This window comes from Edaphobacter sp. (assembly GCF_028283685.1).
Lineage (GTDB): Bacteria > Acidobacteriota > Terriglobia > Terriglobales > Acidobacteriaceae > Edaphobacter.
In genome coordinates this window covers 56055-171397 of record NZ_JAPWKF010000006.1, presented here as the reverse complement: position 1 = coordinate 171397, position 115343 = coordinate 56055, and the positions used below count along the sequence as shown (strand labels likewise).

Here is a 115343-nt window from a genome sequence, read left to right as displayed (position 1 = left end):
GATCATCAGCAGATCCTGCCGCGCGAAGTCGACCGAGAGATACTGGTGCGGCTGGAAGAAGCGCAGCTTGCGCACACGCTCGGTGCTTACGCGGCTGGCGGTAAAGTTGGCCACGCAGCCCGATTCAAACTCGACGCGCACATTGGCGATGTCCACCTTGGGAGAAAGCACGGGCAGGCCCACGGCGCGGACCTCGCGTACCGGCGAGCCAGCCAGCGAGAGCACGATGTCCAGATCGTGGATCATCAGGTCGAGCACAACGTCCACATCCAGCGAACGCGGCGTGAAGACGCTGAGCCGGTGCGACTCGAAGAACATCGGCTTGTGCAAAGCCTTGCGCGCCGCCGTCACCGCCGGATTGAACCGCTCCAGGTGACCGACCTGCACGATGCGGCCATGCTGCGCCGCCAAGGCGAGAATGCTGTCCGCGTCTTCCAGGCTGGGCGCAATCGGCTTTTCGATGAGCACATCGATACCGGCAGCGATCAGCTCCTCTGCGACGGCGCGATGAAAGACTGTAGGCACGCACACGGACGCGGCATCGACCTTCACGGCGGCGAGGCATTCGGCGACGGAGGCAAAGCCGGGCACGCCGAACTTCGCCGAGGCTTCCGCTACGACGGCGGCATTGCCGTCGACGACAGCGACCAGCTCCACGGCCTCGCCCGACTGGGCCAGATCGTTATAAACGCGGAGATGGTTGCGGCCAAAGGCGCCTGCGCCGATGACCGCAACGCGAAGTGGATTCGACGGAGACACCCTACTTGATCGGGGCTTCCACGGCCTGGCGGCAGCGGGTGTAGAGCTCCAGCAGGTTGGCGACCTGATCCTCAGGCTTGGTGGCAGGTGTCACGGAAAAGCCGGTCGTCGAACTGCCCGTCTTTCCGGCGATATTCGCGTGCGCCGCCACAAACTTCAAAAGATCCAGTGCTACATCCTCTTTGCTGCGCGCCGCGTTGGTTGCGTCCATCGGAGAAACCCCTCTCGTGATTGCTACAGGCTCGATGTTAATCGTGCCCGTAGCGCGGCGCAAATGGGGCTGCGCTACGCCGCAGTTAGACTTGGAGACAAGAGGCTGTGCCTCCGACACTCTTTTATCCATGTCCATCCTCGAACTCCTCAGCGTTATGGTCACCATGGCTGCCCTCTTCGGCTGGCTCAGCCGCCGCTGGCTGCGTCTGCCGCTGACCATCGGCATCATGCTGCTGACCGTGATCGGCTCGCTGGGGCTGGTGAGCGCCAGCAACTTCTTCCCCGGCCTCAGGATGTGGGCCGGCATGCTGCTGGGCGCCATCAACTTCGAGAACCTGATCCTGCACGGCCTGCTCTCCGTGCTGCTTTTCGCAGGCGCCTTCCTGCTGGATATCGAGGCGCTCTTCGCGGAGAACCTTGCCATCGCGCTGCTCTCCGTCGTCGGCACGGTCGCCTCGACGCTGATCACGGCGGGGGTGCTCTACCTTGTGCTGCCGCTGATCGGCGTCGACGGCCCGATGATCGACTGCCTGCTGTTTGGCGCGCTCATCTCGCCCACCGACCCCATCGCCGTACTCGAGATGCTCAAGCGCGTCGGCGCACCGAAGTTTATCCAGGCACAGCTTGCGGGCGAATCGCTCTTCAACGACGGCGTCGGCGCCGTCATCTTCCTCGCGCTGCTCGAGGCCTCGCGCGGCGCAACGCCCACACCGGCGCACTTCCTCAGCATCCTCACCATCGAGGCGGGCGGCGGCCTTGCGCTTGGTGTCGCGCTGGCGTGGCTGGCCTCGCAGCTGATGCGCCGCACCGACGCCTTCCAGGTGGAGCTGCTGCTGACCCTGGCACTGGCCACCGGAGGCTACGCCCTGGCCGACCACTGGCATCTCTCCGCGCCGCTGGCGGCGGTGGCCGCAGGCATTGCGCTGCGCCGCTTTGAGCACAAGCATCCCATCACGATGATCACCAGCGAACGGATCGACGTCTTCTGGGAGGTTATCGACGAGGTGCTGAACGCCGTGCTCTTCGTCCTCGTCGGCTTCGAGGTGCTGGCGATTCCCTTCTCGCGGCTGCCGCTGGAAGTCGGCGCCCTCTCCGTCGTCATCGTCACGGTCGCGCGCTTCGGCGTCATCGCCGCGATCATCTCGCTGCTGCGCTGGACGAAGAAGGGCTTCCGCAGTTCGATCCGCATCCTCAGCTGGGGCGGACTGCGCGGCGGACTGTCGCTCGCGCTGGCGCTCTCGGTGCCGCATATTCCGGGGCGTACGTGGATCCTGGTGGCGACCTATTCGGTGGTGCTGGTGTCGATCGTCGTGCAGGGCAGCTCGATGGAGTGGGTGCTGAAACGCCTGCTGGCGGAAGAGACTCCACCGGCGGTGGAGGATGAGATTCAGGGCATCAGCTGAGCGGTACGCGCAGTGAAATTCAACTAAGCAGCGTGTGGGACTTCATGCCGCAGAGGATCTCGTAGGAGATGGTTCCGGCTATACGTGCGTGGTCTTCGGCGGTGATGCCCTCGCCGAGGATGATGGCCTCGTCGCCTATCGCGACTGCCGCAATGTGCGTGATGTCGACGACCGTGAGATTCATCGATACGCGGCCTACGATCGACGCGCGCTGGCCGTGGAGCATCACCCAGCCTGCGCCTGTGGGCGAGGACGAAAGCTCGCGGCGCAGTCCATCGGCATAGCCCACGGGCAGCAGCGCGAGGCGCATGGGATGCGGCGCGGTGAAGGTGGCTCCGTAGCCGACGTGCGTTCCAGCGGCGATGTCGCGCAGGCCGATGACACGCGCCTTCCATGTGAGGACGGGGAGAAGTCTCGATTGGACGCTGGCCTCGTGCGGGCCGGTGTATCCGGAGGCGGACTCTACCGGGAGGCAGTGGCCGTAGAGGGCGAGGCCGGTGCGGACCATGGCTTTGGCGTTCAACGTGGCGGCCTGCTGGACGAGCCATTCGAGCGAGGTCGGGGCGGTGGCCTCTGTGGCGCTGCGGGCGGAATGCGGGGGTTCCTCGACTGCGCGCTTTGCGCTTCGCTCGGAATGACAATCTGTCGTGGCGACAGCGGCGTTAGGGGTTGCGAAGGGGTGGAGGTTGTCGACGGCGGAGGAGTTTCCGGCGTGGACCCACTGCGGCTGCAGGCCCGAGGCTTTGATCTGCGCGATGGCCTGCTCGAAGGCCTGCCGCTGCTCGGTGCTGATGGGCGAGCCTGCGATCTCAGCAGAGGAGAAGTGCGTCATGATGCCGTCGAGCGTGAGTGCGTTTTGTGCTGTGAACCAGTTGAGTATGGATTGCAGCTCGTCGCCTACGGCGCAGCCCTGACGCGACATGCCGGTGTCGATCTCGACGTGGACGGGGAGCTGCTTCTGCTGCGCCTTTGCCTCTGCTGCTAATGCTTCCAGCTCTTCGATGGACCACACGACCGGCGTGAGATCGCGCAGCACGATCATCCTGGCCTCTTCAGGCAACGAGCCGGACATGATGAGGATTCGCGGTGTGTCCACGATCTTTTCGTGGGCGAACTCTTCCTGAATCTGCACGCCCTCTTTGGCATCGGTCACGCCCAGCCATGTAGCGCCCGCACGCGCCAGCACGGGAGCGCACAGCGCGGCGCCGTGTCCGTAGGCATCGGCCTTGATGACGGCGAGGACGGAGACCGCGGTGCCAGCACTCTGCACGAGTGTCTTGTAGTTGGTCGTCAGGCGGCGCTCAGAGATCTCGATCCAGTTCTTCACACACTCTATGTTATCCGCGGGAACGCTATACGCAGATACTTGCGCTTCCTGGGCGGTGCAGATCCCTCCGTGCGATCGGATGTGCTACACAAAATTATGACCATGAATCAGCGTGTATCCTCCCCCGCTCTTTTCCTGGCCTGCCTACTGGTTCTCACATTCGCAGGTTGCGCAGACAACAGCAGCAGCACGAGCAGCTCCGGCTCTTCGAACACACTTGCCGCTACTCAGGCAAAGAACGCAGGCAACTTCTCCAACACCATCTTTCTCGGCGACTCGCTCACAGCGGGCTATCAGAACGGGTCTCTGCTGGACACGCAACAGGTGAACGGCTGGAGCGCGCTGGTGGCAAAGCAGGCGCAGTTCAAGATTGTGCTTCCGCTCATTGCCGCACCGGGCGCTCCCGGGGTTCTGAAGCTCGTCTCTGTGGGGCCACCTCCCGTGCTGGCGACGACCTCCGGCACGACGACGGGCCGTGACGACGTGACGGCGCAGCCGACCGACCTCGCGGTGCCGGGCGCGTTGGTCAACGATGCGGCCAACACCGTCCCGCTCGCCAATCCAACGACGGCGCAGCAACTGATGAATCAGCTGGTACTGGGCTTTCCCGGGCTGGCCAGCGGACAGGCGCTGAGTCAGACGGGGCAGGCCATCAAGGCGCAGCCGACGACGATCTTTCTGTGGATAGGGAACAACGATGCCCTGGCCGCGGCACTGGCGGGAACGCCCGCGGCGATGACCTCAACGGCAAACTTCACCGCGCAGTACACGGCGCTGATCCAACAGCTGAGCACGCAGGCACCCGCGCATCTCGTTATTGCCAACATTCCCGACGTGACGCTGGTGCCGTACCTGCAACCTGCAGCGGGAGTGCTGGCACAGTTCGCCGTGGTAACGCAGCTTCCAGCGTCGACGCTGGGAGCGATGTTTGGGATCTCCACGGGCGACTACGTTACTCCTGAAGGTCTCACCGAGATTGCAGCCATCCTTGCGGGCACGCAGAAGACGGTTCTCTCCGATGCCGGGGTGCTCACCTCTGCCGAAGCGGCGACGGCCAAGCAGCAGGTGACGGCCTACAACCAGGTGATCGCGGCACAGGTTACGGCTGCCAACGCCACGCTGGTGGACATCAACGCCCTGTTTACCCAGATTGCGACGAACGGGGTAGCGGTGAATGGCGTCACGGGAACCAACGCGTTTCTTGGCGGTCTGTTTTCGCTCGACGGCATCCATCCCACGAATACAGGCTATGCCGTGGTAGCCAATACCTTCATCGACACCATGAATGCGAAGTTCAACACGAAGATCGCCGACGTGGACCTGACGCAGATAGCTGCAGCCGATCCTCTATGGCCGACGAACCTGGGGAAGGACGCTACTGCAAAGTTCGCTGCTCCCGGTATTCCGGCGGCGCTGCTGCAGCGGGCCAATGCTGTGCTGCTGCCGGAAGGCGCGTCACAATAGTGGCGAGATGGCGCAGCCATGCTGTCACTTCCATCGGAGTGCGTGCTCTTTGGTATCCAGCCCAAAGGAGCACGCTCTCGATATCCACCCTGGCGGAGAGTTCTACCCTTCAGTAGATGCTGGTGGGGGCCAGCAGTTCGCGGCGCTCGTCGCCCGAGGGTACGACCTTGCGCAGGTGATCTTCAAGTCGCTGACCCTTCTTCGGCGAGAAGGTGCGCTCAAGGATCGCCACCTCGTCCATGCGGTCGAGGCGGAAGTCGCGGAAGTCGTTGCGCAGCTCGCACCAGCTGGTCAGCGTCCAGACGCCGCTCCAGAAGACGAGCGCCAGAGGCCACACGTGCCGTTCGCTGCGCTCGCCGTCCTCGCGCACATACTTGAAGCTGGCGACGCGCTGCGTCTTCGAGGCCATGTGCAGGGTGTCGAGCCGGGTGCGCAGGTGCGGCTGCATGCGATGGCCGGGTGCGTAGAGCAGGATGGAGTCGAACTCGTTACGCAGGTCGGGCGGCAGTACGGCCTCGATACGCTGCAGCGCCTGGCTGGCCGCCTCGACGTTCTCCTGCCCGCCCCAGGCGCGGACGAGGCGCGCGCCCAGCACCAGCGCCGTCAGCTCGCCGCGGGTAAACATCAGCGGCGGCAGATCCATGTCGCGGCGCAGCGTGTAGCCGACGCCGGCCTCGCCCTCAATGGGTGTCCCGGCGAGCTGCAGATCCTGAATATCGCGATAGATGGTGCGCTGCGAGACCTCGAGCTTGGCCGCAAGCGTCTGCGCCGTCAGCAGGCGGCCCTGGCGAAGGAATTGCACGATACGGAAGAGGCGGTCGGCGCGGCGCATAGGGGAAGAAGTTGCAGGTTGTCAGATACAGGTTGCGGTTGTCAGTTTCAGGTTGATTCTAGGCTTCTACTGACAGCCTGTAACCTGCAACTGGCAACCTGTACTTTTATCTAATGTGAGTGCAGCCCGATGTGATTGCCCTCGCTGTCGCGCAGGCAGGCGAAGTGGCCATGTCCGCCGGGGACAGGGGTCTTGGGCATCAGGACGAGCCCGCCCGCCTGCTTAACCCGGCGAAGCACGTTGTCGAGGTCGCCATCGCAGTTGAGGTAGACCATCGTGCCGCCGCGTCCGGGCCTCTGAAAGCTGCGTTTGACCAGCGTTCCGCCGGTCCCGGCCATGTCGGAGGGGAAGAAGGCCATGGGGGTCTCGTTCTTTATGCGCTCCATGGGAGCGTCGAGGATGGCCTCGTAGAAGCTGGCGGCCCGATCAAGGTCTTCGCAGGGTATCTCGAACCAGTTGATCGCATGCTGGCGTTGTGTTGTCGGTGCGTTCATTGCAGTCTCTCCTGGCGATTACAGAGACGAGCATAACGAACCCGTACTGACAGCATTGTGTCAGTAGGTTTGTCGGCAGGAAATCCGGCAGGTGTCGGGGAGTATTGCTTCAGGAAGCGAGGAATCCGTTGACTGCATTGCAGAACGCGATCGGCAACCAGAAAGCCTTAGTACCCGCCGCCGCCGCCACCGCCGTAGTCACCGCTGGCAAGGTTTTCAAACCGAGTGAATTCATTGAGATACGCCAGATGCACGGAGCCCGTGGGACCATTACGCTGCTTGGCGATGATGATCTCGGCCTTGCCCTTCGACTCCGGGTCTTCTTCGCCGTTCTCGTCCTTGTTGTAGTACGAGTCGCGATGGATGAAGCAGACCACGTCGGCGTCCTGCTCGATCGAACCGGATTCGCGCAGGTCCGACAGCATGGGCTTCTTGTCGCCGCCGCGCTGCTCGCTGGCACGCGAGAGCTGCGACAGGGCGATGACCGGCACCTTCATCTCCTTGGCCAGCGCCTTGAGTCCGCGCGAGACCGCCGCGACCTCCTGGTTACGGTTCTCGAAGCCCTTCTTGCCGGGGCCGCCCGAGGCCGTCATCAGCTGCAGGTAGTCGATCATGATCAGATCGAGTCGTCCCTCCTGCTGCATCAGCCTGCGAGACTTGGCGCGCATCTCGGCGAGATTGATGCCCGGCGTATCGTCGATGAACAGCTTCGACTCCACCAGGCGCTCCAGCGCCGACATCAGCTTGGTCTTGGCCTCTTTGGGAAGAAAGCCGGTCTGGATCGAGCGCGAGCTAACCAGCGCCTCGCTGGCGAGCATACGTCGCAGCAGCGACTCCTTCGACATTTCGAGCGAGAAGACGGCAACGACCTTGCCGTCTTTGACGGCGGCATTCTGCGAGATGTTGATGGCCCACGCCGTCTTGCCCATCGAAGGACGCGCCGCGATGATGACCAGATCAGAAGGCTGCAGGCCGCTGGTCATGCGGTCGAACTCGGTGTAATGCGTGGCGAGGCCCGTGACCTCGCGGCCCTGCTCATACAGCTTGTCGATCGAGCCGAAGGACGACTTCACGATGTCGGCGATGTTGGAGAAGCCGCCTGTGACGGCGTGATCGGAGATCTCCATCAGGCGCATGGAGACGTTGTTGATGACGTCGATTGCCACCTGGCTCTGGTCGGCAGCATCGGCCATGCCGACGTCGCAGACGGTCATCAGCTGCCGCATCAGGCTCTTGTCGCGGACGATCTTGACGTAGCTCTCCACGGAGAGCTTGCGCGGCAGGCCCTCAGAGAGCGAAGCGAGATAGGGGATGCCCCCGATGGAGTCCAGCTCCTTCTGCCTGCGCAGCTCTTCGGCGACAGTGACGATATCGACGGCATGGCCGGTCTCGACGATACGCAGGATCGAGGCATAGATGCGGCGGTGCGAGTCGAGCGCAAAGTCGTCTGCCACCAGCAACATGCTGGCGTCGGTGATGGCCAGCGGCTCGACCAGCATGGCGCCGAGGATGGTCATCTCGGCGTGGACGGAGGCGGGGCGCTCCTGCTGGTCGCCGGCGATTTGCGCAAATGCTGCCATGGATCTTCTAGCTTAAATGGAGCGCAGGATGGCGCTGGGGTGGGCAGGTTGTGAATATCCTCAGGGCCTGTTGAGAAAGAGGAAAAGAAATCCAACCAGCCTGCAATGAATAGGTTACGTCTAAAGAAGAACGCCGGAAATCCTGTGGGAAATCCGGCGTCCGTGGAAATCGTCTGAAGCCTTACTTGTGCTTGTACTCCTGAAACAGCTCCGGGAACTGCTGTTTCAGACCGGCAATCTTCGGTACATCGCAGACCTGGATGTACGGATTGTCGGGGTTCTTTTCGGCGTAGTCCTGGTGATAGTCCTCGCCGTCATAGAAGGCGTTCAGATGCACGACCTGGGTCACGATCTTCGCGTGGAAGACGTGCGCGGCGTCGAGCTGCTGAATGTAGGCTGCTGCAACCTTCTCCTGCTCGGGCGTTGTGAAGAAGATGGCCGAGCGGTACGAGGTGCCGACGTCAGGCCCCTGCCGGTTCAGCTGCGTGGGGTCGTGCACCACGGAGAAGAAGATGCGCAGCAGCGTGCCATAGCTGATCTTCGACGGATCGAAGACCACCTTGACCGCCTCGGCGTGGTCGGTGCGCTCGGAGGAGACGTCGCGGTAGTTGGCCGTCTCCTTGCTGCCGCCGGAGTAGCCTGCCGTCGTCGCGGTTACGCCCTTCACGCGCTGAAAGACGGTCTGCACGCCCCAGAAGCATCCGCCGGCAAAGACCGCTGTCTCCGAGCCTGGAGTCGTCACGTGTTCATCCACCACGGGTGCGGGGATCGGTTCTTTTCTTGTGTCGGCAAAGGTTGTCGCCATGCTTCCTCCTCGTGTCCAAAGTAAAAAGGCCAGCGCGGCCAGAAACAGCACGCCAAGACCGGTCCAATAGCTTCCGCTTTTCATTCTGCTCTCCTGCCTGCCTTTATTAGATGCGGTGCGGATTCAGAGGTAACAGATGGGGGCCTGTATTCTCTAGTCGTTGAGCTACTCGCGCACAGAACGAATCAGACAAGAGCTATTAGCTACCTATAAGTGGTTGCTGTCCCTTTTTAAGCCTTCTGATCGGTGGCAATTGGTAGATTATCCCGTAATTACCATTCATAAAGACAATTCAGACTTCAAAGGCCCATCACGCTTAAAGCCTGTCGAGTGGTCAGCGAGAATTGTCCGCTGGCATATAAGCGGCTCAGGAGATACCGAACAGGAAGCCATTGAAAAACTTAGGAGTGCCTTAGAGTCCAAGCGCGAGAAGGACAAGGTTTTGCCGCGTCCAGGAACAAAAGTTCCGATCGAATTCGCATCTCAGCAACTGATTTCAAACTTCAAACACCTCGAAGCAGACTTTGTATATCGAATTCTTAGAATTGAATGGGCGTGGATGTCTGATGAATCCAGCTTGTGGGATTTTCATTCAGAAGAGAATAACGACGAGTACTATCGCCGAATTCAAGATGTCTATGGAGTCGATGTTTCTGATATTCAAGGCGCAAAAATAGCCAGAATTCTAGAAAAAATATCCAACTTCCAGCATTAAGCGACGCTCTTCCTGCGCGCCTGTATCTCCATATAGACATGGACCAGGCTGACCGCCGCGGGGGTGACCCCGGCGATCCGGCTGGCCTGGCCGAGGGTCTGTGGGCGGACGCGGCCAAGCTTTTCGCGCATCTCGCGGGAGAGGCCGGGAACGGCCTCGTAATCGAAGGTCTCCGGGATCTGTTTCTGCTCCGAGCTGCGCAGCTTCTCCATCGCCTTGCGCTGCTGATTGAGGTAGCCCTCGTACTTGATCTCGGTCTCGACCGTCTTGATCTCGTTGCGCACCCAGACGGGGAGCGGCTCGGCTTCGGTGATGGTCTCGGTCCATGCAGCGAGCTCGGGCTTTGCCGCGATGAGTGGCGTCAGCGCGGGCCAGATGGCCTCGATGGTGATCGCCGGTCGCTTCAGCAGCTGCGCGTAGCTGATGCCCTCGACGCTGGGGCCGGTGAGGTCCTGTTGCAGCTCGGTGGAGAGCGCTTTGATATCGGCCTTCGTTCCTTGCAGCATCTTCGTGAGCACGGCGGCGCGAGCCTGTTTGGTCTCGTAGTCGGCCCATGCGTTGTCGTCGATCAGGCCAAGCCTGCGGCCATGCGCTGTGAGGCGCTTGTCGGCGTTGTCGATGCGCAGGTGCAGGCGGAACTCAGCCCGCGAGGTGAACATGCGGTAGGGCTCGTTGGTGCCCTTGGAGATGAGGTCGTCGATGAGGATGCCGGTGTAGGCCTCGGTGCGGTCGAGCGTAAAGCCGGGCTCGCCCTTCACCGACAGTGCAGCGTTGATGCCGGCCATCAGGCCCTGGCAGGCAGCCTCTTCGTAGCCGCTGGTGCCGTTGATCTGCCCGGCGAGGAAGAGGCCCTGGTAGCTCTTCACACGCAGCGAGCGGTCGAGTTCGGTGGGGTCGATGGCGTCGTACTCGATCGCATAGCCGGGCCGCAGCATCTCGGCGTTCTCGAGGCCGGGGATGCTGCGCACCATCGCGGCCTGCACCTCCATCGGCAACGAGGTGCTCATGCCGTTGATGTAGACCTCGTGCGTGTTCAGGCCCTCGGGCTCGAGGAAGAACTGATGCTGCGACTTCTCGGGGAAGCGCACGATCTTGTCTTCGATGGACGGGCAGTAGCGCGGGCCGATGGCCTCGATCTGCCCGGTGTACATGGGCGAGCGATGCACGTTGGCGCGGATCAGCTCGAGCGTCTCGGGTGTGGTGTGCGCGATGTGGCAGCTGATCTGACGCAGCGGCGGCTGCCCGGTGCGCGTAAACGGCGAGCGGAAACTGAAGGGCGTCGGCTCGCTGTCGCCGGGCTGTTCTTCAAACTTTGTCCAATCGATCGTCCGTCCGTCGAGCCGCGGCGGGGTGCCGGTCTTCAAGCGGCACTCGCGCAGGCCGAGCTTCTTCAGACTTTCACCCAGCAGCACACTGGCAGGCTCGCCCGAGCGTCCGGCTGTGTACTGCTGCTCACCGCAATGGATGAGGCCATTGAGAAATGTTCCGGTGGTAATGACCGTCGCTTTGGCGTGAACGATGCGACCATCGCGCAGCTTCAGGCCGGTGACTCGAGGGATGGCAGGAGCACCGCTCCACGAGTCGGAGTCGATCTCCAGTGACTCGTCGGCCACGACGATCACGTCGACCACCTCCGCCTGCTTGATGAAGAGATTCGGCTGGCCTTCGAGCATCTCGCGCATCTTCACGCGGTAGAGCGCCTTGTCGCACTGCGCGCGTGGCGACCACACCGCCGGGCCGCGCGAGGTATTCAGCAGGCGGAACTGGATGCCGCAGGCATCGGCGACCTCGCCCATAATGCCGCCGAGAGCGTCCACCTCGCGAACGAGGTGTCCCTTGGCGATACCGCCGATGGCGGGATTGCAGCTCATCTGCGCGATCAGGTCGAGGTTCAACGTGAACAGCGCGGTGCGCAGGCCCATGCGTGCCGCAGCCATCGCGGCCTCGCAGCCTGCATGCCCCGCGCCGACAACGACGACATCGTACTGTTCGGTAAAAGCCATTCCAACAACCATTCTAATTAGGTTGCGGGAGCCACGGGAGCCGCATTTGCGGCGTAACGCCTGCGGCATCGAGCTACGTCGGCATGATGTTGATGTTGCCGGTCAGCTCGGCGCTCTTTACTTTTGGCGAAGGCATTGCCACAATCGCCGCATGCCGATTCGCAATTGTGTGGCGATACTTGCACTCTCCGTGTGCCTTCCCATCAGCAGCGCCGTCGCGCAGACGACAGCGATCGCAGCCGATCCTGCAACGGATAAAGCTGCTCCTGCCGCGATGCAGTCGTTCCAGCTGCCCAGCCACGGCGCCCTGCTGAATGCATTCGTTTATGTAGCCGCGGGTTCCGGGCCTCATCCTGTCGTCGTGCTGCTACACGGCTTCCCCGGCAACGAACGCAACCTCGACCTCGCACAGGCGATGCGCCGCGCAGGCTACGACGTGCTCTTCTTCGACTATCGCGGCTCGTGGGGCTCGCCCGGCAGCTTCTCCTTCGGCAACGGCATTGAGGATACGCTGGCAGCAGCCGCGTACATGCGCGAGCCCGTCAACGCGGCAAGGTTTCGCGCCGATGCGAAGAAGATCGTGCTCGTCGGACACAGCATGGGCGGCTTCATGGCGCTGAATGCGGCAGCGCTCGATCCTGCCATCGTTGGCGTCGTCACCATCTCTGCTGCCGACCTCGGCACGGGGCGTCTGAAGAATGTTCCCGCGCAGTACCGCGATGTCGCGTTGAAGAGCGCCGCAGCCAATCTCGCCGCGCAGGGCATGGCGCCGCTGGCGGGATGCACGCCGGAGAGTCTCGCAGCCGAAACACTCGCCAATGCAGCGAAGTGGAACTTTGTCGCGCAGGCGCCTAAGCTGGTAACAAGACCGCTGCTGGTCATCACCTCCGACGACGGACTCGCACCGCCATCGGACGAATTCGTCTCTGCGCTGAAGCAGGCCGGGGACACGCAGGTCAGCTCCATCCACATCGCCGACGATCACTCCTACTCGGCGCACCGCATCACGTTGGAAGAGGATGTTCTGGCCGGACTCGCCGCCATGCCGCTGCACTAGCACCCGGCGCGATACCACTCGCTACCGGCCCCTTAAGGCAACCACACGAGGATCCCGTTCATCCTCACTAGGAAAGGCTGCACACGCAGCCACTTTGCAAATACATGATGATGCTCGCCGCAACCTTTCACCTTCGTCACACGTGGTTCGCCGCCGTCTTCTTCTTCTGCGGCATCATCGTGATGGCCAATCTCGTTCATTACGTCCTCTTCCGCGTGCTCAGGAAGAAGGAGGAGCAGACGACCGGCTCGGCGTGGAGCATCAAGCGCTATCTGAGCCACCCTGCGCGCGCCGTCTTCTTCATGACCTGCGGCATCATCGCCATGCCCCTGGTACCAGCGCTGCCAGCCGGATTGAACGACATCCTCCGACAGGGACTTCTGATCGCCGTCGTGATCTCGCTGGGATGGTTCGCCATCGGCTGCGTCTACGTCTTCCAGGAGTTCATGCAGCGCAAGTACGACCTGCGCGCAGAGAACAACATCCGCGCGCGGCGCATCCACACGCAGTTTCAGCTGGTGCGCCGTCTCATCATCACCTTCATCTTCGTCGTCACCTTCGGCGCTGTGCTGTGGACCTTCAACGATCCGCGCATCTGGCACTACGGCTCGGGCCTGCTGGCCTCGGCCGGTATCGCCTCCCTGGTGCTGGCGACCGCGGCAAAGTCCACCGCCTCCAACTTTCTAGCGGGCCTGCAGATCGCCTTCACCGAACCGATCCGCCTGGACGACGTTGTCGTCATCCAGGGCGAGTGGGGCCGCATCGAAGAGATCAACTCCGCCTACGTCGTCGTGCGCATCTGGGACCTGCGCCGCCTTGTTGTGCCGCTAAGCTACTTCATCGAAAACAGCTTTCAGAACTGGACGCGAGAGTCCTCCGACATCCTCGGCACCTCGTTCCTCTACGTGGATTACTCGATCCCGGTGGAAGACCTGCGCCAGCAACTCAACCGCATCGTCTCGGCCTCGCCGCTGTGGGACAAGAAGGTCTGCGGGCTGCAGGTGACGAATCTCTCAGAGAAGACGATGGAACTGCGCTGCCTGATGAGTTCACGCAACTCCAGCGAGAGCTTCGACCTGCGATGCGATGTGCGCGAGCGCATGATCAACTACATCCGCGAAAAGTATCCCGAGGCCTTCCCGCTGACGCGCTTCAGCGCCGTCTCGCAGATTCCGGTCACGATGAACGAAAGCGGACCGCAGCAGCCAGGCTAATCCGTCAACGTATATAAGGGCGCGAATTCAAACTTATTCGCCATCCTCCCGGCCATCCAGCGCAGGATGTACACCTCCACGGGGTTGGTCAGAGTATGAGCGAGTCCGTTCACCGTGACCTCCACAAAAATATGCGCAATCGGATCGCTGTAGTAGTCGATATCCAGCTCAAGCATCACGCAGTTGGTGGAGCCGATTGTCTTCGTATCGTTCTCATGAAAAGTGAATTGCAGATCAGCTTGAGTGAACTGAACTTCCTTCCATGAACTTGTTGCCCCCGGATGCAGCAGCACCGGCACCTTCATAAACTGGCCCGCGCTCTCTCCGATCTTGATCTGGTTAATCAGCTGCGCATCACACCAGCAGAAAAATCTGTCCTGCTTCGGAGCATAGTCACCGTCCCAGCGGACCTCCTTGATGTAGTCCAGCGGCATCCCCTGCGCTAAGGCTACGTCGCTCGAGGCCTCCGCGATATTCAGCAGGCAGGCCAGCGGAAGTTCGGCCTCCACCAGATCGCCGTAGCGCGCCTTTCCAGTAGCGTCATCGACGTCCGCAGCCAGGAATGGATACGTCTTCTTGGCCGATGGCCAGCGCGCACCCGCAAAGTTGAAACCGGGGTCATTCGACACCATCATGACATCGACCGTCTGCGTAAATGAGTCTGAGAGCTTTACCGGATGGTATCCCGACTGCTTGTAGCCGGGTGCCGTGATCAGCACCGTGTAGTTATCCCCATAGCTGTCATAGAAAGGCAGGTTGTCGTAGAGCTTTTCGTTGGCAGTCGTGATCTCGTCGACACGCAGTTTTTGCGTTCCATCCGTGACCATGAACCGCATCTTAACGTTGTCCGAAAAGGGTTGGCGGCTGCCGTCGAAGACGCGGAGCCGAAGCGTCGCTGTTGCCATTGCGCGTACCTCGCAGAGAGATCGGTTGTCCCGGGGAAGACGGAAGTATGGCACAGAAGCCGCATCCCATGCGAGTCCGGTACACTGGTCCTCGACATGGATCTCAAGGAACTGCAGGATCACTTCTCCATCCCAGGCGTGCTCGGCTTCAGCGAAGAGCACGGCCTGATTCGCGCCGACATCACGGCTCCCTCGGCCAACGCCACCGTCTACCTGCAGGGCGCGCACATCACGCACTGGCAGCCCACCGGCCAGCAGGACGTGATGTACATGAGCAAAAAGAGCGATATGGAGCCGGGCAAGCCCATGCGCGGCGGCGTGCCGATCGCCTTCCCGTGGTTCGCCACCGACTCCAAGCAGGACCGCTGGCAGGGTAAGCCCGGCCCTTCGCACGGCTTCGCCCGCATTCAGCCGTGGACGCTGAGCTTCGCCGCGCAGTCGGGCGACGAGCTGCACCTGACCTTCACGCTCGCCCCCACCGAACTGAGCCGCGAGATGGGCTTCGACAAGTTCCGCTGCGCCTTCGAGCTGCGCATCGGCAAGTCGCTGACCATGAAGCTGGCCGTCGCCAACGACGACTCCAAGCCGATGATCGTCGAAGAGGCGCTGCATACCTACTTCCATGTCTCCGACGTGCGGCAGGTCTCGATCACCGGCCTTGAGCCGACGGGCTACATCGACAAGACCGACAACTTCGCCGTCAAGCCTGCGGCACATGCGCCCATCGTGCCCGCCGCCTTCACCGACCGCATCTACAACGACACGACGGCCACCTGCGCCATCCACGATCCCGGCTTCAAGCGCACCATCACCATCGCCAAGGAGAACTCCGACACCACGGTCGTCTTCAATCCGTGGAAGGCGATGCCCGACCTGGGTGAGGACGAGTGGCACAACTTCGTCTGCGTGGAGACGGTCAATGCAGGCCGCAACAAGCTCACCATCGAGCCCGGCAAGACGCACGTCATGACCTCGCACGTCACCATCACCGATCAGCGATAGAACGGATTTGCGGCACTAAGAAGAACGGGGAGCATCATGCTCCCCGTCTTTTTATTGCGCTTCAGCTCTTGCGTTTCAGTCAGCCTCAGTGCGCCGGTGTGTTCACCGTCACCTTGCCGTTGACCGTCTTCGGATCGACCGTAATGGCCTTGAGCTTCGCGGCCACATCGTCGGGAACCTCCTGCTGGTAGCGGCCGCCGAGATATTTGGCGAAGAACTCCTCCATCTTAGTGACCATTGCGAGGTTGTTGATAGGCCGGGCGAAGCCGTGGCCTTCATCAGGGGCGACGAGGTACTCCACCGGCTTGCCGTTGTCGCGCACTGCGGCGACGATCTGGTCGCTCTCGCGAATGTTCACGCGGGGATCGTTCTTACCCTGCACCACGACCAGCGGCGTCACGATCTGTTTTGCCTTGGTCAGCGGCGACTCGTCGATCAGCAGCTGGCGGCCTTCGAGCGTCAGCGGATCGGCCATGCGCGTGTACATCTGCTTGCGGCCAGCCTCCCAGTACGGCGGAATCGCATCGAGCAGCGTGATCAGGTTCGATGGCGCCACGATGGCGAAGGCCGCGGCGTAGACGTCCGGCGTGAACGCCACACCGGCCAGCGTGGCGTAGCCGCCATACGATCCTCCTGCGATCCCGATGCGCTTCGGGTCGGCGGTGCCGTCGGCGACCAACGCCTTCACGCCCCAGGTGATGTCGTCCTGCATCTTGCGTCCCCATTCGCCGTTGCCCGCGTTGAGAAACTTTTTGCCGTAGCCGGTCGAAGCCCGGAAGTTGGGTTGCAGCACGGCGTAACCGCGATTCGACAGGAACTGCGCGAAGGTGTCGTAGCCCCAGGAGTCGCGTCCCCAGGGGCCGCCGTGCGGCAGCACGATCAGCGGAAGATTCTTCGGCTCAAGCCCCTTGGGCAGCGTGAGGTATGCCGGGATGTCGAGTCCGTCGGATGACTTGTAGTGATACGGCTTGCGCTCCGACAGCGACTCGCGCGGCAGCTCTTCGCGGATGCGGTACTGCAGCGTCACGGTCTTCGCCTTGCGGTCCCACAGATAGGTCGAGCCCGGCTCGGTGTCGCTGTGCGCGCTCACGATCCACAGGTTCTCGTCGTGCGAGGCAGAACCGAAACCGATCTCCTTGCCCGCAAGCTGCGATTGCAGCCAGAGATACTCCTTCTCGAACGCCTTGTCGTGGAAGTAGCGGCGCACACGGTCGTCCTCGTAGGACGTGTACAGGATGCGGTGATCGACGTCCGAAGTCGTCATGCCGCCGAAGTCGACGCGCTTCTCCGGGTCGCTCTCCATCTTCGCGCTCGCGCCGCTCGCGGGGTCCATCGACTCCAGCTCGATGAAATTCAGCGAGCCTTTGTTGGTGATCAGGTAGGCCTTCGCATTGTGCGGATCGAAGCCGATGACACCGCACTGCTCGAAGACGGAGCAGCTGTAGATGACCTTAAAGCCTGCATCGTTGACCGAGAGAAGTTCGGTATCGCCGGCGGAGTTCGTCCGTGCCGCAAGCCGCAGGTTGCCGGCGTTGTCGAAGTCCCAGCCTGCGATGTTGTCGGTGTTTTTGCGCACCAGCTTCTTCTCGCCGGTGGAGATGTGCAGCTCGTACAGGTCGTGCCAGCGCGGATCGCGGTCGTTGAGGCCGATGTAGAGCACGTCGGGCTTGGCGCGGGGCACGGCGTAGATCATGGTGCGGACGCCCTTCAGATTGGTCAGCGCGCGGGTCGGCGGCAGGCCCGTCTTTTCGTCGGCGGCAGCGGCCGGATCGATGGCGTAGACGTTGAAGTTCTCGTCGCCAGCGTTGTCCTGCGCGTAGAGCACGAACTTCGAGTTGCGCGACCAGAAGTAGCCGCGCACGGGCCGCGAGCTTTCGCCGCTGAGCGGACGCGCCTTGTCGAAGGACTCACCCGCCTTCTTGATCCAGATGTTGCGCGTACCCTTGTACGGCTTCAGGAAGGTGATCCACTGGCCGTCGGGCGAGATCTGCGCACCGGAGATCTCCACCTCTCCGAAGAAGAGGGCACGGTCGATGATGGGCGGCTGCTGGGCGTTGGTCAACGAAGACATAGCTACTATCGTAGCGGCTGCGACCTTAAGTGCTGCGGTACGGACGAGGTTGTTCAAGGCAGACTCCTCAACAGATCGTTTCAGGGCCCGGGTGTTCTATTGTGCCTCAGCTTTGCCACGAAGCAGCAGCGCAAAGGGCTGCGACATGAAGAAGATGCCTCCGGCGTTCCCCTTCTCCCACAGGATGCCGAGCTGCCGGTGCTTCAGCGCGACGATATCGGAGTAAGCCGCGTCTCCCGGCGCAACCAGCGTGCGCGTCGGCCAGGTATGGCCGCCGTCCCGGCTGACGCTGACGGTGAGATCGCGGCGGTCGGTACTGCTGCCGGGATTGCTGAACAGCAGCAGGTCTCCGTAGGCGATCATGCTGCCCTCGCAGACGGGATCGGGCAGATCATGTGCGACGAACACGTTGTTCCACATGAAACTTTTTGCATCACCGATGGCGATGACGCGTGCGTGCGACTGCCTGCTCTGGTCGCGGATGTTCATCACCACATCGCCGTCCCTGTTCTGCGCGGCGGTGCTCTCGTTACCGCCGGGATATGGCACGGTCGGCATGAGATGCCAGGTTGCGCCGTGATCGTCGCTATAGAAGGCGTGCGCGGTGTAGTCGTGGCCCTGCGGCTGCGGGTCGCCTTCGGAGTGATTGGCCGCGACGACGATGCGCCCCGCATGCGGCCCATGTGCGAGCTGGAGTGCATGTCCCGGACCAGTGGCATAGTGGCGCCATGAAGGCAGCTTCGCGCCGGAGGTGATCTCCGCAGGCTGCGACCACGTCGCGCCGTCGTCGGTGCTGGCACGGTACCAGATACGCCGCGTCCCCTGGCCGCGCATGACGGCGTCCTCGGGGGCGTCGCCGGTGCAGTAGATCAGCAGGATGCGTCCGTGGCGGTAGCGGCGATCGAGCGTATCGACCACGGGAGCGGGATTGCCTGCCTGCAGCGTGCCATTCTCGGCGACCGTCTCGAGCGCGCCCCAGGTTTTGCCCTCGTCGCGGCTGCGGCGCATGACGATGCGCACGTCGCCGAAGTCGTTGCAGCTGTTGCGCCGCGCCTCGGCGAAGGCCAGCAGCGTGCCGGAGGGCGTGCGAATGACGGCGGGGATGCGGAAGCAGGCGTAGCCCTCGGTGTGATTCGCGAAGACCGGCGCGCCCTCAGCGGCGACAGCGGCGTTTGCCTCCGCGCCGCCGAAAAGGGCGACCAACGCCAATACGAATAACAAGTTGCGAAAGATGGGCCGGGTTCGGGCCTGAGCTATCATCGACTAGATTCTCGACCGATACCGGGCCTTTTGTCATCTAAACAGGGTGACTGCGAACGACACACTATGCTGATTCTTGCCTCCTCTTCTCCCCGCCGCCGTGACCTGCTGACGCAGGCCGGACTCGACTTCACCGTAGACGCCGCCGACATTGACGAGCGCATGCAACCGGGCGAGGCCGCGGCCACCTATGTGCAGCGGCTCGCCGTGGAAAAAGCCCAGGCCGTGTGGGAGCGCAATGCGGCGCGCAATAGCGATGACGAGCCCCTGATCGTGCTTGGAGCCGACACCACGGTGGTGCTCGACGGCGAGATTATGGGCAAGCCGGCGGATCAGACGGAAGCGCGGCGAATGCTCAAGGCACTCTCCGGCCGCAACCACCAGGTGTTGACCGGCATCGCCGCCGTGACGCGCGCAGGCGTCGTCAGCGAGGTGGAGATTACGCAGGTCTTCTTCGACCTGATCGACGAGCAGGAGCTGGTGCGCTATCTCGCCAGCGGAGAACCGCTGGACAAGGCCGGGGCCTACGGCATCCAGGGCTATGCCGCACGCTGGATTCCGCGCATCGAGGGCTGCTTCTTCAACGTGGTCGGCCTCCCTCTTGCCCGCACGATGGCCCTGCTGGCCCGTGCACGCGCCGGGCAGAACGAGGCCGAACCCGGGCAGGCGTGATAGCGTAGCCCATGCGCGTCGCCCTGTTTGGAGGCACCTTCGATCCGCCGCACCTCGGACACCTGGGCATCGCACGCGCCGCAGCGGAGAGCTTTGCGCTGGACACCGTGCTCTTCGCCCCGGTCGGGCAGCAGCCGCTGAAGCCGGGCGTGACGCTTACCAGCTTCGCCGACCGCTTCGCCATGGTGCGGCTGGCCTGCGAGCAGGAGCAGAAGATTCCGCCGGGCACCAGCTTTACCGCCTCTACCGTGGATGCGCCGCAGCCGAACGGAGAGCCCAACTACACGGTCGACACGCTGGCCCGGCTGCGCCAGGAGATGCCGGAGGCGGCGCTCTACAACCTGGTGGGCGCGGATAGCTTTCTGAGCCTGCGCAAGTGGCGCGAGCCGGAACGCCTGCTGGAGCTGGCGGAGTGGATCGTGGTGAGCCGCCCCGGATACTCTCTGGACGACCTGTCGCCGCTGGCGCTGACCGAGAGCGAACGCAGCCGCGTGCACCTGATCGAGACCGTACACCACGACGTCTCTTCGACCTGGCTGCGTGAGCGGCTGGCCGCCGGAGACAGCGCCCGCGACCTGCTGCCGGAGGGCGTGGCGCGGTATATCCGCCAGCACAACCTGTATCGCGGCAACTGACGTCACAGAGGTCATGTAGACTGCCACCGAAGGCGCAGACCGTGAGGTTGCGGTGGGCTGCCGAGAATCGCGATCTATCCGGATACGAAGATGCATTTGGACCTGTGAAATCTGGCATCGCCGAGCATGACCCGATACCATAGAAGAGAAGGAGCCGCATGCCGTCTACTGAAAGCAACAAGCTACTGCTCGCCGCCACCGCCGCGGCCGAGGACAAGAAGGCCGAAGATATCCGCATCCTCGCGCTCGACCCCTCTGAGAGCGGACTCACCGATTATTTCCTCATCTGCAATGGCACCAACGACCGCCAGAACGTCGCCATCTCCGACGAGATCGAGCTGAAGCTCAAGCGCGAGTTCGGCGTTTATCCCAACTCGGTCGAAGGCCGACGCCAGGCAGAGTGGATCCTGATGGACTACGTGGACTTCATCGTCCACATCTTCTCGCCGGAGAAGCGTGCCTTTTATGGCCTGGAGCGGCTGCGCAAGTCGGCTACCTCGCTCTCGGTCGCAGAGCTGAACACTGAGCTGAAGGCCTCGATCGCGGCTGTCCGCAAGGCGCCGAAGAAGGCTGCTGCGAAGAAAACGGTCGCCAAGGCCGTCAAGAAGGCTCCGGCGAAGAAGGCAGCTGCGAAGAAGACTGTCGCCAAGGCTGCAAAAAAAGCTCCGGCGAAGAAAGCCCCCGCAAAGAAGGCCGTCAAGGCTGCGAAGAAGGTCGTCGCCAAGAAGGCTCCAGCGAAGAAGAAGTCGTCGAAGCGCTAACGCGCTCGACGGCTTTCGCTAATGCCATGACCGGTGGGATGCCATGCTGAGCGTTACCCTGTCGGCCATCCTGGCGCGCGGCGCGGGAGCGAAGAACAAGACCTTCCAGCCGCTGCTGGAGGAGTACACGACGCGCCTCTCGCGCTATGCCGCGACGGAGACGCACCTCTCAGACACGGAACCTGCCTTCTTCGAGTGGCTGGATAAGCAGAGTGCGCGCACCCCTGTGTACCTGGTGCTGATGGACAGCCGGGGCAAGCAGCTCTCGTCGGAGGAGATCGCCGAGACGATTGGCCATGTGCGCGATGCAGGCACGCAGCGCATCGTCTTTGCCATCGGGCCGGCGGATGGATGGTCGGCCACGGCTCGCAGCCGGGCGAGCCTGATGCTCTCATTCGGCCGCATCACGCTGCCGCACCAGCTGGCGCGCGTGGTGGTGGCGGAGCAGGTGTATCGCGCCTTCACCATTCTCGCGGGACATCCGTATCACTCCGGGCACTGACGCCTGCGAGCCCGGCGCTGCCGTCGAGCAGCTATGCTTATCGATATGACTGAGACCTCACGCCGCGGACTGATCGTGATCAACACCGGGCCGGGCAAAGGCAAGACCACAGCCGCGCTGGGCACGGCGATTCGTGCCGCAGGCAACGGCATGCGTGTGCTGATCCTGCAGTTTCTCAAGGGCTCGTGGCACTACGGCGAGCTGGACGCCATCGAGGCCCTGGGCAAGGCGCTGGGCAGCGAGGACGATCCGTCGATCGTAATCCGCCAGATGGGGCGCGGCTTTGTGAAGGTCGGCGGCGCAGAGACCGATCCCGAAGACCTGAAGCTGGTGGAAGACGCGTGGGCCGAGGCCGTGGAGGCCATTCAGTCGGGCGACTGGGACCTGGTGGTACTGGACGAGATCAACTACGCCATCGGCTACAAGATGCTCGACCCGGATAAGGTGGCCGAAGCGCTCAGGCAGAAGCCGGAGATGGTGCATGTGATCCTGACCGGGCGCAACGCACACCCGTCGCTGGTGGAGCTGGCCGATACGGTCACCGAGATGCGCGAGGTAAAGCACGCGTACCAGAAGGGCATCCTGGCGCAGCGCGGCATCGAGTTCTAGCGACGCATGGCGTGGCGATTTTCAAAGGCAAAAAATAGAGGCTCCCGAAGGAGCCTCTTTCGCGAAAAGTAAAACGGCTTAGAAGTTGAACTTAGCCCACAGACGCAAGTGGCGATACTCGCTTGGATCGCGCGCATTCGAAATGTTCAGGTAGGAAGACTGACCCACCAGCGTTACGTTCGGGTTGAGGTAGCGCACATTGTTGTGGTTGGCAATATTCTCCGCTTCGACACGGAAGATGAACTGTCCAGACTCAAGATGCTTGAACGTCGCTGGAATGGCCTTCTGCGCAGCCACATTCCACGTTTGCATACCGGGATTTGCGTAGGCGTTGCGGCCAATCTCACGCGAGACCATGCTCGCTCCATTGGCCGCACTCGGGACAAGGAAGTGCACATCGCCCGCATTAACCGGCGTGCGCACACGCTGAGCGGAAGGCAACGAGAGTGAAGCGTTGTATGCCGCGTAGTCGTAGTAGACGTTAGATGTCCCACCGATCGCACTTCCGTCGACGCCCACTGAGTTTAGCGGCGCGCGGGAGTTCGAAAGGATTGGCCGGTCGTTAGCCGAGCTGCCGTCGTTATTGATGTCACGCCCGCTCGTATTGAAGCTGGTGTACGGGCCGGTTGCAAACTGAGTCTGTCCGGAGATGGTGATGTGACGAGTGAATGCACTCAGAACGAAGTCGCCGAACGCATTCTCTGAATGAAAACCGCGTGGCTCGTAGCTATATACGAAGGAAGCTACGTGACGACGGTCAAAAGCCGAGTTGCCCCACTCCTGTCGAATACCGTTACCAGCCAGATTGGCCTGGTAGGAGGTCGGCGAGTTGAAGATATTAAAGACCTCTGACGCATTGTCCAGATTCTTCGAGTAGGTGTATGACGACCGGAAGAAGAATCCCTTGGAGAACTGGCGATCCACTCCAACCTGCAAACTGTTGTAGCTCGATCCTGCTCGGTTATCGCGAACGTTGATCGCTCCGCGATTCGGATTAATGAAGGCCCCGTTAACCGCATAGTTGAGCTGGCGGTTCGAGTACAGCTTCAAGCCCCGCGCGCCTACATAATTCACTGTCGCCTTCAACTGGAACGGAAGCTCCCGTTCCAGGCCGAAGTTGTACTGGTAGGTCTGCGGATTGACTAAATTGCTCGCAACGCTTTGCACAGAGGAACTGGCGCTGAATGCTGGGGTCATCGTCGCAATCAGTCCGGATGCTCCAGTCAGGCCGCCAATAGCAGTCGAACGAAGCGTCGTCGTAGGCGCCACGGGAGACGACTGCGCTGAGTTGACAAGAATATTGGTGAAGAATGGATCGTAGAAGATGCCAAAACCACCATGGATGACGGTACGCCCGTCTGCAAAGAAGCCATGGCGCGGAACGTAGGCAAAGCCGATACGCGGCGCGATATTGTTTTTGTCCGCATTGATGGGAACGTAGGTATCAATCGGCACAAACGGATTGTTCACGTCGAGCGCAGGGTAAGGCAGAGCGTTCAACGGGTTAGTCAGATAGTCGTACCGGATACCCAGGTTAAGGGTGAAGTCGGCGCTCAGCTTGACGTCGTCGGAGATGAACCCCGCCAGCTTCCAGATGTGTGGATCAACACGCGTTGGACCAAAGGTCTTCGTGGCTGTCCCGCCGGCGCCGAGACGATCACTGAGATAGTTATCCAGTGCCGATAATCCTCCGCCTTCACTGGTATCAGCGTTGTAGTTCAGCGTCCCGATATACGTTTGCGCAACATAATCCGTCTCCAGCAGGCGCGAGATATCCGCTCCCATGCGCAGCGTATGCTTGCCGCGTGTCCAACCTACAGTGTCCTGGAACTGGTAAAGCTCCTCCCCACGGCCCTGGGGCATATTCTGGGAGATTCCAAGAACTGGAATGTTTGCGTCGGAGAAGTTGATGTCCGGCAGCTTCGCCGCCGGGTTCGCTAATGTCTCTGCCGTCGGATAGAACTGGAAGTTGATGCGCGTCTCCGATGCACGAAACTCGTTCACCAGGTTGGGACTAAAGATGTGGGTCCAGGTACCGCCTCCCAACTCCGAGGGGCCACCGGCAGCGGCATCGAAGCCTGGCAGGGACGTCGGATTCAATCCGAAGTATGGCGCAGTCAAGCTGCGATCATGCAGATACCGGAAGTTGAAGGTATCGTTGGCCCGCGGAATGAAATCGATGCGGTACATCCACTGTGTTTCAGGATTGAGATACGCGGTGGCGTTGCGCTGGAAGACTGCCGTGCTCACACTGCATCCAGTCGAGCATCCGGACCGAGGGCTGATCGCAATGGAAGAGGCATTCGGCGAGATAACCCTGTAGTTCGCCGTATTCAGGTATGAGCCGTTATTCAGATACCCTTGAAGCTGCGTCGCCAGCGGACCGCCGATTGCACTGAGCTGGGCATAGCCTGCGGCATCAGGAAGCTCTACTGGGTCTGCCTGAGTATTGCCGTAATACCGGATCCACGTGCCGCCGCCAAAGGCGAACAACTTGTCCTTGATGATCGGTCCGCCTACGGTAAAGCCGATCTGGTGCTGGTTGTAGCGTGCCTTCGGATTTGGATCATCTGCCGCGAGAGGCTTGACGCGACGGGTCTGGCCGTCCAGTGAGTCCAGCGCGGAGCCCGTGTAAATCTCGTACGCGCTGCCGTGAAATGCGTTCGTTCCGCTATTGGTGACTTGGTTGATTACAGCGCCGCCCGAGCGTCCAAACTCCGCACTTGAAGAGTTCAACAGAGCGGTGGCATTCGAAAAGAAATCGGGCATCACGGGCTGAAAAGCCTCGCCGCCGATTGACACATCGTTGGTATCCATGCCGTCGAGCATGAAATTGTTGCTGCGCGGACGAGCGCCATTAATTGAGATCTGAACGGAGCCGTTACCGCCGGCGCCCCCCAGATTAAGCGAGGAGACGTTCTGCGCACCCGGAAGCGAATTGACCAACTCAGCCGGATTCAGCGTAAAGATTGGCAGGGTCTTTAATTCGGCCGCGCTAATCGTTCCACTCAACTGGGCGTTCTGTGTATTGACGCCGTTGGAGTCGGCCTGCACCTCGACCACCGTGTTTTCTCCACCAACATCGAGCGTGGCGTTCGCCGTGGTAGCCACTGAGGGATTCACGACATTCCCCTTCAACTGGAACTGCTTAAATCCATTCGCCGTTACATCTACTTCGTAGGTGCCGGGATTGATGGCATCGACGCGGTAAGTTCCATCGGCAGCAGAGGTCTCCTCACGCTTCTCACCCGTGTTCTCGTTGATCACGGTCACCTTTGCGAAAGGAACAACTGCGCCGCTTGCGTCGCGCACAACACCAACAAGAATGCCTTTGCTGGTCTGGGCTGTGGCCGTGGCTGTTGCAATAGCAGAGAGCACCAGAAACAGTAAGGCGAACAACGACCCTGCGGCCGCTTTTCTCATCGTCATATAAACTCCATCCTCGATAAATGAGCCCGGTGAAACAGCTTTGGGAGCTTAAGCCCCTCTTTAGTCAATTGATTCCCCGGCTAAGAGTGTGGTGAAGCACGCAGCGTGCCATATTGACGCCATTCATCACTGAGCGCCATGAGGTTGATATCAGGCTAGTTAAGTGCCTTAAAGTACAGACGTTCAAAGCCAAAAGCCCCTGGAGAAATCCGGGAATTCATAGACGCATACAGAAATTCAATTGGTCACATAATTCAAGTCATTGACTTACATAGACTTGCGTATTCGTCGTCGTTGTGAATTGGGTCCTGCGGACGCGTCCATGTGAGGAAAATTGTGCTTCGCCCCCTTCGATTCGCGAACGCCGATTAGCATGGTTCGTGATGCGAACCCTACTGCGCTGCCTTCCTGCACTCCTGGTCTCGGCTACTGCCTTTTCCCAGACTCCGTATCAGCTCGTCGATCCATATATTGGAACCGCCAATGAGGGGCAGACGGCTCCTCTGGTGGGCGAGCCGTTTGCCATGACGCAGTTCACGCCGGAGACGCAGCCGACGGAGAAGAAGTGCGTGTCGCCGTATTACTTTGCGGATACGAAGCTGACGGGCTTTCGCGCCTCGCACTGGCTGAGCGGATCCTGCATCCAGGAATACGGTTCGCTGACCGTGATGCCCACCATGGGCGAGCTGAAGCCGCAGCCCCAGGACCGCGCCGCGGCCTTTGCCCATAGCGATGAGGTGGCGCAGCCGGCGTTTTATTCCGTGAAGCTGCCTGCGTATGACGAGACGGTGGAGATGACGGCGGGGATTCGCGCCGGGATGATTCGTGTGAACTACGGCAAGGCGGGCGAGGCCAACCTGGTGATCGAGCCGAATGCCCGCATGAAGGACGGCTGGGTGAAGGTGGACCTGGCGAAGAAGGAGATTACGGGCTACAACCCGGTCTACCGCGTCTACCAGGGCAGCGGAAAGCCTGCGGGCTTTAAGGGCTACTTCGTGATCCAGTTCCGCGATCAGGCGGAGTCGGCGGGGACGTGGTGCGATGCGAAAGCCAGCAGCGATATGGAGCTGAGCGGCGAGGGCAAGTGCGAGCACATGGGCGCATACCTGCGCTTCAAGCTTGGCGCGCCGCACAGCGTTGTGGTGAAGGTGGGCAGCTCGTTCACTTCGATCGACGAGGCGCGGGCCAACCTGCGGTCAGAGATTCCGGCGTGGGACTTTGCTGCGCTGAAGGCGAAGACCACGAAGCGCTGGGAGGGCGTGCTGAACGAGATCGTAGTCGGCGGCGGCACGACGGCGGAGCGGCACAGCTTCTACACGGCGCTGTATCACTCGATGCTGGGCCCGCGCATCGTCAGCGATGCGGACGGATCGTATCCGCGCTTTGGCGGCAGCGGCAAGGTAGAGAAGTCTGCGACGCCGTACTATGACGACTTTTCGATGTGGGACATCTATCGCGCGCAGCTTCCCCTGCTGACGCTGGTGGAGCCGCATCGCTACGAGGCGATGATGCAGTCGCTGGTGCTGAAGGGCGAGCAGGGTGGCTACCTGCCGATCTTTCCCGCGTGGAGCAGCTACACCTCGGAGATGATCGGCGACCACACAGGCGTGGCCATGACGGACGCCTACATGAAAGGCCTGCGCAACTTCGATCTCGCCAGCGCATGGAAGCTGGTGCGGCAGAATGCCTTCGATACGCCACCCTATGAGCAGTACAAGGACGGTCTTGGGCGACGCGCGCTGCAGTCGTACATGAAGTACGGCTACATTCCGCTGGAGGACCCGGTCAATGAAGCCTTCCACCAGAAGGAGCAGGTCTCGCGCACGCTGGAGTATGCATTCGACGACACCATCATTGCGCGGTTTGCGGATGCGCTGGGACATAAGGAGGATGCTGCTGTACTGGCTAAGCGCGGCAGCAACTGGAAGAACGTGATCGATCCGGAGACGAAGCTGGCGCGGGGCCGCCATCAGGATGGCAGCTGGATCACGCCCTTCGAGCCCAACAAATGGGCCAGCTTTGTTACGGAGTCGAACCCTTACCAGTACACCTTCTACGTGCCGCAGGATGTTGCTGGGCTGATGCAGACATTAGGCGGCAGAGAGAAGTTTGTCGCCAGCCTGGATGGTCTGTTCGAGAAGAAGCTTTACGATCCGGGCAACGAGCCGGGCCATCACATCGCCTACCTGTACGACGAGGCAGGTGCGGCTTGGAAGACGCAGAAGCAGGTGGCCGAGCTGGTGGACGTCTACAACGACACACCGAAGGGCATTCCCGGCAACGACGACGCCGGGCAGATGTCGGCGTGGTGGATCTTCTCGACGCTGGGCTTCTATCCGGTGGCGCCGGGGATTCCGGAGTACTGGATCGGCACGCCGCGCTTTCCTTCGGCGACCATGACCCTGCCGGGAGGGAAGAAATTCACCGTGATCGCGAAGAACGCAAGCGCGACGAACTGCTATATCCAGACGGCGAAGCTGAATGGAGTGACGATGAAGACGGCGCGGCTGCAGCATGCCGACATCGTGAAGGGTGGGACGCTGGAGTTTGTGATGGGAGCGGAACCGAATAAGAGCTTGTTTCAGTGAGGAGTTAATACAATCAACTGAGGCAATCAACCTCCCAGGGATCACACGCTACGGCTCCATCGAAAGGAATACATTCATGCTTTGTGCTACAGGACTGACGCTGTCGGAAGAATTAAAAGCTGCGGGACTAGAGGTCTCCATTGCAGAGGCTGAGCGCGACAGCGTCGGAGGTATTGCCGCGAGAGGCCGAAGACGTGACGCTCTGAAGACCTTGAATGAACACCGGGAGAGCTGCAGCATCTGCGATAACCCAGCCAGTTCGAACAGGCCGGATGACGCCGCCTCTCGTTCCTGAGAAGTACGACAGCAGATTCCTTTGCCGCTGAATGGCAAGGAAGGAATCTGCTGAAGCTCAAATTTAAATCGCTGGCTTCGCAGCTTAAACTTTTCTCTTGCCATCCGCCCCCTCCAGCCCTTACAGTTCCGCAGTCGATAAGTTAACCGCTTAACATCAGATGAAAGGCTCGACTGCACACTTATGACCCTCCTTCGCTCCGTCTCGCGCCGCTCCGTTCTCGCCTCCATCCTTGGCTCTACCGGCTATGCTGCCGCGCAGAGTTTTCTGCCGGGCATTCCCAACGTCGGCCTGAAGAGCGACACCGATCCGACCCGTACGGAGTGCGGCGTAGGCGCCCTGATGCCATGGGCGGATGGGCTGTACGCGGTGACGTATAACTCTTCGGGGCAGAAGCACTCGGGCACGGGCGTCGGCCTGTACCGCATCGACGACACGCTGAAACCGACGCTGCTGGATGTGCCGAACGGCGTGTATGCCAATCGTTTCATTCATCATGCGTCGAACCAGTGCATCATCGGGCCGTACATCATCGACGCGAACGGCAAGTGGCGGCGCATAGAGGACCTGGTCACCTATCGGCTGACCTCGACGATGCCGCACCTGACCGACCCGGAGAACCGCGTCTACTTCCAGTCGATGGAGGGCCACTTCATCGAGATGGATATCGCCACGCTGAAGTGCAGGGTGCTGAACGATCTTCGCAAGGACATGAACATCAACCTGCAGCCGCACTTCAAAGGCGGATATACCGCGCAGGGCCGTGTCGTGGTCACCAACAACGGATTCTTCCAGTATGGCGAGCATCAGGGTGGACTATTCGAGTACGGACGGCAAGACGTGGACGCGCATCTCCGACAAGCCGCATATGGATGTGGCGGCGCGGCAGAACATGGGCAACGTGATGTTTGCGACGGGATGGGATGAGCGTTCGGTGCTCTTTCACGCGCTGGTGAAGGGACAGTGGCAGAACTATCGTCTGCCCAAGGCCTCGCATGCGTTCGAGCAGGCATGGCAGACAGAGTGGATGCGCATCCGCGAAGTAGAGACCGAGCACTACCTGATGGACATCCACGCGATGTTCTACGAGCTGCAGCCGCTGGCATTTGAGGATCACATCTGGGGCGTGAAGCCGATCTGCCAGCACCTGCGCATGATTCCCGACTACTGCAGCTTCCGTGGGTTGTTTGCCGCGGGCGGTAATGAGACGACTCCAAACGAAGATAACAACGCCGTCGTCGGCCAGCCGCAGAGCGGCATCTGGTTCGGCAAGACCGACGACCTGTGGAGCTGGGGCAAACCGCAGGGTTGGGGCGGGCCGTGGCGCAACGATATGGTGACGGCGGGCAAGCCCTCCGATCCGTTCCTGTTCACCGGCTTCGACAAGAAGATGCTGCACCTGGTCGCGGAGAAAGCTGCATCGGTGGAGATCGAGATCGACTTTCTGGGCAACGGCACCTGGGTGAAGTACGAGACGGTGAAGCTGAGCGGCGGCGAGTATCACCCGGTGATCTTCCCCGAGGGCTTCAGCGCGCACTGGTGCCGACTGACGCCCTCGGCTTCGTGCAAGATGACGGCGGAGTTCATGTTTACCTAGGGTGGCAATCGAAGGGGGTGCGGCCGGCTCGTGCCTTGCGCGGTACTGGCTGGCCGTATGCGCCTCCATTTATAGTGACTTCCATCCGTGGGGGTTTTTCTTCGTGTCAAAAAATAGCTCGTCTCGCCGCTCGTTTCTGAAGTCTTCCTCTCTTGCTGCCGCTGCCGTCGCCTTGAATGGCTCTACTTCCATCGCACAGTCGAAGCAGGCCGATGCGTACATCGACATCATGCCGTCGGAACCAATCGCTACAATCTCCGACGAGATCTATGGCCACTTTATCGAGCATCTGGGCGGCGTGATCTATGACGGCGTTTGGGTGGGCGAAGGATCGAAGATCGCCAATGTGAACGGCGTTCGCAAATCGTTTATCGACATGATGCGCGAGGTGCAGGCTCCGGTGCTGCGCTGGCCGGGCGGCTGCTTTGCCGACTCCTACGACTGGCACGACGGCATTGGTCCACGGGCGAAGCGTCCGGCGCGTGCGGCGTTCTGGCATCAGCAGGATTCGAACCAGTATGGCCTGCATGAGTTCATGCACACCTGCAAGGCGATCGGCGCGAAGCCATATCTTGCGGCCAACCTGCGCACCGAGCCGGCGCGCGATTTCTACGAAGAGATCGAATACTGCAATGCGCCATCGGGCGACATTCCGTCACACTCGGCTGCGCCTGCGATGCCGAATGCGCTGGCGACGCAGCGTGCCACCAACGGCGACAAGGAGCCGTTCAACGTCGACCTGTGGGGCGTGGGAAATGAGAGCTGGGGATGCGGCGGCAACATGACGCCGGAGGAATACGCAGCCGAGTTCCGTCGCTATACCGCGTGGACGCCGAGCTACGACAAGGAGAAGCTGCGCTTTGTCGCCGTGGGGCCGAACGGCGATGATATCGACTGGACGACGCGGCTGTTCAAGGCACTGTACGGCAATCCCGAGGGACGCAACCTTTGGGGATTGTCGATTCATTACTACACGTCGGGCAGCGCAAAGAAGTTTGCCGATGGCGATGCGCTGAAGTTCAACGACGAGGATTACTACGATCTGCTGACGCGCGGCGGCCTGATGGACAAGGTGATCACGGATCACTGGACGGCAATGACCAATGCCGCGCCGAGCATGATGTCGAAGGGACAGCCCTCGGTGAAGCTTGTGGTCGACGAGTGGGGCGCGTGGTACGGCAAGGGAACGGAGCTTGCGCCGGAGTACAACCTGTCGCAGCAGTCGACGATGCGCGATGCCCTTCTGACCGGCATCACGCTCGATATCTTCCAGCGCCACGCCGACAAGGTGGGAGCGGCCGCGGTGGCGCAGTCGATCAACTGCATTCATTCGCTGATGCTGGCGCAGGGCGACAAGTTCTGCGTGACGCCGACGTACCACGTCTTCAAGATGTACCTGCCGCATCGCGGGGCACAGTCCGTGCGCGCGGCCTTCACGGCGCCTGCGATTCCGAATCCGCTGGGCACGACGCCAGCGCAGGTGGGTGGTGCGAGCTATATCGGCCAGCTGCCGCCAATCAAGACGCTCGCAGGGCTGAGCGGCTCGGCTTCGATCAAGGGTAAGACGCTGACGCTGACCGTAGTCAATCCACACCTGACGGATGCGATGACGACCGAGATCGCCGTGCGTGGTGCGAGCGTAACGGCCGCGAAGGGAACGGTACTGGCGGAGAAAGACGTGCATGCGCATAACGACTTCGCTAATCCTGACGTGGTGAAGCCGTCGGCGGTAAGTGGACTGACGCCTGCAGGCGGTAAGCTGATGCACACCTTTCCACCAGCGAGTGTTACGTCGCTCGAGATCACGCTGGCTTAAAGAAAAGCAGCCGCGCTGAGATCAGCGCGGCTGCTTGATTCACTTCTCTCAACCAACGACTTAGATGACGCGCATGCCGAGCAGCTGAATGCGCTGGGTGAGGTGCGCCTCGCGTATGGGCTCTTCGGCGGTGAGGTCGGTGCTGAGGTACTTCTTGTTGTCGTCGGCGAAGACGGTGGCGACGACAGCATCGGGGCCCATCGCGAGGGCCACCTCGACGGCACCGATCAGGTTTGCGCCGGAGGAGATGCCGACGCCGAGTCCCAGCTCGTTGCACAGCCGCTGCGCCATGCGAATGGCATCGCCATCGCTGACGGCAAGTGTGCGGTCGAGGCGATCGAGCTGCACGATCTGCGGAATGAACTCGTCGGAGATGCCCTGGATGCGATGATGGCCGACCTTGGTTCCGGTAGAGAGCGTCGGCGATTCCGCGGGCTCGATGGGATGCACGGTGGCATGCGGAACATGCTCGCGCAGATAGCTGCCGACGCCCATGACGGTGCCACCGGTGCCGACGCCGGCAACGAAGGCATCGGGGCGCAGATCGAGCGTCGCAAGCTGCTGGCAGAGTTCCAGCGCGGTGCCGCAGCGATGCGCCTCGACGTTAGCCAGGTTGGAAAACTGGCGCGGCAGAAAGATGTTCGGCGAACTTGCTGCCGTGGCCTCGGCCATGGCGATGGAGCCAAGAAAGCCGCCCTCCGCCTTCGAGACCAGCCGCACGTCGGCGCCGTAACTGCGCATCAGGCGGATGCGCTCCTGGCTCATCCAGTCGGGCATGAAGATGACGACCTTGTGGCCGAGGGCGCGGCCCATGGCGGAGAAGGAGATGCCGGTGTTGCCGCTGGTAGCCTCGACAATACAATCGCCGGGCCTTAGCGCGCCGCTGGCGTAGGCTTCGCGCAGGATGTGCAGCGCCATGCGGTCCTTGATGCTGCCGGTCAGGTTCTTCCATTCGCACTTGGTGAAGACGCGGCGCGGTTCACCGTCGATGGTCAGCGCGATCTCAAGCAGCGGCGTGTGGCCCACCAGCCTGCTCAGCGCCTCAAGCTGTCCGCTCTGGCGCGTTGCCATGGGGGGAATCACAAAGGGCGGAATGGTTTGGGCTGCCAGCATACTTAAAGCGTAGAGAAAGTGGCCAAAACCATGAAGAAGCGAGATATGGTTTTTATAGCCATCTGCCTTACATCATTTTGAGCTGGCGCAATCTCTCCTTATGATGAAAGGAGCCTGGCAATATTTCTTCATGCAGGCTGGAGACGCCATGACTCCCGACGCCATCGATTACAGGATTCTCGACCTGCTGCAGGCGAACGCTCGCATGAGCTTCGCGGAGATCGGCCGTCAGGTGGGACTGACGACGCCTTCGACGATTGAGCGCGTGAAGAGACTGGAAGAGGCGGGCGTGATTACGGGATATCACGCGCACATCAATCCCTCGGCGCTGGGGTACACGATGGGCGCGATCATCCGCGTCACCGTCGCGGGAGAGCGGTTGACCAGGTTCGCGCAGCAGGTGGCACGCATTCCCGAGGTGCTGGAGTGCCATCGCGTGACCGGTGCGGAGTCGTACATCCTTCGCGTCGCCGTGCGCGATACTCAGCACCTGGAGACCGTCATCGACTCCATGCTGCCGTATGTTGCGACCAGCACCTCGCTGATCCTGGCGTCGCCGGTGAAGTGGCGCGCCTTCTCCGCGCCCAAGAGCGTCGAAACGCAACGGCGTCCCTCAACACGCACCCGCAGGTAGCTGGCTCTTCACCCAACAATTTCATCCTGATTAAGCCTCTATTCGACACAGTTTCAGTTACATACTCGCGGCCAGTGGACAGTCTTTCAGCAACTCCACTATGCTGGTGCGCGTTTTATTTATCTGAAGACTCCGGTTCCTGTGTTTGAAAGCGTTGTCCTTCGTAAAAGATGTGCCACAGGCACGCGGTCGAAGGCTTCACTATTTTTTGTGATTTGAGGCCCTAGCTTTAATGAGAATGCAACGACTCCCCTCTCTTTTCTTTTGCGTACTCGCGTTGTTTACGTTTACGGCGAGTGCCTTTGCTCAGGGTGGAAGTGCTGTCCTGAGCGGCACCGTAACCGATACCTCCGGCGCCATCGTTCCTTCCGCACACGTCACCGCAACCAACGTCGATACCAACCTTGCGCTCAATGCCGTGACAAACACGTCGGGCCTGTATCGATTCCCCACTGTCCCTCCCGGTCACTACACGATCACAACAGAGGTGAAGGGCTTCCAGAAGTTTCAGCAGACCGGCGTGTTGTTGACGGTCAGCCAGCAGGCGACGCTCGACATCGCGCTGCAGGTCGGCAGCGAGACGGAGACGATCAACGTCGAGGCCGGTGCCGCGCTGATCAACACCACCAACGCCGAGGTTTCGAACACCGTAGGCGAGCACGCCATTCGCGAGCTTCCGCTGAACGGCCGCGATCCCTCGAGCCTCGTGCTGCTGTCCCCGGGCGTCATCAACGTGCTCAACACCGGCGCGGGTACGCTGCAGGGCGAGACGACCTTTCCGAATGAGTCCGGTGCCTCCGCAGGTGGCGGACGGCAGGGCTCAACGCTCTACCTGCTGGACGGCGTGCCCAACATGGACACGTATATGTCGCTGGCGGCGCCTTCGCCGAATGCCGACGCCACGGGCGAGTTCCGCGTCATCTCCAACAACTTCGACGCGCACTATGGCTTCTCGCCCGGTGCGGTGGTCAGCATCGACACCAAGGCCGGCACGAATGCCTTTCATGGCGGCGCGTTCGAGTTTCTGCGCAACAGCGCGCTGAACTCGGCCAACTACTTTTCCAAGCAGGTCGATCCGCTGAAGAGAAACCAGTTCGGCGGCTTTATCGGCGGTCCGATCAAGCGCGACAAGCTCTTCTTCTTCGGCAACTACCAGGGCACGCGCCAGTCGACCACGGCTACGGCGAACAGCACCAACACGCCCACGGCAGCGATGCTGAACGGCGACTTCTCGGCGTATCCCACGGCACTCACCGGCGGCTTCGTCAACAACCGCATCAACCCGGCACTCTTCAATCCCGCGGCGGTCAAGATTGCGACCACCGCACTGCCGCAGGGTCAGGACGCTGCAAGCGGATTGACCTATTACACGCTGCCGGCTTCGGTTGAGAAGTACGACGAGGGTACGGGTCGCCTCGACTATTCTCCCAACGATAAGCATCGCATCACGGTGCGTACGTACAACCAGTACTACAACCGCGCCGAGTCCTCGACGCCGGGCAACATTCTTGCGATCAACCCCGGCAAGCAGGGCAAGTTCTTCAACGAGGTGGTGAACCATACCTGGACGATCTCGCCCAGCCTGGTCAATGCGCTCTCGCTGTTCTGGAACCAGATGCACGTTTACAACGGCGGCACGCAGTTTGATAACGCCGGCAACGCCTTCTGCCTGTCGAAGTACATCAACGTCAGCGAGCCTGCTGGTGTCTGCTACTCCGAAGGCCTACAGGCCAACGGCGGCTTCAGCACACCGTACTCGGAACTCACCAGCGAGATGCGCCGCTCGTGGGGCTTCTCGGATTCGATGACGAAGACCATCGGCAATCACACCATTTCGGCCGGTGTCGATCTCTGGCACCAGCGCGCGCGAGAGCAGACTTTCTACCCGGCCAACCCCATCGTCAACTTCACCGGCTATTCAACCGGATCCGGTCTAGCTGACTTCCTTCTCGGCCGCGTTGGCACCTACACGCAGGGCGCAGGCGAGATTGCCGATGTCTCCGGCAACCTGCTCGGCATCTTCGGGCAGGACCAGTTCCGCGTGCGGCCGAACCTGACCCTCACGCTCGGCATGCGCTGGGACCCCAACCTCGCACCTGCCTCGCAGTATGGACGCGGCGCGGTCTACAATCCGGGCCAGCAGAGCACCAAGTTCCCCAACGCGCCGAACGGTCTCGTCTTCCCCGGCGACAAGGGCGTGCCCAACAGCCTGGCGACCAACACCTACGGCTACTTTGAGCCGCGCATCGCCGTCGCATACCAGATGAGCCCGCGCACTGCGTTCCGCGCAGGCTTCGGTCTCTTCACCGCGCCGCTGCCCTACTCGGCCTACAACCACGTCGCCGACGTCAGCCCCTTCAGCCCCACGTACACGCTGAACGCTACCGCCGCCAATCCGGTCGACTTCTCCAACCCGTGGGCCAACTTCGCCTCCACCGGAGGCGTCAGCCCGTTTCCGCCCTTCGCCTACGACAACGTCACCCCCTCGTCGAGTGCGGTCTTCCCCGCGCAGACCACCGTGCCTGCCGCCTTCCGTCCCGGCTTCAAGCTGGGCATGACGCAGAGCTGGAACGTCTCGGTCGAGCAACAGTTCTCCAACGACCTCGTGATGCACCTGGCCTACGTCGGCAGCCAGTCGTATCACCAGACGCTCATCATCGACGCCAACCCTGGTCAGACGGCAGCCGCTGTCCGCGGTGTTCGCGCGCTGACCAACTACGGCCAGATCCTCACCATCAACTCCAACGGCACGGCGAGCTACAACTCGCTGCAGGCACAGTTCGAGAAGCGCTTCTCGCATAACTTCCAGGCGCAGTCGAGCTTTACCTGGTCGAAGAACATCGACGTCGCCTCCACCGGCAACGCTTCGTTTACCAGCAGCGTCGCCAACCCGTACGATATCCGCTACAACCGCGGCATCTCCGACCTCAACTATCCCTTTGTCTCCGTAACCAACGCCGTCTACACCACGCCAAGCCTGCGTGGACATAATGGCCTGATACGCGGCGTGCTGGGCGAGTGGGAGATCTCGGCGATCTACACCCTGCAATCCGGTCGTTCCTTCGGCATCAGCGGAGGCAACGGCAACAACAACTCCGGTTCGCTCATCAACTCCGATCGCGCCGACTTCGTTCCCGGCGCCGTCGTGCAGACGCACCAGGGCAGCAAAGCAGCAGTGGATCAATCAGTACTTCACCACTGCCGCCTTCCAGCAGAACGCACCCGGAACCTTCGGCAACACGGGTCGTAACTTCCTGAAGGGCCCCGGCATCAACTACAGCGACGCTGCATTGATGAAGAACTGGACCGCGATGGACCGTTACCACGTGCAGTTCCGCTGGGAGCTGTTCAATGCCTTCAACCACACCAACTTCGGCCTGCCGGACAGCAATCCGTCGAGCGGAACCTACGGACGCATCACGGCGATCGGACCGATCGCGCCCCGCGTCATGCAGGCCGGACTGAAGCTCACCTTCTAACCAATCACAGAAACGAACCGCTCTTTTGGGTGGCAGGACATCGTGTCCTGCCACCCATTTTTTTGCGTTGCCTTCAGGCGGTGATGATGAGGGATTCCTGCGCCCGCAGCGCGAGGCCGCGCGCGACCGAGGTAAACTCGTTGCCGGTCTGGATGCGGCTGTCGCCGAAGCGGCTGGTGAAGATGCGCCGCACGGCGGGGACGAGCGAAGTACCGCCGGTAAGAAAGACACGATTGACGTCGCGAGCAGCGACGCCTGTCGACGCGAGCAGCGAATCGACGCACTGCTCAATCGAAGCCAGCTCTTCTGCAATCCACGATTCGAATTCGCTGCGCGTGACGGCGATGCGCAGGTCGAGGCTGCCGTCGCGGAAGTGGAACTGGGCCTCATCGGCCTGCGACAGCTCGAACTTCACGCGCTGCACCGCCTGGTGGAGCTGGTAGCCGAGGTCTTCTTCAATAAGCGCGATGAGCGCCTCGATCTTTTCCGGCTCCAGGGCGCGCATCTTTGCGCTGCGCAGGATCTCATGCACGTTGCGCGTGCGCAGAAACGAGAGGTAGTGCCAGCGTTCGAGATTCGCGTAGATCCATGCGGGTACGGCGGGCAGTGTCTTGTTGAGCGAGCGCGCATAGGACTCCGAGCCCAGCGCGGGCGAGACCAGCTTGCGGACGATGCGAGCGTCGAAGGCATCTCCGGCGAGGCCGACACCGCTGTTGCCGAGCAGATCCTGCGAGGTGCGGCCACGTTTGCGAACGCCGGGGCCGACGTTGAGCAATGAGAAGTCGCTGGTGCCGCCGCCGAAGTCGCCGATGAGGATCAGTTCGTCGTGGTCGAGCGCGGATTCGTAAGAGTAGGCCGCGCCGATAGGTTCCATCTCGAAGTCGACGTGTTCGAAGCCTGCCTGCATGAAGGCTTCGCGCAGACGCGTGACGGCGTAGGCATCGTCGTCTTCGTTCTCGGCGCCCACGAAGCGCACGGGGCGGCCGACGGTGGCGTGGCGAATGGGCGAACCGAACTGCTGCTCAGCGCGGGCGCGCAGGTCGCCGAGCATGCGCGAGATCAGCTCTTCGAGTGTGTAGCGACGACCGAAGACCTCGGTGCCGGTGAGCGTGCGGCTCGGCAGGTACGACTTGAGCGACTGGATGAGGCGGCCCTTATCTTCTGCATCGAGGTAGCCCTGGATGGCCGCCGGGCCGGTGCGGGAGAGAATCTGCTTTGCGCCGCCAGCCTTCTTCACCTGCTCGAGGTAGAGAACCGAGCGCGAGGAAGCGGTGCTGCCGGTGCGGGTGGGAAACGACGCCAGTTCCACCGTCGCGTCGCCGGTCACGATGGCGACGGAGCTATTGGTGGTCCCGAAGTCGATTCCCACAGCCGGTTGTTGCAAAGGGCCTTTGTGCATCTCTCCATTATTTCGCAGCCACGGGCAGGACGGAAGCGGCTGCGAAATGAGAGGCGCCGGGCGGCTTACCCCTTCTTCTTCGCAATCTCGCCCATGGCGCCGATGAACGTATCGAGATCGGCGATGGTGGTGTAGACGTGCGGCGTGACGCGGATGCAGTGGATCTTCTCGTAGTCGATGGAGACGGTGTGGATCTTGTACCGGTCGAAGAGCGCGTTCATCAGGTCGTGCGGCGCAACGCCATCGATGCTGACGCCGCAGATGGCGCAGGAGAAGCGCGGGTCGAGCGAGGTGTGCAGCTTGACGCCAGGAATCTCCTGGACGCGCGTCGCCCAGTAATTCTTCAGGTAGAAGATGCGCTCCTGCTTGCGGCGCGAGCCGATGGCCTCGTGAAAGTTGATGGCTTCACCGATGCCCTGCTCGATGGGAAAGCTGCGCGTGCCGAGCGCCTCGAACTTGCGGATGTCGGGGCTGTGCGGATCGCCGTAGCAGGTGAGCGGCCAGAGTTTTTCGATCTTGTCGCGCTTGACCCACATCATGCCGGAGCCGATGGGCGCGGAGAGGAACTTGTGCAGGCTGGTGCCGAAGTAGTCGCAGTTGAGGTCGGGGATCTTGAAATCGATGAGACCGAAGGAGTGTGCGCCGTCGACGATGACCTCGATACCCTTCGCGTGCGCCATGTCGGCGATCTCGCGCACCGGCATCAGCTGACCCACCCAGTTGACCATGTGGGTGACGTGGATGAGCCTGGTGCGCGGCGTGATCATCTCTTCGTACGCCTTGACGATCTTCGCCTTATCCTCGATGGGAAAGTCGAAGCTGATCTGCTTGTAGACGATGCCGTCGCGCGCGGCGCGCTGCCGGTAGGCATTCATCATGTTGGGGTAGTCCTGCATGGAGCCAACGACCTCGTCCCCGGCCTTGAGCGGGAGCCCATAGATGATGGTGTTGAGCGCTTCGGTGGCGTTGCGGTCGATGGCGATCTCTTCCGGCGACGTACCTGCAAGTCCGGCCAGCTTCTTTCGCAGAGGCTCGCGGCCCTGGTCGAGGATCTGCCACATGAAGTACGACGGCCCCTCGTTGGTCATCTGGTTGAAGCGCTCGACTGCCTGCTGCACCACGATGGGCGCCGGCGAGACACCGCCGTTGTTGAGATTGATGATCTGCGTATTGACCGAATAGCCGCGCTGAATGACGCCCCAGAAGTCCTCGTTCTGCGCCGCGGCTGCAGCGCCGAGATGGTTGACAGCGGCGGAGGCGGATTCGATCTCGGCGGCATGGGCCTGACGAAAGAGGCTGTTGACGGAGAAGGCGCTGGCAAGCGCACCCATCTTGAGAAAGGAGCGACGATCATTCAAGGGCATAGCAGCAATCTAGGGCATCGACGCAGGATCGGCAAAGAGAAAGTTCGTTCGCCATTGGCGATTGTCCGTCTTCCTCCATAAGATGATCGTGCTGAAATCCAACCTGTTTTACTGTGCCTCACCCCTGGAGGATCGTTTGCTGCGACAGCTTGCCCTTGTCTGCCTTCTTTTGCCTGCCACCCTTACGATTGCCCAGCAGGCCGTCTCACTACCGGATGCGAGCAGCAGCGGCAACGCGTGGCAGAGCTTTGACTTTGTCAGCGACGGACCGACGGGAGCCGGGTGGTCGCGGCCCGATGAGATTGCGCGGCGTTACTTCGACGACCCGCTGCCTGCGCTGTTTGAACGCACACTGATGCTCGATGAGACGGTCCCGCGGCTGGCGACGTTGCGCTGGATCTTTACCGGGCCGCACGCCGGTGTGACGGTCGAGCTTACGGGAAGCAAGCTGCGGCTGATCGAGCGCTACTACGACTCGGAGGGCCTGAGCGGCGGCACCTATCCTGACAAGACGGTCAAAGAGGTGGAACGGCAGTTCGTCGGCACACCGCGCACGATGAAGGTGGTGGCGAATGCGCATCTCGGCGTAGAGGTATGGCTGAACGGCGAGAAACTGATCGACGAGGCAATGATCTTCGATCTCTCGCGGCACCAGCTGGTGATGGCCGCGCCGCGGGCGCTTCACCTTGAGCTGAAGGGGGCGCTGCTGAAGCCTGCGACGATGGCGGCAAAGGTGACGGTCGAGCCAGCGAAGAAAGAGCAGACGATGCTCGGCTTCGGCGGAAGCCCGAGCATTCCAACGTATGCGCGCATGAACGACGCGGCGAAAGCGGAGTACTGGCACTACATGAAGCGCTACAACCTGCTGCTGGATCGCGAGTATCCGATGGGTACGGAGCTGAAGCAGGATCTGAGCAACTTCGAATCGTTGAAGGATGCGACGCCGCACTACTACGGCGACAACTTTCCCAACAGCGAAGTCAGCGACTTTGACTACTCGAAGAAGGCGCTGGAGCTGGGCGGCCACGTGATCTACGAGATGTGGGCGCTGCCTGCGTGGGCCAACGTCGATTACAAAGGCAATGCACACGTGATCGACGCGTGGAACAAGGTGGTGCGCAAGGCCGCCGATCCGGAGAAGTATGCCGCGATTGTGGTGGCGTACTGCAAAGAGGCGCAGGCAAAGACGGGACGTCCGCCGATGATCGTCGGCGTCCAGAATGAGGTCGAGCAGGCGCCGGAGGTCTTTGCCGCGATGACGAAGGTGCTGCGTGCCGCGCTGGACAAGGCAGGCTTCAGGGACACGCAGATTCACATGGCCGATGCTCCTTATCTGTGGATGGGGTCAAGCCGCGCCCGTGAGCTGAAAGAAGATGCAACGGCGTGGAAGGACACCGGCTACATCGCCAGCCATGTGTACGACTGGCAGGAGTACGCGGCGAATCCTGATATGTACGATGCGCGGCTGAAGGAGATGCGAGAGGCGATGGGTGACAAGCCGTATCTCGCAACAGAGATCTGCGTCAACGACGGGCACTACCAGGAGCCGTCGTATCGCCTGGCCTTCCAGGTGGGGCAGCTTTATCACAAGCACCTGACGGAGTTGAATGCAGTGGCGCTGATGTACTGCTGGCTGATTCTGGATGTGGAGCAGCCGACGATTGGAGCCTCGCGCTCGCTGCTGGTTCCGGATAAGTCGCGTGGTTACATGCCGGTGCCCTCGAGCTACCAGCTACGCGTGATGGGCGCCTTCAGCCGGCATGTTCTTGAAGGCATGACGCGTGTGGATGTTACAAGCAGCGACAAGGACCTGATGGTGACGGCCTACAGCGGCAGTAAGGGCGAGAAGACGATCGTCGTGCTGAATCGAGGCACGATGCAGAAGCAGGTTGCGCTGGGCTGGACCGGCGCAACCTGGGCAGAAGTCGAGCGCACCAGCCCTTATGACGAGAATGGTGTCTACGCAGCGCCTGCTGACGGCAGCGTTACGGTGCAGCCGGGCGAGATGGTGACGGTATCGACCATCGTTGCAGCGCGATAACACGTTGGCTCGTCGCGTCGATGCTCTGCGGAACAACAGCGTAGGAAAGCAGCTGCATGGCGTTCACGGCGATGCGGTCATCGTTACCAGCATCGGTAAACGATGACCGCGAAGCAGCCGGTGCAGCGCGCACCCATCGCGGGCGATTGAACTGCCCCCTGACGGTTATCCAGTTAGAGGCCGAGGAATTTGAACGGCGGTGCGGGCTTGAAGTCCTTCACGACGTTGCCGGAGAAGGTGTTTTTCTGCTGTGGGCCGAGATCGAGCTTCATGACCTTGCCGGAGGGCGAAAAATCGACCTGCTTGAGGTCGACCCAGAAGGTGTTGGGTGTGAGCGCTGACTCGAAGAAGTAGAGCAGGCGCTTGTGGTCGGCGACGGTGCGCCAGCGCGTGGAGGAGATGTTGGGCTCCTCGGGGGTGTTGATGCCGTAGGGCACGGAGACGTTGCGGATGACGCCGAAGACGCTGGCGAGGGCGATGTCGGGCGTCTCGTCTTTGGGGAGGGCGTTGATGTAGAACATGGCGCGGGCGAAGCGGTCGGAGGCGCGGTTGGTGCCGGGGAGGAAGATGGTGCCGCCGATCTGGCGCCAGTACTGTTCGAGCGCTAGCTGCTGCTCGAAGATGGGTGAGTTGGTCATGACCTGGTAGTCGCGGCTGTGGTGGATGACCTGCTTGCCGTGGACGTACTCGACGATGGCGCTGTCGCCGGTGGCGTCGGACATGGAGAGATGCAGGGTGGCGAGGCGCTGCTCGCCGGGGACGCTGGCGGTGACGACGGTGAAGGGCTCGGCTTCGAGCGCGGTGACGGCTTCGGCGACGGTGGCGAAGTTGTCGAGCACGTACTGCGCCCAGAGGGAGATGGCCAGCGGAGGTTTGGCTGCCTTGTGCGGGTCGGGATAGTCAGACTCGACGAGCCAGAGCAGGTTGGCGTCGAGACCCTTCTCGTTCATGCCGTCGGTGGTGGAGACGTCGTAGCCGCTGGCGATAACGCTGCCATACTTTGCGGTCCACTTGATGGATTGCGGGCCGGCCTCGCCGGTGCGGTCGATGCCGCGGGGAAGAATCCAGAGGTTGGTGCCTACGTCGGACTTCCAGTCCATGGAGCGGGCGGTGATGACGGTGTCGTTGGAGCCAAGGTAGACGGCGCGGGTGCAGGCGGCGAGCGAAGAGGTGAGGGTGATGGCGATGCACACGACTGCAAAACATGAACGGAGGAAGCTCAACATGCGTGGTTCTCCTCGGAGCAGCGATGGGGCTGGAACAGCGGTGGCATCAGCATACTCTGCCTGCTGACAATATCTGTCAGCAGACAGGTTTACGATAACGATCATGGCAATTGCTGCACCGCATTATTCTCCCGAGGCGCTGAAGTTTTTTCGCGGCCTGAAGCGTAACAACGACCGTGAGTGGTTCAACGCGCGCAAGGCGATCTACGAACGCGAGGTGAAGCTGGCGACGCAGACGGTGGTTGCGGCGATCAACGAGGAGATGCTGCGTTTTGCTCCGGAGAATGTGCAGCCGCCGCAGAAGGCTACGTTTCGTATCTATCGTGATGTTCGCTTCTCGTCGGACAAGCGGCCTTACAAGACACACCAGGGGGCGTGGTGGGCGCGGTCGGGTCTGGAGAAGACGTCGGGCGGCGGGTTCTATTTTCACGTCGCGGGGGACGAGGTGATCGTCGCGGCCGGTGTTTATATGCCGGAGCGGGAGCAGCTGCTGGCGATCCGGCGGCACATCGAGGCCAACCATGAGCAGATGCGGGCGCTGATGACGGCGAAGAAGCTGAAGTCGCTGATGAGCGAGTTCGACGGCAACAAGCTGACGCGGGCGCCGAAGGGTTTTCTGCCTGATTCACCGGCGGCGGACCTGATTTTGAATCGGCAGTGGGGGTTTTCTGCGAAGCTGCCGGTGGAGGTGGCTACGACGCCGGGGCTGGTGAAGGAGATTGTGAAGCGGTTTGAGGCGGCGGCACCGCTGGTGGCGTTCCTGAATACACCGCTGGCGGTTAAGGCTCGGAAGCCGCTGTTCTGAGGCACCCCCCTCCCCCCGGTAGTTTGGGGTAAATTATTGATTCTTATGAGCTTATATTTGCTCGTTTCCTGCAAATTCTTGAAAATAAAGAATTTAGTGGTCAAAATCTTGAAAAGGAATGAGTTAGCTGTGGAGGACGGCTTGGATGGGCTGCGTCTTCAGTGGGCTGATTTAAGGGTAGCAGGGTGGAGGGTTGGAATCGGCAACTTGTATCCGACGTGTTTTTAGCGGTTTGCGCGGGATGCGGGGTTGACAGCCGGAATGCGGCGATGCGGGCCGGTGAAAAAGGGGTATAGATGCAGGCCGGTAAAAAAGGGGTATATATAGATGGGGAGAACGGGCATGGAGCGCGTTAAGGTCACCGTCGCCGTTACCGGAGGCATCGCCGCCTACAAGGCGGTGGAGGTGGTGCGTCAGCTCCAGGAGGCCGGTTTCGATCCGCATGTGGTGATGACGCGGGCGGCGGAGGAGTTTGTGCGTCCGCTGACCTTTGCCGCGATTACGGGACACAAGGTGATCAGCTCTCTGTGGAGTGAAGACGCCGGGGCTTCGGGCGGTGAGATGTCGGGCATCGAGCACATCAACGAGGCGCAGACGACGGCAGCCCTGATTGTGGTTCCGGCGACGGCGGATATCCTGGCGAAGTTTGCGAATGGGATCGCCGATGATTTTTTGACGACGATGTACCTGGCGACGACGGCGCCGGTGATTATGGCCCCGGCGATGAACGTGGCGATGTGGCAGCATCCGGCGGTGCAGTTCAACCTGGCGACGCTGAAGGCTCGGGGCGTGCATGTGGTGGAGCCGGGCGCGGGCTACCTGGCGTGCGGCATGGTGGGCGGCGGGCGGCTGGCCGAGGAGGCGGAGATTGTGGCCGCGGTGGCGGAGGCGCTCTCGAACGCTGCGGGGACGGCGACGGCCACGAACGATCTTGCGGGCGAGACGGTTTTGATTACGGCAGGCGGCACGCGTGAGCCGATCGACCCGGTGCGTTTTATCGGCAACCGTTCGAGCGGCAAGATGGGCTATGCGCTGGCCGAGGAGGCGTCGCGGCGCGGGGCGAAGGTGGTGCTGGTGAGTGCGCCGAGCGCTTTGCCGCGTCCTGCGGCGTGCGAGTTTGTGGGCGTGACCACGGCGGCGGAGATGCGCGAGGCGGTGCTGGCGAAGCTGCCGTCGGCGACGATGGTGATTATGGCCGCGGCGGTGAGCGACTATCACGTAGCCGAGGTGGCGCCGCAGAAGATCAAGCGCAACGGAGCACGCACGCTGCAGCTGGAGCCGACGACGGACATCCTGAAGGAGATCGTCGCGGAGCGCGCGCCGGGAACGATGGTGATCGGCTTTGCGGCGGAGACGGAGAACGTGCTGGCGAACGGCCGCGAGAAGCTGAAGCGCAAGGGCGTGGATGCGCTGGTGGTGAACGATGTCGCCGGTACGGAGACGGGCTTTGACGCAGATCGCAATGCGGGCACGCTGTTGACGCCCGAGCATGAGATGGAACTTCCCGCAGGCACGAAGGCGGCGATGGCAGCACGTATTCTGGACCAGCTTGTGGTATTGCGCAGCGCGCCGCGAGAGCGCGTAACCGCACGGTAGCAGCACGCTCGACAGACACACTTCTTCTCCCATAGAAAGACAGATCGCATGCGAATGCGTCTTGTGTTTTTACCGGAGAGGGGGGATCGTTTCTTCACCCATCTCCGGGTGCACGCGGGCCCTTTTCCTACCAAAATTTGATTTTGACTACAGCCCCTGGAGGCTTTCATGTCTTTTGCGAAGAGACCACTCCTCGTCTTTGCGGCGTTGTTGTTTGCCGCGATGCTGCCCACCCCTAACAGTTATGCCGCGGAGAAGGCGACGCTTACGCAGCGTGTCGCTTCGACGCAGACGGTTTCGTTCGATGTGTTTCTTCCACTGCAGGATCGTGCCGCGCTGGGTACGCTGGTCGATGGGTTGAACGACTCCACTTCGGCGAGTTATCACAAGTGGCTTAAGCCGGAGGAGTTCAAGGCGAGGTTTGCGCCGACGGATGCGAGTGTGGCGGCGGTGCGCAAGCAGCTGGAGGCGTATGGGCTGACGACGGAGATGGCTTCGTCGCAGCGGATCCATGTGACGGGCAATGCGAGCGCGGTGGAGCAGGTGTTTGCGACGCAGCTGAAGGTGGGCACGTTCCGCAACGGGCGCAAGACGATTGCGGCGGCGACGCCGATCTCGATGCCGGGCGTGCTGGTGACGAACAAGGCGGTGGTGGGCGGGCTTTCGGGCTTCATCCGCATGAGGGCGCACTCGCGCAGGCTGGCGACGCCGGTGAATCGCTACTCGACTGCGGGGCCGTACTGGTTTACCGATCTGAAGCAGGCGTATGCGTATCCGAGCTACAAGGTGTACACGGGCAAGGGGGTGACGATCGGCGTGCTGATGTCGAACGACTTCAACGCGGCGGATATGACGGCCTACTTCACGCATGAGAAGCTGGCGGTGCCGAAGATGAGCACGGTGAGCATCAACGGCGGCGCGCCGTACGATCCAGACGGCTCGACGGAGACGCACCTGGACATGCAGCAGACGGGCGGCATGGCGCCGAATGCGAAGATCGTGCTGTACAACCTGCCGGACCTTTCGGACGACAACATCATCGATGGGCTGATGAAGATTCTGGACGACAACAAGGCCGATGTGGTGAATATGTCGTTTGGCGGCGCGGAGCTGTTCTACACGCCGGAGTACAACGATGGCGAGGACTTCACGGAGATGCTGGGCATCTACGATGACCTCTTCAAGCAGGGCAATGCGCAGGGGATCACGTTTGTGGCGTCGTCGGGTGACCAGGGCGCGCTGCCTGCGCCTCCGCTGGGGTGCTTCGACACGGATGCGACGGCGGCGTGCGGCAGCATGCAGCCTTCGGCGGAGACTCCGGCGTCGAGCCCGCATGTGACGGGCGTGGGCGGAACGAACCTGGAGACGACGCTGAGTGCGACGACGCTGGACTCGAAGTATGTTGGCGAGTCGGCGTATGGCGATCCTCTGCTGGGCGATATTTTTTACGGCACGCCGGCGACGGGGAATATCTGGGGCTCGGGCGGCGGCGACAGTATCTATTACAAGAAGCCGCTGTTCCAGGCGCTGGTGAATACGGGGTCGAAGTATCGCACGGTGCCGGATGTGGCGGGTCACATGGGCGGCTGCCCGGTGGGAGCGGTGGAGCCGTGCCCGGCGAGCGACAGCGCGGTGGTGGTGGCGATCGATGGCGGCCTGTATGGCGTGATCGGAACGAGTGCGTCGGCGCCGGACTTTGCGGGTCTGCTGGCGCTGAAGGTGGAGCGCTACGGCAGGCGGCTGGGCAATGAGAATCCGGAGATCTACGCGCTGGCCGCGCTGCAGAATCTCGGGTTCCCGCTGAAGGTGTACCACGATACGATCTCGGGCTATAACGGGCTGTACACGTCGAAGAAGGGCTATAGCCGCGTGCTGGGCAACGGCACGGTGATCGGGGTGAACTTCCTGCTGGCTCCCCTGGTGCCGACGGCAGGGACGCCGCAGACGCCGAGTAATCCGTAACAGAGACAGGAGCAAACAGGATGGGCGAGGCGCGGGCTGTTTTGTGGTCCGCGCCTTTGTCTTTTTCTGCAAGACGAAGGCGATGGCCATGCGACGACTGATAGCGATGACGCCGGGCCTGCACTGACCGTACATGCGCGGATGGTGCGCGTAGCGGAGCAAAAAAATGCCCGGCCAGTTTCGACCGGGCTACTGCAAAGGGATGAAACGTCGTTAGAAGGCGTAGCGGAGGCTGAACTGGAACTGGCGCTCCGAGGCGTAGGTCTGTCCCTTGGTGGTGACGCGACCGAAGGTGGCTGCTGGTCGGGCTCATGTCGGGGTTATCGAGGTTGGGATGGTTGAGATAGTTGAAGCCCTCGGCCCTGAAGACGAGCATGTGGTTTTCGTGGCTGGGGATGATGTGGAACTCCTTCTGCAGCGCGGCGGAGAAGCTGTTGAAGCCCGGGCCGTAGATGAGGCCACGCATGCCGCGCGGAGCAAACGTTCCGAGCGGTGCTGTTGCCCAGACGCCTGCACCGGCACCTTCGAACCACTGCTTGGTGGTTCCGGCAGCAGCGAACTGATGGGGCAGCCGCGGTGCGCGGTTGACGACCCAGAGCTGGTTGCCTGAACCGGGGCCGACACCGGCACGATCGTTGTTCTGCGAGACGGTCTGGGGGCGTCCTGACTGAGCCTGGATGGTGCCTGAGAACTGCCAGTCGCCGAGCAGGGTACGACCGGCGACGTTGCTGATGCTGTTGCCGTACTTGAGATTCCAGACGTAGTTCATCACCAGCACATGGCGGGTGTCGAAGTCGCTGGGTCCGTAGAAGTTGGCGTAGTTGTAGGCGTTGGGCTGGCTGGTGCCGGTTGCGGAGCCGAAGTCGAGGCTCTTGGACCAGGTGTAGGCGACACCGAAGAGGAAGCCCTTGGTGAGGCGGCGCTTGAGGTTGGCCTGCAGCGAGTGATAGGTGGCGCTGCCGTCGTTGCGGGCCTCGTTGATGATGGAGAAGCCGCGATAGGGACGCAGGGCATCGGGGTTGATGCCGGGGTTGCCCTGAACGGTTCCGGGGGTGAGCTGGTTGCGGTTGACGAGCTGCTCGAGGTGATAGCCGCGACGGCCGACGTAGGAGAGGGTGAAGACGGCGACGTTGGGGAACTCATGCTCTGCGGTGACGTTCCATCCCCAGGCCTCGGGGTTGGGGTACTGGTAGGCGTGGGAGTAGAAGGCCAGCGGAGCCTGGTTGACGCCGATGCCGCCGGGGTTGTCGACGGCGCCGCGTGTGACGGTGGCGTTGGGCTGGAAGGGAGCGTTGCCGCCTACGTGTACGGTATCGCTGATCCCGAGGCGCTGGATGTAGCGTCCGCCGCCGGCGCGAAGCACGGTGCCGGGGGAGATCTGGTAGGCAAAGCCGAAGCGGGGCTGGATGTTGGAGTAGACGGTGGGCGAGTAGTTGGCGTTGAAGCCACGGAACAGGCGCTGATACTGCCCGTTGAGGATGGCGGCCGGCACGTGACCCTGCGCAGAGCTGGGGAAGCCGCTGCCGGGGATGACGACACCGTTATAGGCATCGCCACCGGTGATGAAGCCGGTCGTGGTGTTGACGGTGGGCGCGAGCGCGGGATTCCAGACGCTGGGATTGAAGAAGGCCTGGTTACCCCAGAGGGCGTGGTAGTTCTCCATGACGGAGTAGCGGACGCCGGCTTCGATGACGAGCTTCGAGGTGGCGCGCCACTGGTCCTGCAGGAAGCCCTCGAACATGTTGCCGCGGAAGAGGGTGTAGGAGCGGGTTCCGATCTCGCCGTAGGTATCGAAGAGACCGAGCGCCACGTTGGCGACGGCAGAGTTCGATGTGGGTACGGGGGAACTGGAACTGCCGCCGCGTGCATCGGTGAAGACGAAGAGGCCGTTCTGGTTGTTGGTGGTTCCAGGGCGGGTGTTGTCGACGCTGATCTGGTCGTAGTTGTTTTCTCCGGCGTACTCCCAGAGGCCGCCGAAGCGAAGCGTGTGCCTGCCCCAGACCTTGGTGACGGTATCGCCGAAGTCGTACACGATGCCGCCGGAGCGCGACGGGTAGGGTCCGCCATCGAGCGTGCCGAAGTTCTGCAGCTGGATGGTGGGGATCTTGTTGGGGATCACCTTGCCGTCGGGATAGAGGTAGGGATAGTTGATGCCGTACTTGGTGCGGTCATAGAGCCCCGAGGACGTATCGATGTTGATGTCGACGTGATCGGCCGCTCCGGAGGCATAGGCATCGTTCACCCAGGTGGGGCTGAGGGTCCAGGTCCAGTGCAGCACGCCGATCTGGTTGGGGCGGTTGAAGATGCGCGGGTTGGTGTTGAAGTTGCCGAAGTGCGGCTCGTAGTCGTTGTAGTTGTAGTTCAGCAGGCTGAAGCGGAAGTGATGCTTCTCTACCGGAACGAAGTCGACGACGACCGAGTCTTTGCGCTGATATTCGGTATAGAGTGCGGAGTCCTGCCAGTTGTAGGTAGGAGCCGAGGTATTGGGCAGCGGATAGGCGTTGAGCAGGCCGACACCGTTCGGGCTGAGCTGCGAAGCAGGAATGACGTTGTTCGGATAGGGTTGGCCGGTGCTGGGGTTCACCAGCTGCACCGGCGCGCCGTAGAAGATATTGGGGCCGAGCAGCTCGCTGAAGTTGCCCTGACGCATCAGGGCTGTGGGCGACTTCTGAAGCGCGAGGTCGTCGTGGTTGTACTTGATCCACTCCTCGCCGACGAGGAAGAAGAGCTTGTCGTGGTTCTTATTGAAGCCGGGGAAGAAGACGGGGCCGTTGAGGTTCCAACCGTACTGGTTGAAGCGGAAGGCCTGACGTGGAAGGTGGGTGAAGTTGCGCTGCCAGGTGTTGGCATTGAGTGCGGTGTTGCGGAAGTATTCGAAGGCGCTGCCGTGGAATTCGCTGGTACCGCTCTTGGGGACCATGCGGATCTGACCGCCGGAGGTACGGCCGTACTCGGCGGGGTAGCTGGTGGTGAGCACCTGAACCTGCGAGGTGGAATCGACGTCGGCGACGCCGACGCTGGTGCCGTTGGAGCGCGTGCGCACCATGGGGACACCGTCGAAGGTGAGAAGGCTCTCCTGCGCGCGGGCGCCATTGACGTTGATGCCGTTATCGAGACCGAAGGAGAAGGCGGCCATCGAGTTGCTGCGAACGACGCCGGGCTCGAGCTGCGAGAGGTACATCGGGTTGCGTCCGTTGAGCTGGATGTTCTTGACCTGCTCCTGTGTGATGAGCTGGCCGACGGTACCGCTTTCGGTCTGCACGGTGTTGACGTTGGCTTCGACGGTGATGGACTCGGTGGACTGACCGACCTTCATGGTGATGTCGATGCGGCGTCCGATGTTGGGATCGACGCGGACATCGTTGAGGGTGGTGGTCTGGAAGCCCTGCGCCTCGACGTGCATGTTGTAGCTGCCGGTGGGGAGGTTGGTGATGTTGAAGTTGCCGCCGTTGTCGGAGGTGGCATGCAGTTCCGAACGGGTGGCGTTGTTGCTGAGTGTGATGTTGGCTTTGGGCACGACTGCGCCCGATGAATCTGCGACTGTACCGGTGAGAGATGAGGTGTCCTGTGCCTGCGCTCCGACGGCAGCGAAGAACAGAACGCACGCGCATGCGAACAGCGCGAGGCTGGCGAATCGTCTAGTAATCATTCTCGGCTCCAAAGGGTGTTGCAAATACCTCGGTTGTTTTTTTTCTGTCCCGTTACCGCTAACGAGGTTTTTTCGCGGCGCATCGTTGTAAGAAATCCTGACCTGTCATGTCAAGTGAACAAATGATGATGAGGTGGATTCCCTGGGACGTGACCATGCTTCGCGAACAAGGTTGCCGTGCGTTCGATGTGGGGTGAATCGACGATGAAATGGGATGAGTGGAAGTGGGCAACCACTCTCTATCCTGGTAGGACCACGTTGCTTCTCTTGCTGTTCCAATAGATGTCATCCATCAGCGACTCGAAAGGCGACGGCAGGAAGCGGTAGGCTGGAGGGATGAAGCTTCGGTACCTTCTTGCACTCTCACTGGCCACATTCGGCTGCTTCGCGCAGTCTCCCGACCCGTTGAAATATGTTGACCCGATGATCGGCACAGGGCCGGAGGGACATACGTTTCCAGGAGCGAGCGCGCCGTTCGGCATGGTGCAGCTGTCGCCGGACACGCAGATACGTCCGTTCAAGCAGAGCTACAAGTGGGCTGCGGGGTATCGCTACGAGGACACGACGATCCTCGGTTTTTCGCACACGCATTTTTCCGGCGCGGGTCACAGCGACCTGGGCGATGTGCTGCTGACGCCTTCGACGGCGGAGAGGGTGCCGCTGGAGCCGGGAGAGATCGACAAGCCGAAGTCGGGGTATCGCTCGCGCTTCTCGCACGAGACGGAGCATGCGGAGCCGGGGTACTACGCGGTGACGCTGGATGACTCCGGCGTGAAGGCGGAGCTGACGGCGACGACGCGGGTGGGCGTGCATCGCTACACGTTTCCGGCGGAGGCGACGACGTGGCATGTGCTGATGGATCTGCGCTCGAGTATCTATAACTATCCGGGCAAGGTGTTGTGGTCGCGGGTGCGGATTCGCAGGGACGGCACGATTACGGGCATGCGGGAGACGAGGGGGTGGGCACCGGGGCGGCAGCTTTACTTTGCGATTCGCTTCTCGCAGCCGCTGAGCGGACATCATCTCTATAACCGCGAAGATCCGGCGCCGGTGTACAAGGGCTTCAAGACGCCGGGCAGTTCGCCGGAAGATACGGATGCGATCGAGGGACGGGGGCTGGAGGCGGTGTTCGACTTCTCGCCGGACAAGGGGCCGCTGCTGGTGACGGTGGCGCTGTCTCCGGTGAGTGAAGAGAATGCGATTGCGAACATGAAGGCCGAGGTACCGGGCTTCGACTTCGACAAGGTGCGTGCGGCGACGCAGGCGCAGTGGAGAGCGGAGCTGAATCGCGTGGAGTTTCATGCGAGCCCTGAGACGCAGCGGTCGCTGTACACGAGCCTGTATCACACGCTGCTGGCGCCGAGCGTGAGCATGGATGTGAACGGGGAGTATCGCGGGCCGGATAACCAGGTGCATAAGGCGGCGAACTTCCGCTTTGTGTCTTCGCTGTCGCTGTGGGATACGTATCGCGCGGAGCAGCCGTTGATGACGCTGATCGAACCGGCGGCGCGCACCAACGACCTGGTGAACTCGATGCTGGCGTCGCGGCAGTGGAGCCCGTTCGGGATTCTGCCGGTGTGGCAGTTTCAGGGGATCGAGACGTGGTGCATGATCGGCTATCACGCGGTGCCGATTATTGCGGATGCGTACATGAAGGGGATTCGCGGGTATGACACGAAGGCCGCGCTGGACGCGATGATCGCGAGCGCGACGTATGCGCCGTACGGCAACCTGGGCGCGTATATGAAGCTGGGCTACGTGCCGGTGGACAATGACTCCGAGGCGGCATCGAAGACGGTGGAGTATGCGTTCGACGACTGGACGATTGCGCGCACGGCGAAGGCGATGGGCGATGCAAAGGCTGCAGCGGACTTCGAGAAGCGTGCGGGCTACTGGCGCAACAACTTCAACGTGGAGGATGGCTTTGTGGAGCCGCGGCTGGAGTCGGGCGCGTATCGCAGGCCGTTCGACCCGGGGCGCGCGGGCGCGGCGAGTGGATTCACGGAGGGCAATGCGTGGCAGTACTCGTGGTATCAGCCGCAGGATGAGCTGGGGATGATCAAGCTGCTGGGCGGCGATGAGAAGCTGGTGGCGAAGCTGGATGAGATGTTCGACCAGAAGGTGGACCCGGCGCGCTATGCGGATGTGGAAGATATCTCGGGCATGATCGGGCAGTACATTCACGGCAATGAGCCGAGCCATCACCTGCCGTACCTGTATATGTATGCGGGTGCGGCGACGAAGACGCAGGCGCGGCTGAAGCAGATTGTGGACTCGCAGTACAAGCCTGCGCCGGATGGCCTGGTGGGCAACGATGACCTGGGGCAGATGTCGGCGTGGATGGTGTTTACGTCGCTGGGGTTCTACCCGGTGACGCCGGGATCGAACCAGTATGTGATCGGTCGGCCGTTTGTGGAGCGCGCGGTGCTGCATCTGCCGAATGGGCGCAGCTTCACGGTGCGCGCCGATGGCCTGAGTGAAGCGAACGCCTTTGTGAAGGACGTGATGCTGAACGGCAAGACGCTGGACCGCAGCTACCTGACGCACGAGGAGCTGATGGCGGGCGGGGAGCTGCGGTTCGTGATGAGCGCCGAGAAGGATGCGGCCTGGTCGCGGCGCAAGCTGAAGCTGCCTTACTCGATGACGCAGTAGGCGCTAGGCAGGCGATGCTGTGGCATGCGGCGTTGCGGGCGCGGGAGCAGAGGGAGCCGCGATGGCGTAGGGTGCGTTGGGGAGCAGGTACTCGTTGACGATGGCGGCGGCGATCTGCGAGGCCTCGGGGTGAGCGCCGGCGAAGCGTGCGGCGAGCCATGCCTGCGGCGTGATGGTGATCTCGGCGCGGCCATCGTGCTCGGCCATATAGATGCGGTTGGCGGCACGCTTGACGGAAGCAGCGAGGAGCGGCATGGTTGCGGCGATGGTGAACCAGCGCGACTCGGCGCGAGCGTTGCCGCTGAACTGTGCGTGGTTCTGCGAGCCGGTGCGCATGAGGCCGGGGCAGACGGTGGTGACGCGGATGCCCTTGTGGCGCAGCTCGGCGTGCAGGCCTTCGGAGTAGCCGACGAGTGCGAACTTGCTGGCGACGTACGGCAGAAGATGCGGCATGGCGAACTTGCCTGCAATGGAGGCGATGTTGACGATCTTGCCGGTGCGTCGGGCGAGCATGTGCGGCAGCACGGCCTGCACGGTGTGGACGGCACCGAAGAAGTTGGTCTGCATGGCCTGCTGAAAGGCCTCGACGGTTTGCGACTCGATGGGGCCGACCTGGATGATGCCAGCGTTGTTGATGAGCACGTCGACGCGGCCGAAGTGAGCGATGGCTGCGTGGATCATGCTGGAGACGTCGTCAGCCTTCGCGATATCGCAGGGCAGGAGCAGGATGTCGGCTTCGCGGATTGCGCCGCGGTGGAGCAGACGCTCCTTTGCCGCGGTGAGGTCGTCCATGCTGCGCGCTGTGAGCACAAGCTTTGCACCCGCGGTGGCGTAACGCTCCGCAAGCGCGAGGCCGAGGCCGCTGGAGCTGCCGGTGATGAGAACGACGCGGCCGCGCACGGGAGCTGCGACCGCCTGACCGACGATGCTGCCTGCGGCGGCGAATGCCGCAGAGGCGATGCCGCGCAGAAGAGAGAACGGGGAGAAGTTGGATGACATAAGACAGACCTCGCTTTGGTGAAGCTGGATACGCTTTGGTGAAAATGGATACGCTTCGCTGACGCTGGATACTATGACGCCTCGGCGACGAAGGGTGTTTGTCGCCGAGGCGTGAAAAGGTGACGATTGCGGTTACGGCTCAGCGACGCTTCGCTGGCTTCCTGACTGCTGCCTTTCCGGCTGGCTTCTTCACTGCCTTCTTTGCCGACTTCTTCTTTGGTGGTGTTGTTTTCTTTGCGGTCTTCTTCTTTGTCTTCGTGGCGGAAGCGGCGGCGGCGATGATCGCGGTGCCGATGGGTGAGCCGAGGCCGGTGCAGGCGTCCCAGCCTATGGCGGCCTGGAAGGCTCCGTTGTTGCCGGCGGTGATGTCGTGGAAGGCGCTGGGTTTGGCGTAGAGGGCGGGCTGGAGGAATCCTGCGGTCGTCTTGTTCTGCGCGTTGGCGATGGCGATGAGTCCTGCCCAGAGCGGAGCGACGGCGCTGGTGCCTCCGATGACGGCGGTCTGTCCGTCGACGCGTACCTGATAGCCGGTGGAGGGGTCGGCGTCGCCGGCGACGTCGGGCACGCCGCGGCCTTTTGCTGTGGCCGGGATGTTCTTTTGCCAGGCGGGTTGCGGGAAGACGGCGCTGATGCCGCCGCCGGTGGCTCCTTCGTTGCTGGCGGTCTCGTTCCAGACGACCTCGGAGGTGATGGTGGTGCCGGAGCCCTGAAGGCGGGTGCCTCCGCAGGCGAGGACGTGCGGGCTGGAGGCGGGGAAGTCGACGTGGTTGGCGCCGTCACCGACGCCGTCGTCGGAGCCATTGTCGCCGGCAGCGACGGTGATGGTGATGCCTAGAGCGGCGGCGGACTGCGCGGCAGCGTCCATGGCCTGCATGGCCTGCGTGGTCCAGCTGGATTCCGGACCGCCCCAGCTGATGGAGATGACGGAGGGCTTGTTGGTGGTGTCGTGGATGGCGGTGCTGAGCGCGTCGAGGAAGCCCTGGTCGGTGTTGGGGGCGAAGTAGACGGCGACGTTGACTCCGGGAGCGACGGCGGCGGCGACTTCAATGTCGAGCATGACTTCGCCGTCGGCTCCGTTGGCGTCGCCGGGGGTGTTTTTGCCTTTATCGACGGAGACCGCGGTGACGGCGGGGGCAGCGAGGCCGAGGGATTTGAAGTAGGCGGTGAGGTCGGCGGTACGGTAGCCGCCGCCGAGCTCGAGGATGCCGACGGTCTGCCCTTTGGCGGAGGCGTTGGCGGGAAAGCCGTAGAGCTGGCCGACCTGCACGGGCGTGTAGGAGGTGCTTACGGCCTTCGCATGCGCGATGCGAAAGTGGGGCACCGCCTGCGGACGATCGTCGAGGCCGAGGACGGCTTCGACCTTGCCGGTGAGCGAGGTGGGCAGGCTGATGCTGCCGGAGCGGATGCGGTAGGACTTGCCGTCGGTGCAGTGGTGCTGCTGGAGGGTGACGCCGAAGGCCTTCTGCATGGCGGCGACGGTTCCGGTGAGCTGGACGGTGCGACGCTCGGGGTGCGCGACGGCGGTGAGGCCGAAGCGCCTGGCGAAGGAGCGGACGGCGGTAATGGCGTCGGGTTTGGCGGCGTGGCGCGCCTTGTACTGGGTGCGGGTAAGTCGCAGGGCGCCGAGCGTTGCGGTGTCGAGGGGCTGCTTGCGGCAGACGATGACGGAGACGGTGATGCGGCGCGTGGAGGGGAGCGATGCCGGTCCTGTGGACTCGCGGAAGGCTGGCTTTTCGCTGCCGGGTAAGAGTGTGCGGGCTTCGGTTACTTTTTCGCGAGGAGCGGGACGGGGGGAGGAGGAGGTTTTTTTCTTTGTCGTCAAAGCTGGCGCCCTCACATGCGCTGGTGATTGGACGTCGGCGAGGGGCGAACTGCTGCTTGGGGAGGATTTCATCGCGTAAACAGAGGGCGATTCGCTACAGGTGCGGCGATGGCGCGATGGATGCGTCTCTGGAATTCTCTTGACAACTTTCCGGGGTCGTCCTGAAGATGTTTCGGCTTTCAACACTTGATCCGAGACAGTTGCATATTTCGCGGCCACTCAGACAGAGCACATCGCCTGGCCCGGCAGTTCCTACTTATGAACGATGCAGTACCCCGATGCAGCACCCAAGGAGAGGCCCCTTGAACGACCTATTGGCATTTCTACGTCCTGCTCCTACGAAGTGGCGGCGGATGACGGCGACGGCGGGCATGCTGCTGTTGCTTGCCGCGTGGCAGCATCCCCTTGCAGTTGCGCAGACGAGCTTCGGCACGATCACCGGCACGGTGAACGATCCGACGGGCGCGGTGGTGGCGAACGCGGCGGTGACGGTGACGAATGGGGACACCAACCAGTCGCGTGTGCTGAACACGGATAATTCGGGCACCTTCAACGTGCCGTCGCTGCCGCCGGGCCACTACGTGGTGAAGGTGGAGGCGACGGGCTTTTCGACGCAGCAGGGTACGCCGCTGGTGCTGGCGGCAGACCAGACGGCGCGTATCGACTTCAAACTGACGGTGGGCGGTACGAACCAGCTGGTGACGGTGGACACGACCTCGTCTTCGCTGCAGACGGACAGCCCGACGGTGGGCGCGACGATCGACGCGAAGAAGGTGGTGGACCTGCCGCTGAACGGAAGAAACTTCGTGCAGCTGACGCAGCTGATTCCGGGGGTGAATCCGGGCACGGTGTCGTCGATTGCGGCACGACGCGGACGCGGCTCGATCGGCCAGTCGGACGCAAACGGCGGATTGACGGCGACGCAGATCAACGGTCAGCGCGATACGCAGAACCGCTACTTCATCGAAGGCTCGGAGGCGATGGACTACGACGCGAACACGTATGCGTTCTCGCCGTCGGTGGATGCGATCTCGCAGTTCAAGGTGGATACGAGCAGCTCGACGGCGGAGTATGGCGCGGCGCTGGGCGGATTCATCAACATCATCATGAAGTCGGGCACGAATGCGTATCACGGCACACTGTGGGAGTTCAATCGCAACAACTTCTTTACGAAGACGCATGACTTCATCTCGACGACGAACCCGAACCCCACGGCGCAGCGGCTGAACCGCAACCAGTTCGGAGGCAATGTGGGCGGGCCGATTCGCATTCCGGGGCTGTACAACGGAAGGGACCGCACCTTCTTCTTCGTCAACGAGGAGGAGGGGCGCAATCTCTCGGCGGCGGCGCCGTCGTTTCTGCAGGTGCCTTCGCTGGCGCAGCAGGCGGGCAATCTTACGGGCGTGACGGGCCGCGTGCTGCAGGCAGGCACAGGCACGGCGACGACCGATGCCATCATCGATCCGACGACGGGACAGCCGTTTGCGAACAAGCAGATTCCTCTGGGGCGGATCAGCCCGAGCGCGCTGAAGCTGCTGAGCTACACGCCGCCGAATGGAAGCTATGCCAGCGGCACCAACTACCAGACGATTGCGGCGCGTGCGCTGGCGACACAGAGAGACATCATCACGCGCATCGACCATCAGCTGTTCAAGAACGATCAGCTGAACGGCCACTACATCTACGACAACACGTTCAACGCGGGCGCTCCGCTGTTTGGCCACGATGAGGATGACAACCGCGCCATCACGCACAATATCGCGGTGTCGGAGGTGCATACCTTCAACTCGCGCTATGTGAACACCGTGATCTACGGGTATCACCGGTTCACGGAGCTTGAGACCTTCGGCACGACGGGCGATGCGAACTACGATATCGCGAATGCGCTCGGCATTCCGTTCGCCTCGACCGATCCGCACTTCTATGGACCGCCGACGGTGAGCATCAGCGGCCCGGATGGCGTCTTCAACCTGTTTCAACTGCGGCGCAACATCGGCCCGCGCAACCGGTCCAACAGCGCGCACACGGTGGACGAGAGGCTTTCGGCGCAGCTGGGCAAGCACTTCGTGACGCTCGGCGGACAGTTCACATTCCGCAACGATACGTTCGACCAGATCCGCGACCCGCGCGGCACGTTCAACTTCAACGGGCAGTGGACAGGCTCTGCGCTTGCGGATTTTCTGCTGGGCTACATGAATACGTCGAGCATCAACCCGACGCATACGTACACCAACATCCGCGACCTGCTGCAGGGATATTTTGTGCAGGACAGCTGGCGCTTCAGCAACAAGATGACGCTGACGCTGGGTCTGCGCTGGGACCACATGCCGCCGTGGGTGCAGAACAACGATCAATACGCCGCGATTGCGACGCTGCCGAACGGGACGCCGGGCGCGCTGCTGACGCCGGCCAGCTCCAAGTATGGCCGCGGGTTGATTCCGCCGCACTACTACGACTTTGCGCCTCGCCTGGGCTTTGCGTATCAGCCGTTCGGGGAAGGCACGGTGCTGCGCGGCGGCTTCGGCATGTACTACACGTCGGACATCGCGAACCAGCCGTTCAGCTGGGCCGAGGGCGCGCAGGCGCAGGCGGGTGCGGCACTGACGTACAGCAGCCAGGCGCGTGTCGGCGTGGCGTCGAATCCGCAGGCTTCGTTTGCGAACCCCTTTCCCGGTGTGACGCTGGGAGGGCCGTCGACGTATCCGTTTGCCAACTCGGTCGATCCGAACCTGCAGGACGCGTACACACTGCAGTACAACCTTACGGTGGAACAGCAGCTACCTTACAAGCTGGTGTCGACGGTGGCCTACGTGGGCGCACGCACGACGCATAACTACAGCTACTACTCCGACGTGAACATTCCCTTCCCTGTCGATCCGACGACGCCGGGGCTGGCTTCGCTGGCATTACGGCGACCGAACCAGACCTTCAAGTCGGGCGGCAATGCACGTTCGATTGCGGCGGACTTTTCGAATGCGAGCGCGAGCTACAACTCGCTGCAGGCGAAGGTGGAGCGCAAGGTGGGACAGGGGCTGACGATCCTGGGAGCGTATACGTGGTCGCATGCGATCTCGGGGCCGGCGGATATCGGCGGCTATGTGGGAGGCGGTACGTTCGGGCCGAACGGCCTGAATGTCTACGACCCGCGATCGGATCGCTCGTCGTCGATCTATGACCTTCGCAATCGCCTGGTGGCGACGGTGCTGTGGGACGTGCCGTTCTTCCACCACACGACGGGGCTGAAGAAGCTGTTGCTGGACGGCATCCAGGTGTCGACGATCTACGTGGCGCAGACGGGGCCGGGAGGCGTGGTGACAAACAACCTCGACCGCACGGGAACGGGACTGGCCTCGCGAGCGGACATGGTTGCGGGGCAGGACCCGAACGGACCGGCGGGAGGTCGCACCAACCTGCGCTACTTCAACACGGCTGCGTTTACGACGGCGGCGCTGGGTACGTTCGGCACGGAGCCGCGCACGTCGGCCATTACGCTGCCGGGCATCTCCAACGACGACTCCTCGTTTGTGAAGGGCTTCAAGTTCGGCGAGAGCCGCAACTTCCAGCTGCGCGCGGATATCTTCAACCTGTTCCTGCACTACAACCCGAATCCGAATGCGGTGGGCGTGGCGCTGAACAACGCGAATACGTTCGGCAAGCTGGGCGGCGGAACGTCGGACCAGGTCTCGCGCATCATTCAGCTGTCGGGCAAGCTGTACTTCTAAGTCGACAGTCGCTACCCAGCCGCGCGGTGCTCTCTGCTTCTTCGAGATCGCACCGCGCGGTTTTTATTTTCCGGAAGGCGGCAAAAAAAAGCCCGGCCAGTTTCAGCCGGGCTTGTACAAGAGGATGAAACGTCGTTAGAAGGCGTAACGGAGGCTGAACTGGAACTGGCGCTCCGAGCCGTAGGTGTTTCCCTTGCCGGTGATCTTGCCGAAGTTGGCGTCGGTCGGACCCATGTCGGGGTTGTCGAGGTTGGGATGGTTGGTGTAGTTGAAGGCCTCCGCCTTGAAGATCAGCTGATGATTTTCGTGGCTGGGGACGACATGGAAGGCCTTCTGCAGCGCCGCGGAGAAGCTCTGGAAGCCGGGGCCATAGATCAGGCCACGCATTCCGCGCGGGGCAAAGGTACCGGAGTTTGCCGGAGACCAGACGCTGGCATCGAACCACTGATTGCTGTTCTGGTAACCCGAGAATTGATGGGGGAGCTTCGGATTCGAGGAGACGACCCAGAGCTGGTTGCCCGAACCGGGACCAACACCGGCGCGGTCGTTGTTCTGCGAGACGGTCTGGGGAACGCCGCTCTGTCCCTGGATGGTTCCGGAGAACTGCCAGTTGGCGATCGTCGCTTTTTCAAAGGCGTTGCTGGTGTTGGTTGCGATCGGGAGATCCCAGACGTAGTTGAGCACCAGCACGTGACGCGTGTCGAAGTCGCTGGGTCCGTAGAAGTTCGACTTGTCGTACGCGTTGGGCAGGTTGGTGCCGTTGGAGGAGCCGAAGTCCAGACTCTTGGACCAGGTGTACGCCGCGCCGAAGAGCAGTCCCTTGGTGAGACGGCGCTTGAAGTTGGCCTGCAGGGAGTGGTACATGGAGGCTCCCTGATTCTGGGCTTCGGTGATGGTGGAGTAGCCCTTGTAGGGGCGGAGGTAGTCGGGCGCCAGGATGGTCGGATTGGCCTGGATGGTTCCGGGCTGGAGCTGGTTGATGTTGGCAAGCTGCTCGAGGTGAATTCCCCTGCGGCCGACGTAGCTGAGAGTCAGGACTCCGATGTTCTTGAACTCCTGCTCGACGGTGAGGTTCCAACCCCAGGAGTTGGGGCTGGGGTAGTTGTACTGATGCGAGGTGAAGTTGAGCGGGGTTGCGTTGGTTCCGACGCCTCCGGGGGTGTCCACGTTGCCGCGGGTGACCGTCGAGGAGGGCTGGAAGGGCGCGTTGCCGCCGACCTGCACGTTGTCGCTGATGCCGAGGCGCTGCACGTAACGACCGCCACCGCCACGGATGACCATGCCCGGCTGCACCTGATAGGAGAAGCCAAAGCGCGGCTGGATATCGGTCCAGATGGTGGGATGGTAGCCACGGGGCAGGTCGTGGAAGTTGGAGGCGTATCCGTTGGACAGGATGGCGGCAGGAACATGTCCCTGGGCCGAGCTGGGGAAGCCGTTGCCGGGGATCACAACGCCGTTGAGCTGCGTGCCGCCGGTGACGAAGCCGGTATTGGGATCGACCGTAGGCGCCGCGGCGGAGTTGTAGTAGGTCGGGTTGAAGAACGACTGGTTGCCCCACTTGGCGAAGTAGGGCGTGTTGACGCTGTAGCGTGCGCCGTACTCGAGAACGAGCTTGGAGTTTACGCGCCACTGGTCCTGCGCGAAGCCTTCAAACATGTTGCTGCGGAAGAGGGTGTAGGAGCGTGTGCCGATCTCGGCGTAGGTATCGAAGAGGCCGGCTGCCGCATTGGCGACGGCGACGTTGGTGGTGGGAACGGGTGCTGCCGTGCTTCCGCCGCGAGCGTCGGAGAAGACGAAGAAGCCGTTCTGGTTGTTGGTCGATCCGGGAATGGTGCTGGAGACGTTGATCTGGTCGAAGTTGTTTTCGCCAGCGTACTCCCACAGGCCGCCGATCTTGAGGGTGTGGTTGCCCCAGACCTTGGTGATGCTGTCGCCGACGTCATAGACGATACCGCCGGAGTGCGAGGGATAAGGTCCGCCGTCGAGCGTGCTGAAGTTGGCGATCTGGATGGTTGGGATCTTATCGGGCAACACCTTATCCGCACCGTCGTACAGGTAGGGATAGTTGATGCCGTAGTTGGTGCGGTTATACAGGCCCGACGAGGTATCGATGCCGATGGTGACGTGATCGGCAGCGGCGGAGACATAGGCGTCGTTGACCATCGTGGGGCTGATCGTCCAGGTCCAGTGCACGACACCGATCTGGTTGGGGCGAGACCAGACCTGCGGCGTACGGTTGAAGTTGCCATAGTGCGGGCTGACGCTGTTGTAGTTGTAGTTCAGCATGGCGAACCGAATGTGATGCTTATCGGTGGGCACAAAGTCAACGGTTACGGAGTCCTTGCGCTGCGATTCCGTGTACGGAGCAGAATCGATCCAGTTGTTGCTGGGATTGTTGGGCGCATTGGGGAGCGGATAGGCGTTGAGCAGGCCGATACCGTTGGCGCTGAGCTGCGAAGCAGGAATGATGTTGTTGGCATAGGGAACGCCGGTGGTGGGGTTCACAATCTGCACGGGGTGGTTGTAGAAGATGTTGGGGCCGAGCAGCTCGCTGAAGTTGCCCTGACGCATCAGCGCGGTCGGAGCCTTCTGCTGCGACAGGTCGTCGTGGACGTACTTGATCCACTCCTGGCCGACGAGGAAGAAGAGCTTGTCGCGGTTCCTGTTGAAGTGGCCGGGGATGAAGACGGGGCCATTGAGGTTCCAGCCGAACTGGTTGAAGCGGAAGGCCTGACGTTCCTGCCCGTTGAAGTTGCGCTGCCAGGTGTTGGCGTTGAGGGCGGTGTTGCGGAAGTACTCGAAGGCGCTGCCGTGGAGATCGCTGGTGCCGCTCTTGGGAACCATGCGGATCTGACCGCCGGAGGTGCGACCGTACTCTGCCGGATAGCTGGTGGTGAGGACCTGGATCTGCGAGGTGGAGTCGACGTCGGCGACGCCGGTGCTGGTGCCGTTGGAACGCGTACGCACCATGGGCACGCCGTCGAAGGTGATCAGGCTCTCCTGCGAACGGGCGCCGTTGACGTTGATGCCGTTGTCGAGGCCGAAGGAGAAGGATGCCATCGAGTTGCTGCGAACGACGCCGGGCTCGAGCTGCGAGAGGTAGATCGGGTTACGGCCGTTGAGCTGGATGTTCTTGACCTGCTCCTGGGTGATGAGCTGGCCGACCGAACCGCTCTCGGTCTGCACGGTGTTGACGTTGGCTTCGACGGTGATGGACTCGGTGGACTCACCGACCTTCATGTTGACGTCGACGCGGCGACCGATGTTGGGATCGACGCGCACATCGTTGAGTGTGGTCGACTGGAAGCCCTGCGCCTCGACGCGCATGTTGTAGCTGCCGGTGGGGAGGTTGGTGATGTTGAAATTGCCGCCGTTGTCGGAGGTGATGTGCAGTTCCGAACGGGTGGCGTTGTTGCTGAGTGTGATGTTGGCCTTGGGCACGACTGCGCCCGACGAGTCTGTCACTGTACCGGTAAGAGATGACGTGTCCTGAGCTCGCGCGTTAATAACGGCGAAGAACAAAACACACACGCATGCAAGCATCGCGAAGATGGGAAACTTTCTATAAGTCACTCTTTGCCTCCAAAGGGTGTTGCAACACCTCGTTGTGTTCTCGTTCCATCCCGTTACCGCTAACGAGGTGTTTTTTGCGGCCCCCCGTTTTAAGGAATGTCGACACCTGCTGTCAAGCGAACAGATGATGACAAAGGCGACTCGCCGGAGGGTACCCATCGTTCCGTCTTATGTATCAATATGTTGCAGATATTCTGCCCGGAGAGAGCGAAGTGGTCACCCTGTTCCAAATTGTGGTCTGACCACTTAAAAAGCGCCGACCGCACGCCGTAACTTTCGCTGGAGATGCAGATACGGCCATTCGAGCAGGAGTTACAACTCGCGGTCAGGGTGTTGCGCGCTCGATCCAAAAGCACTGCCGGACGCAGTTCTATTTGCCGAATGCAGAAGGTGGAGAAGATGAGGTGGAGAATGTCGTCGGCGGTGGTGGCTCCGGTGAGGGCGTCGAGCGAGGAGAGGGTGTCGTAGAGGTCGATCAGCAGCATCTCGTGGGGGATGGCAGCGGCTGCGGCGGTGGTGGCGCGCTCCAGGGCGGTGAGGGCCGTGAGGATGGTCTGGCGCTGGCGCAGGTTGGTGACGAGCGCGGTCTCCTGCTCGGCGGCGGTTGCTCCGGCGGTCTCCACGATGGCGCGGCGTAGTTGGGCGATGCCTTCACCGGTGATGGCCGAGGTTTGTACCGTGCGGGTGGCGGTGGTTGTGGCGATGGTTGTGCCGATCGTCTCCCTGGCGCTTGTCGCGACGCCCGTTGCCCTGGCGCTTGTGGTGGTGCTTCCCGTCGCGGCGGCGAGGTCGATCTTGTTGGCTGCGATGAGGGCGGGGCGGCCTTCGAGGGCGGAGAGGGTGGCGGCGTCTTCCGCGTGCATGGGCTGGGAGGCGTCGAGGACGATGAGGACGAGGTCGGCTTCGGCCATGGCCTCGCGGGATTTGGCGATGCCGAGGCTCTCGGCCTCGTCGGTGGCTTCGCGCAGGCCTGCTGTGTCGATCAGCTCGATGGGGATGCCCTCCACCGCGACACGCTCCGTGACGAGGTCGCGGGTGGTGCCGGGCGTGGCGGTGACGATGGCGCGGTCGCGTTCGACGAGGCGGTTGAAGAGCGACGACTTGCCGGCGTTGGGTCGGCCGACGATGGCGAGGCGCAGGCCGTCGTGCAGGATGCGTCCGTAGTCGAAGCCGCGTTGGAGCTGGCGGAGCGGGGCTTCGATGGCGGCGATGCGAGCGACGATCTCGTCGGACGGCATGGTGTCGATGTCGTCTTCGGCGAAGTCGACGCCGGCCTCGAGTGCGGCGATGAGCGTGACGAGCTGGTGCTTGACGGGGGCGATCTCGCGGGAGAGCGCTCCGCCCAGCTGGCGGGCGGCGACGCGTGCCTGGTTGAGGGTGGAGGCATCGATGAGGTCGCGCACGGCCTCGGCCTGGGTGAGGTCGAGGCGGCCGGAGAGGAAGGCGCGCTGGGTGAACTCGCCGGGCTCGGCGAGGCGTGCCCCGGCGGCGATGGCACGGCGGACGAGCAGGGCGAGCACGATGGGCGAGCCGTGCGCGGCGATCTCGACGACATCTTCAGAGGTGTAGGAGTGCGGCGCGGCGAAGAGGGTGACGACGGCTTCGTCGAGGATGGCCTGATGATCATCGACGACCAGGGCAAGGCGGGCGCGGGCGGGCGCGAGGGGATGGCGCAGGCGCACGAGAGACTCCGCGATGGAGCGTGCGAGGGCGCCGGAGAGGCGGACGATGCCGATGCCGCCACGTCCAGCCGGGGTGGAGATGGCGACGATGGTGTCGTTGATAGGGGTGGCGGCCGGGGTGGGCGCACCTGAGTCTGCCGGAGTCATCACGTAAGAGTTGTCGCTGCCTCAGGGTTAAGGATAGAACGGAGGGGTTTGGGCGATGAAACGCGGTGCGCTGCGGGGGGCAGGCCCTGCCTCCTCGATGCGGAGCGCGGGGGATGTCAGCCGCCGTGCCGGGCGGGCGCTTTTTGCATGAAGGGTACGCTGTCCGCGATGTGGGTATGCAGTGGTAGGTCCACCTGTTTAGAATGGCCCCGGCCGTATAAATACAACGATCCAAGCTTAATGAGGTGTCGATGCGTTTGAACCTGATTCTCTCCGGATGCCTTCTCGCGGGCTCCCTGACTGCCGCGCAGGCGCAGCAGAATTACTTTCAAGACTGGCCGTCCGGTGTGAGTCCCGAGATCGTGGGCAAACAATTGGCGGATCATTTTGTGACCAGCCCGCACCAGTACACCAAGACGATTCACTACTCGGAGATCTGCGCCTGGTATGGCGCGCTGCGGTTTGCCGAGCTGACGCACGATACCGCGCTGCGGGATGCGCTGATCAAGAAGTTTGAGCCGCTGATGCCGGGCGGTGCGGAGGCGGAGCGTCGCCCGGTGCGCCGTCACGTGGACGACTCCATCTTCGGCGTGGCGCCGCTGGAGATCGCACGGCAGACCAAGGATCCGAAGTTTCTGAAGGAGGGCCTGTGGTGGGCCGATCGTCAGTGGGAGAATCCGCAGCCCGATGGCCTTTCGGCCGAGACGCGCTACTGGATCGACGACATGTACATGCTGACGATGCTGCAGCTGGAGGCGTACCGCGCGAGCGGCGATAAGAAGTATCTCGACCGCGATGCGAAGGAGATGGCGGCTTATCTGGATAAGCTGCAGCAGCCGAACGGACTCTTCTTCCATGCACCGGACGTGAAGTACTTCTGGGGCCGCGGCGATGGCTGGGTGGCGGCAGGTATGGCCGAGATGCTGAGCGAGCTGCCGGAGAACCATCCGGAGCGCGCACGGATTATGAAGGGCTACACGCTGATGATGTCGTCGCTGCTGAAGTACCAGGGCAAGGACGGCATGTGGCATCAGCTGATCGACAAGGACGATGCGTGGCCGGAGAGCTCGGCCTCGGCGATGTTTGCGTACGGCATGATCATGGGCGTGAAGCATGGCTGGCTGGATGCCGCGACCTATGGCCCGGCGGCACGCAAGGCATGGATTGCCGTGGTGGGCTATGTCGACCAGAACCACGATGTGACGCAGGTCTGCGAGGGCACGGGCAAGAAGGACTCGCTGGAGTATTACTACGAGCGCAGACGCCGCACGGGCGACTTCCACGGGCAGGCTCCTGTGATGTGGGCAGCCGATGCGCTGGTGGCGGACGACGCCAAGTAGTTCTTCATTCAACTACCAACTTCAACCACTAACTACCAACTACCAAGACGAAGGCCCGGAGCGATGCTTCCGGGCCTTTGTGTTTGCGGGCTTCTGGATTTAGTCGGGGAGGCGGAAGTCGACGGTGACGGTCGTCGTCACCTCGACGGCTTCGCCGTTGAGCAGGTAGGGCTTGTAGCGATAGCGCAGGACGGCCTCCTCGGCTGCGAGCCGCAGATGGCGGTCACCATCGATCACGTGCACGAAGCGGACGGCGCCGGTCTCGGAGACGACGATCTCCATGGTGACGTGGCCTTCGATCTCGAGCGCGCGCGCCGACTCCGGATAAGCCGGAACGCGCGAGGTGAGGAGATAAGCCACCATGGTTGACCCGGGAACGCGCAGCACACCGGCGTCGATGGGAGCCTGGCTGATCTTTCCGCGGAGGGTGGGATCGCTGGTCTCGGGGTTGCGGCGCTGGGTATCGGCGGCGGACTGCGGCGGCGTCTGCGGTGCCGGCGCTGGTGCGGTGGCTGACGGAGCAGGGGCCGAGGCGGCTGGAGTGGTCGCCTGCGGCTGTTGCGGCGGCGTTATGGGAGTGGACGGAGGCGTGGACTGGGCAGTGGACTGGGCGGTGGATTGATCGGGAGATTGGGCGGGGTTTTGATCGGGGTTTTGCGGTGCGGAACCGGCGTCCGGCGCGGGCGTTGCGGCGCCGGGCTTGGGCCAATCGTCTTTGCGCTCCATCGCCGAGTCGTAGGTATGGTGGATGGACCACGCGACGCGTTCAAGCCACCGATGGCCTGCCTGGGAGTACCAGACCGCGAAGCCTGCTGCGATCAGCAGAGCAACGATCACCAGGGGAATGGCCCTGCGCGTGGGGGATGGGCCTTCGGTCTCGCGGGCGTAGTCGGAGAAGGGAGCCCTGATGCTGGGGTCATCGTCGGGATCGGAGAGCGCGAGGCCGCGCTGCGTGGTGGTCGCGCGGCGGGCGAAGACCTCGACGGGAGGGGCGGCGGCAACGATGGGAGCCACGGTGGCAGTAGGAGACGGCGCAGCAGCAGGGGGTACGACGACGGGCTGGGCTGTTGGCTGGGCGGTGGGCAGATGAGCGGTGGGCAGAACGGTTGGCGGCGCAGTGGGAGAAACGATGGGAGCCGCGGCGGCGGCGATCACCGGCTCGGGACGGGGCGTGGCAGCGGGCTTCGGCGGAATTGCCTCGGCGCGCGGCGATGCCGCCGTCTCTTCATCGGCGGCGGCTTCGGGCCGCGGTGCGGCGGGAGCATCGGTGCGGTTCCAGCGAGCCACGGTCGCCTCTTCGGCCGCAGCCTGGACCGCAGCCGGGGGATGGATCTCGGCGAGCGCGGAACCGAGCCCGGTTGCAGTGGCCGGGGCTGTCTCGGACATCTGCACGTCGAGCGCGGCCAGCTGGCGGCGCAGTTCCCCGGTGCTCTGTTCGAGCCGGGAGAGCGCATCGCCGATGGAGCGCCGCTTGCGCAGCATCTCGTCGTGATGGTCTGGATGATCGTGACGGCCAGGATCGTTGCGACTGTCGGGAGCACTGTAGATGCCGGGGTCGCCGTAGCCACCTGGATCATGATGGCCGCCTGTTTCGAGCGCGGCGGAGAACTTGCCTGCCGCAGGCGTGCGGCGCGGCAGCAGGCTGTCGACCGGCTCAGCGATGGGCGCAGGGAGCTCGACGGGACGCGCGATATCGACTCCGGCCAGCATCTGGCGCAGCTCATGCACGCCGGGGCGCTCGTGCTCGGGCAGAGCATCGGGGCCGGTGCCCGCAGAGGCCTCGACGACGGCATGCAGCATCTGGTCTTCGTTGAGAGAGCCGCTGCCGGAGTCGCTGAGCGTGTTTACGAGCGACCAGAAGTCCATGGCGAAGTGACGGCTTTCATGCAGGCTGACGAGGAGGCCGCCGAGGTGCTCGGGCGCTCCGAACGGGAGATGGTGCATGTCGAACAGCGACCGCAGACGCTTGACCGCCTGCCCGTGCTCTTCGAGTTTCTGCTCATCTGTCATGCCTGTCGTTCCTCCTGTGGCGGGATCGCCATGCTGCTGTACTGATTAGGATGCGCGGCGGGGCCCGGCAACCTGCCCGGAGGCCGTCACGGGCTCCGCAACCGCATCCGCGATTGCCGTCCCGGCGATTTTACTGCCGTAAGTGGAGGGTTGGCTTAGAACTCCATCCGCAGGCCGAGCTGCAGCTGGCGCTCGCGTGTGTTGCTGGTGCCCGCCGCGGTGTAAGTGCCGAAGGGACGTGTGTTCAGCCCCTCGGCAGCAACCGTCGCCGCGTCCTGGTAGATCAGCGGCATGACGCCGGCCGAGGCTGTGCCGGTGAGAAAGGCGCGCTGCTCCACGCCGGTGAGGTTGACGCGATTGAAGAGGTTGAAGGCCTCCACGGTGGCGTGCAGGGCGACGCGCTCCGAGAGGTGCACCACGCGCGCGATGCGCAGGTCGAGCCGCGCGGTATCGGGCAGGCGCAGCGTGTCGCGACCGACGGTGGGCAGGTAGATGGCGCCGCCTGCGTTGTTGATGGTGCTGTGGCCGCCGGAGAGATTGTCGCCGCCGGAGATCTCGTAGCTGTAGGGCCTGCCCGCGGTCTCGTAGAAGATGGCCGATGCCGTCCAACCGTTGAAGGCGCGGCGCAGCAGCAGGCTGTCGCCCCCGGCCACGCGCGGCGACCAGACGGCGCTGACCACCGCCTTGTGGGGAAAGTTGAGCCGCGAGAGACCCTTGTCGTAACGCAGGTTGAAGGGATCGAGCTGCGCGTTGACGGCGGGCGAGCCGCCTGCGCTCTGCGCCTCGTCGATGGCCTTGGACCACGTCCATGATGCACGGAACTCAAGCCCGGCGCGGCTGCGGCGCGTCGCCTCCAACACGAGCGCGTGGTAGCTGGCGCCGACGCCGGAGGTGATGGCTGTGACGGGACCGAAGTTGCTGACGAGACGCGAGGTGTAGACGGGCAGCACGAACTGCTCGCCGTTGCGCACACCGGTGCGGCCTGTACCGCCGACGAGCCGATAGGTCATCGTCTGGGTGGCGGGCGCGATGTTGAGATCGACCGAGCCCTGCAGCTGGCGGTCGAGGTTGATCAGGTAGCTCGCCGAGGCGACGATGCCGCCGCCGAGGCTGTGTTCGAGCGCGAGCGATCCCTGCTGCACCATCGGCGTGCGGAACCGGCGGCTGAAGACGGTGGCCGAGGTTGTGGAGGCAACGGCGGCAGGCGGTGTCGCAAGGTAGGAGCAGACGTAGCCGAAGCCCTGGGTGGGCATCTGCGGGCAGGCCGTCACCGCCTGGGGCGTGATGCGGATGTGCAGCGACGAGGCGGGAAGCGCCGTGTTCACCAGGGCGCTGCGCACCGTGGCCCCGGTGACGCGGCCGTAGTAGACGCCATAGCCGAGACGGATGACGCCGCCGCGCCGGCCGAAGGGCGACCACGCCACGCCCAGGCGCGGCCCGAAGTTGTTGCGATCCTCGGGAAAGATGCTGGTGGCGGCGCGATCGGAGAAGGCGGCGTCGAGCGCGGCGTCAGGCTGCTGCGGCAGGGGCAGCAGCTCGTACTCGTAACGCAGACCGGCGCTGATGCTGAGGGTGGCGCGCGGGCGCCAGGTCTCCTGCACGAAGCCCGCGACATCGCGCGTGGTCCATGCGACGCTCTGCCGGCCGAAGCTCTGCGTGAAGGACTCGAAGCAGAAGAGGTGCACCGCCGCGTAGATGGTGGGACAGCCGCCGTTGGGGTAGGCGCTGACGTTGAAGGTGTAGTCGGTGATCCAGTCGACGAGCCCACCCGCACGACCGTTGGTCGTACCGCTGTCGTAGCGGAAGGTGCCGACGGTGTTGCTGAGCGCGCTGACCTCATCGTGCGCTGTGCTGCCTTCGACGCCGAGCTGCAGGAGGTGATGGCCGAAGCTCCACGCCGCGGTCTCGATGAGCTGCGTGCGCTGCTCGTCGGGATAGGCCTGGCGGCCTACGCCTGCGGGCGTGCCGAAGCTGAAGCCGTCGGGCGCGATGGCGATCTCCGGCGCGAAGCCTCCGGGGCCGATGGCGGGCTCCTGCGGCAGGGGCGTCTGCGGCTGCTCGAATTCGAGATCGCGGCCATGGGCCAAACGCAGCTCGTTGAACAGGTGCGGGGAGATCGCCCACGTCCAGCGGCCTGCGATGCTGTCGGTCTTCGTCTCTCCGCTGCCGAGGCTGGCGACGCCACGATCGACCACGGGCGCGCCGCGCAGACCCGCAGGCACTGCCGAGCGCAGGCGGTTGTACTGCACGCTGAGGCGATGCCGCTTCGCTGCCTGCCAGTCGAGCTTGAGGAAGTGGATGGTCTGGTCGTCGCGGCGATCGACCCTGCCGGTGAGGCTGTCGAGATAGTTGAGCGCGGCATTGATCTTCGCTGCGCTGACGCCGCGGTTTGCCAGCAGGGCGCGCTGCATTGCGCTGAGGCTGTAGAAGGCCGGGTCTCCCGGCGAGGAGATCCCGGCAAAGCCGCGCTGCTGGCCGTCGAAGGCATAGAAGTAGAACAAACGGTCGCGCACGGCGGCGCCTCCCAGCGTGCCGCCGAATTGCTGCCGCAGGTCGTGCGGCTTTACGGTGCTGCTGGCGATGGCGCCATCGCGATAGGTGGTCGCCACGGCGAAGGGATCGGTCGCCGATAGCGCATCGGTTCGCGCGAGGTAGAAGGCGGTGCCGTGCAACGTATCTGTGCCGCTGCGCGAGAGCGTGGCCTGATGGTTGCTCCCGCGCCGTGACCGTACAGCGCGGAGCCGTTCTGCGTGCTGACGCGAAACTCCCGCACGGCTGCCTGCGGAAAGCTGTAGGCCGCGCCGGAGCGCCGCCACGAACCGGAGCCGCGCTGCGCCCCTCCGCGCTCGGCTCCGGGGGTTACGTCGGCGTCGTCGCTGCGCGCGGAGTCATCGGGGCTCTGCGCGCCGCGAGCCACGCCGTGGAAGCCGTTGTCGTCGGCAAGACCGTCGAGCGTGGAGCTGTTCTGGGTGACGGCGAGTCCGCGGGCGCTCAAAAGCGGCGATCCGCCGTCTCCGCCGGCCATGTCGATCGCCGGGGCCAGCAGCGCGAAGCTCTGCCAGCGGCGGCCGTCGACGGGAAGCTGGTCGATTTCGCCGGTGCTCACTACGCTGGAGACGGCAGCGCCTGCGGGCTCATCGACCGAGGCGGCATCGTCCTGCACGGTGATCGTCTCCTGGCCCGCGGCGATGCGCAGCCGGATGGAGAGCTCGGCGGCGCCACCACCCTGCACGATGATGCGATCGACGATCTGCGGCGCGAAGCCCTGCGCCTGGAGCACGACACGATAGCTGCCTGCGGGGAGATGCGCGAAGGAGAAGCCTCCGCGAGCATCGCACAGCGTATGGAAGAGGAGGGCGCGGGAGGGATCGGTGACGGTGACCTGCGCGTGGGCCACGACGGCGGAGGCCTGATCGAACGCTGTGCCGCGCAGCGCGCCTTCGACCGGCACCTGCGCCTGCAGGCTGCTGCACGAGGCAGCCAGCAGGAGGCAGATCCATGCCTGTGCGGCGCACACGCGCACACGCCGGCCGACGGCCACACCACGCCATGAGCGGGGAACTCCCTTGAACATGACCACTCCGCAAACACATCTCTGTCGGTAAACTGCTCTGCTCGACCACGAAGGTTGCGCGTGGGACCGACCTTCTCCAGGCGAGCGCCGGCTGCGCTCTGAACTGTCCGGAAGCAACCTGGGACAGGCCAGAAGCAACTCTGGGAACGCTGGAGAAGATAGCTGCAGCTTAGCGGAGTCCGGCGGAATAGAAAAGCGGCGGTGCGGGGGAGGAATCAAGGCAAGAAAAAAGGGCGGCAGCCGAAGCCACCGCCCATCAAGGTTTGAAACAAGGAAGTGTTTAGAACATGATGCGGGCGCCGAACTGGAACTGACGCACCTGGTAGGCATAGTTGCTGTTCACACCCGACGACGACGGTGTTCCGAAGTTGGTCTGGGGGGTGAGGACCGTTCCCGACAGCGTGTACGCCGTCGAGTTGATGCCGGTGATGTTCTGGTGGTTTGCCAGGTTGAAGCCCTCGGCGATCAGCTGCAGGTCGTACTTCTCGTGGAGCTTGAAGTCTTTCTGCAGACGAGCGTCGAAGACGATGTTGCGCGGAGCGTACAGGTTGTTACGACCAACCTGGGGAATGTAGCTGACGCCCGTGCCGCCCAGACCGGAGGAGTAGGGGACGAGGCAGTTGATCTGAGCGCACTGGTTGCCGCCCGAGTTGCTGACGCTGACGGAGTAGGGCAGGCCGCTCTGCACCTGGACCAGCGGCTTCAGCGACCAGCCATTGGTGACATAGTTCAGCAGGCTCTGTCCGCTGAGCCCGGGGATGTTCAGAATCGCCCAGCCTACGACGCGGTGACGGATGTTGAGCGATGAGTTGGAGTAGTTGGCGCGCTGGTTGCCGTAAGGATCGAACCAGTTGTTGGCGGTAGGTGCCGTCACCGAAGTCTGGTTGAAGTCCAGAGCATGCGCCCAGGTGTAGTTGACGTCGTAGCTGATGCGCCTGGAGTTGCGATTGGTGATGTCCACCGAGAGCGCGTTGTAGCTGGAGTTGATGTTGCTGACGACACCCGAGATGGCATTGAAGTTCTTGTTGAGTGTGTTGTAGGCGGTTGCACCGCTGGTGCTGGTGAGGTAACGGTTGGCGTAGACCTTGTTGGTCAACGTCGTACCGCAGGCGAGGTATCCGCAGGAGCCGTTGACGGCGGCGACGGTGTAGGTCTGGGTGTAGGTCTTGGTCGGGTCCAGGTTGGTGTTGATGAAGTTGGGCAGCTCACGTCCCATCGACCCCAGGTAAGCGACCGAGAGCACATGACCCATGCCAAGATCCTGCTGGATGGTGAGGTCGAACTGCTCGCTGTACGGGTTCTGCAGGTTCTTGTCCAGGTACGCGATGTTGGACGGCGCCGCGGCGACATTCGGAGCTATGGCCAGCACGTTCGGTAGCTTGATGGTATTGCCGTTGCTGTCCAGCGTGTTGTTGTAGTACGTGACGGAAGACTGCGCCGCAGCCGAACCGGTCGTGACGTAGGTGTTCAGCAACAGGCCGTTCGGGTTGCGGCCGTAGTAGAGGCCGAATCCGCCGCGAACGACCGTCTTGCCCTTACCGAAGGGATCGTAGGCGAAGCCGATGCGCGGAGCGATGTTGTTCTTGTCGGAGGGGTGATTGAGCGTCTGGGGAGCCGTCGCCGCGAAGGAGTAAGGCGAGGGCAGCTGCTCGTAGTCGTAACGGGCGCCGAGGTTCAGCGTGAGGGTGGGGGTCAGCTTCCAGTCGTCCTGCACGAAGAAGGCGTAGTCGTTGGTGGCCAGGTCGAACTTGGAGCGGCCAAAGCCCTGGGCGATGTTGCTGTAGCAGCCCAGCGATCCCCCGCCGATGGTGGGCGTCGAGCCGGTGGACGCGGAGCAGGCGCCGGAGGGCTTGAGAATGTCGGCGATGTAGTTGGCGATCGTACCGTAGAAGTACGAACCGTTGCTCTGGTAGAGATTGTCGAAGACGTCGTAGCTGTGCATCACATCCACGCCGAAGCGGATGTTGTGCTTGCGGAAGATGTAGGAGGCGGTGTCGCCGATCTGCCACTTGCGCTCATCCGGGTAGGAGGTGCGGTAGCTGTAGTACTGCGATCCGGCGTAGAAGCCATTGGATGTGTTGAGCGCGATCGCCGGGACGATGCCGGTGGCTCCCGTCAGGTGATTCACCGTGTAGTCGGTGTAGGGCTGCTGGCCTTCGTCGTTGAGCTCGCGACCGTACATGTAGCGAATGGTGTTGGTCAGGTGATCGTTGATCAGCGAGTCAAGCTTGGCGACGCCGTAGTCGAGCTTGACGAAGTCGGTGCCGAAGCTGTCGCGCGCATAGCCATTCGAAGCCTGCGTCTGCACGCCTCCCGGTGAGTCCCAGCGCAGGCGGTGATAGAGGAAGCTGGCGTGGTGCTTCGGCGTGATCTGCCAGTCGAGCTTGGGAGTGTTGATGTCCTGGTTGCCGAAGCGGGGAACGCTGCCGAGATCGGTGGCGAGATCGGCGAGCGCGGAGTTGTAACGCTGCGCGGCGACGGTGCTGGTGACGCCGAGCGCGGTCGCGAGCTGGCCGGCGACCGTTGCACTGGGCGTGGCATAGAAGGTGCCGGGGTTGTTGGCGACGGCCGTGCCGGGGAAGTTACGGCGGAACTGATCCCACGCGTAGAACCAGAAGAGCTTGTCCTTGATGATGGGACCACCCACGCCAAAGCCGTACTGGTTGCGCTTGTCCTTGGGACGGTAGGGTATCGTGGTGGTCGTTCCCGTGGCGGGATCGAAGTTGGTGAGCGCGACCTTGGGGTTGATGGAGGAGAGGAAGTCGTCGCGGCGATAGTAGTAGATCTCTCCGTGGAGCTGGTTGCCGCCGCTCTTGGTGACGGAGTTGACGACGCCGCCGACGGCGCGACCGTACTCTGCCGAGTAGACGCCGGTGAGCACCTGGAACTCGCGAACGGCGACCTGCGAGGTGGAGTAGCCGGCGCGGGTGCGTCCGCGCTCTTCGCCGAAGAAGGCCTGGTTGTCGTCGGTACCGTCGATCTGCACGTTGTTCAGGATCGAGCTGGTGGCGCGAAAGCTGATCAGGCCGAATCCGCTGGCGTCATTTGTAACACCGGGGGTTACAAGAGCGAGCGAGGACCAGCGACGATTGTTGATCGGGATGTTTTCGATCTCGGTATTGGAGAGATGGCCGCCGAAGTCGGGCGAATCGAACTTGAGGACGGGAACGTCTGCGGTGACCTCGACGGTCTGCGAGACATCACCGGTCTTGAGGTGCGGTGTCAGCGAGGTGACGTTCGAGACCTGCACAACAACACCGTTCTCGCGGCGCTCGGAGAAGCCCTGCTGCGTGATTGTAACGGTGTAGGTGCCGGGATTGAGCTGCGGAGCGCGGAAGAGGCCGGAGGCATCGGTGGTCAGGACCTGATCTGCGTTGGTGGCGTCGTTATGGATGACGACCCTCGCGTTGGGAATGGCGGCATCGGAATCGTCGGTCACGGTGCCGACGATGGCACCTTGCGTGGGCGACTGCGCCATTGCGGAGAGGCAGGCTCCGCCGCACAGCATTGTGACAAGCACAAATTTCCTGAAGTGATTCATCATCCTCTTTGGTCTCCTGAAAAAAAGAACAGGCGCGCGAAGCCGCGAGCTTGTTTGGTTCCGCATACATCTTTTGCGTGGTCGTATAGCTGACTGCATCACCGCGAACAGGCCGCGATGGAACCCTTTATCGGAAGGGTACGGCTCAAACTCGGATACGAATCTCCGGTTCGAAGCATGTTGTCTGCGGCGCCGGAAGCCCCTGAAAAAGAGGACCAAAACGCACCGCATCAAGCGAACAGTCTTTGCTGATGGGCTTAGTGTATCGCCGGACTGTAGAATGAGTATGTAAAAAAATGTTCATAGACGAAGCAAAGATCCGGCTGAAGGCCGGGGATGGTGGCAACGGCTGCATGGCCTTTCGCCGAGAGAAGTTCGTTCCACGCGGCGGTCCCTCCGGCGGCGACGGTGGTCATGGTGGCGACATCCTGATGACTTCTTCGTTGAGCCACAACACTTTAGTGCACTTTCGCTTCAATCCGGAGCACAAATCGGAGCGCGGCGAACATGGCATGGGATCGAACATGTCGGGCCACTCCGGCGAGCCGATGCACCTGCGGGTTCCCGTGGGAACGCTGGTGTACGACCAGGACACGGGAGAGCTGCTGCACGACTTTACGCAGCCCGATCAGACGATCATCGTTGCGCGCGGCGGACGCGGAGGTCGCGGCAACCAGCACTTTGCCACCTCCACGCACCAGGCTCCGCGCGAACACGAGCTGGGCAGATCGGGCGAAGAGCGCAATCTGCGTCTGGAGCTGCGCCTGCTGGCCGATGCCGGTCTGGTGGGCTATCCCAACGTCGGCAAATCGACGCTGATCTCGCGGCTCTCCGCTGCCCGGCCGAAGATCGCCAACTATGCGTTCACTACGCTCGAACCCAACCTCGGCGTCGTCAAGGTCGGCGACTTTCCGCACGAGCAGTCGTTCACGATCGCCGATCTGCCGGGCCTGATCGAGGGCGCGCACTCCGGCGCGGGCCTCGGCATCCAGTTTCTGAAACACATCGAGCGTACCAGCGTTATCGTGCACCTGATCGATATCTCGGACGGCTCGGGACGCCTGGACCCTGTCGACGACTTCAAGGTCATCACGGCCGAGCTGGCGAGCTTCGATCCCGAGCTGCCCAAGCGGCCGACGATCCTCGTCGCGTCCAAGGCCGACGTCGCCAACCCGGACAAGCTGAAGAAGCTGACCACCTACGCCAAGCGCCGCAAGATGCCGCTCCACCTGATCTCCGCCGTCACCGGCGAGGGCATCGAGCCGCTGAAGTATGCCATCGCAAAGGCAGTCGCGGAGCACCGCCCGGCGATGGTGAACAACGAGCCAAGCGATGCGGTGAAGCCGAAGGCACCCTATCCGCCTCCGTTTGCTTCAGCAAGGCGCAGCCGCAAGTAGCAGACTCGAGAGAGGTTTGCCACTGTTGCTGAGTTCGGCTGCATGAGCAAGAACGGCGAGGCCTACTGCAGCACGGCCTGTGAAGCGACCAAGGGAACGACCGACATCACATGTCAGTGCGGCCACCCTGGCTGCGATGCAACCCACGTGTAAACCGGCAATCAGGCCGACAAACGAAGACATCATGGCGCGGCTCTCCTCAGGGGGCGCGCCATCTTTTTTGCGGGCACCTTTCCGGACTGCCAGAAACAGTATGGTGGGCAGCTTTCGATCTGGCGATCTGGCTTGTCTGGACTCAACTTGTCGAGGTTGAACTTGTCATGAAAGGCGATTCTGGGTATGCTTCCCCTCAATGACTGATGCATCAATGATTGAGGTGAGAGCATGAGCCGCTCCAACGAGCTGCTGCAGGGAACGCTGGACCTGCTGATCCTGAAGGTCCTGACGCCGGGGCCGATGCATGGCCTCGCCATCGCCGACCGTGTGCGCCAGCTCTCGGAGGATGTGCTGCGCGTGAATCAGAGCGCGCTGTATCCGGCGCTGCACCGGCTGGAGCACCAGGCGTGGGTGAAGGCGGAGTGGGGCGAGTCGGAGAATAACCGCCGCGCCAAGTTTTATTCGCTGACCAGGGCGGGACACGCCCGCCTGAAGACGGAGGAGAAGAGCTGGGAGCGGCTCTCCTCCGCGGTCCACGGAGTTTTGCGTTCGGTTTAAGAAACGAGGTTGCCATTGCGCCTGCTGGAGAGCATTCAACGTCGGTTGCGTTCGCTGCGGCAAAGAGACACCGCGAACGAGGAGCTCAGCGAGGAATTGCAGTTTCATCTGCAGACGCTGGCGGATCGCCACATCGCCCGCGGCCTGTCGCCGGAGCAGGCACAGAGGGCGGCGCGCGCGGAGTTCGGCGACGTGAACGCAGCGACCGAGGCGGCGTACGAATCGCGCGGCACGGCGCTGGTGGACGATCTGATGCAGGACCTTCGCTACGGTGTGCGTTCGCTGCGACGGCAGCCTGCCTTCACGCTGGTGACGGTGCTGACGCTGGCTCTCGGCATCGGGGCGTGCACGGCGATCTTCTCGCTGGTGAACGCGGTGATGCTGCGCTCGCTGCCGTACGGCGATGCCAGCAGGCTGGTGTATCTCTACATGCCGAACCCGCGTCTCAAGGAGCTTCCGCCGGAGGCTCTGGGGCCGAGCAACGCGGACTTTTTCGACATACGACAGCAGGCGCACAGCTTTTCGTCGATGACGATGTTCGATCAGAAGACGATGAACCTGATGATGGACGGGAAGGCGCAGCGCATCGGCGTTGCCAAGGTGGATGCGAGCTTCTTTCATACGCTGGAGACTGCGCCGCTGATGGGGCGCGTCTTCAACGAGGAAGACCAGCAGCCGGGCAACGATCACGCGGTCATCCTTAGTTACAGCCTGTGGCAGTCGCTGTACGGCGGAGCAGCCGATGTGCTGCATCGCACCATCACGCTGAACGACACCCGTTACAGCATCGCGGCCGTAATGCCGCGGGATTTCGGCTATCCGCATCACACCGATCTTCCGTATGGCGATGGGCGCATTGAGGCGACGCAGGTATGGGTTCCCTATACGCTGACGGCAGCGCAGCGCGCCGACCGCGAGCAGACAAGCATTAACGCGATGGCACGGCTGAAGCCCGGAGTCACCATCAGCGAGGCGCAGGCGGAGATGTCTGCCATCGTCGCGCGGCTGGAGCCGCTGCACAAAGGCTTCCTCTTCAAAGGAATGACCGCGCTGGTGAAGCCAATGAACGTACAGGTGCTGGGACAAGTGCGTCCGCTGATGTCGCTGCTGCTGGGAGCTGTAGGCTTCGTCCTGCTGATCGCGTGCGGCAATGCGGCTAACCTTCTGCTGGCCCGCGCAGCCAGCCGCAGGCATGAGCTTGGCGTTCGCGCTACGCTGGGTGCGCGGCGAGGACGCCTGATACGGCAGATGCTGACGGAGTCGCTGCTGCTGGGAGCGGCGGCGGGTGCTGTGGGTATTGCTCTGGCATCATTGTTCATTCGCGTGCTGCTGCGGCTGAACCCTGGCGACATTCCAGACATGAATGCGGTCGCACTGGACGGTCGCGCGTTGGCATTTCTTGTACTGGTGAGCATCGCGACAAGCGTAGCCTTCGGGGCTCTTCCGGCGCTGACGGCGACACGCATCAACGTGGCGGAGTTTCTTTCGAGCGCAGGGACGCGTGGGCTGGTAGCCGATCGTCGCGGACTGAGAAAGACGTTGGTCACCGCACAGGTGGCGCTGGTGGTGGTACTGCTCACCGGTGCGGGACTGTTTGTACGCAGCTATCTGAATGTGCTCTCTGTAGACACAGGGTTTTCCCCGGCGACGATCGGGATGAATGTGAGTCTGACACCTGCCTATGACACGGCTGAGAAGAACGATGCGTTCTATGCCGATCTGCTTGAGAGAGTCCAGGCACGACACGGTGTGTACGCTGCGGGACTCGTGAATTTTCTGCCGCTGACGAACTCCGAGAGCATGAATACGCTGGAGGTAGAGGGCTATGCGAACCGCAAGAGTCAGCTGGTGGAGACGCGATCGATCACGCCAAACTATCTGACCGCGATGCAGACGCCTATCCTGAGAGGCCGCAACTTTACTCCGGAGGAGAAGTCGCAGAGCACGAGCCATGTGGTGATGGTGAACGAGGTCTTCGCGAAGCGGTTTCTAGCTGGCGGCGATCCCATTGGACGCCATCTCCGCTATGAGAGCAATCGTCCATGGTCGACCGTCGTGGGCGTGGTCGCGGACACGCGCAACATGAACACGGAAGTGGCGGCTGCCCCGCAGGTCTACGATGCCTTCTTTCAGACCGGGAACCCACCGTTACGTGGCGCATTTCTCGTCGTGCGCTCGACGATGGCAAAGGATGTGGCCATTGCGGACCTGCTGGCAACCGTGCGCTCGATGGATCCTGCGGTTGTGGTCTCCGACGTTCACGTGATGAGCGAGTTGACGGAACATGCCAACGCGCCGAGGCGTTTTCAGACGACGCTGCTGACGGTCTTCTCGTCGACGGCGCTGTTTCTTGCGGTCGTTGGGGTCTATGGGCTGCTGGCGTATTCGGTGCGGCAGAGAACGGGAGAGATCGGGCTGCGCATGGCGCTGGGGTCATCGCGAAGTGGCATCATGCGGCTGGTGCTGCGTGAGGGGCTTTCGCTGCTGGTGGCGGGGCTGTGCCTCGGGATTGCGGGTGCGGTCTTCTTCAGCCGCATGCTGCGCGGCTTCCTGTATGGCGTTCCGGCGCTGGACCCGGTGACATTTGTGGCGGTGCCTGCGTTGCTCGCACTGGCGACGCTGGCGGCGTGCCTGGTGCCGAGTATGCGGGCCGCGGCTACCGATCCGATGGTGGCGCTGCGACACGAGTAGCGATGCCGCCGCACGAGTCGCTACGCGACAACACGAGTCGCTTCGCGGCAACACGAGTCGCGACGCCGAGACACAACTAACTGCGCGCGGCATCGCGAGCAGCTATGCTGTACGGTCGAATCGCTATGCTGTATCGCCGAGCAGCGGTGCATAGCTATTCGGCGCGCAGGACCTCGCTCGGCTCGACGCTGGCGGCCTTGCGCGCGGGCAGCAGTGCGGAGGCGACGGCAACCAGCGTGACGAGCGCGACCGCCACGGTCAGCACGAGCGGGTCGGCCGTCGAGACCTGGAAGAGCTGGCTCTTGAGCAGGCGCGAGAGGGCGATGGCCAGCGGCACGCCGACGATGACGCCCGCGCTTGCGAGCTTGATCACATCGAGGAAGACCAGCCTGCCCACGGCCCAGCGCGACGAGCCGAGCGCCATGCGGATGCCGATCTCGCGCGTGCGCTGGCCGGTGGTGTAGGCCATTACGCCGTAGAGTCCGACGCCTGCGAGCAGTGTTGCGAGTACGCCGAAGGTGACGGCGAGGAAGGCGATCATGCGCTCGTTCTGCAGGTCGTTGTTGAGTTGATCGTCCATCGTCCGCAGGTCGTCGAGTGCCAGCAGAGGATCGACCTGCGCCACCGTGCGGCGAATGTTCGCGAACACCGCGGTAGGAGCCATCTGCGTCCGCACATAGAAATAAAGCGAGCGGTCGACATCAAGCCCGGTTGCCTGTTTCAGCGGGGAGTACATCGAGGGCTTGACCTCGTCGCGCAGGTCGGCATAGATGATGTCGCGGGTCACGCCGACGATCTCGGTATCGTATGTCGGATTCTTGGGATCGCCGTCGACCAGTCTCTGGCCGAGCGCCTTGCCGGCGCTGCCGAAGTAGCGCTTGGCCAGCGCCTCGTTCACGATGGCGACCTTGGGATGCGCGGTGTCGTCCTGCGGCGTGAAGGCGCGGCCGTAGAGCATAGGGACGCTCATGGTGGTAAAGAAGCCGGAGCTGACGTTGGTCTTGATGATGTTGATGTCTTCTTCCGGCGCGGCCTTGTACCCGGCGAAGCTGACGTTGCCGGAGTGCGCGGACTGCCCCAGCAGCGGGCTGTTCGTCGCGCCGACACTCTCTACCCCGGGCATGGCCCCGAGGGCTTCGATCATGCGCTCGCGCATCGCGGGAATGCGGCTGACGTCGTATCCCACCAGGCGCGGCGCCAGCCCGAAGGTGACGGTATGGTCGGTGCGGAAGCCCACATCAAAGGTGCGCAGCTGCTGGATGGTACGCACGAAGAGGCCTGCGCCGACCAGCAGGAGCAGGCTCAGGCCGATCTGCACACCGACGACGATGCGGCGGAAGTTGAGATGGCCACCCGTCGCACTTGCGCCCTGTGCGCGCAGGCTCAGCATCAGGTTCGGGCGCATCATCTGCAGCGCGGGGGCGAGGCTGAAGAGCACGCTGACACCGAGCGCGACGGCGAAGTTGAAGAGGAGCAGACGTGCGTCCATGGTCGAGTTGAAGGGCGCACCGTCGCCCGCGATGCGCTGCACCAGCACCCGCATCGCCAGCGGCGCAAGCACGACGCCAAGGATGCCTCCGCCGACGCCGATCAGCAGGCCTTCGAGCAACAGCTGCTGCACGATGCGCAGCGAACGCGCACCCAGAGCGGCGCGCAGCGAGAACTCGCGCACCCGCGTCGCCGACCGCACCAGCAGCAGACTGGCCACGTTGACGACGGCGATCAACAGCACCAGCGCGGCCATGCCCATGATGACCAGCAGCGGCGTCTGGTAGTCCCCGCGGTTGTAGGAGAAGCCGCGCGCCGCAGGCTGCACCAGGAGATGGCTGTTGGTGAGGAACTCGTCGGTGAAGCGCCTGGATTGCGTGCCGAGCGCCTTCAGCTCATCGGCGCGGAGGGCGTGCCAGAGCGGCGCGCTCATGGTCTCGGCCTGCTTGGTGGTGACGCCGTCCTTCATGCGGCCGATGATGTTCATCCAGCGGTCGGTGTGGTCGGTGAGGCGGCGATCCTGCCCGGGGATGACCTGGCCCAGCATGGCCATCGGCACAAAGAGCGCAGGCGTCTCGCCCCAGACGGCACTGTGAAAGCGAGGGCCGGCGATGCCGATGACCTTGAAGGGATGCCCGTTGAGTGAGAGGGTGTCGTTGACGACCGAGGGGTCGCCGCTGAGGTGCTTCTGCCAGTAGTCGTAGCTGAGGACGATGACGGGCGTGGCGTCCTTCTGCCGGTCGTCGGCCTGGGTGAAGAAGCGGCCCAGGGCGGGCGCGATGCCGAGCGTGGTGAAGTAGTTTCCGCTGACGATCTCAGCCGCGGCAAACTCCGAGGCTCCATTGCGCGTGAGGGTCACATCGGTCTTCGAGGTCGCGACGAGCGAATCGAAGGCGGCATCCTTGTCGCGCAGGTCGCGGTACATGGGGTAGGAGAAGTACGACTCGATGCCGCCGCCATGCGAGCTGCTATGGCCGTTCCACGCCTTGCCTGTGCCCTGCAGATAGACGAGCTGCTCCGGCTTGTAGACCGGCAGCGAGCGCAGCAGCGCCTGGTCGAGCAGCGAGAAGATCGCCGTATTGGCCCCAATGCCCAACGCCAGGGTCAACACCGCAGTCAGGGCAAAGACAGGAGCGCGGCGCAGCTGGCGCAGCGCATAACGAAGATCACTCAGGATGTTCTGCATCGTCTCTTGGACCTCATACGATATATGCGATGGGACCGCAGCCGGCAGGCACACACGTCCGCCCTCATTATCTGCACGTATCGCACCACTGTGCTGTCCAATATTTTCAGCAGCTTAGGCGAGATGCGGCGGCGAGCTGGTGTCCGCAGCCGTAAGTTCGCGTCCGGATGCGGACACCTCCCACTGCGCCCTGCGGCACTTCATTACCCCTAGAACATTTTCTTAGTCGATACGCAGGGCGATCATCGGGTCCACACGGGCAGCTCTGCGCGACGGCATCCAGCATGCCGCCAGCGCCACCGCGAACAGCAGCAGAGGCACGGCGGTAAAGGTCGCGACGTCCCACGGCTTGATGCCGTAGAGCAGTGCCCCTGTCAGGCGAGCCGCGGCCAGCGCCAGCGGCACGCCGACCACGATCGAGATGACGGCGAGCCGCATGCCACCCTCGAGCAGCATGCCCTGCACCTGTCCCATGCGCGCGCCCAGCGCCATGCGGATGCCGATCTCCTTCGTGCGGTGGCTGACCATATAGCTCATCACGCCGTACAGCCCAATCGCCGCCAGCGAGACGCCGGTGATGCCGAAGACGAGGAAGATGGAGTTGACCAGCCGCGGCAGGAAGAGCGCCTCGTGCATGTGCTCCTCCATGGTCTGCACGTTGTAGATGGCCAGCGAGGCATCGACGCCGCGGATTGCATCCTGCATCGCCTTGCTCAGCGTGGCCGCGTCGCCCTGGTAGCGCGCGATGACGGTGTAGCCATCCTGCCACTGGTCGCTGGCGATGTTCTGGTTGATCGGGCGGAACATTACCGGCCGCTGATCTTCGCCGATCGTCCGCGACTTGATGTCTCTGGCGACGCCGATGATGGTGTACGACACGCTTCCATCGTTCACGATGTGCCCGATGGGATTGGCACCGCGGAAGTAGCGCCGCACAAACTCCTGGTTGACGACGCCGACCCTTGGCGCGTTGGGGTTCTCTTCGCCGACGGTGCGGCCCGCAAGCAGAGGGATGCCCATCGTCGTCAGGTAGTCGGGCGCGACCATGTACAGCTCGACGTTGTTTGCGCCATCAGGCTTGGGCATGCCCGGCACGTCGACGCTATCGCTGCGATGGCCCATCGAAAGCGGCACGCCATCGGTCACCGTCGCGGATACGACGCCGGGCAATGAGGCCACGCGCTCGCGCAGGTTGTCGAGCAGCAACGCGGTGCTCTGCGGCGTGTAACGCTGCAGCGGCGGATTGATGGACATCATCACCATGCCGCTCGAGCGGAAGCCGGCGTCGATCTTCAGCGCATGCTGCATGCTGCGCAGAAATAGCCCTGCGGCACACAACAGCACCAGCGACAGCGTCATCTGCACGATGACCAGCACGTTGCGCAGGCTGAAGCGACGGCCCGGCCGCGACAGTGCATCCTCGCCCTTGAGCGCAGGCGATACGACGACACGCGACGCCTGCCACGCCGGAACCATGCCGCACAGGAAGCCGGCGAGGAAGCTCAGGCCGAAGGAATACGCCAGCACCCTCGCGTCCACGCGTACGCTCAGGTCCATCGCAATCGGCACCGGCAGGCGGAACGACGAGAGCGCATACGTCGCCCACACGGAGAGGAGCACGCCGACGATTCCGCCGCCCAGCGCCAGCAGCAGGCTTTCGACGAGCATCTGCCGCATCAGCTGCCCGCGCGTGGAACCCAGAGCCAGCCGCACCGCCATCTCGCGCTGCCGCTGCGCACCCTGCGCCAGCAAAATATTGGCCACGTTGGCGCAGGCGATGCACAGCACCAGCAGCGCCACAAGGGAGAGGCCGAGCAGAAACAGATGCAGCGCTGTGCCGATTCGTCCCGGCATGGAGCCGATACCCTCGACCATGAACCCGTTGCCCTTATCCGTCTTTGGGTACTGCTGCGCCAGACGATCGGCGATCACGCTCAGCTCTCGCGATGCCTCGGTCCTGCTGACTCCGGGCCTGAGCCGCGCCGCGATGCGCAGCCACTGGCTCTCGCGCGAGGTCTGCGGCGGCGCATTGACGGCCAGCTCCGGCAGCTTGCCCAGCGGAACCCAGAACTGCGGATTGAGCACCTGATCCAGCCCGCGAAATCCGCGCGGCGCAACGCCCGCCACCGTGTACGGATAGCCGGAGACATCGATCACCTTGCCCACGATGCCGGGATCGCCCCTGAAGCGCTGCTGCCACAGGTTGTACCCGAGCACGATGACCGGAGCGCTCTCCTCATTCGCCGCAAAGCCGCGGCCCGCCGCCATGGTCATCTGCGCCACGTCGAAGAAGTTGGCCGTCACCGCCTGTCCCCACTCGCGATGCGGATCGCCGGACAACCCAAGCGATGTCTGCATGGTCTCGTAGTATCCCGCGACGCCGGAGAACGACTTCGCCTGCTGCTGCACATCGCGAACCACAGGCACAGGAAAGTTATTGCAGCACTGACCGTGATCGTAGGTGCGATTCACCGTCACCATCGTTGCGGGGTCTCCCACCGGAGGCTGCTGCAGCACGAACTTGCTGACGAGCGAAAAGATGGTGGCATTGGCCGCGATGCCGAGACCGATTGAGAGCACCACCGTCAGCACCAGCGCGCGACTATGCGAGAGACGACGCAGCGTATACATGAGGTCACTCCACAGACGATCGGCGTGCGACTCCCAGCCCGCGTTCCACACCTTGTGCTTCACCACCGAGGCACTGCCCACTTCAACCCGGGCCGCACGCTCGGCCTCCTTCAGGCTCATGCCGCTGCGCATCTTGTCGCTGATCGATTCGCTGAGAAACGACTCCAGCTCTGCATCGATCTCCGCATTGCGCGCCTTCCTGTCGCGGAGCGCCTTCATGCCGTCACGTGTGCTGCGAAAGAGATTCATGATCATGCCTCGAGGATCTTGTTGATGGCGGCGATCTGGCGGTTCCACGCTGCCTTCTCCGTCCTGAGCGCCTTGCGGCCCTTCTCGGTGATGGCATAGAACTTCGCGCGGCGGCTGTTCTCGGTCTCGCCCCACTCGCCCTTGACGTGGCCTGCGCGCTCCATCCGCGCCAGCGCCGGAAGCAGGGAACCGGGGTTCACCTTGAAGGCTCCATCGCTGATCTGCTCGATGCGCAGCGCCAGGCCGTAGCCGTGCAACGGCATCAGCGCCAGCGTCTTCAGCACCAGCATCTCCAGCGTGCCCTGAACCAGTTCCATCGATTGATCGCCCATCCGCGCAAGCCCTCCTCTAGAAGATCTAGAGGTAACGCGTCTTGCTCTAGGCGGTCAAGAGGAAGGAGAGGAATTGTGACGAATGGTACCCGGCGATCTACACCCCGGACCCTAGACCACGATGTCGTCGAAGTCGCGCAGCAGACGCCGCCTGCCGCCCGCAACCATCGCCTCCAGCACGCCTTTCCTGCCGGTCTTCGCGAACAGGTCGTAGCTCTTCAAACGTCCGAAGCTGAGGCCTGTGAGCGTCTCGAGCGATGCCAGCGTCAGCTGCGACGCGCCTACGTCGAAGGCCTCGAAGCCGGGGAGCTGCGAGATCTCCTGCTGGCCCAGCATGAAGGCTGTGGCCGACGGCTTGCCGTCGCTCTCGCGGATCAGCACGCACACCTTCCAGAACTGCAGCGGGCAGGGCACCGAGTAGCTCATCTTGTCGTTGCGATACATCGGGTTCTTCGCATCGAAGACCGGGCCGGTGAAGACCATGATGCGCCGCTTGTCCTTCTTCGCATGCTTCTCCAGCAGAAACTGCTCCAGCCCCTGCCAGCGGTCGGCTCCGCGGTTGAACGCCGAGGCCTGCAGCGAGCAGTTGGTGAAGTGAAAGGTATCGTTGGTCGACTTTGTCGCGATCTCCAGCGTCGCGCCCCACGCCGCATCGTCGCGCCGCGTCAGGTGGCCGCGGTCGATGCCGGTCTCGAAGGCCTCCTGCGTCAGCTGCTCATCGAGCGCCATCCGCGGATCGTTGAACCACTTGTCGCCGGAGCGCTTCGGCAGCTGCGGCCGCTCGTCGCCATCGACGTTTGCGGCAGAGAACCACGCCGTGCGGTATGTGGTGTTCATCAGCACGCTGTAGTTCCAGTAGCGCAGCTCGCAAGCTGCATATTTACCGGATGCTCCGCGATAGTCCGGCAGCAGCTGCGCCGTCGCCTTCAACTGCGCCGCCGTCAACGAGGGCAACGCGACGCTGAGCTTGCCGTCGAGGAAGAGGGGATCGTATCCCTTGCGCGCACCGTAGTCCGGGTCGATGGTGACGCTTTCGAGCGTGGCATCGGGCGCGGACAAGACACCCGCAGCCTGCGTGCCGACCGACACCGTAATCGTCAGCGGCAGCTGAATGGAGCCACCATGGACGGTGCCGATCTGCACGGGCAGCGTGGCTGTTCCTGTAGCGGGTGTCGTCGTCGTGCTCTGCCCTGCACTCTTCACGCGAGCCAGCTCGATGGGATTCGGTGGCGTTGCGGTGAGCATCGCGTTGACCAGCGTCTTCTGTGCAGGCGACAACGCTGCCGTCTGCAGATCGTTCACGATCGCCGAGATGCGGACGCCCTCGTTGCTGATCCACGCAATGGAGTCCTCGCTCTCGCCCTTATGCCACACCTGATTCTTCATCGTGAGAATCTTGCCCTGCGCATTCGTCCGGGGCACACCGGCGTGATGGATGGCCACCAGCTCCCACTGATCGTTGAAGCAGCCAGCGCCCGATGAGCCCGGCTCGGTGTCGGTGGTGTACTCCAGAAAGTTCGGCGTCGCGCCGGTCAGTCCGATGACCGTGTTCTCGCGCAGCGCGATCTGCTTCAGTCCTCCGTTGGGATGCTGGATGATGTTGATGGCATCGCCCAGCGCCAGCTTCGCGGTATCGGCGATCATCCGCGCCCACGGGTACGCCGCCAGCGGCCTTCCTTTGTCGGAGACTTCTTCCAACGCGACGACGGTGTAATCCAGCGCTTTGCTGGTGGTGAAGAGGACGTCCGGCCGCATGCGATAGCTGTGCACCGGCAGCATCTCGCGCTCGGAGTTCTGCTGATAGTCCATGTCGAGCCAGCTGCCTGCTGCCATCGCCGCATCGGAGATGACATGGTTGTTGGTGATCATCAGCCGCGGCCCGACGAGTACGCCGGTGCCGAACTCGTTGCCGGAGCGCACGCGTCCGACGCCCCGCGCCATCGCGATCGCCAGCTCCAGAAAATCGACGCCGAGCAGGTCGCTCTTGCCGATGACGCGCTCGTAGCCGATGCTCGACAGCACGGCATCCTGCCGTCCCGCTGCCGCCGGAATTGCATCCGCTGCACGCGCCAGCGAAGCGGCCTTCGTTGTGCTGGCCATCGTGTCGAGACGCGCTGCTCGCTGCCTCTGCTGCTGCTCCGCCTCAGGCAAGGCAGCGGCGCGGAGAGATGTTCGCGACGATGTTGCCGCTCGCTGCTTCCAGCGCTTTGCTGCCTGCTCCGCCAACCTGGGCACGAACATAGTGGACCTCCGCGAAAAGACGATGGATGCACGAGCACGAACGTGCTCACTCTAGCACCTCCGCCACCGCGTCATGATGAATGGCGGCTCACCTCCACACGGCTTCAGCCGTGGCCGCAACGGCCGTTGTCCTCGTGGGTTCCACCGCGCGCAAAGCCGCTTGAATCGCCATCTTCCTGCGATAACCTGACGTTGAGGCTCCTCCCCCTATGAAACGCTTTGGTCTGTTCTTCGTCTTTGCTCTCCTGCTCACCCTGCCCAGCGCAGTCCACGCCCAGATCGGCATCTACGGCGCCGTCTCCGGTGCGGCGCTTTCGAGCGCCCCCAAGGATGTCGGCTACGGCGGCATGGTCGGCGCCTACAAGCAGAGCGGCCACTTCCTCGCTACCGGTCTCGACCTGCGCGGAACCTTCCTAGGCCGCGAAGGCTTTCATTACTACACCTATGCCATCGGCCCGCGTATCGCCTTCAAGCCGCGCGTCCTTCCCATCAGCCCCTACGTGGAAGGCATGATCGGCCTGGCGAACTACAACAACGGCAAGAACACCAACTCCTCGAACCACCTCAACTACCAGGTCCTCGGCGGCGTGGACGCGACGATTATGCCTCGTATCGACTGGCGCATCATCGACGTCGCCTACAGCGGCGTCGGCGGCGAGTCGATCAGCGCGATGACCTTCTCCACCGGGCTCGTCATCCGCGTCTGGTAGCTGCAGCAGCTCGAGCCAGACACGCGACTGCCCTCCGCGATGATTCCGGAGGGCAGTCTTTTTGATGTCATCGAGAGATGGAGTTGACCGGCTCCTCGCCGGGAGACAAGCTACTTTAGCCGCAAGGGCGAGCAACACATCGCGCAGTGGCAGCTGCGCTTATGAGGTCACCAGCTCGCGGGGCATGGCCTTCTCGCGCAGATCTTTGAAGGCGTGATAGACGAACGAGCCGAGGAACCAGCCATCCATGTACTTGTACGGCGTCTCGCCCGTGGTGTAGTGGCCGCACGGCAGCACCTTTGAGACATAGTCGATGTTCAGCCGGTCGAAGTTTTTCAGCACGTCGAGCGAGAACTCGCGGATGAAGGTCAGATCGTACGTCGCATGCACGACCAGTACGCGCTTCGGCTCTGAAGCGAACCGGTCCATGTACGACTTCGGGCTGACTGACGTGAAGATCTTCTGCACATCCTGCTGCGTCATCCCTGCATTCTCGAACGACGCACGGATATGTCGCGTGCTCTGGCCCGTCCACACGACATCGCCGAACTGCATCGACGCATGATTGAAGGCGCACACCTTGAGCCGCTTGTCGAAGGCAGCAGCAATAAACGCATACGCGCTGCCCAGGCTGGTGCCCAGAACGCCGAACTGCTCATAGCCCTGGCTCTCGAGCCAGTCGATGCAGCTGCGAATGTCGACCACGGCCTGACGGCACGCAGCGATGGTGCGGCCGATGTTCGAGCTTACCGCGTAGTCCGATCGCTCCAGCTCGGCCGGGCGGCGGATATCGTGATACGGCTTCGACAAACGCAGCGCCGAGATGCCGAAGCGGTTGAACAGCGTGCAGAGAGCGTTGTGGCTGAAGGCATCCGCGTTCCACTGCGGCATCACGATGATGGCCTGCTTCTTCCTGCCCGGCTGCTGCGCAGCGTCCGCCGGATACCACCGCGCGTTGACCTGATCGTTTTCGGGAAACTGCGTACGCACCGGCGAGGTGAAGCGCAGAAACTCGGCCGTGTTGCCCTCGCCCGACTCCTCCAGACGCCGCCACTCCGCAGCCTCTTCCAAAGTCTCCGGCCGCACGTTGGTGGGAAAGAGCTGGGGATGCCGATGCTCCAGACGAAAATCCGCGGGCGTCTCGTATCCGAAAAAATCCTCGCTGTGCTCAACGATGTAGTCGTTCAGCGCGACCATGCGGTCGAACTCCGAGGCACCCGCATAAAGACCGGCCCCTGCAACAAAGTCCTCAAGCCAGTCCTCGCCCCACTCCAGGGGCGCACAATACGGTTCGTATCGCGAGTGGTCAGCGCGGTCTCCCACGCATACATCCACTTCGCATAGAGCTTTCCGAGCATCTATCTAGTTTATCAAGCTAACGAGTCGCAGATTGCTTGCAGTCGAGGTTAGAGCTGGGAATTCAAGGATCTCTGCCTGATCAACGCCTGCATGAAGAACGCGCTGCTTATCAAGGAAACAGCCAGTGCAAACGTCAAGTACGGAGGAAGGTTTTGCCAGAAGGTATATGCGTACGGCTTGATACGGTAGTTCAAACCGAGAATAACTAAGGTCGTAATCGCACTTGATTCAAGATAAATGCGCCATGGCTTGCCAAGCAGCTTATCGGCCCTTATCAGGCAGACGTACGGAATAATAAAAAGAACCGTCGCTCCAAGAGTTACAACGCCAGTTGAGACGATCCAGAGCAGCGCGATCCCAGCAAGATCAGTAAAGGAGATATTGCTCTTAACCCTTAATAAACTGACCATGTGCCATAAAAGAATCAGAATCCATACGCACGCCCAACCTTTTGCCGCTGATATTAAAGCCGTTTTTGCTTTCCAGAACACACGCATCACCTGTTCCGCTCGAAAGATCGATTTCGTTTCCCAGCTCTTCCATTCAAGTTAGTTGCGACCAGGCTGATGGACTCGAGCTAACGCTAACAAGTAGTCAGTTGATCATCAAACCTCCGCCACCACCAGGCAAACCCGCCCCACAATGTAGTCCGCCGGACTCTCCCCGTCCTTCAGCCCGATGAGCTGCACGGGAAACTCGCGCAGGAACGGCCGCAGGATCAGGTGGCGCTCGTCGAAGTCCACGTAGCGCAGCAACAGCATCGAGCCTGACCGCAGGGCGTAGATGTTCGGCTGGTTTGCGCGGTACGGCGCCAGCGAGTTGTAATGCCGGTCGATCACCGCCAGCGCTCCCGGCGCCAGCACCGGGGCCATCGCCGCGGCCTGCTGCGCATCCACCCGCACGGCGACGAAGCGCTCCCACTGCGTGCGCCTTGGCGCTGGCTTGGCGCGGTTCTCACGCAGCCGCGAGCCCACCACCGGCACCGTCTCGATGACGGCGGCGGCAGGAATCAGCACATCGTCGATCGCCGAGGATGGCGAGACGATCGGCACCTCCTGCACCAGCTCGATCTCCGGCTGCGCCACAACCGCCGAGGCGGCGAGGTCCAGCGGCAGGATCTGCTCAATGGAGAGGTTCTGCGCCTCCATCACCTTGTCCAGCCCCTCCAGCGAGAGCGCCCGCTTGTGGTTCAGGAAGTTGGAGATGTGCGCCTGCTGAAATCCCGCACGCTGGGCCAGGCGGCTGCCGGTCACCGTTCCCCGCTCGATGCGGCGGACCAGCTCCTGCCGCAACAGTTCATGAAGGTCCTGAAAGTTCATTGCGCTAAAGTCCTCACGGTCTTCAATTAATCTATCTGCAAGACGAATATTAGGCGAAAGATTATCTATCCGCAATACATAAGACGCTATATATCCAGTAAATGTTGGATTTACAGAACGAAACACCTGAGGAAATCTTTGCCATTGACAGTAGTATTGCCTGAAGTTATAACCATCCCACACTTCCTCTTCGTGCCTTCCTCCCCGGGCATCGACCGGCTGTGACTTAGCCGGCCAGGTAATTCCGGGGAGGTGAAGCGTGGAAGGGCGGTGTCTGTCCAAACAGTATGCCCTGAGGTACAAACACTCCCCGGGCGTCGATCGCCGGCACAGTCGATAGTCCCCTCCCAGGGTCTGCGTGGCTGGCGAAGACACCCCACAACCACCGAGGCGAACCCCTCCGACCGCTGATGACCGAGGTTCGCCCGGAGAAGACGGGCCTAACCATGAACGACATGCTGTATTTGCGAATGGACCTGAAGGTATGTGAAGGATGCGGCACATTGTGGCTCCGCACACGAACCGCCGACGGTGTCTACTGCCGGCGCTGTACCGACCGACTCGCCGAGTTCCCTGCTCCCCGCGCCAAACGACGCGGCGGACGCAGGCCACGGCATACCCATACGCAGAACTCCACCCCGTCCCACTCCGCGAGCAGCCTCGCAGGAGGTGCACAGTGAGCGCAGCCCCCATCATCCTCCCCATCGTCTGGGCGACGGCCAGCTCCTCCCGGCCCGCGCCGAAGAAGAAGACCTCCGCTCCAACCCCTGTCCTGCCGGAGCTGGCCTTTTACCGCAAGTACACCGAGGCCCTGCTGCGCCGCTACACCCGCCTGTCGATGGAGTCGGGCCGCGCGCCATCGCTGCTGGGCCGGGAGATGTTTCGCGGCAACGTCACCCACTACAAGGTGGAGGGCTTCGATGACGTCGTCATCTTCGTCCACGACGTGGAGCAGTGCCTCAAGCTGCTCTCGCCCGACGAGGTCTACGTGCTGCGGCGCATCGCCATCCAGGAGTACACCCAGGCTGAGACAGCAGCGATGCTGCGGCTGCCCATCCGCACCCTCGTTCGCCGCTACGACCGGGCACTCGATGCTCTCACCCGCATCTTCCTCGATCGCCGCCTGCTGAAGCCTCTGGCAGGCTGTCAAGATGTGGAAATCAAAAAGTAGCTCGTAACCCTTTGCACTACTTGCAGTTATCGCTGTCCTGGAAAGTGCCGGTCAATTCCGCGCCACTTGCTATTCTGGAAAGGTAATCGAGAGATGAGACGGGAGAGCGCCCTACGGCGGCTCTCCCGTTTGTTTTTAACTTACCCGGGAGGCACATCGTTCATGGATCACGCACTGCGCCATCGCTCCTCGCTCAGCGGAACCAGAAGCGCTCAGGGCATCCGCCTGCATGCGATGGCGGTCGAGTTCCCCATCGTCCACGGCCACCCCAACCGGCTGCCGTTCGAAGGCGTCCTCACGCTGGTCGACACGCCGAGCGACAAGGCGCCCAACGGCGCCCGCGGCCACCGCGTCGTGCTCACCCGGCAGGCCGCCGAGGCTGCCCTGCCCTCGCTGCTGGGCATGGCGGTCGATTACAAGGCCGGCTGGGACGGCCACGACGCCCGCCAGAAGTGCGGCATCATCACGGCCGCCGAGCTGGTGGGCGACCGCATCCAGGTCTCCGGCTACCTCTACGCCCGCGACTATCCCGAGATGGAGGAGGCCATCCGCTCCTCCGGCGAGATGGGCATGAGCTACGAGCTGGCCGACGCCCATGTCGCCGACATGCGCGCCGGGATATGGACCCTGACCCGCGCCACCTTCACCGGAGCAGCCATCCTGCTGCGCGACAAGGCCGCCTACCGCCGCACCAGCTTCCGGCTGAGCCACCAGGCCACGGGCCGAGCACGCAGCACGGCCCACGCCGGATAACCCCCGCTCCACCCACTCTGCAAACTTCCCCATCTCATCCCCGCACAAAGGAGAAACACACCATGTCCTTTCTCAGCGTTCTCAAGGCGATCGGCAAAGACTTCGCCAAGGGCCTCAAGTGGGCCGTCACCTACGCCGTCCCCGTCGAGCGCCTCGTCGCCCTGCTCTTTCCCGCCGCCGCGCCCGTCGTCTCCGAGCTGGTCGACGCCACCACTCTCATCCAGAACGCCGTCCTGATGGTGGAGCAGAAGTACGCCGCCTCGGGCGTTCAGTCCGGCACCGGCGCCGACAAGCTGGCCGAGGTCCTGCTGCTGACGCAGCAGACCGTCACCTCGCTGCTGGCGAAGGCGGGCATCGAGGTCGACACCGCTTACCTGTCCAGCCTCGTCTCCGCCGTCGTCGCCATTCTGAACGTGCAGCAGGCCCCCGCCACGCAGTCCTAGCCTGCCGCCGCAGATGCATCCAGATGCACCCAGACACACCCACCACACGAAAGGACTCCCCATGGACATCCAGATGGAGATCAACGCCGCCGAGACCGGCCTCGAAGAGCACAACGTTCCGGTCGCGCACATCGACTTCGAAGAACGTTTCGCCGCGCTCGAAAAGCGCATCGAGGAGCTGGCCGCGCTCTGTGTCTCGGCAGCCGCCGCAGTACATGCTCCTGAAAAAGTTACAAATAGCCGCAAGACCCTGCCTACAGCCACCACCACGCTGCTCGCCAAGCAGGGCGTCTCGGTCGAAGCGGCGATGGCCTCGGTCGAAGCCGGTGCCCTCGACGGCGCGCTCGACCAGGCGCTGGCTCCGCTGAGCATCGAGCAGCGCATCGCGGTCAAATCGCAGCTGCTGCGCGCGGGCCTGCTGCACTAACGCCTCTCTTCTCCGCTCGCGATCCATTCCGCCATACGTCAACGATCACCACCCCAACTACCGGGCTGGCGCACCCCTGCGCCTGCCCGCCTCTTGAAAGGGAGCACTGATGAACGCCAACTTTACCGAGATCCACGCCGCCGCCGACTTCCTGGGACCGGGAGCCATTGAAGTCCCCATGTACCAGACCGAGATCACCGATATGGTCCGCCGCCGCGGCCTCTTCGGCCAGCGCATCAAGCAGGTGCCCGCCACCGGCCACCCCTCGCGCTACTTCGAAGAGACGGCGATCCCCTCGCCGACCGCTGCCGGAGGATTTGTCGATCCGCGCAACATCGTCGCGCCCGTCGTCACGCCCACGCGCGTCGAGCGCAGCGTGCCGCTGAAGGCGCTGGTCGCGCAGATCAACTACAACCTCTTCGACATGGAGCTGGGCCAGCAGCAGTCGCAGTTCGCCTACCTGCAGGCCAAGGACCTGACCGACACCGTCGACGGCGTGCTGCGTACGCACGACATCGCGCTGTGGAACGGCACCGATACCTCGCTGAGCGCGCCGACCACGACGCAGTACTTCGGCGCGGCCAACCAGATCGCGGCGGGCGGCAACAGCCTCACCATCGGCGCGGCGGACTCCATCGTCGACGGTCTCAAGTCCACCGTGGCGAAGATGCTGTCGAACAGCTCCTTCGGCGTGCGCCCCACAGCGATCTACGCCAACCCGGTGCTGCTCGACCTCATCGACCGCGAGGCGAAGACCGAGTTCAACGCGGTGCTGAACACGCGCGAGATCGCCGCAGGCGTCTCGGTCAAGACGCTCTCCACCCAGGCGGGCGAGCTGCCGCTCATCCCCGAGTGGACGCTACCGTACACCGGCGTTCCGGGCTCCGGCTCTGCCGTGCTGCCCGCCTACATCGTCACCGAGGAGATGATCGAGTACCACTGGCTCTCCGACCCGAACCCGCGTGTCTTCCAGCTCGGCGTGCCCGGCTCGCTGGCCTCGCAGTACGTCGTGGTCAAGTTCGGCGGCCTCGTCGTGAAGGGCGCCGACTACGCGCACTACCAGGTGCTGGTCGATCGCTAGAAACAGCACGCTAGGAACAACACGCTAAGAACAGCCAGCTGGACAGCCCGCTAAGAACGGGTCGCTAAAACAGCCAGCTGGAGACAACGCCGCACAGCACGGGGCAGGGAAGCGGAGCCGCTCGCAACGGCTTCGCTTCTTTTGCTCCGTACTGTGCTCTTTGCAAACCCGCCGCTCTTTGCAGACCCGCCGCACGCCACTCACCCCAAGGAGGTGACCCGAGGTGCCTTACCTATCGCCCACTGAATACGTCTCCTACGGCCTCAGCGCCGACACGTCCGACGACTGGATCGCCGCAGCCTCTGTGCTGATTGACGCGCATTGCCGCCGCACCTCGCTCGCCGTCACCCAGTACACCGAGCGCGTGCGCCTCACCACCGGCTCCAGCACGGCGCGCCTCAGCTACCGTCCGCTCGCCGCAGCCGAAGGTGCGACTTCGCCGCTGGTCTCCGTGCTCGCCCGCTACGGCCAGCCCCGGCGCGGCGAAGGCGACGATCTGCGCTACGAGATCGCCTCCGCCTTCGGCCTGCCCGGCAGCTCCAGCGAGATCGACATCGCCGCCGTCGACCTGAACCTCTTCGCCGGGGAGATCGCGTTGCCCTGCCACCTGCTCGGCCTCCAGGTCCGCGAGGTCGAGGTCACCTACACCGCGGGGCTCGCCACCATCCCCGAGGCCGTCAAGTTCGCCTGCGCGCAGATCGTCAAAAACGCCCAGGCCACGCCCGCGCTCAACGTCCGCTCCAGCCGCATCGACACCCTCGCCATGGAGTACTTTTCGGGCTCGCTGATCGACCCGGTCGTCGAGGCCATGCTGCGGCCCTACATCGCCGAGAGGATGGGCTGAGCCATGGCCGACGCACTCTGCAATGCCGCCCGCCGCGCCCTCGACGCCCTGCTGCGCACCGCTCACCGCCGTACCGTGCTGCTGCGGCTGCCCGCGCCCGCCGCGCCGCTCGACGCGGAACAGCTCGGCCTGTCCACGCCGCTCTTCCAGGACGTGCCGCTCACCCCGGCCATCTTCCGCAAGACCTACACCGGCGCGGCAGAGCAGGGCCACGCCACCCGCGAGCTTCTGCTCTCGGCCACTACCGTCGACGCACTCACCGGGTCGCATCAGTTCGACTCCGCCGACGCGCTCTTCGCCTCCGCCTTCGGCGTCCTGGTGGACCAGACGCTGCTCAGCATCACTGCCGTCGATGCCGTACAGGCAGGCGGCATCGCCTGCGGCTACCGCCTTGCCCTGCGCGAGCCCATCGTCGACATCTGATCGCGCAAAGCGGGGATCGCGGAGGCGCAAGCCGAAACACAGCATCGCCTGCACCCGCTAATGCAGGCCTGATTCGAGCTCTTCGAGATATAAGCCACTGAAAGGGTTACAAATTTATGCAGAACGCCAAGGACACCTTCTACATCACGCTGCGCGACCGCGTCGCGGCGCTCAACCCGGCGCGGACCATCGTCCTCCGCGGCCAGACGCGGCCGGGCGTGCTGGTCGAAGAGAACGAGCTGGCCTCCGCATTCGATCAGCAGGATGCCTTTCGCCTGCGCTGGACCACTCTCGCCATCGACTCGCAGCAGCCCGCACCGCTCGCCGCCCTGCGCTGCGAGATCCTCTACGCCACCGCAGGCAGCTCCGGCAACGGCGGCATGGATCGCGGCCGCCTGCTGGAGGCGATGGACGCCGAGCTCTTCTCCGCGCTGCACACCGCGCCGCAGAACGCTCTGCTGCAGCAGTTCGCCAGCGATACCGCGGCCGTAGTTCTGCCTGCACGCATCTTCTGGGGCAACCCCGCCTTCAACCCCGTTACCTCCAACGGCGAGCTGCTCGAGCGCACCGCCACCGTCGATGTCTTCACCTACCAGAACCAGGAGGAGCGATGAGCACAGCCAACGACTGCAACACCCCGATCACCCGCCGCGTCCGCGCCTACTTCGCGCCCGTCGATCGCGTCTCCGGCACGCCCACCCTCTTCGACCCGGCGCAGACCGGCCGCTTCGATCTCGACGCCCCGCCCGCTCCCTGGCGCGACCTGGGCTGGTGCCTCAACTTCCGCCGCTCCGACGCCGACGGCATCACCGCGGTGCGCTCCGGCCCACAGGCCATGGTCACCAGCCAGCTGCGCTCCGCGCCCGATGCCACCCTCGCGCTCGAGTTCGCCACCTGGGGCAAGCTGCAGCTCGCGCTCTCCTCCGGCTCGCAGCAGATGAACCTTCTGCCCCCGGCCACCGGCTCGGCCACCGTGCCCAGCGGAGGCGATGCCACCGCGGCCGTCGCGCTCGACCCCAGTTCGACCGCCGCCGCGCTGGTCGTCGGACCGACGTTGGCGACTGCCTTCCATGTCGGTGACCTCGTCGTGGTCGACGCCGACTATGCTGCCCAGACCGGCTTCCTGGGCACAGGCGTCAGCGGAGGCTACGTCCGCACCGCCGCCGACGTCCGCGGCATCGACTACATCCGGCGCATCTCACTGAACGTGGCGCGTATCGCCTCCATTACCGGCGGCACCCTCACGCTCGACCGTCCGCTGCCCGCAGGCGTGCCCGCACCCGGCATGAAGCTCAGCCGTGTCACCGGCTTCGTCGACCGCGAGGGCTCCGCCTTCTTCCAGGAGTGGTCCGCGCTCTTCGTCCTGGATGGCGAGCTGGGCGACCGCATCCTCTTCCACTACCCCCGCCTGGAGACCATGCACGGTCCCCGCGAGGCTGCCTCCACGCTGTCCGCGCCGCTGCAGCAGATGCGCCTGGACGCCGCCTTCCGCGCCCTGCCCGTCACCGACCCGGCCGACGGAGAGACCGTGCTCTGCTTCCGCACCTATCTGCCTGCCTGACCGCCTGAAGAGTCGATCCGGCAATGTCTCCGGCTGCCGCCGGGTCATGCAGCACCACTCATCCCGCACACCCCTGTTTGTCATTCACGCGGCAAAGCGGAGAGATCTGCTTTCCCCCCACACTCACACGGAGCCCCACTTGAAAGACCGCGACGACCTCCTCGACCTCGGTCGCCGCATCCGGCGCGGCCCCCACGGCATGTTCAAAGGCCTCTCCGAGCACATCCACGTCCGCGACCGCAACGGCCAGACCCAACTGCTGCGCGCCAACCCTGCACAGCGCGCCTTCGAGCTCGCGCGCGGCGACCGCTCCAACATCGTCCTCAAGGCCCGGCAGATGGGTATCACCACCTGGATCGCCGCGCGCCTCTTCCTCAAGACCGTCACCGCCCCCGGCGTCCTCACCGTGCAGGTCGCCCACACCCGCGAGGCCGCCGAAGGCATCTTCCGCATGGTGCAGCGCTTCTGGGAGCATCTGCCCGACGAGATCCGCTCCGGGCCGCTGCGCCGCGGCCGCGCCAACATCGGCCAGATGACCTTCCCCGAGCTCGACAGCGAGTTCCGCATCCTCTCGGCAGGCGACCCCGGCGCCGGACGCGGCCTCTCCATCCAGAACCTCCACCTCAGCGAGGTCAGCCAGTGGGCCGGGGACGCCGCCGAGACCCTCGCCGGCCTCCGCGCCGCCCTCGCTCCCTCCGGCGAGATCGTCATCGAGTCCACCCCCCGCGGCGCCCAGGGCTGCTTCTACGACGAGTGGAACCGCGCCCCCGGCAACGGCACCGTCCAGCACTTCTTCCCCTGGTGGCTCGAACCCGCCTACATCTCCGCCGCACCGCTCGGAAAAGATCCGGGCGACGCCCCGGAATCCACCTACACCGACGAGGAACGCCGCCTCGTCGCAAGCCACAACCTCACCCCGCAGCAGATCGGCTTCCGCCGCTCGCTCGAGTCCAGCTTCCACCGCCTCCGCGCGCAGGAGTACGCCGAGGACGCCGTCTCCTGCTTCCTCTCGAGCGGCAACTGCTGCTTCGACACCGGGATCATCCAGAGCCGACTCGACCTCGCCCCGCCCCCCGTCGAGCGCCGTCCCGACGGCCTCCACCTCTGGCTGCCCCCCGAACCCGGCCGCCGCTACCTCCTCGGCGTCGACACCTCGGGCGGCGGCGCCGACGGCGACTTCGCCGCCATCCAGGTCATCGAGCGCGAGACCGGCCTGCAGTGCGCCGAGCTGCAACACCGGCTCCCGCCCATGCAGCTCGCGCACGCCGCCATCGAACTCGCCCGCGAGTACAACCAGGCGCTCATCGCGGTCGAACGAAACAACCACGGCGCAGGCGTCCTCGCCCACATCCAAAACGCCCGCTACCCCGCGCTCTACGCCACCGCCGGACACCAAGACGACAGAGGCGGACAGCACGGCTGGCTCACCTCGCTGGCCACCAAGCCCGTCATGATCGCGCGGCTCAACGACCTGCTCGCTCAGTCGCCACAGGTCTTCGCCTCCGAGCGCCTGCTCCGCGAGATGCGCAGCTACATCACCCTCCCCCGGGGAGGCACCGGAGCCGCCAGCGGAGCCCACGACGACTGCGTCATGGCCATCGCCATCGCCCACGCCGTCCGTGCGGAACTGCTATCCCGCAGGTGACGTCCGTGTCCATAACAACCACGGCTCAGTTCGTCAGAACCCCGTCTATGCGCCAGCTTCACCTCGGATTGCTGACGACCAGTGAGCTTTTCAAGATCTGAAAAGGTTGTCAGGCCGGCAACGATTCAGTAGTGTTGTATCTGACAACACATGAAGAGTGAGATCACACCATCGGCCCAGGTCATCAAGCGAGTCAGGAGTTTCAACCGCTTTTACACGAGAGAGATTGGCCTACTCACGGAACACATGCCGGGAAGCGCACTCACCCTGGCGGAAGCCAGAGTTCTCTACGAACTGGCGCAAGATGGAGAGCAGACCGCTGCCGACCTCGTCAGGGCTCTCGTCATGGATAAGGCGCACGTCAGCCGCATCGTCGCCCGGCACACCCATGCAGGTCTGGTTAAGAGCCGCATCAGTCCGCAGCATGGCAAGCACAAGCTGCTGTCGCTCACGGCCGCGGGCAAAAAAGCCTTCAAAGAGTTGAACAACGGGACGGAATCTCAGATCAAGACGCTGCTTTCGACTCTCTCGGTCGAAGACTGCGATCGCCTCGCGAAACACATGCAAGAGATTCAGCGAATGCTCGAAGGGAGCGTGCCTTCGCGTGAGGACGTGGTGTTCCGGCCGCTGAAACCGGGCGATATCGGATGGATCACCCACCGGCAGGCAGTGCTGTATGCGCAGGAGCATGGTTGGGACGGGACGTTCGAGGGCCTTGTTTCGGAGATCCTCGGAGACTTCGTGAAGAACTTCGATCCGTCGCGCGAGGATGCGTGGGTAGCCGAACTTCGCGGTGAAATTGTAGGGTCGGTCTTCCTTGTGAAATCGGAGGACAGGCAGGTAGCAAAGCTAAGGCTGCTTTACGTTGATCCCATGGCGCGAGGACTTGGGATTGGTTCGCGCCTTGTGCAGCTTTGTATCGAACGGGCTCGCGCATTTGGCTACAACACGATGACGCTCTGGACGCACGACATCCTGGTGCCTGCTCGCAAAATCTATGGAGCTGCGGGCTTCACTCTTCGTGAGACGAACCGATACCGCCTATTCGGTAAAGACCTGACCGGGGAGACATGGACGCTCGATTTAGTCCAACGGTAATGAGAAAGGCTCTTGTGTTGACCAACTCACCGAATGTGCCTGGAATCCGGCTTTTCTGATATCAGGAAACTACCCGGCCACTCGCCATGTATCCTGCACCTACACGGAGCCGCACACACGGAGCAGAGGAGTACCCCGGGCTTGGCCGTTCTTGCAGTACAGGCAATCCGACGCATGCGCGGCGGCGCGCAGAGCCAGCTCATGCTCGGCTCCGACTCCACCCTCTGGGTAGTGAAGTTCCAGAACAACCCGCAGCATCTCCGCGTGCTTGCCAACGAGTTTCTCGCCACCCGCCTCGCCGCGCACCTCGGCCTCTCCGTCCCGCACTGCGATGTCGTCGAGGTCACGGGCTGGCTGATCGACAACACCCCCGCGATGCGGCTTGAAGGCCTCGGCCCCGGCACACAGCCCTACGCCGCGGGACTCCAGTTCGGTTCGCGCTTCGTCGGCGGCCTCATGCCCGGGCAGGTCCTCGACTATCTCCCCGAGCCGCAGCTCGAAGAGGTGCGCAATCTCGCCGAGTTCGCCGGCATGCTCTGCGTCGACAAGTGGACCGGCAACTGCAACGGGCGCCAGGCCGTCTTCGAGCGGCGTCCGCGTGAACGCCGCTACCGCGCCAGCTTCATCGACCAGGGCTTCTGTTTCAACGCCGGCGAGTGGACCTTCCCCGACGGCCCCCTGCGCGGCGTCTACCAGCGCAACACCGTCTATCGCGCCGTCACCGGCTGGCCGGGCTTCGAACCCTGGCTCAGCCGCCTCGAATCCATCCCGCCCGACGTCGTCTGGAACATCGCTGCCCAGATGCCGCCCGAGTGGTACGCCCACGACCAGCCCGCGCTCGAAAAGGTCGTCGAACAGCTCCTCGCCCGACGCCACCGCGTGCGTGATCTCATCGCCAGCTTCCGCGACTCCGACCGCAACCCGTTCCCGCTTTGGAACCCCGGCACCACCGTCACCGTTCCGCGCAACTTCGCGACGCTGCGCACCGGCGACAGCTTTGTAATGTAGAAGAGGTTTTCAGTTGCAGGTCGTCCGTCTCAGCAAACCGCGTTGACCTGTAACGGACAACCTGCAGCTCGTACTAAAAACCGGAGGTTTTGTTGCCCGACCGTCTGCCCTGCGAATTTGCCCTCATCCGCTACGTCCCTGACGTGGTCAAGGGCGAGTTCGTCAACATCGGCGTCCTGCTCCGTCCGGCTGGCGCACCTGCCGCCGCGACCGTCCTGCGCTTCACCCGCGACTGGGCGCGCGTCCGCTGCATGGACACCGAGGCCGATATCGCCCTCTTCGAGGCCCTCGAAGCCGAGATCGCCGACCGCCTGCGCCTGGGCGACGCCGACACCAAGCCCGTCCTCCAGCTGCTCGAGGACACGCTCTCCAACTCGCTGCAGATCTCCGAGCCCCGCGCCGTGCTCGCCGACAACCTCGCCGACGAGCTCGACCAGCTCATGCGCCTCTACGTCGAACCCATCCGCGTCAGACACGACCGCCGCCGCACCGGCCGCGCCGCCCTGCAGGCCGCCCTGCGCACCGAGTTCGAGCGCGCCGGCGTCTGGTCGATGATGCGCCGCCGCATCGCCGCCAGCACCTACACCCGCCCCGGCGACCCCATGAAGCTCGACTGCGGCTACAAGGCCATCGCGCATCGCAACGAAGCCGAGGGCACTCCACCCGACGGCCTCATCCGCATCTTCCAGACCGTCTCCCTTGAGGGCGACATCGAGGGCGCCAAGGGCCTCGCCTGGGCCGCACCCCGCCTGCGCGAGGGTGTCCGCCGCGTCGAACAGACCGACCTCGAACTCACCGCCATCGTCGAACCGCTGCGATCGCTCTCCATCGGCAGAGAAGACAACGAACGCGATGACGACGCCGTTGCTACGGAGTCGAACGAGGCCACCGACCGCTACCGCTTCGGCGTAGAAGCCATGGAGCGCGAGGCCATCCGCGTCATCACCATCGCGGACCTGGCCCGGGCCGCCGAGACGGCACGTCACGAGCTGGGACTGTAACCAGCCACACTGCTGTTGTCTCTTACACAAGCACCTTTTTTGTTGTCATTCCGAGCGAGCACAGCGAGCCGAGGAACCTGCTCTTCGGCCACCGCCGTATCCCGGGGTGCCCCATTCATGCCGCAGGCATGAGTGGGTTCCTTCGCGCCAGGCGCGAACCCAGCCGAACCAGACCACAAACCCTCATTCCACTCCACCCAAAAGGCCCACCCATGCCCCTGACCAACCTCCGCACCCTCTGGCAGCGCCTCACCCACGTCGACGCAGCCACCACCCCCACGCACGAAGACGCAAAGCGCAAGACCGCCATGCTCCCCTCCATCCTCTCTCCCTACAACGGCCCGCGCACTGCGCAGAGCACCCTGCCCAAGCCCACCCCCGCCAACCTGCGCCGCTTCGCCGAGACCCCCGTCGTCCGCCGCGCCATCAACGTCGTCAAGGACAAGGTCGCCAGCATGGACTGGCAGGTCCGCGTCCGCCGCGGCCACACCCTCGACCAGATCGACGACGGCCCCGAGAAGCTCCGCATCCTCCGCCGCTGCCTCGAAGAGCCCAACCCCGCCGACAGCTTCCGCGTCCTCTGGGAGCAGGTCCTCGAAGACCTCCTCGTCGGCGGCTTCGGCGCCGTCGAGATGGAGTCCACCGCCGACCCCTTCCGCCCCTTCCACCTCTACCCCGTCGACGGCGCCACCATCCGCATCGACAGCCGCTGGGACGGCTCCGCTACCCAGCCCCGCTACGCCCAGGCCACCGGACGCCCCGGCGCCGACGCCACCATCCCGCTGCGCGACGACGAGCTGATGTACCTCCGCCTCAACCCCCGCACCCACACCCCCTTCGGCCTCGGCCGGCTTGAGGTTGCGTTTGAGACCGTCAACCAGCTGCTCAGCGCCAACCGCTACGCCGGCCGCCTCGCCGCCAACTCCGTCGTCCAGTACGCCCTCTGGCTCAACGAGGCCTCGCCCGAGCAGCACGATCGCCTCATTCGGTGGTGGCAGGACGAGATCGAGGGCACCGGCCGCGTCCCCGTCCTCAGCACCCCCCAGAAGCCCGAGGTCCTCCGCTTCGCCGGGGGCACCGACGCCGACCTCCGCCTTGAGTGGCAGGAGATGCTCATCCGCCTCATCGCCAACGCCTTCGAGCTGCCGCCCATGCTCCTCGGCGTGGCCACCGACGTCAACAAATCCACCGCAGGCGAGCTGGCCGACGACGCCTTCCAGTCCGCCATCGTCCCCGTCGCCAAGCTCCTCGCCGAACACATCACCCGCGACCTGTTCGCCAAGAAACTCGGCTGGCGGGAGTTCGAGTTCTGCTTCAACGACCTCGAGACCCGCGACGAGATGAGCGAGCTCGAGATGCAGAAGACCCTCCTCCAGTGCGGCGTCCTCACCATCGACGAGGTACGCGCCATGCGCGGCCTTCCACCCCTGCACGCCAACGCCGACAACACCGAAGCCGTCACCGCCGCTGCAAACGAGACCGCCATCAACATCGACGAACCTAACGCCATCGCCGATCGCAACGCAGACGCCACCCCCATCGAGGCCCGCTCATGATCCTCACCCTCGACAACAACGACGGAGCCGGAGCGCGCGACTACACCCGCGCCCTCGTCTCCTCCTCTCCGCTCACCGTCAGCCGCTCCCGCACCGGCGCCACCCAGGCCGCCCAGCCCCCCGACCGCCTCCGCGCCGTGCTCGACCTCGCCTCCACCAGCCTGCCCGTCCCCGCGCGCCTCGCCCGTGCCGTCGTCACCACCGACGGCGGCGCGGTGCTCTTCACCGGCACGCTGCCCTCCGCTCCCGCGCCCGTCGCCGCGGGCATCGCCGCCACCGGCCCCGTCGACCACCTCCACCTCGAGGCCATCGCCGACATCCAACCCGCGCCCGGCCTGGTTCCTCCCACCGCCGCCGCCCACAGCTTCACCCCCGGCGACGGCACGCTCCAGCTCTCCCCCAGCGCCTCCGCCCCGCGCGAGTTCGCCCGCGATCTCACCCTCTCCGGCGCCATCGAACCCGCCGCCTACATCAACCAGACCTTCCTCGGCGACGGCACCACCGCCGTCTTCGACCTCGCCGAGCCGCCCTTCCACCCCACCGGCAGCGCCACCCTGCTCGACGAGCGCTTCGACCGCGACCGGCTCGATCCCCGCCTGTGGACCGTCAACGACCCCGGCGGCGTCCTCTCGCTCAGCTCCGCAGGCTTCACCGCCAGCGGGGGCAACGGCCTCGACGGAACCACCGCGCTCGCCTCCGCCACTCCCTTCGAGATCGCAGGTACCCTCATCCTCGTCACCGATGGCGTCCTCCTCCAGCCCGCCAGCGACGGCGTCCTCTGCGGCCTCTACACCGGCCAGATCTCCCGCGAGAGCTGCCTCGCCGGATTCAACGTCCGCCCCTCCGGCGGCAACACCATCGTCACCCCGCTGGTCAACGGCGTAGAGACCGGGGCCTCCCTCACCGTTCTCTCCGGCCACCGCTACCGCCTGCGCCTGCGCCTCCACTGCACCGAGAGCGTCCGCTTTGCCGCCACCTGCACCGCCCTGGCCGACGGCCAGCCGCACAGCTTCGGCGGGGAGGCCGTCCCCGCCCCCGTCACCCTCCTCTTCGAGGCGCAGGACCTCGGTCTCGCCTCCAACACCCCGGCCACCGTCCTCGCCACCGCCTCCGTCGCCGCCTCGCCCATAATCTGCACCTTCGCCCCCATCCATGCCATCCAGCTCAACGGCTCCATCGCCTCCTGCAGCATCCAGCAGGCAGGTTCCGCCTGGATCACCTCCACCACCTCCTCCGGCACCCAGACCGTCCGCCTAACCGGGGCCGAGGGCGACGGCGTGGACTGCACCCTCTCCTCTACCGGCCGCATCACCTTCTTCGCCGGACGCATCCCCATCGCCAACGAGATCGTCTCCGTCACCTACCGCTCCCACCAGCGCTCCATCGCCCGACTCGGCACCACCGGCTCTGACACCGGCATCCCCACCGCCGCATGGCAGGGCCACGTCCTCCACCCCCCGGCCCGCACCTCCGCCGACTGCGAGAACGCCACGCAGGCCGCACTCGCCGCCTCCGGCGCACGCTCCGCCACCCTCACCGGCGACTTCACCACCCTCAACCCAGACGCCGACATCCAGCCCGGCGACACCCTCGACCTCACCACCAGCACACAGTCCGCTGGCATCACCGACAGCCTCAACCTGACCGTAACCGGCGTCACCATCACCCAGACGCCCGGCCTGCCCGAGCAGCTCCTCTACCGCATCGCCTTCGCCAACGACTGGTCGCACTGCCTCGACGCCTCGCTCGCCGACACCGCCGCAGAGGACGCCCTGCTTCCCCTGGCCCCTACCGCCGCACCGCCCGTCTTCACCGCCAACCTGCCCGCCCTCACCGTCACCGGCATCACCGCCACGACCATCTCCATCGACACCGGCATCGCCCCGCCAACCGGAGGCGGCTTCGAGGTCAGGCGCCGCGACGGAGGCTTCGGCCCCGGCGCCAGCAACGACCTCGTCCTCCGCGCCACCACCCGCGCCTTCTCCATCCCCCGCACCGCGCAGCTCGAGCGCTACTACATCCGCCCCTACGACGCCTCCCCCACCCCCATCTACTCCCGCTTCTCCAGCGCCATCTTCACCAGCCTCCCCTACGGCTCCTGAAGAATGGCCGTGCCATTCCGAAGCCAGCCTCTCTGTTGTCGTTCCGAGCGCAGCCTCTCTTTGTTGTCGTTCCAGGAACCTGCATTTCAACCACAGGCTCCCAACTCGCAACCACCGGGTGCCCCATTCATGGCGCGAAGCGACATGAGTGGGCCGCCACCGAAATCAATTGCCGCGAACCGTCTCGCAACCACAGTCCCCGCCTCACCGAAAGGAAACCCATGACACCACCAGGCCCACCCACCATGACCGACTTCGAAGGCCAGGTCCTCGGCGACCTCCGCGTCCTCAAAAGCCAGATCGATCAGCTCCTCGGCATCGGCCAGCCCGGCCGCCTCACCCAGATCGAAGAGCGCGTCGAACGCCACGAGCGCAGCGTCCAGCGCCTCCGAGGCTTCACCGCCGCCATCGGTGCCCTCATCACCATCGCCCACATCGCCATCGACCTGCTCCGACGCTGACCGTCGACCATCCACCGACGCTGACCACAACGGCGCCGTCCGATCGAAAACTCACCATCTCCAAACCTGTCATCCCGACCGAAGCGCAGCGAGGTGGAGGGACCTGCTGTTCGACCACGAAACCTCCCTGGCCACGCGATGCAAATCTCCAGCCCCAATCCCACATCAAAACCCCACCAGCACCGGAGGGAGCACGGGCCTTCCAGGCCCGTGAAACCCTCCCCTCAAAAAGGGGCTTCAACCCCAACCGCACCCCGAATCCCCACATACCGACCCTCTATAATCAGCCCATGGACGCCTCACCGCTGGTTGGAATCATCATGGGGAGCCGCAGCGACTATGCGGTGATGAGCGGCGCCGTCGACATGCTCGCCCACTTCGGCATTCCGCACGAAGTCCGCGTCGTCTCGGCCCATCGCACCCCCGATCTTCTCTTCGAATACGCCGCCAACGCCGCCGCCCGCGGCCTCCGCGTCATCGTCGCCGGAGCCGGCGGCGCCGCCCACCTGCCCGGCATGGTCGCCGCCAAGACCATCGTTCCCGTCCTCGGCGTGCCCATCCCCGCCACGGCCCTGCAGGGCATGGACTCGCTGCTCAGCATCGTGCAGATGCCCAAGGGCATTCCTGTCGGCACCCTGGCCATCGGCGCTCCCGGAGCCGCCAACGCCGGCCTGCTCGCCGCGCAGATCCTCGCCACCACCGACATCGCACTCGCCGAGCGGCTCACCGCCTGGCGCAACGCCCGCCGCGACGAGGTGCTCAGCCAGCAGCTCGAAGGCATCGAAGTTCGCTAAAGGTATCTCTCCCGTGACGACAGCCGCAAAGACATCCCAGCCCATCCTCCCCGGCGCCACCATCGGCATCTTCGGCGGCGGCCAGCTTGGCCGCATGACCGCCATGGCCGCACGCGCCATGGGCTACCGCATCCAGGTGCTCGATCCCGACCCCGCCTGCCCCGCACGCTTCGTCGTCGACGGTTGCATCGAGGCAGGGTGGGACGACGCGCGCGGGGCCGCCAACCTCGCCCGCGGCTGCGACGTCGTCACCCTCGAGATCGAACAGATCTCCCTCGCCAGCCTCGACGCCGCCAAGGCCTACGCCCCCACGCGCCCCGGCCGCGAGATGCTCGCCATCATCCAGAACCGCATCGCGCAAAAAGAGTGGCTCGCCGCCAACAGCTTCCCCATCGGCGACTGGCGCCCCGTCCGCTCCCTCGACCAGATGCGCGACGCCATCCAGTCGCTCGGAGGCCGCGTCTTCTGTAAGAGCGCCACCGGCGGCTACGACGGCCGCGGACAGGGTAAGGTCGGCTTCCGCCCCGGCGCAGACTTTGAAGAAGAGGCTCGCGGCGCATGGCACGCCGTCGGCGGCGACTCCGGCCACGGCGCAGGCGTCGCCGAACAGGCACTCGACCTCGAACGCGAGATCTCCGTCCTCGTCGCCCGCTCCCCCTCCGGCGAGGTCAAGGTCTACCCCGCCGCCTGGAACCACCACGAGAACCAGATCCTCGCCTGGAGCGTCATCCCCGCCCCCCTCACCGACACGCTCGCCCACCAGGCCCACGCGCTGGCCGAGCGCATCGCCCATACCTTCACCCTCGAAGGCATCCTCGCGGTCGAGATGTTCGTCACCACCGACGGCCGCCTGCTCGTCAACGAGCTCGCCCCGCGCCCCCACAACAGCTACCACGCCAGCGAGCGCGGCTCCGTCACCAGCCAGTTCGAGCAGCTGGTCCGCGCCGTCTGCGACCTCCCGCTGGGCGACGTCGAGACCGTGCAGCCCTGCGCCATCGCCAACCTCCTCGGCGATGTCTGGCTCAACGAAGACGGCACCCCGCGCGAACCACACTTCGACCGCGCCCTCGCCGTCCCCGGCGTCCGCCTGCACCTCTACGAAAAGCAGCGCCCAAGACCCGGCCGCAAGATGGGACACCTCTCCGCCATCGGCGTCACCGCCGACGAAGCCGTAGCCGCCGTCCTCCGCGCGCAGGAGCTGCTTTAAGCAATCCTGCTCAACCACTCAAAGCGGATTCATCCACTGCGCTATGCAATGACAAAACCGGAATGACAAGGCCGGGAAATGACAAGGCCGGGGTTGGTGGCGGAAGGCAACGACACCAGGCCCGCCGCGCTGCATCTTCAAGGCCTGCGCGGATGGCATATCCGGAAGCAGTAGATCCTCACACCCACTCCGGCTCATCCACAACATCGAGGCCGTCGAGATTGATGACCACCTCTTCGGTCGCGCTGCGCACCAGCACGCAGTGCAATTCCTCTGTGGCCGAGGCGTTCAGCTCCTGGTGCGGTACATACGGAGGCACCATCATGAAGTCGCCCGGCCCGGCCTTGGTGATGAACTCCAGCCGGTCGCCCCAGCGCATCAGCGCCTCGCCGCGCACCACGTAGATGATGCTCTCGAGCGCGCCATGATGATGCGGCCCGGTCGACGCTCCCGGCTCGATGCGGTTGGTTCCAGCCCACAGATGCGACGATCCCGTGCGCGAGCCGCTGATCGCCACCTCGCGATTCATGCCCAGCGTCTCCGGCGTGTCGCAGCTTCGCGCCTCTGCCTTCACCACGCGAATGCCCTTCGTGCGCCAGTCCACCGGCTCTAAGACAGCATTCGCTTCCACAACATTGCCCGACATAGCCACCCCCACACACTTTGCCACCATCCTACGCCCGGCCCCCAGCAAGTAAACTGGAAGCAATGCTGGCGACATGGATGGAGGGCGCAACTGCCCTGATGGCCGTTGCGGGAATCGTGTACATGGCGCTTGCGCTGTGGGGGGCGCGCAACTTTGCGCGCAGCATCCGCCGCCAGACCGCTGATCCCTTCGCCCCCGGCGTCACCATCCTCAAGCCGGTCAAGGGCGTCGATCAGCGCATGTACGCGGGCTTCGTCAGCCACTGCCAGCAACAGTATGCGGGCAGCTACGAGATCGTCTTCGGCGTCTCCTCCATGGACGATCCCGCCGTCGCGGAGATCCACCGCCTCATCGCCGAGTTCCCCTCCGTCGCAATTCGGCTCGTCCATTGCACCGAGGTGCTCGGCACCAGCGGCAAGGTGAGCAACCTCGTCCAGATGCTGCGCCACGCCAGCTACGAGCACGTCCTCATCAACGACAGCGACATCCTCGTCTCGCCGCGCTACCTTACCCGCGTGATGCAGGGCTTCGTCACGCCCGGCGCAAAGCCGGTCGGCATGGTGACCGCGCCCTACATCGGGCATACCGGCGAGCGGCCCGGCCTGTGGTCGCGGCTCGAGGCGCTCGGCATCTCCACCGACTTCATCGCCGGAGTGCTGACCGCGCGGCAGCTCGAAGGCGGCATCCACTTCGGCCTCGGCTCCACGCTGGCCATGAGCCGCACCGCACTCACCGCCGCAGGCGGCCTCGAACCTCTGGTCGAGGCGCTGGCCGACGACTACGAGATGGGCGCCCGCATCTCCGCCGCAGGCTTTCGCGTCGAGCTGAGCAGCGAGGTCGTCGAGACCACCGTGCCCGCCTACAGCTTTCGCGGCTTCGCCGAGCACCAGCTGCGCTGGTCGCGCACCACGCGCGATTCGCGCAAGCTCGGCTACCTCGGCCTCGGCATCACCTACTGCGTGCCCTGGGCGCTGGCCGCCTGCATCGCCAGCGGCTTTTCGCTGGAAGGTTTCTCCCTGCTCGCTATTGCACTTCTCGCTCGCGTCGCTGTCGCGCTCACCGTCGGCGTCGGCATCCTCGGCGACGGCCAGGTGCTGCGCGACCTGTGGCTGCTGCCGGTCCGCGATCTCTTCGGCCTGCTGTTCTGGGCGTGGAGCTACGCCGGCGACACCATCGTCTGGCGCGGCGAACGCTTCCACCTGCGGGACGGCCGGCTGTACCGGTAAGAGCTTACCGGATCGGCAGCTCTATGAGCGGCGTTGCGGTGAGGCTATCGGCTGAACCGGTCGATGACGGCCAGTGTTCCAACGAGGACAAAGCAAGCCATCCAGAAAACCCGGAGCTTACCGGGAATCTCCTCCGGCCGAAGTCCGGCCCTGCTGCGCACGCCGAGATAGACAGCCTGCGTAAGCATCAGCAGCGAAACTACAGGGAGGAGCCAGGGATGGACATGCATGTTGATCCAGTGCACCTAGCCTCCTCGTGCTCAAAGTATGCCAGCACATCAGGCAAAGCGCGAACTCTTCCGCGCTCATTCGCATCAAAAGGAAGCGAAGGCAATGGTCTGGGAATCGCAACCCAGTCCGCTGCGCAATGACGAGGACACGAGACGAAGCTTCATCATGACCGGGACCAGCTCCGACGAACTTGACGCCACACTGGCAGCGCTCACAAACGACCCGCGCGTGACCATCCGCCGGAACGGCGCGCCCGATCCTGACGGCAGGTGCGTCGTCTACTGGATGCAGCGCGCCCAGCGCGGCCAGGACAACCACGCCGTCGACCTTGCCGTGAAGATCGCCGCCGCGCTCGACCTGCCCGTCGTCGTTTACTTCGCGGGCATCTCCAACTTTCCGCACGCCAACCTGCGCCACTATGCCTTCCTCAACCAGGGGCTGGTCGACGTGGAGGAAGATCTCGCCGCGCGTGACATCGGCTTCGTCATGCGCCGCGCACCGCACGAGTCGCACGAGAGGTTCTTCGCCGACGTGCAGGCCGCCATCGTCATCGGCGACGAGAACCCCATGCGCGAGCCGGAGAGATGGCGCAAACAGCTCGCCTCCGCTCTGGAGATCCCCTTCTGGACCGTCGACACCGATGTTGTCGTTCCTTCGAAGCTGATCGAGAAGGCGCAGTACGGCGCTTACACCATCCGCCCGCGCATCCAGCGCCTGCTGCCCGACTTCCTGCATCCCTACGAGAACCTGAAGGCGCACAGGCCCTGGCGGAGACCCGGCGGCCTGCACACCGACTCCGTGCACGAGGACATCACCCGCGGCTGGAAGGAGCTCGACCGCAGCGTCGAACCGGTCGCCGCCTGGCGCGGCGGCACGCACGCCGCCCTCAAGCGCCTGCGCTACTTCACCGCGCACATGCTGGAGCACTACGACACAGCACGCAACAAGCCGGAGATCGACGGCAGCTCCTGCATGTCGCCCTACCTGCACTTCGGCCACATCGGGCCGCTCACCATCGCGCTCGCCGTTGAAGAGGCGGCAAAGAAGCATCCGAAGCTGCGCCCCGCCCGTGATGCTTATTTCAACGAGCTGATCGTCTGGCGCGAGCTGGCCGTCAACTTCGTGAAGTACACGCCTAACTACGACTCGCACGAGTGCGCCGAAAACTGGGCGAAGGAGACCATCGCCGAGCACGCCAGGGACGAGCGCGAGTTCCTCTACAAGCTCGCCGACCTCGAGCATGCGAAGACCCATGACGACCTCTGGAACGCCGCGCAGACCCAGATGGTGCGCCACGGCTGGATGCACAACGTGATGCGCATGTACTGGGCCAAGAAGATCCTCGAGTGGACCCCGGACGTGAAGACCGCCGTAAAGTACGCCATCCACCTGAACGACAAGTACTTTCTCGACGGCCGCGACCCCAACGGCTACGCCGGGGTGGCCTGGGCCATTCTGGGCAAGTTCGACCGCGCCTGGGGGGAGCGGCCCGTCTTCGGCAAGATCCGCTACATGTCCGGCGCCTCCACCGGCAGGAAGTTCGATTCGAAGAAGTACATGCAGCAGATGAAGGTGCTACCGGAGCAGGTATCCCTGTTTTGAGTCACTTACAAGGCTGCGTCCTCAGCTTTTCCACCATTCGCACCATTTCCTGTGCAAAACGAGGAAAACTCTCTGCGCAAGGAAAAGCCGTCTGCGTACCCCAGCGATTACCGCCTTCAGCGCTCCCCGGGATGAGTCCTTTGTCCTGTCGGAGCGTCAGATATAGACACAGGCACTATTAAAAACAGGATACGAACTACCCCTTGGCGAACTACTTAATTACTGGCGGATCAGGCTTTATCGGATCGCACCTTGCACATGCCCTGGTTGATCGCGGCCAGCAGGTCCGCGTACTCGACAACTTCGAGACCGGGCTTCGGAAGAACATCGAGCCCCTCCTCGACCGCATCGAACTGCGCGAGGTCGATCTCACCGACGCCGAGGCCGTCCGCAGCGCCTGCGAAGGCATGGACTATGTGCTGCATGAGGGCGCTCTGCCCAGCGTGCCGCGATCGGTCAAGGAACCCCGCCCCAGCCACGAGACCAATATCGGCGGCACCTTTAACGTGCTGGAAGGCGCACGGCTGGCAGGCGTGAAGCGCGTCGTCTATGCGGCTTCGTCGTCGGCCTACGGCAACCAGCCGGGCTTTCCCCGCGTGGAGACGATGGCCCCGCAGCCGCTTTCGCCCTATGCCGTGCAGAAGCTGACCGGCGAGCTGTACATGCAGGCCTATTGGCGCGTCTATGGGCTTGAGACCGTCTGCCTGCGCTACTTCAACATCTTCGGTTCGCGCCAGGTGCCCGATTCTCCTTACTCCGGCGTTATGGCACGGTTTATCCTGATGATGATGCGGGGCGAGCGGCCGACCATCTTCGGCGACGGCGAGCAGGGACGCGACTTCACCCATGTCTCCAACGTGGTGGAAGCCAACCTCCTCGCGCTTGAGGCGGATGCAACAAAGGCAGCCGGACGTGTGTTCAACATTGCATGCGGCGAGCGCCACACCCTCAACGAAACCTACGCTTCGCTTGCAACCCTGCTCGGTTTCGAGCATCCACCACTATACGGGCCCGAGCGTGAGGGAGACGTACGCGACTCCCTGGCGGATATCTCGGCAGCCTCCGAGGCTCTTGGATACGTTGCGCAAACCGACTTTGAAGAGGGTCTACGCCGCACCGTCGCATGGTATCGCGACGAATTTGCTGAATAGGACAGAACTGTGACGCCCACAACACACCTTGCAAGGACTCCCCAGATTGCAACCGGTAGGGAGAGCCTGACACACTGGCTCGAGGCCGTCGAAAACCGTACCGCGCAGGTCGGCATCATCGGACTCGGCTATGTTGGACTTCCGCTCACGCTGCTGTTCAGCGAAGAGAAGTTCCGCGTCACCGGCTTCGATATCGACCAGACCAAGGTCGACAGCCTCAACCAGAACCGCTCCTACATCCACCGCATCGAGCCGGA

Annotated in this window: 83 protein-coding genes and 1 pseudogene (2 of these 84 cut by a window edge); 50 read left to right on the top strand and 34 right to left on the bottom strand. The window is 63.3% G+C overall.

The window, feature by feature from the left end:
- Both PW789_RS09295 and PW789_RS09290 read right to left on the bottom strand, forming a co-directional pair.
- Window positions 1–759 carry the 5' portion of a Gfo/Idh/MocA family oxidoreductase gene (locus PW789_RS09295; protein ID WP_299374809.1) on the bottom strand. Its footprint begins 282 nt before the window's first position, so 759 of the gene's 1041 nt are visible here — the first part of the coding sequence; the start codon lies at window positions 757–759; its stop codon lies beyond the left edge, outside the window.
- Window position 760: 1 nt separating this feature from the next.
- A complete protein-coding gene (locus PW789_RS09290) occupies window positions 761–970 on the bottom strand; it encodes a hypothetical protein (protein ID WP_299374806.1) in 210 nt (69 codons plus the stop codon).
- A gap of 130 nt (window positions 971–1100) precedes the next feature.
- Here PW789_RS09290 and PW789_RS09285 point away from each other — a divergent pair, with 130 nt between their 5' ends.
- The gene (locus tag PW789_RS09285) at window positions 1101–2375 is read left to right on the top strand and encodes a sodium:proton antiporter (protein WP_299374803.1); all 1275 of its coding nucleotides are present in this window, start codon (window positions 1101–1103) and stop codon (window positions 2373–2375) included.
- Window positions 2376–2394: 19 nt separating this feature from the next.
- Here PW789_RS09285 and PW789_RS09280 read toward each other — a convergent pair whose 3' ends face one another.
- A complete protein-coding gene (locus tag PW789_RS09280) occupies window positions 2395–3702 on the bottom strand; it encodes an alanine racemase (RefSeq protein ID WP_299374800.1) in 1308 nt (435 codons plus the stop codon).
- Between the two features lie 102 nt (window positions 3703–3804).
- Between PW789_RS09280 and PW789_RS09275 the strand changes: the two genes are divergently transcribed.
- Window positions 3805–5166, top strand: coding sequence for an SGNH/GDSL hydrolase family protein (locus PW789_RS09275; protein WP_299374797.1), 1362 nt, complete (start codon window positions 3805–3807; stop codon window positions 5164–5166).
- Between the two features lie 109 nt (window positions 5167–5275).
- Here PW789_RS09275 and PW789_RS09270 read toward each other — a convergent pair whose 3' ends face one another.
- From PW789_RS09270 to msrA, 4 genes are all read right to left on the bottom strand, one after another.
- A complete protein-coding gene (locus tag PW789_RS09270; protein WP_299374794.1) occupies window positions 5276–5998 on the bottom strand; it encodes a YafY family protein in 723 nt (240 codons plus the stop codon).
- 110 nt (window positions 5999–6108) lie between these two features.
- The gene (locus tag PW789_RS09265) at window positions 6109–6492 is read right to left on the bottom strand and encodes a VOC family protein (protein ID WP_299374790.1); all 384 of its coding nucleotides are present in this window, start codon (window positions 6490–6492) and stop codon (window positions 6109–6111) included.
- Between the two features lie 167 nt (window positions 6493–6659).
- On the bottom strand, window positions 6660–8072 hold the full coding sequence (gene dnaB / locus PW789_RS09260) for a replicative DNA helicase (RefSeq protein WP_299374787.1): 1413 nt from the start codon (window positions 8070–8072) through the stop codon (window positions 6660–6662).
- 181 nt (window positions 8073–8253) lie between these two features.
- Window positions 8254–8877: a peptide-methionine (S)-S-oxide reductase MsrA gene (msrA, locus tag PW789_RS09255; RefSeq protein ID WP_299375747.1), complete on the bottom strand. Its 624-nt coding sequence runs from the start codon at window positions 8875–8877 to the stop codon at window positions 8254–8256.
- Between the two features lie 160 nt (window positions 8878–9037).
- Here msrA and PW789_RS09250 point away from each other — a divergent pair, with 160 nt between their 5' ends.
- The gene (locus PW789_RS09250; protein ID WP_299374784.1) at window positions 9038–9592 is read left to right on the top strand and encodes a hypothetical protein; all 555 of its coding nucleotides are present in this window, start codon (window positions 9038–9040) and stop codon (window positions 9590–9592) included.
- Here PW789_RS09250 and mnmG read toward each other — a convergent pair.
- On the bottom strand, window positions 9589–11595 hold the full coding sequence (mnmG, locus tag PW789_RS09245; RefSeq protein ID WP_299374781.1) for a tRNA uridine-5-carboxymethylaminomethyl(34) synthesis enzyme MnmG: 2007 nt from the start codon (window positions 11593–11595) through the stop codon (window positions 9589–9591). The two genes, PW789_RS09250 and mnmG, sit on opposite strands and share 4 nt — an antisense overlap.
- Window positions 11596–11746: 151 nt before the next feature.
- Between mnmG and PW789_RS09240 the strand changes: the two genes are divergently transcribed.
- A complete protein-coding gene (locus tag PW789_RS09240) occupies window positions 11747–12652 on the top strand; it encodes an alpha/beta fold hydrolase (RefSeq protein WP_299374778.1) in 906 nt (301 codons plus the stop codon).
- Between the two features lie 104 nt (window positions 12653–12756).
- On the top strand, window positions 12757–13866 hold the full coding sequence (locus PW789_RS09235) for a mechanosensitive ion channel domain-containing protein (protein ID WP_299374775.1): 1110 nt from the start codon (window positions 12757–12759) through the stop codon (window positions 13864–13866).
- Here the strand turns inward: PW789_RS09235 and PW789_RS09230 are convergent.
- Window positions 13863–14771 (bottom strand): hypothetical protein, encoded by a 909-nt coding sequence (locus PW789_RS09230; RefSeq protein ID WP_299374772.1) that lies wholly within the window; start codon window positions 14769–14771, stop codon window positions 13863–13865. The two genes, PW789_RS09235 and PW789_RS09230, sit on opposite strands and share 4 nt — an antisense overlap.
- 96 nt (window positions 14772–14867) lie before the next feature.
- Here PW789_RS09230 and PW789_RS09225 point away from each other — a divergent pair, with 96 nt between their 5' ends.
- The gene (locus PW789_RS09225) at window positions 14868–15773 is read left to right on the top strand and encodes a D-hexose-6-phosphate mutarotase (RefSeq protein ID WP_299374769.1); all 906 of its coding nucleotides are present in this window, start codon (window positions 14868–14870) and stop codon (window positions 15771–15773) included.
- 85 nt (window positions 15774–15858) lie between these two features.
- On the opposite strand, the gene PW789_RS09220 is transcribed toward PW789_RS09225, so the two are convergent.
- Complete coding sequence (locus PW789_RS09220) at window positions 15859–17844, bottom strand: S9 family peptidase (RefSeq protein WP_299374765.1); 1986 nt, start codon at window positions 17842–17844, stop codon at window positions 15859–15861.
- Between the two features lie 96 nt (window positions 17845–17940).
- Window positions 17941–19047: an exo-alpha-sialidase gene (locus PW789_RS09215; protein ID WP_299374761.1), complete on the bottom strand. Its 1107-nt coding sequence runs from the start codon at window positions 19045–19047 to the stop codon at window positions 17941–17943.
- A gap of 123 nt (window positions 19048–19170) precedes the next feature.
- On the opposite strand from PW789_RS09215, the gene PW789_RS09210 reads away from it, so the two are divergent.
- The 5 genes from PW789_RS09210 (at window position 19171) to cobO (ending at window position 22283) form a co-directional block, all read left to right on the top strand.
- A complete protein-coding gene (locus PW789_RS09210) occupies window positions 19171–19776 on the top strand; it encodes a nucleoside triphosphate pyrophosphatase (RefSeq protein WP_299374758.1) in 606 nt (201 codons plus the stop codon).
- An 11-nt stretch (window positions 19777–19787) separates the two neighbouring features.
- Window positions 19788–20411 (top strand): nicotinate-nucleotide adenylyltransferase, encoded by a 624-nt coding sequence (gene nadD, locus PW789_RS09205; protein WP_299374755.1) that lies wholly within the window; start codon window positions 19788–19790, stop codon window positions 20409–20411.
- Between the two features lie 158 nt (window positions 20412–20569).
- Window positions 20570–21172 carry a ribosome silencing factor gene (gene rsfS / locus PW789_RS09200; RefSeq protein ID WP_299374751.1) on the top strand — a complete coding sequence of 201 codons (603 nt, stop codon included), beginning with the start codon at window positions 20570–20572 and terminating at the stop codon, window positions 21170–21172.
- 43 nt (window positions 21173–21215) lie between these two features.
- Complete coding sequence (locus tag PW789_RS09195) at window positions 21216–21674, top strand: 23S rRNA (pseudouridine(1915)-N(3))-methyltransferase RlmH (protein ID WP_299374748.1); 459 nt, start codon at window positions 21216–21218, stop codon at window positions 21672–21674.
- Window positions 21675–21719: 45 nt separating this feature from the next.
- On the top strand, window positions 21720–22283 hold the full coding sequence (gene cobO, locus PW789_RS09190) for a cob(I)yrinic acid a,c-diamide adenosyltransferase (protein ID WP_299374745.1): 564 nt from the start codon (window positions 21720–21722) through the stop codon (window positions 22281–22283).
- A 78-nt stretch (window positions 22284–22361) separates the two neighbouring features.
- On the opposite strand, the gene PW789_RS09185 is transcribed toward cobO, so the two are convergent.
- Window positions 22362–25712: a carboxypeptidase regulatory-like domain-containing protein gene (locus PW789_RS09185; protein WP_299374740.1), complete on the bottom strand. Its 3351-nt coding sequence runs from the start codon at window positions 25710–25712 to the stop codon at window positions 22362–22364.
- Window positions 25713–26095: 383 nt separating this feature from the next.
- On the opposite strand from PW789_RS09185, the gene PW789_RS09180 reads away from it, so the two are divergent.
- The 3 genes from PW789_RS09180 to PW789_RS09170 all read left to right on the top strand — a co-directional run bounded on the left by PW789_RS09180 (window position 26096) and on the right by PW789_RS09170 (window position 32008).
- Window positions 26096–28300 (top strand): GH92 family glycosyl hydrolase, encoded by a 2205-nt coding sequence (locus PW789_RS09180; RefSeq protein WP_299374737.1) that lies wholly within the window; start codon window positions 26096–26098, stop codon window positions 28298–28300.
- Between the two features lie 1091 nt (window positions 28301–29391).
- Complete coding sequence (locus tag PW789_RS09175; RefSeq protein ID WP_299374734.1) at window positions 29392–30192, top strand: hypothetical protein; 801 nt, start codon at window positions 29392–29394, stop codon at window positions 30190–30192.
- 103 nt (window positions 30193–30295) lie between these two features.
- Window positions 30296–32008: an alpha-L-arabinofuranosidase C-terminal domain-containing protein gene (locus PW789_RS09170; RefSeq protein ID WP_299374731.1), complete on the top strand. Its 1713-nt coding sequence runs from the start codon at window positions 30296–30298 to the stop codon at window positions 32006–32008.
- A 60-nt stretch (window positions 32009–32068) separates the two neighbouring features.
- Here PW789_RS09170 and PW789_RS09165 read toward each other — a convergent pair whose 3' ends face one another.
- Complete coding sequence (locus PW789_RS09165) at window positions 32069–33079, bottom strand: PLP-dependent cysteine synthase family protein (protein WP_299374728.1); 1011 nt, start codon at window positions 33077–33079, stop codon at window positions 32069–32071.
- Window positions 33080–33221: 142 nt separating this feature from the next.
- On the opposite strand from PW789_RS09165, the gene PW789_RS09160 reads away from it, so the two are divergent.
- From PW789_RS09160 to PW789_RS09150, 3 genes are all read left to right on the top strand, one after another.
- Window positions 33222–33755 carry an Lrp/AsnC family transcriptional regulator gene (locus tag PW789_RS09160; RefSeq protein ID WP_299374726.1) on the top strand — a complete coding sequence of 178 codons (534 nt, stop codon included), beginning with the start codon at window positions 33222–33224 and terminating at the stop codon, window positions 33753–33755.
- A gap of 238 nt (window positions 33756–33993) precedes the next feature.
- Window positions 33994–37005, top strand: coding sequence for a TonB-dependent receptor (locus tag PW789_RS09155; protein WP_299374723.1), 3012 nt, complete (start codon window positions 33994–33996; stop codon window positions 37003–37005).
- Between the two features lie 43 nt (window positions 37006–37048).
- Entirely contained in the window at window positions 37049–37234 is a 186-nt protein-coding gene (locus PW789_RS09150) for a hypothetical protein (protein ID WP_299374720.1), read from the top strand.
- Between the two features lie 73 nt (window positions 37235–37307).
- Here the strand turns inward: PW789_RS09150 and PW789_RS09145 are convergent, their stop codons facing one another.
- Both PW789_RS09145 and PW789_RS09140 read right to left on the bottom strand, forming a co-directional pair.
- Window positions 37308–38633, bottom strand: coding sequence for an Hsp70 family protein (locus tag PW789_RS09145; RefSeq protein ID WP_299374716.1), 1326 nt, complete (start codon window positions 38631–38633; stop codon window positions 37308–37310).
- Between the two features lie 65 nt (window positions 38634–38698).
- Window positions 38699–39997: an aminotransferase class V-fold PLP-dependent enzyme gene (locus PW789_RS09140; RefSeq protein ID WP_299374714.1), complete on the bottom strand. Its 1299-nt coding sequence runs from the start codon at window positions 39995–39997 to the stop codon at window positions 38699–38701.
- Window positions 39998–40085: 88 nt separating this feature from the next.
- On the opposite strand from PW789_RS09140, the gene PW789_RS09135 reads away from it, so the two are divergent.
- Window positions 40086–42038: a glycoside hydrolase family 30 beta sandwich domain-containing protein gene (locus PW789_RS09135; RefSeq protein ID WP_299374711.1), complete on the top strand. Its 1953-nt coding sequence runs from the start codon at window positions 40086–40088 to the stop codon at window positions 42036–42038.
- Between the two features lie 173 nt (window positions 42039–42211).
- Here the strand turns inward: PW789_RS09135 and PW789_RS09130 are convergent, their stop codons facing one another.
- The gene (locus PW789_RS09130) at window positions 42212–43264 is read right to left on the bottom strand and encodes a linear amide C-N hydrolase (protein ID WP_299374708.1); all 1053 of its coding nucleotides are present in this window, start codon (window positions 43262–43264) and stop codon (window positions 42212–42214) included.
- Between the two features lie 103 nt (window positions 43265–43367).
- Here PW789_RS09130 and PW789_RS09125 point away from each other — a divergent pair, with 103 nt between their 5' ends.
- The 3 genes from PW789_RS09125 to PW789_RS09115 all read left to right on the top strand — a co-directional run bounded on the left by PW789_RS09125 (window position 43368) and on the right by PW789_RS09115 (window position 47627).
- On the top strand, window positions 43368–44069 hold the full coding sequence (locus PW789_RS09125; protein WP_299374705.1) for a DUF2461 domain-containing protein: 702 nt from the start codon (window positions 43368–43370) through the stop codon (window positions 44067–44069).
- Between the two features lie 342 nt (window positions 44070–44411).
- Window positions 44412–45665: a bifunctional phosphopantothenoylcysteine decarboxylase/phosphopantothenate--cysteine ligase CoaBC gene (gene coaBC / locus PW789_RS09120; RefSeq protein WP_299374702.1), complete on the top strand. Its 1254-nt coding sequence runs from the start codon at window positions 44412–44414 to the stop codon at window positions 45663–45665.
- 168 nt (window positions 45666–45833) lie between these two features.
- Window positions 45834–47627 (top strand): S53 family peptidase, encoded by a 1794-nt coding sequence (locus PW789_RS09115; RefSeq protein WP_299374699.1) that lies wholly within the window; start codon window positions 45834–45836, stop codon window positions 47625–47627.
- A gap of 2992 nt (window positions 47628–50619) precedes the next feature.
- Here the strand turns inward: PW789_RS09115 and PW789_RS09110 are convergent.
- Window positions 50620–51276: pseudogene (locus PW789_RS09110) on the bottom strand (carboxypeptidase-like regulatory domain-containing protein); the annotation flags it as partial.
- Between the two features lie 336 nt (window positions 51277–51612).
- On the opposite strand from PW789_RS09110, the gene PW789_RS09105 reads away from it, so the two are divergent.
- Complete coding sequence (locus PW789_RS09105) at window positions 51613–53928, top strand: GH92 family glycosyl hydrolase (protein WP_299374696.1); 2316 nt, start codon at window positions 51613–51615, stop codon at window positions 53926–53928.
- A gap of 3 nt (window positions 53929–53931) precedes the next feature.
- On the opposite strand, the gene PW789_RS09100 is transcribed toward PW789_RS09105, so the two are convergent.
- Complete coding sequence (locus tag PW789_RS09100) at window positions 53932–54927, bottom strand: SDR family oxidoreductase (protein WP_299374693.1); 996 nt, start codon at window positions 54925–54927, stop codon at window positions 53932–53934.
- Between the two features lie 139 nt (window positions 54928–55066).
- On the bottom strand, window positions 55067–56749 hold the full coding sequence (locus PW789_RS09095; protein WP_299374690.1) for a S53 family peptidase: 1683 nt from the start codon (window positions 56747–56749) through the stop codon (window positions 55067–55069).
- 302 nt (window positions 56750–57051) lie between these two features.
- Between PW789_RS09095 and PW789_RS09090 the strand changes: the two genes are divergently transcribed.
- Entirely contained in the window at window positions 57052–60471 is a 3420-nt protein-coding gene (locus PW789_RS09090) for a TonB-dependent receptor (RefSeq protein ID WP_299374687.1), read from the top strand.
- Between the two features lie 135 nt (window positions 60472–60606).
- Here PW789_RS09090 and PW789_RS09085 read toward each other — a convergent pair whose 3' ends face one another.
- Together PW789_RS09085 and mnmE are read right to left on the bottom strand one after the other, a co-directional pair.
- The gene (locus PW789_RS09085) at window positions 60607–64044 is read right to left on the bottom strand and encodes a carboxypeptidase regulatory-like domain-containing protein (protein WP_367182519.1); all 3438 of its coding nucleotides are present in this window, start codon (window positions 64042–64044) and stop codon (window positions 60607–60609) included.
- A gap of 89 nt (window positions 64045–64133) precedes the next feature.
- Window positions 64134–65873: a tRNA uridine-5-carboxymethylaminomethyl(34) synthesis GTPase MnmE gene (gene mnmE / locus PW789_RS09080; RefSeq protein ID WP_367182534.1), complete on the bottom strand. Its 1740-nt coding sequence runs from the start codon at window positions 65871–65873 to the stop codon at window positions 64134–64136.
- 251 nt (window positions 65874–66124) lie between these two features.
- Here mnmE and PW789_RS09075 point away from each other — a divergent pair, with 251 nt between their 5' ends.
- The gene (locus tag PW789_RS09075) at window positions 66125–67213 is read left to right on the top strand and encodes a glycoside hydrolase family 88 protein (RefSeq protein ID WP_299374684.1); all 1089 of its coding nucleotides are present in this window, start codon (window positions 66125–66127) and stop codon (window positions 67211–67213) included.
- 99 nt (window positions 67214–67312) lie between these two features.
- Here PW789_RS09075 and PW789_RS09070 read toward each other — a convergent pair whose 3' ends face one another.
- The 4 genes from PW789_RS09070 to PW789_RS09055 form a co-directional block, all read right to left on the bottom strand.
- Complete coding sequence (locus tag PW789_RS09070; RefSeq protein ID WP_299374681.1) at window positions 67313–69223, bottom strand: energy transducer TonB; 1911 nt, start codon at window positions 69221–69223, stop codon at window positions 67313–67315.
- Window positions 69224–69378: 155 nt separating this feature from the next.
- Window positions 69379–71895, bottom strand: a complete 2517-nt coding sequence (locus PW789_RS09065; protein ID WP_299374678.1) for a TonB-dependent receptor — start codon at window positions 71893–71895, stop codon at window positions 69379–69381.
- Entirely contained in the window at window positions 71787–72797 is a 1011-nt protein-coding gene (locus PW789_RS09060; protein WP_299374676.1) for a carboxypeptidase-like regulatory domain-containing protein, read from the bottom strand. Before PW789_RS09060 ends, PW789_RS09065 begins: the two co-directional genes overlap by 109 nt.
- A gap of 280 nt (window positions 72798–73077) precedes the next feature.
- Window positions 73078–76341: a TonB-dependent receptor gene (locus PW789_RS09055; RefSeq protein ID WP_299374674.1), complete on the bottom strand. Its 3264-nt coding sequence runs from the start codon at window positions 76339–76341 to the stop codon at window positions 73078–73080.
- A gap of 293 nt (window positions 76342–76634) precedes the next feature.
- Here PW789_RS09055 and obgE point away from each other — a divergent pair, with 293 nt between their 5' ends.
- The 3 genes from obgE (at window position 76635) to PW789_RS09040 (ending at window position 81140) form a co-directional block, all read left to right on the top strand.
- Window positions 76635–77735, top strand: coding sequence for a GTPase ObgE (gene obgE, locus PW789_RS09050; RefSeq protein WP_299374671.1), 1101 nt, complete (start codon window positions 76635–76637; stop codon window positions 77733–77735).
- Window positions 77736–78119: 384 nt separating this feature from the next.
- Window positions 78120–78449: a PadR family transcriptional regulator gene (locus tag PW789_RS09045; protein ID WP_299374668.1), complete on the top strand. Its 330-nt coding sequence runs from the start codon at window positions 78120–78122 to the stop codon at window positions 78447–78449.
- A 9-nt stretch (window positions 78450–78458) separates the two neighbouring features.
- Window positions 78459–81140, top strand: a complete 2682-nt coding sequence (locus PW789_RS09040; protein WP_367182518.1) for an ADOP family duplicated permease — start codon at window positions 78459–78461, stop codon at window positions 81138–81140.
- A gap of 154 nt (window positions 81141–81294) precedes the next feature.
- On the opposite strand, the gene PW789_RS09035 is transcribed toward PW789_RS09040, so the two are convergent.
- The 4 genes from PW789_RS09035 to PW789_RS09020 all read right to left on the bottom strand — a co-directional run bounded on the left by PW789_RS09035 (window position 81295) and on the right by PW789_RS09020 (window position 89261).
- A complete protein-coding gene (locus PW789_RS09035; RefSeq protein WP_299374664.1) occupies window positions 81295–83814 on the bottom strand; it encodes an ABC transporter permease in 2520 nt (839 codons plus the stop codon).
- A 222-nt stretch (window positions 83815–84036) separates the two neighbouring features.
- A complete protein-coding gene (locus PW789_RS09030; protein WP_299374661.1) occupies window positions 84037–86694 on the bottom strand; it encodes an ABC transporter permease in 2658 nt (885 codons plus the stop codon).
- A 2-nt stretch (window positions 86695–86696) separates the two neighbouring features.
- Entirely contained in the window at window positions 86697–87026 is a 330-nt protein-coding gene (locus tag PW789_RS09025; protein WP_299374659.1) for a PadR family transcriptional regulator, read from the bottom strand.
- Window positions 87027–87137: 111 nt separating this feature from the next.
- Window positions 87138–89261, bottom strand: a complete 2124-nt coding sequence (locus tag PW789_RS09020; RefSeq protein WP_299374655.1) for a DNA/RNA non-specific endonuclease — start codon at window positions 89259–89261, stop codon at window positions 87138–87140.
- Between the two features lie 215 nt (window positions 89262–89476).
- Between PW789_RS09020 and PW789_RS09015 the strand changes: the two genes are divergently transcribed.
- Window positions 89477–89977, top strand: a complete 501-nt coding sequence (locus PW789_RS09015; RefSeq protein WP_299374652.1) for a hypothetical protein — start codon at window positions 89477–89479, stop codon at window positions 89975–89977.
- A 159-nt stretch (window positions 89978–90136) separates the two neighbouring features.
- Here the strand turns inward: PW789_RS09015 and PW789_RS09010 are convergent, their stop codons facing one another.
- The 3 genes from PW789_RS09010 to PW789_RS09000 all read right to left on the bottom strand — a co-directional run bounded on the left by PW789_RS09010 (window position 90137) and on the right by PW789_RS09000 (window position 92655).
- Window positions 90137–91300, bottom strand: coding sequence for an alpha/beta hydrolase family protein (locus PW789_RS09010; RefSeq protein ID WP_367182517.1), 1164 nt, complete (start codon window positions 91298–91300; stop codon window positions 90137–90139).
- A gap of 83 nt (window positions 91301–91383) precedes the next feature.
- Window positions 91384–91836, bottom strand: coding sequence for a hypothetical protein (locus tag PW789_RS09005; RefSeq protein ID WP_299374649.1), 453 nt, complete (start codon window positions 91834–91836; stop codon window positions 91384–91386).
- Between the two features lie 105 nt (window positions 91837–91941).
- Window positions 91942–92655, bottom strand: a complete 714-nt coding sequence (locus tag PW789_RS09000) for a helix-turn-helix transcriptional regulator (protein WP_299374646.1) — start codon at window positions 92653–92655, stop codon at window positions 91942–91944.
- Between the two features lie 676 nt (window positions 92656–93331).
- Between PW789_RS09000 and PW789_RS08995 the strand changes: the two genes are divergently transcribed.
- From PW789_RS08995 to purK, 18 genes are all read left to right on the top strand, one after another.
- The gene (locus PW789_RS08995) at window positions 93332–93826 is read left to right on the top strand and encodes a hypothetical protein (RefSeq protein WP_299374643.1); all 495 of its coding nucleotides are present in this window, start codon (window positions 93332–93334) and stop codon (window positions 93824–93826) included.
- A 129-nt stretch (window positions 93827–93955) separates the two neighbouring features.
- On the top strand, window positions 93956–94579 hold the full coding sequence (locus tag PW789_RS08990) for a hypothetical protein (protein ID WP_299374640.1): 624 nt from the start codon (window positions 93956–93958) through the stop codon (window positions 94577–94579).
- 62 nt (window positions 94580–94641) lie between these two features.
- The gene (locus tag PW789_RS08985) at window positions 94642–95022 is read left to right on the top strand and encodes a hypothetical protein (RefSeq protein WP_299374638.1); all 381 of its coding nucleotides are present in this window, start codon (window positions 94642–94644) and stop codon (window positions 95020–95022) included.
- Between the two features lie 61 nt (window positions 95023–95083).
- Complete coding sequence (locus tag PW789_RS08980) at window positions 95084–95449, top strand: hypothetical protein (protein WP_299374635.1); 366 nt, start codon at window positions 95084–95086, stop codon at window positions 95447–95449.
- 109 nt (window positions 95450–95558) lie between these two features.
- A complete protein-coding gene (locus tag PW789_RS08975) occupies window positions 95559–96530 on the top strand; it encodes a hypothetical protein (protein ID WP_299374632.1) in 972 nt (323 codons plus the stop codon).
- Between the two features lie 223 nt (window positions 96531–96753).
- Window positions 96754–97374: a hypothetical protein gene (locus PW789_RS08970; protein ID WP_299374629.1), complete on the top strand. Its 621-nt coding sequence runs from the start codon at window positions 96754–96756 to the stop codon at window positions 97372–97374.
- 3 nt (window positions 97375–97377) lie between these two features.
- Window positions 97378–97797, top strand: coding sequence for a hypothetical protein (locus PW789_RS08965; RefSeq protein WP_299374626.1), 420 nt, complete (start codon window positions 97378–97380; stop codon window positions 97795–97797).
- A gap of 116 nt (window positions 97798–97913) precedes the next feature.
- Window positions 97914–98411 (top strand): hypothetical protein, encoded by a 498-nt coding sequence (locus PW789_RS08960; protein WP_299374623.1) that lies wholly within the window; start codon window positions 97914–97916, stop codon window positions 98409–98411.
- The gene (locus tag PW789_RS08955; protein WP_299374620.1) at window positions 98408–99358 is read left to right on the top strand and encodes a hypothetical protein; all 951 of its coding nucleotides are present in this window, start codon (window positions 98408–98410) and stop codon (window positions 99356–99358) included. The genes PW789_RS08960 and PW789_RS08955 overlap by 4 nt, the downstream gene beginning before the upstream one ends.
- 46 nt (window positions 99359–99404) lie before the next feature.
- Complete coding sequence (locus PW789_RS08950) at window positions 99405–101003, top strand: terminase (protein ID WP_299374617.1); 1599 nt, start codon at window positions 99405–99407, stop codon at window positions 101001–101003.
- A 150-nt stretch (window positions 101004–101153) separates the two neighbouring features.
- Entirely contained in the window at window positions 101154–102101 is a 948-nt protein-coding gene (locus PW789_RS08945) for a helix-turn-helix domain-containing GNAT family N-acetyltransferase (RefSeq protein ID WP_299374614.1), read from the top strand.
- A 141-nt stretch (window positions 102102–102242) separates the two neighbouring features.
- Window positions 102243–103109, top strand: coding sequence for a HipA family kinase (locus PW789_RS08940; RefSeq protein WP_299374611.1), 867 nt, complete (start codon window positions 102243–102245; stop codon window positions 103107–103109).
- Window positions 103110–103201: 92 nt separating this feature from the next.
- A complete protein-coding gene (locus tag PW789_RS08935) occupies window positions 103202–104110 on the top strand; it encodes a DUF3037 domain-containing protein (protein WP_299374608.1) in 909 nt (302 codons plus the stop codon).
- A 212-nt stretch (window positions 104111–104322) separates the two neighbouring features.
- Window positions 104323–105666: a phage portal protein gene (locus PW789_RS08930; protein WP_299374605.1), complete on the top strand. Its 1344-nt coding sequence runs from the start codon at window positions 104323–104325 to the stop codon at window positions 105664–105666.
- Window positions 105663–107768: a hypothetical protein gene (locus PW789_RS08925; protein WP_299374602.1), complete on the top strand. Its 2106-nt coding sequence runs from the start codon at window positions 105663–105665 to the stop codon at window positions 107766–107768. The genes PW789_RS08930 and PW789_RS08925 overlap by 4 nt, the downstream gene beginning before the upstream one ends.
- A 221-nt stretch (window positions 107769–107989) precedes the next feature.
- Complete coding sequence (locus PW789_RS08920; protein WP_299374599.1) at window positions 107990–108229, top strand: hypothetical protein; 240 nt, start codon at window positions 107990–107992, stop codon at window positions 108227–108229.
- A gap of 290 nt (window positions 108230–108519) precedes the next feature.
- On the top strand, window positions 108520–109023 hold the full coding sequence (purE, locus tag PW789_RS08915; protein ID WP_299374595.1) for a 5-(carboxyamino)imidazole ribonucleotide mutase: 504 nt from the start codon (window positions 108520–108522) through the stop codon (window positions 109021–109023).
- Window positions 109024–109036: 13 nt separating this feature from the next.
- Entirely contained in the window at window positions 109037–110230 is a 1194-nt protein-coding gene (purK, locus tag PW789_RS08910; protein ID WP_299374592.1) for a 5-(carboxyamino)imidazole ribonucleotide synthase, read from the top strand.
- A gap of 178 nt (window positions 110231–110408) precedes the next feature.
- Here the strand turns inward: purK and PW789_RS08905 are convergent, their stop codons facing one another.
- Entirely contained in the window at window positions 110409–110888 is a 480-nt protein-coding gene (locus tag PW789_RS08905; RefSeq protein ID WP_299374590.1) for a cupin domain-containing protein, read from the bottom strand.
- 50 nt (window positions 110889–110938) lie between these two features.
- Between PW789_RS08905 and hpnI the strand changes: the two genes are divergently transcribed.
- Complete coding sequence (gene hpnI / locus PW789_RS08900; RefSeq protein WP_299374588.1) at window positions 110939–112102, top strand: bacteriohopanetetrol glucosamine biosynthesis glycosyltransferase HpnI; 1164 nt, start codon at window positions 110939–110941, stop codon at window positions 112100–112102.
- A gap of 44 nt (window positions 112103–112146) precedes the next feature.
- Here hpnI and PW789_RS08895 read toward each other — a convergent pair whose 3' ends face one another.
- A complete protein-coding gene (locus tag PW789_RS08895; protein ID WP_299374585.1) occupies window positions 112147–112347 on the bottom strand; it encodes a hypothetical protein in 201 nt (66 codons plus the stop codon).
- 88 nt (window positions 112348–112435) lie between these two features.
- On the opposite strand from PW789_RS08895, the gene PW789_RS08890 reads away from it, so the two are divergent.
- The 3 genes from PW789_RS08890 to PW789_RS08880 all read left to right on the top strand — a co-directional run.
- Window positions 112436–113935, top strand: a complete 1500-nt coding sequence (locus PW789_RS08890) for a deoxyribodipyrimidine photo-lyase (protein ID WP_367182516.1) — start codon at window positions 112436–112438, stop codon at window positions 113933–113935.
- Window positions 113936–114138: 203 nt separating this feature from the next.
- Entirely contained in the window at window positions 114139–115086 is a 948-nt protein-coding gene (locus PW789_RS08885; protein ID WP_299374582.1) for an SDR family oxidoreductase, read from the top strand.
- 66 nt (window positions 115087–115152) lie between these two features.
- On the top strand, window positions 115153–115343 hold the start of the coding sequence (locus PW789_RS08880) for a nucleotide sugar dehydrogenase (RefSeq protein ID WP_299375734.1). Its footprint extends 1177 nt past the window's final position; only the first 191 of its 1368 coding nucleotides appear in the window; the start codon lies at window positions 115153–115155; its stop codon lies off the right edge, out of view.

Bases quoted from the DNA above. Each gene is read 5' to 3' on its own strand.
- PW789_RS09290 (WP_299374806.1), bottom strand. From the start codon at position 970: ATGGACGCAACCAACGCGGCGCGCAGCAAAGAGGATGTAGCACTGGAT.
- PW789_RS09285 (WP_299374803.1), top strand. From the start codon at position 1,101: ATGTCCATCCTCGAACTCCTCAGCGTTATGGTCACCATGGCTGCCCTC.
- PW789_RS09275 (WP_299374797.1), top strand. From the start codon at position 3,805: ATGAATCAGCGTGTATCCTCCCCCGCTCTTTTCCTGGCCTGCCTACTG.
- PW789_RS09270 (WP_299374794.1), bottom strand. From the start codon at position 5,998: ATGCGCCGCGCCGACCGCCTCTTCCGTATCGTGCAATTCCTTCGCCAG.
- PW789_RS09265 (WP_299374790.1), bottom strand. From the start codon at position 6,492: ATGAACGCACCGACAACACAACGCCAGCATGCGATCAACTGGTTCGAG.
- dnaB (WP_299374787.1), bottom strand. From the start codon at position 8,072: ATGGCAGCATTTGCGCAAATCGCCGGCGACCAGCAGGAGCGCCCCGCC.
- msrA (WP_299375747.1), bottom strand. From the start codon at position 8,877: ATGGCGACAACCTTTGCCGACACAAGAAAAGAACCGATCCCCGCACCC.
- mnmG (WP_299374781.1), bottom strand. From the start codon at position 11,595: ATGGCTTTTACCGAACAGTACGATGTCGTCGTTGTCGGCGCGGGGCAT.
- PW789_RS09240 (WP_299374778.1), top strand. From the start codon at position 11,747: ATGCCGATTCGCAATTGTGTGGCGATACTTGCACTCTCCGTGTGCCTT.
- PW789_RS09235 (WP_299374775.1), top strand. From the start codon at position 12,757: ATGATGATGCTCGCCGCAACCTTTCACCTTCGTCACACGTGGTTCGCC.
- PW789_RS09230 (WP_299374772.1), bottom strand. From the start codon at position 14,771: ATGGCAACAGCGACGCTTCGGCTCCGCGTCTTCGACGGCAGCCGCCAA.
- PW789_RS09225 (WP_299374769.1), top strand. From the start codon at position 14,868: ATGGATCTCAAGGAACTGCAGGATCACTTCTCCATCCCAGGCGTGCTC.
- PW789_RS09220 (WP_299374765.1), bottom strand. From the start codon at position 17,844: ATGTCTTCGTTGACCAACGCCCAGCAGCCGCCCATCATCGACCGTGCC.
- PW789_RS09210 (WP_299374758.1), top strand. From the start codon at position 19,171: ATGCTGATTCTTGCCTCCTCTTCTCCCCGCCGCCGTGACCTGCTGACG.
- nadD (WP_299374755.1), top strand. From the start codon at position 19,788: ATGCGCGTCGCCCTGTTTGGAGGCACCTTCGATCCGCCGCACCTCGGA.
- rsfS (WP_299374751.1), top strand. From the start codon at position 20,570: ATGCCGTCTACTGAAAGCAACAAGCTACTGCTCGCCGCCACCGCCGCG.
- PW789_RS09195 (WP_299374748.1), top strand. From the start codon at position 21,216: ATGCTGAGCGTTACCCTGTCGGCCATCCTGGCGCGCGGCGCGGGAGCG.
- cobO (WP_299374745.1), top strand. From the start codon at position 21,720: ATGACTGAGACCTCACGCCGCGGACTGATCGTGATCAACACCGGGCCG.
- PW789_RS09185 (WP_299374740.1), bottom strand. From the start codon at position 25,712: ATGACGATGAGAAAAGCGGCCGCAGGGTCGTTGTTCGCCTTACTGTTT.
- PW789_RS09180 (WP_299374737.1), top strand. From the start codon at position 26,096: ATGCGAACCCTACTGCGCTGCCTTCCTGCACTCCTGGTCTCGGCTACT.
- PW789_RS09175 (WP_299374734.1), top strand. From the start codon at position 29,392: ATGGCGAGCATCAGGGTGGACTATTCGAGTACGGACGGCAAGACGTGG.
- PW789_RS09165 (WP_299374728.1), bottom strand. From the start codon at position 33,079: ATGGCAACGCGCCAGAGCGGACAGCTTGAGGCGCTGAGCAGGCTGGTG.
- PW789_RS09160 (WP_299374726.1), top strand. From the start codon at position 33,222: ATGATGAAAGGAGCCTGGCAATATTTCTTCATGCAGGCTGGAGACGCC.
- PW789_RS09155 (WP_299374723.1), top strand. From the start codon at position 33,994: ATGCAACGACTCCCCTCTCTTTTCTTTTGCGTACTCGCGTTGTTTACG.
- PW789_RS09150 (WP_299374720.1), top strand. From the start codon at position 37,049: ATGAAGAACTGGACCGCGATGGACCGTTACCACGTGCAGTTCCGCTGG.
- PW789_RS09145 (WP_299374716.1), bottom strand. From the start codon at position 38,633: ATGCACAAAGGCCCTTTGCAACAACCGGCTGTGGGAATCGACTTCGGG.
- PW789_RS09140 (WP_299374714.1), bottom strand. From the start codon at position 39,997: ATGCCCTTGAATGATCGTCGCTCCTTTCTCAAGATGGGTGCGCTTGCC.
- PW789_RS09130 (WP_299374708.1), bottom strand. From the start codon at position 43,264: ATGTTGAGCTTCCTCCGTTCATGTTTTGCAGTCGTGTGCATCGCCATC.
- PW789_RS09125 (WP_299374705.1), top strand. From the start codon at position 43,368: ATGGCAATTGCTGCACCGCATTATTCTCCCGAGGCGCTGAAGTTTTTT.
- coaBC (WP_299374702.1), top strand. From the start codon at position 44,412: ATGGAGCGCGTTAAGGTCACCGTCGCCGTTACCGGAGGCATCGCCGCC.
- PW789_RS09115 (WP_299374699.1), top strand. From the start codon at position 45,834: ATGTCTTTTGCGAAGAGACCACTCCTCGTCTTTGCGGCGTTGTTGTTT.
- PW789_RS09105 (WP_299374696.1), top strand. From the start codon at position 51,613: ATGAAGCTTCGGTACCTTCTTGCACTCTCACTGGCCACATTCGGCTGC.
- PW789_RS09100 (WP_299374693.1), bottom strand. From the start codon at position 54,927: ATGTCATCCAACTTCTCCCCGTTCTCTCTTCTGCGCGGCATCGCCTCT.
- mnmE (WP_367182534.1), bottom strand. From the start codon at position 65,873: ATGACTCCGGCAGACTCAGGTGCGCCCACCCCGGCCGCCACCCCTATC.
- PW789_RS09075 (WP_299374684.1), top strand. From the start codon at position 66,125: ATGCGTTTGAACCTGATTCTCTCCGGATGCCTTCTCGCGGGCTCCCTG.
- PW789_RS09070 (WP_299374681.1), bottom strand. From the start codon at position 69,223: ATGACAGATGAGCAGAAACTCGAAGAGCACGGGCAGGCGGTCAAGCGT.
- PW789_RS09060 (WP_299374676.1), bottom strand. From the start codon at position 72,797: ATGTTCAAGGGAGTTCCCCGCTCATGGCGTGGTGTGGCCGTCGGCCGG.
- PW789_RS09055 (WP_299374674.1), bottom strand. From the start codon at position 76,341: ATGATGAATCACTTCAGGAAATTTGTGCTTGTCACAATGCTGTGCGGC.
- obgE (WP_299374671.1), top strand. From the start codon at position 76,635: ATGTTCATAGACGAAGCAAAGATCCGGCTGAAGGCCGGGGATGGTGGC.
- PW789_RS09045 (WP_299374668.1), top strand. From the start codon at position 78,120: ATGAGCCGCTCCAACGAGCTGCTGCAGGGAACGCTGGACCTGCTGATC.
- PW789_RS09035 (WP_299374664.1), bottom strand. From the start codon at position 83,814: ATGCAGAACATCCTGAGTGATCTTCGTTATGCGCTGCGCCAGCTGCGC.
- PW789_RS09030 (WP_299374661.1), bottom strand. From the start codon at position 86,694: ATGAATCTCTTTCGCAGCACACGTGACGGCATGAAGGCGCTCCGCGAC.
- PW789_RS09025 (WP_299374659.1), bottom strand. From the start codon at position 87,026: ATGGGCGATCAATCGATGGAACTGGTTCAGGGCACGCTGGAGATGCTG.
- PW789_RS09015 (WP_299374652.1), top strand. From the start codon at position 89,477: ATGAAACGCTTTGGTCTGTTCTTCGTCTTTGCTCTCCTGCTCACCCTG.
- PW789_RS09000 (WP_299374646.1), bottom strand. From the start codon at position 92,655: ATGAACTTTCAGGACCTTCATGAACTGTTGCGGCAGGAGCTGGTCCGC.
- PW789_RS08985 (WP_299374638.1), top strand. From the start codon at position 94,642: ATGTCCTTTCTCAGCGTTCTCAAGGCGATCGGCAAAGACTTCGCCAAG.
- PW789_RS08980 (WP_299374635.1), top strand. From the start codon at position 95,084: ATGGACATCCAGATGGAGATCAACGCCGCCGAGACCGGCCTCGAAGAG.
- PW789_RS08975 (WP_299374632.1), top strand. From the start codon at position 95,559: ATGAACGCCAACTTTACCGAGATCCACGCCGCCGCCGACTTCCTGGGA.
- PW789_RS08965 (WP_299374626.1), top strand. From the start codon at position 97,378: ATGGCCGACGCACTCTGCAATGCCGCCCGCCGCGCCCTCGACGCCCTG.
- PW789_RS08960 (WP_299374623.1), top strand. From the start codon at position 97,914: ATGCAGAACGCCAAGGACACCTTCTACATCACGCTGCGCGACCGCGTC.
- PW789_RS08955 (WP_299374620.1), top strand. From the start codon at position 98,408: ATGAGCACAGCCAACGACTGCAACACCCCGATCACCCGCCGCGTCCGC.
- PW789_RS08950 (WP_299374617.1), top strand. From the start codon at position 99,405: ATGCAGCACCACTCATCCCGCACACCCCTGTTTGTCATTCACGCGGCA.
- PW789_RS08945 (WP_299374614.1), top strand. From the start codon at position 101,154: ATGAAGAGTGAGATCACACCATCGGCCCAGGTCATCAAGCGAGTCAGG.
- PW789_RS08930 (WP_299374605.1), top strand. From the start codon at position 104,323: ATGCCCCTGACCAACCTCCGCACCCTCTGGCAGCGCCTCACCCACGTC.
- PW789_RS08925 (WP_299374602.1), top strand. From the start codon at position 105,663: ATGATCCTCACCCTCGACAACAACGACGGAGCCGGAGCGCGCGACTAC.
- PW789_RS08920 (WP_299374599.1), top strand. From the start codon at position 107,990: ATGACACCACCAGGCCCACCCACCATGACCGACTTCGAAGGCCAGGTC.
- purE (WP_299374595.1), top strand. From the start codon at position 108,520: ATGGACGCCTCACCGCTGGTTGGAATCATCATGGGGAGCCGCAGCGAC.
- hpnI (WP_299374588.1), top strand. From the start codon at position 110,939: ATGCTGGCGACATGGATGGAGGGCGCAACTGCCCTGATGGCCGTTGCG.
- PW789_RS08890 (WP_367182516.1), top strand. From the start codon at position 112,436: ATGGTCTGGGAATCGCAACCCAGTCCGCTGCGCAATGACGAGGACACG.